Genomic DNA, 113279 nt, shown 5'->3' on the forward strand with positions numbered 1-113279 from the left:
GGTGCCGACGGCGGGGCGGTGCCGCATCCCGTCCTCGCGGGCGGCGCCGGTCGCGGTCTGCTCCCGGCCAACTCGACCCGGCTGCCCGGCCTGTATCTGGTCGGCGGCTGGTCCCACCCCGGAGGCGGCCTCCCCCACGCCGGTATGTCGGGCGCGCTGGTGGCCGGACTCATCGTGGAGGGACCGGACTTCCGGGGCTCGCAGTGAGGGACGCGCCCGCTCAATAACGGTACTGCTCGTCGTAGCCGTTGCCGTGCTGCGCCGTGCCGTTGCCCTGGTAGGGGTACGGCTGCTCCGCGGGGGGTTCGCCGTTGAACGTGCCGTCGGTGGCGCGCTGTTGGGGAACCCAGACGCCACCGGGCGGGGTCTCCGCGTAGCCGCCGCCTGCGAACGCGTCCTGGCCGTACGCCTGTTGTCCGTACTGCTGCTGCCCGTCGCCGCCCTGCGCAGGGTCGTAGGCCTGACCGCCGTAGGGCTGCGCGCCCGCGTACGGGTCGTAGTAGTCGGCGTACTGCTGCGCGTTCTCGCCGTAGCCGTACTGCTGTTGCTGCTCGTACGAGGAGTAGCCGTCGTACGGGGCGGACGGTGCGGGCGGGGTGGTCGGTGCGGGTCCGGCGGAGTGTGCCGCGTTGGTGTAGACGCCGTAGGAACCGGTGTCGTCGGGCAGGGGCTGCGGGTCGAAGACGGTGGTCTCCTCGACCTCGGCCTCGGCCTTGACCTGGGGAGGCTGCGGAGCGGAGAAGGAGTCCTCGTCGGTCTCCGGCGCCGGGGCCGGGTCCTTCCGGGCCGCCCCGCCCCGGCGGCGCTTGCTGCCGCCACCGCCGACGGTGGGACGGTTGCGGACCGCCCAGCCGGCGGCGAAGCCGCGCCGGAACGACAGGGTCACATAGGTCTGCCCGATCGCGAACGCGATCGCGCCCGCCCCGATGACCAGCACGGACGGGATCAGGACACCGAGCACGACCCCCAGGAAGCCCGCGAACGCGAGCAACCGCCAGCGCAGGCGCGCCTTGTACTGCAGCAGCACCTCCCCGAGCAGCCACAACGCGACGATGCCGAACGCAATGTAGAGGGCCGTCCAGCCCATGTACGCCCCTCTCAGGTGGGCCGCTACGCCGCCGTGTCGTACGCCGGTGCGGCGGCCTAGGCCCGCCGCGGACGGTGCAGGCCCAGGTTCTCGTAGATTTCCAGCGTCGCCGTGGAGTTGTTCAGCGTGATGAAGTGCAGTCCGGGCACTCCCTCGGCCAGCAGCCTCGCGCAGAACTCCGTCGCGAACTCGATGCCCATGGAGCGTACCGCCGTCGCGTCGTCCTTGACCGCGAGGATCCGTTCTTTCAGGTCGGCCGGGATGGCGGCGTTGCTGAGCTGGGGCAGTCGCTCCAGCATCCGCACGCTCGTGACGGGCATGACCTCGGGGATGACCGGGGTGTCGCAGCCCGCCGCGGCGACCCGGTCGCGCAGGCGCAGATAGGACTCCGGGTGGAAGAACATCTGGGTGATCGCGTAGTCGGCGCCGGCCCGGCACTTGTCGACGAAGTGCGTGACGTCGACGTCCCATTCGCTGGAGCGCGGGTGCATCTCGGGGAAGGCGGCGACGCCGACGCAGAAGTCGCCCGACTCCTTGATGAGCCGGACCAGTTCGGCCGCGTAGGTCAGGCCCCGGGGGTGCGGCACCCACTCGCCCATCGGGTCGCCGGGCGGGTCGCCGCGGACGGCCAGCATGTTGCGGATCCCGGCGTCGGCGTACTGGCCGATGATGTTGCGCAGTTCGGCGACGGAGTGGTTGACCGCGGTGAGGTGGGCGACCGGGGTGAGCGTCGTGTCGGAGACGATCTGCTCGGTCTCCCTGACCGTGCCCGCGCGGGTGGAGCCGCCCGCGCCGTACGTCACGGAGACGAAGTCGGGGGCGACTGCCTCGACTCTTCGCAGCGCGCTCCACAGGTTCCGCTCACCCTTGGGGGTCTTCGGCGCCGAGAACTCGAAGGAGTACGTCGTCCTGCCGGACGCGAGGATGTCGCGCACCGTGCGTGCGCGATCAGTCCTGGTGGATGCGGTTCCGAGGGCCATAGTCGCAGGTTAGCCAGGGGGTGACGGTCACCCAACCGGACGGGGGTCATTCGTCCGAATTTGCCCGGCTGTTGTCCATCTATCGGACACCAGCGCACGGAAGTCTCACGGATCGTGTCCGCCTGGACGCGCTCGGAGACGTCAGGCCGCGCGCAGGCGCTTGTCTCGGAGACGTCAGGCCGCGCGCACGCGCTTGGCGAACTCCGCGGCGGCGGTGCCCGGGTCGTCCGCCTCGGTGATCGCGCGGACGACGACCACCCGGCGGGCGCCCGCGTCGAGCACCTCGTCCAGTCGGCCGAGGTCGATGCCGCCGATGGCGAACCAGGGGCGGTCGGTGCCGAGGGCCGCCGTGCGACGGACCAGATCGAGGCCCGGTGCCGGGCGGCCGGGCTTGGTGGGGGTGGGCCAGCAGGGGCCCGTGCAGAAGTAGTCCACGCCCTCCTGGACGGCGGCGGCCTCGGCCTCCGCCGCGGAGTGCGTGGAGCGGCCGATCAGCACGTCGTCGCCGAGCAGGGCGCGGGCCGCGGGGACCGGGAGGTCGCCCTGGCCCAGATGCAGGACGTCGGAGGCGGCGGCGTGGGCGACGTCCGCGCGGTCGTTGACCGCCAGCAGCTTGCCGTGGCGGGCGCAGGCGTCGGCGAAGACCTGGAGATGCTCCAGCTCCTCGGCAGCCTCCATGCCCTTGTCGCGCAGTTGCACGATGTCGACGCCGCCGGCGAGGACGGCGTCGAGGAACTCGGCGAGGTCGCCCTGGCGTCTGCGGGCGTCCGTGCACAGGTAGAGGCGCGCGTCGGCGAGGCGGCTGCGACGGCTGTCGGGCACGAAGTCCCCCGTGGTCGTGGCGTACGGGCCGCGGCGGGCACGGTCGGCCGGGGCCGGGGCCCCTGGACCGCGCCCCGTACGCCGGACGGTCGTTCTCGGATGTCTCGGGTCGATGTCTCGGGTCGGATCAGACGGCGAGCGCCTGGGCGCGCCGCTTCACCTCCGTGCCGCGATTCTCGCTGAGGGCCTGGGCGGGGGTACCAGGCAGCGTCGGGTCAGGGGTGAAGAGCCACTCCAGCATCTCTTCGACCGTGAAGCCGTCGTCCCGCAGGAGCGTCAGGGTGCCGGACAGGCCCCTGACGACCTTGTCCCCGTCGATGAAGGCGGCGGGGATGTGCAGCGCCCGGTTCTCGCCACGGCGTACGGCGATGAGCTGGCCCTCCTTGACCAACTGCCGCACACGCGTCACCTCGACGCCGAGCGCTTCGGCGATGTCGGGGACGGTGAGCCAGGCGGGGACGAGAGCATCGATCTTTGCGTCAATCTCGGTCACGGGATCAAGGGTGCCATCCCGGACCGACAGTCGGAAGCCGGGCGCCTCCAGGCGGGGTGCGAGGTGCCTCCGGTCGTGGGCGTGTTCCGGGTCCGCACGGCGCCGCGACGGTCCGCGCGGTCGTACGCGGGTCATGCAGCCGTACGCGGCTCACGCGGTCGCACGCGGGTCACGCGGTCGCCTCCTTCAGCGGGCGGGACGGGTCCGCGAGCAGCTCCGGGTCCATGGTGGCGCCCGCTTCGATCAGGCGGCGGCCCTGGGCCAGATCCCGGGGGCGGCTCACCGCCAGCAGCGCCGCGAGGCGGCCCTCGCGCAGCCAGCACACCGTCCAGGCCGCTCCCTGCGGGTCCCCGCGCCACACCAGGGTGTCGGCGGCGGTGTGGTGGCCCGCGTACTGCACGAAGCGGCCGAACTGCTCCGACCAGAAGTACGGCACCGGGTCGTAGACCGCCGGTACCTCGCCCATGATGTTCGCGGCCACCGTGCGCGGGCCCTGGAGCGCGTTGTCCCAGTGGTGGACCAGCAGCCGTTCCCCGTAGCGCCCCGACGGGAAGGACGCGCAGTCCCCGACCGCGTACACATCCGGCGCCGACGTGCGCAGACACGCGTCCGCCAGCACCTCGCCCCGGTCGCCGAGGGCGATGCCCGAACCGGCGAGCCACGCCGTGGCCGGCCGGGCCCCGACGCCCACGACCACCGCGCCCGCGGGCACCCGGGAGCCGTCGTCGAGCACCACGGCCCCCGCCTCGACGCGCTCCACGCGCGCGTCCACGCGCAGCTCGGCCCCGCTCTCCGCGTACCAGGCCACCATCGGCGCGGCCACCTCGGCGGGCAGCACCCCCGCGAGCGGCCGGTCCGCGGCCTCCACCACGGTCACCGCGCACCCCGCCTCGCGCGCGGCGGTGGCGAACTCGGCGCCGATCCAGCCCGCGCCCACCACCACGATGTCGTGCTGCTCCGCGAGGACCGGCCGCAGCCGCTCCGCGTCGTCCAGCGTCCGCAGCAGATGCACGGCGGGCACGCCTTCCGCACTCGGCAGCCGGATCGGCTCGGCGCCCGTCGCGAGGACCAGGACGTCGTACGAGACGGGGCCCTCGGCGGTGTCCAGTTCATGGTCGCCGGGGCGCACGCCGAGCGCCTCGCAGCCCAGGCGGAGTTCGATGTCCAGGGACTCGAAGTCGACGTCGAAGGCGGAACCCTCGGCCTTGCCGAGCAGCACGGCCTTGGACAGCGGCGGCCTGTCGTACGGCTGGTGCGGCTCCGCGCCGATCAGCGTCACCGTGCCGGTGAACCCCTGTTCCCGCAGGGCGACCGCGGTCTGTACCCCGGCCATGCCCGCGCCCACGACGACGACGCGCCGTGCCGATCCGCCCCCTGCCTGCGTCTGCTCTCCGCCCCGTGCCTGCGTCTGCTCGCTCACCTGATCACCTTAGACATCTGACGGCCCGTCGGTCCGGGGGCGTGCGGGGTGCCCTGCTCCACCTCGCTCGTCCCCCGGTCCGCGGGGGCAATAGGGTGGCCACCGTACAAGCACACGCGGGAGCCCGGACGTACCGGGCTGAGAGGGAGGCTGGACGGCCTCCGACCGTAGGAACCTGATCCGGGTCATGCCGGCGAAGGGAGGGGCTGGACGCCCATGTCGTCTCCACGTACGTCAGACGTCCTCGTCATCGGGGGCGGGATCATCGGCCTGGTCACGGCCTGGCGCGCCGCGCAGCGCGGGCTGGCCACGGCCGTCGTGGACCCCGAGCCGGGGGGCGGGGCGGCGCGGGTGGCCGCCGGGATGCTCGCCGCGGTCAGCGAGCTGCACTACGGCGAGGAGAGCCTGCTCGGCCTCAATCTGGCCTCGGCGCGCCGCTATCCGGACTTCGTCGCCGAGCTGACCGAGGCCACCGGCCGCGACCTCGGCTATCGCAGGTGCGGCACGCTCGTCGCCGCGCTCGACGCCGACGACCGCGCCCAACTGCGCGAACTGCACGCCCTGCACGAGCGCTCGGGTCTTGAGTCGCGATGGCTGAACGGGCGCGAGTGCCGGCGCCTGGAGCCGATGCTCGCGCCCGGCGTGCGCGGCGGGCTGCGGGTCGACGGCGACCACCAGATCGACCCGCGGCGCCTGGCCGACGCCCTGGTGGTGGCCTGCGAACGCGCCGGAGTGGTCTTCCACCGGGTACGGGCCGCACGGCTGTCGGTCGCGCGGGAGCGGGCCACCGGGGTCAGGACCGCCGAGGGCACCGACCTCGCCGCGGGCCGGGTCGTCCTCGCGGCGGGCAGTCTCAGCGGGCGGCTCGCGGGCGTCCCGGACGGTGTCCTGCCGCCCGTACGCCCGGTGAAGGGGCAGGTGCTGCGGCTGACCGTGCCCGCGCGGTGGGCGCCGTTCCTGAGCCGTACCGTGCGCGCCGTGGTCCGCGGCAGCCAGGTCTACTTGGTGCCGCGGGAGAACGGCGAGCTGGTGATCGGCGCGACCAGCGAGGAGCTGGGCTGGGACACGACGGTCACCGCGGGCGGGGTGTACGCCCTGTTGCGGGACGCGCACGAGCTGGTCCCCGGGATCACCGAGCTGCCGCTCACCGAGACCTGCGCGGGGCTGCGGCCCGGCTCCCCGGACAACGCGCCGCTGCTCGGCCCGACGGACCTCGCGGGGCTGCTGCTGGCCACCGGGCACCACCGCAACGGCGTCCTGCTCACCCCGGTCACCGGCGACGCCCTCGCGCGCGCCCTGACCACCGGCGAACTCCCCGCCGAGGCACGCCCGTTCACCCCCCGGCGCTTCACCGCCGCCGCCCGCACGGAGCAGCCCGCGTGAACCTCCCCGTCACCCGCGTGACCATCTCCGTCAACGGGCGGCCCCGGCAGGTCGCCCCGGGCACCGCGCTCGACGCCGTGGTGCGGGACCTCACCGCGGCCCCCTCGGGGGTGGCCGCCGCCCTCAACGAAACCGTCGTCCCGCGCGCGCAGTGGCCGTCGACGCCCCTGGCCGACGGGGATCGCGTCGAGATCCTGACCGCCGTACAAGGAGGCTGAACCCATGGCCGACGATCCCCTCGCTCCCCTCGTGCTCGGCACCACCGCCCTCACCTCCCGGCTGATCATGGGCACCGGCGGGGCGCCCAGCCTCGATGTGCTGGAGCGGGCGCTGGTGGCCTCCGGTACGGAGCTGACGACGGTCGCGATGCGGCGCGTCGACGCCTCGGCGCACGGCTCGGTCCTCTCGGTGCTCGACCGCCTCGGCATCGGGGTGCTGCCCAACACGGCGGGCTGCTTCACCGCGGGCGAGGCGGTGCTCACCGCCCGGCTCGCGCGCGAGGCGCTCGGCACGGACCTCGTCAAGCTGGAGGTCGTCGCCGACGAGCGGACCCTGCTGCCCGACCCCGTCGAGCTGCTGGACGCGGCCGAGACGCTGGTCGACGACGGGTTCACCGTGCTGCCGTACACCAACGACGACCCGGTGCTCGCCCGCAGGCTGGAGGACGTCGGGTGCGCGGCGATCATGCCGCTCGGCTCGCCGATCGGCTCGGGGCTCGGCATCCGCAACCCGCACAACTTCGAGCTGATCGTGGAGCACGCGCGCGTGCCGGTGATCCTGGACGCGGGCGCGGGGACGGCGTCGGACGCGGCGTTCGCCATGGAGCTGGGGTGCGCGGGTGTGATGCTCGCCTCGGCGGTGACCCGGGCGCAGCAGCCGGTGGCGATGGCGCGGGCCATGCGGTACGCGGTGGAGGCCGGCCGGCTGGCCCGGCGGGCGGGCCGTATCCCGCGCCGGCGCTTCGCCGAGGCGTCCTCCCCCACGCGCGGCCTGGCCCGCCTCGACCCGGAGCGGCCGGCGTTCTGAGCCCCGTCGACGGGCGCGGGGCTGCGAGGTGCGTCACAGGTCGGCTTCAGACCAGGCCTGAGGCCGTCGAAGCGGACGGGGGTGACGGTGCGCCCTCGTAAACTCACCTGCGTGGATACGACCCTTAAGGACCCCCTCGTCGGGCAGGTGCTCGACGGCCGCTATCGCGTCGACGCGCGGATCGCGGTCGGCGGCATGGCCACGGTCTACCGGGCCGTGGACACCCGCCTCGACCGTGTCCTCGCGCTGAAGGTGATGCACCCGACGCTGGCCGCCGACGGATCGTTCGTGGAGCGCTTCATCCGCGAGGCCAAGTCGGTCGCGCGGCTCGCGCACCCGAACGTGGTGCAGGTCTTCGACCAGGGCACGGACGGGTCGTACGTCTACCTCGCCATGGAGTACATCGCCGGGTGCACCCTGCGCGACGTGCTGCGCGAGCGCGGGGCGCTCCAGCCGCGCGCGGCGCTCGGCATCCTGGAGCCCGTCCTTGCCGCGCTGGGCGCCGCGCACCGCGCCGGGTTCGTGCACCGCGACATGAAGCCGGAGAACGTCCTGATAGGGGACGACGGCCGGGTCAAGGTGGCGGACTTCGGCCTGGTCCGGGCCGTGGACACCGTCACCGACAACACCACGGGCGCCGTCCTCGGCACGGTGTCCTACCTCGCCCCCGAGCAGATCGAGCACGGCACGGCCGACCCCCGGGTCGATGTGTACGCGTGCGGGGTCGTGCTCTACGAGATGCTCACGGGCGCCAAGCCGCACCACGGCGACTCCCCCGCCCAGGTGCTCTACCAGCACCTGCACGAGGACGTGCCGATGCCGTCGGCCGCCGTGCCGGGGCTGGCCCCCGAACTCGACGACCTGGTCGTCGCGGCGACCGCGCGCAAGGCCGAGCTGCGCCCGCACGACGCGGTGGCGCTGCTCGCCCAGGTGCTCCAGACGCGCGGCACGCTCACCGACGAGCAGTTGGACGCCGTCCCGCCGCAGGCCCTCACCGCGGAGCACGACAACGCCGAGGACCGTACGCGCGTGATCCCCCGGCTGCTGCCCATCGGCGAGGACGAGAAGGCGGTACTGAACCGGACGAGCCGGCTGGAGACCCCGCCCGCTCGGCCGCCCCGCCGCTTCGGGCTCCCCCGGCGGGGGCTGCTCGGGCTCGTGGTGGCCGCGCTGGTGGTGCTCGGCGCGGGCGCCGGTCTCTGGTACATCAACTCCGGGCAGTTCACCAAGGTCCCGCCGCTGCTCGCCAAGACGGAGGCGCAGGCGCGGGAGCGGCTGGAGAAGGCCGGACTCGACGTCAAGGACGTCAAGCACGCCTACAGCGACACGGTCACGCGCGGCACGGTGATCAGCAGCGAACCGGCGACGGGCGAGCGCATCCGTACCAACGACTCGGTGACGCTGACCCTCTCGGACGGCCCCGAGACCGTGAAGGTGCCCGATCTGAAGGGCTACACGCTGGACAAGGCGCGGGCCGAGCTCAAGAAGGCCGGTCTGGCGGCGGGCATGGTCACGCGCGCGTTCAGCGAGGACGTGCCCAAGGACTCCGTGGTCGGTACGCAGCCCGGAGCGGGCACTCAGCGGCACAGCGGTTCGGCGATCACGCTCACCGTCAGCAAGGGCGCCCCGGTGGAGCTGGACGATGTGACGGGCGGCTCGGTCGAGGACGCCACGCAGACGCTGCGCGAGGCGGGCCTGAAGGTGAAGATCGCCGAGACGCGGGTCACGTCGCCGGACGTCGACGCGGGCGATGTCGCCCGGCAGTCGCCGGAGGCGGGCACGAAGCTCGGCGAGGGCGACACGGTGACGCTGACGCTCTCCAAGGGCCCGGAGATGGTCGAGGTCCCGGACGTGGTCGGCGACAACGTGGACGACGCGAAGCAGGAGCTGGAGAAGGCCGGGTTCAAGGTCGAGGAGGACCGGGGCCTGCTGGGTCTGTTCGGCGACACGGTCAAGGGCCAGTCGGTGGACGGCGGCGACAAGGCGCCCAAGGGGTCCACGATCACGCTCAAGATCCGCTGAGCTCCCGGCGGCGGACCGGCCGGTGGGGCGCGCGGGATCGCATGACACCCTTGACGGGTGAGCACTCAGCAGTCCCGCGCCGCCTCCGGCGTCCTTCGCAACCCCATCGGCGGTCACATCCCCGTGGCCGGCGGTCTGCACACCGTCGGGATGACCTATGCCCGCGCGCTCGGGGCCGAGACCGTGCAGGTCTTCGTCGCCAATCCGCGCGGCTGGGCGACGCCCGTGGGCAATCCGCGGCAGGACGAGGCGTTCCGGGCCGCGTGTGCCGCCGAGTCGATCCCGGCGTACGTGCACGCGCCCTATCTGATCAACTTCGGTTCGCACACGGAGGCGACCGTCGAGAAGTCCGTGGAGTCCTTGCGGCACTCGCTGCGCCGGGGCCGTGAGATCGGAGCGCTCGGTGTCGTCGTCCACACCGGGAGCGCCACCGGCGGCCGGGACCGGGCCGTGGCGCTGAAGCAGGTACGCGCGCATCTGCTGCCCCTGCTCGACGAGCTGACGCACGACGACGACCCGTACCTGCTGCTGGAGTCGACCGCCGGTCAGGGTGCCTCGCTGTGCTCACGGACCTGGGACTTCGGACCGTACTTCGACGCCCTCGACGCCCACCCCAGGCTGGGCGTCTGCCTCGACACCTGCCATGTCTTCGCCGCCGGGCACGATCTGACCGGCCCGGACGGAATGCGTCAGACGCTGGATCTGCTGGTGGACACCGTCGGGGAGGGACGGCTCAAGCTGATCCACGCCAACGACTCCAAGGACGTGGTCGGCGCCCACAAGGACCGCCACGAGAACATCGGGTCCGGCCATATCGGCGAGGACCCGTTCCGCGCGCTGATGAGGCATCCGGCCACCGCGGGCGTGCCGCTGATCATCGAGACGCCCGGCGGCAAGGAGGGGCACGCGGCGGACGTGGAGCGGCTGAAGCGGCTGCGCGACGGCTGACGGGCGTGCGAGGGGGAAGAGTTCGGGGCCGTCAGAGTTCGGGGCCGTCCCCCGGCTCTTCCTGGTAGGAGTAGCGCTGTTCCTTCCACGGGTCACCGAGGTTGTGGTACCCGCGCTCCTCCCAGAAGCCGCGCCGGTCGGCGGTCATGTACTCGATGCCGCGCACCCACTTGGGGCCCTTCCAGGCGTACAGGTGCGGCACGATCAGACGCAGCGGGAAGCCGTGCTCGGCGGTGAGCAGTTCGCCGTCCTTGTGGGTGGCGAAGATCGCGCGGTCCGAGGCGAAGTCGGCGAGGCGCAGATTCGAGCTGTAGCCGTACTCGGCCCAGACCATGACATGGGTGACGGTGGGCGCGGGCGGGGCCAGCTCCAGGACCGTACGGGCCGGGATGCCGCCCCATTCGGCCCCGAGCATGCTGTACTTCGTCACGCAGTGCAGATCGGTGACGACGGTCGCGTACGGCAGGGCCGTGAACTCCTCGTGGTTCCAGCAGTGCTTCTCGCCGTCCGCGGTGGCGCCGAAGACCCTGAACTCCCAGCGTTCGGGGCGGAACTTGGGTACGGGTCCGTAGTGCGTGACCGGCCAGCCTCGCTGGAGCCGCTGTCCCGGCGGAAGCTCCTCCCGGCCCGCTTCTCCAGATGCTCGCTCCACCGGATGACCCATGACTCCATCCTGACAGACCTCACGGGGTGCCCCGGACCGGCCCGTACAGAATGATGATAATTCGCACTGAGTGTGAACTTACTGGACGTTCTTGATTTGCCGGTGCGATCATGCGGCGCAATCCGCCAGTCCCCCGCCTGGAAGGAGCCCGCGCGATGCAGGGCGACCCCGAGGTCATCGAATTCCTCAATGAGCAGCTCACCGGCGAGCTGACCGCGATCAACCAGTACTTCCTGCACGCGAAGATGCAGGAGAACTTCGGCTGGTACAAGCTCGCCGAGTACACGCGGCGCGAGTCGTTCGACGAGATGAAGCACGCGGAGGTGCTCACCGACCGCATCCTCTTCCTGGAGGGGCTGCCGAACTACCAGCGGCTGTTCCATGTACGGGTGGGGCAGACGGTCAAGGAGATGTTCGAGGCCGACCGGCAGGTCGAGATCGAGGCGATCGACCGGCTCCGGCGCGGGATCGAGATCATGCGGCAGAAGGGCGACATCACGTCGGCGAACATCTTCGAGTCGATCCTCGAGGACGAGGAGCACCACATCGACTACCTGGACACACAGCTCGAACTGGTCGAGAAGCTCGGGGAGGCGCTCTACCTCGCGCAGGTCATCAAGCAGCCGGACAGCTAGTGCCGCGTCAGGCAACGTTCGCCCCGTCGCGACGCCCGGCACGCTCCCCCAAGCTCTGCGAGCAGGGGGGACCCCCACTCGCCGCACCGGGCGAAAGCCCACGTACATCCAGTACGAGGGCTTCCGCCCGGCACTCCCCCAAGCTCTTCGAGCAGGGGGGACCCCCAGAGAGCACGCACCGGACGCCGCTCCTTGACGGGCAAACATTGCCTGACGCAGCACTAGACCCCGGCCCCGCGCGGGGGCTCAGGCCGCGTCCGCGTCCTTCAGGCCGTCCAGTCGGGCGAGCACCGGCCTGCCCTGGTCCGCCGCCTCGCGGCGCGGGCACGTCCCCCGGCCCAGCAGCGCCTGGATGCGCCGTACGCACGACCCGCAGTCCGTGCCCGCCTTGCACTCCGAGGCGATCTTCCGGGGCGTGCACGCGCCGTTCTCCGCGTGCTGCTTGACCTGTTCCTCGGTGACACCGAAGCAACTGCACACGTACACGCGGATCCACCTCCCGACGGGATTGCTGGGCGCCGTCCCGATCGTTCGGTGAGGCAAACCTAACCTTACCTGCCGTGCCGGAGTTGCAGAAGTGAAGTGGGGCGCGGATCCTGTGATCCGCGCCCCACTCCCGACTGCCGCTGCGGCTACCGGTTCTACTGGTTGCGGTACATCTCGGCGACCAGGAACGCCAGGTCCAGGGACTGGCTGCGGTTCAGCCGCGGGTCGCAGGCCGTCTCGTAGCGCTGGTGCAGATCGTCGACGAAGATCTCGTCGCCGCCGCCCACGCACTCGGTGACGTCGTCGCCCGTCAGCTCCACATGGATGCCGCCGGGGTGCGTGCCCAGTGCCTTGTGGACCTCGAAGAAGCCCTTCACCTCGTCCAGCACGTCGTCGAAGCGGCGGGTCTTGTGCCCGGAGGCCGCCTCGAAGGTGTTGCCGTGCATCGGGTCGGTGACCCAGGCGACGACCGCGCCCGACGCCGTGACCTTCTCCACCAGGTCGGGGAGCCGGTCGCGGATCTTGTCCGCGCCCATCCGGACGATGAAGGTCAGCCGCCCCGGCTCGCGCTCCGGGTCGAGCCGGTCGATGTACTGCAGCGCTTCCTCGGGCGTCGTCGTCGGGCCGAGCTTGACCCCGATGGGGTTGCGGATCTTCGAGACGAACTCGATGTGCGCGCCGTCGAGTTGACGCGTGCGCTCGCCGATCCACACCATGTGCCCGGAGACGTCGTACAGGTTCCCGGTGCGCGAGTCCACGCGGGTGAGCGCCGACTCGTAGTCGAGCAGCAGGGCCTCGTGCGAGGAGAAGAACTCGACGGTCTTGAACTCCTCCGGGTCCGTGCCGCAGGCCCGCATGAAGTTCAGCGCGTTGTCGATCTCCCGCGCGAGCCGCTCGTAGCGCTGCCCGGAGGGCGAGGAGCGGACGAAGTCCTGGTTCCAGGCGTGCACCTGGCGCAGGTCAGCGTAGCCGCCGGTGGTGAAGGCGCGCACGAGGTTGAGCGTCGAGGCGGACGCGTGGTACATCCGCTTCAGGCGCTCGGGGTCCGGGACGCGGGCCTTCTCGGTGAAGTCGAAGCCGTTGACGGAGTCGCCCCGGTAGGTGGGCAGGGTCACGCCGTCGCGGGTCTCGGTCGGCTTGGAGCGCGGCTTGGAGTACTGGCCGGCGATCCGGCCGACCTTCACGACCGGCACCGAGGCCGCGTACGTGAGCACGGCGCCCATCTGGAGCAGGGTCTTGAGCTTGTTGCGGATGTGGTCGGCGGACACACCGTCGAAGGCCTCCGCGCAGTCGCCGCCCTGAAGCAGGAACGCCTCGCCCCGGGCGACGGCTCCCATCCGGGCGCGCAGCTCATCGCACTCGCCCGCGAAGACGAGCGGCGGATACGACTCGAGGTCCGCGATCGCTGCGCGCAGAGCCTCGGGGTCGGGGTACTCGGGCTGCTGCGCCGCGGGCAGGTCTCGCCAGGTGTTGCCAGCGTTCGCGCTGGTCTTAGCGTTCACGGTCACCTCCTCAACATTACGGGGTCGCGTGGGGCGCCCCGGTCACTGCTCATCCAGTGAGACACGTGGCGGCCCCCGGTCCGGGCCGTGGTGCCGCCGGTCCGCTCCACGGTTCTCCCGGCCACGGTCCCTCGGTGGTGTAGGGTCCGGGGCATGTTCGCGCACTCGACCCTCACCCAGAACTGGTGGTGGACCGCTCCTTCGGCGGCCCACTGACTGCGCGTACCCACGACATCGCGAAGGCCGCCCGAGGGGCGGCCTTCGGCGTTTCGCGACCCGGCCGTTCCTCTCCCGCAGACACTCCTCCCGTCCGCACAGAAGGAACACGCCCCCATGAACCTGCTCGATCTGCTGGACGATCCCCGCCCGTTCGCCGTCCTGCGCCGCCGTACGCCCGGCCGCGCCGAGGACACCGTCGAGGTGCTGGTCGGCCCGGTCGACCCGTACGAGCGGCTCGCCGACCTGCCCGAGGAGTGCCTCGCCCTGGTCCCGTTCCGGCAGTTGCGCGAGCGCGGCTTCGACGTCCGCGACGACGGCACGCCGCTGCTGGCGCTGACGCCCGAGGAGTCCTTCGAGATCCCCCTGGAGCGGGCGCTCGACCAGCTCCCGCGGCACGGCGTCCGGGTCGAGGCGGGCGGCTTCGACGTCGCCGACGAGGAGTACGCGCGGATCGTCGGGCGGGTGCTCGAGGAGGAGATCGGCCGGGGCGAGGGCGCGAACTTCGTGATCCGGCGGACCTACGAGGGACACGTCCCGGACTTCGGCCGTGCCGACGCCCTCGCGCTGCTGCGGCGGCTGCTGGTCGGTGAGCGGGGTGCGTACTGGACGTTCGTGGTCCACACCGGGGAAGGAGAAGGGCCCGAAGGGCCTTCCTTGGAAGGGCGGTGGTGGGAGACGGGTGGGCGCACGCTGGTCGGGGCCAGCCCCGAGGTGCATGTGCGGATGTCCGGCGGGACGGTCGTGATGAACCCGATCAGCGGGACCTACCGCTATCCCGCGGGCGGGCCGACGCCCGAGGATCTGCTCGCGTTCCTCGCCGACGGCAAGGAGATCGAGGAGCTGTCGATGGTCGTCGACGAGGAGCTCAAGATGATGTGCACGGTCGGGGACATGGGCGGGGTCGTCGTCGGCCCCCGGCTGAAGGAGATGGCCCATCTCGCGCACACCGAGTACGAGTTGCGCGGCAGGTCCACCCTCGATGTGCGCGAGGTGCTCAAGGAGACCATGTTCGCGGCGACGGTGACCGGCTCGCCGGTGCAGAACGCCTGCCGGGTGATCGAGCGGCACGAGGTCGGGGGCCGCGGCTACTACGCGGGCGCGCTCGCGCTGCTCGGCCGGGACGCCGGGGGCGCGCAGACCCTGGACTCCCCCATCCTCATCCGCACCGCGGATATCGACGCGCGGGGGCGGCTGCGGGTGCCGGTCGGGGCCACTCTCGTCCGGGGCTCGGATCCGGCGGGCGAGGTCGCGGAGACGCATGCCAAGGCGGCCGGGGTGCTGGCGGCACTGGGCGTGCGTCCGGCGCGGCCACGGGCGGAGGGGGCGCGGCCCCGGCTGGCGGACGACCCGCGGGTGCGGGCCGCGCTGGACGGGCGGCGGGCCCGGCTCGCGCCGTTCTGGCTGCGGATGCAGGAGCGCGGCGCGGACCTCACCGGGCACGCCTTCGTCGTGGACGGCGAGGACACGTTCACCGCGATGCTCGCGCACGTCCTCACGTCGTCGGGTCTTGAGGTGACCGTACGGCGCTACGACGCGCCGGGGCTGCGGGAGGCGGTGCTCGCGCACGAGGGCCCGGTGGTCCTCGGCCCGGGACCGGGCAACCCGTCGGACACGGGCGATCCGAAGATGCGGTTCCTGCGGCGGCTGACGGCGGACGTGCTCCGCGGCCACCGGCACGGGGTGCTGGGCGTCTGCCTGGGCCATGAGCTGATCGCGGCCGAACTGGGCCTGGAGATCGTCCGCAAGCGGGTGCCGTACCAGGGCGCGCAGAGCGAGATCGACCTGTTCGGGCGGCGCGAGACCGTCGGCTTCTACAACAGCTTCGTGGCCCACTGCGACGACGAGACGGCGACCGAACTGGCCGCGCACGGGATCGAGGTCAGCCGGGACGACGACGGCGAGGTGCACGCACTGCGCGGCCCCGGCTTCGCGGGCGTCCAGTTCCACCCGGAGTCGGTGCTGTCGGTGGGCGGCGCGACGATCGTACGGGACCTGCTGGCCCGACAGGTCGCGCTCCCGGAGCGACACCGGGCCGGATGACGACCACGTGACGGGGCGCCGGGCAGGCCGTCGCGCAGCAGCAGGACCCGGCCCGGCGCCCGCCGGTACCCGGCGTCAGCCGAAGAAGACTCCGACCTCGGCGTACAGCCGGGGGTCGACCGTCTTCAGTTTGGACGTGGCCTCCGAGAGCGGGACGCGGACGATGTCCGTGCCGCGCAGGGCGACCATCGTGCCGAAGTCGCCGTCGTGGACCGCCTCGATGGCGTGCAGGCCGAAGCGGGTGGCGAGCCAGCGGTCGAAGGCGCTCGGTGTACCGCCGCGCTGGATGTGCCCGAGCACGGTCGTACGGGCCTCCTTGCCCGTGCGCCGCTCGATCTGCTTCGCCAGCCATTCGCCGATGCCCGACAGGCGGACGTGCCCGAAGGAATCCAGCGACTCGTCCTTCAGGACCAGGTCGCCGTCCTTCGGCATCGCGCCCTCGGCCACGACCACGATCGGCGCGTACGACGCCTTGAACCGGGACGTCACCCAGGCGCACACCTGGTCGACGTCGAAGCGCTGCTCTGGGATGAGGATCACGTTCGCCCCGCCGGCCAGCCCCGAGTGCAGCGCGATCCAGCCCGCGTGGCGGCCCATCACCTCGACCACCAGCACCCGCATGTGCGACTCCGCGGTGGTGTGCAGCCGGTCGATCGCCTCGGTGGCGATGTTGACGGCGGTGTCGAAGCCGAAGGTGTAGTCCGTGGCGGACAGGTCGTTGTCGATGGTCTTCGGCACCCCGACGACCTGCACCCCGTACACGTCGGCCAGCCGGGCCGCGACCCCGAGCGTGTCCTCGCCGCCGATCGCCACGAGCGCGTCGATCTCCTCCTTGGCGAGGCTCTCCTTGATCCGGCGGATGCCGTTCTCCTGCTGCAGCGGATTGGTGCGCGAGGAGCCGAGGATGGTGCCGCCGCGCGGCAGGATGCCGCGCACGGCCGCGATGTCGAGCCGGACGGTGTCGCCTTCGAGGGGTCCGCGCCAGCCGTCCCGGAAGCCGGTGAATGCGTACCCGTACTCCTGCACGCCCTTGCGGACGACGCCCCGGATGACGGCGTTGAGCCCGGGGCAGTCGCCGCCTCCGGTCAGTACTCCGACCCGCATGGAAATGTCCCTTCGCCGGGATTGCCTGATGCGGGTCACGCTAATGGCGACACACACTGCCACGTCAGGACACAGAGGGTCAATTTCCGTGAATGGTCGGGTAGTTGACTGTTGCGGACGAGTCGGACTTCACTCGAAGGGGGGCACGGGGCGCAGGGGGTCCCGCTTGACCTCCTGCGGACGCCCGCATGGCCTCACTCCTCGTCCAGTCCCCGTTCGATCGCGTACCGCACGAGTTCCACCCGGTTGTGCAACTGCAGCTTGCCCAGGGTGTTCTGGACGTGGTTCTGCACGGTGCGGTGCGAGATGACCAGGCGCTCGGCGATCTGCTTGTAGCTCAGCCCCTTGGCGACCAGCCGCAGCACCTCGCGCTCGCGCTCGGTCAGCCGCGGCGCCGTGGGCTTGCCGGTGTCCGCGGCGGGGGCCGGTTCCGCGGCGAGACGGCGGTACTCACCGAGGACCAGCCCCGCGAGGCCGGGGGTGAACACCGGGTCACCGGCCGCCGTACGGCGCACCGCGTCGAGGAGTTCCTCCGTGGAGGCCGACTTCAGCAGATAGCCCGTCGCACCGGACTTCACCGCCTCCAGCACGTCCGTGTGCTCACCGCTCGCGGACAGCACCAGGACCCGCAACCCGGGGGCGCCGCCGACGAGTTCCTTGCAGACCTGGACGCCCGGCTTCGCCGGCAGGTTCAGATCCAGGACGAGCACATCGGGCCCGGCGGCCCTGGCGCGGCGCACCGCCTGCTCGCCGTCGCCCGCCGTGGCGACCACGTCGAAGCCGGACTCGGTCAGATCGCGCGCGACGGCGTCGCGCCACATGGGGTGGTCGTCCACCACCATGACCCTGATCGGGGCCTGCCCGCTGCCGCCGCCGGTCGCGTCCTCCTCGTACCCGCCGCCGGGACCCGCGTACGGCCTCGCTCCCGTCATCGCTGTCTACACCCTCCCCCGTGAGGCCCTCGGGTCCTTCACGTCCTTCGGTACCGTCAGTTCCACTTCCGTGCCCTGGCCCGGGACCGAGAAGAACTCGGCCGAACCACCGATGTCGCGCAGCCTGCCGCGGATCGACTGGGCCACCCCCAGCCGCCCCTCGCCCTCGGCCTCCACGAGCCGCCCCTCGGGGATCCCGGGCCCGTCGTCCCGCACGGTCACGACGATCCCGTCCGGCTCGTCCTCGACCAGGATCCAGGCACGGGCGTCCTCCCCGACATGGCGGCGTACGTTGTCCAGCGCGGCCCCGACCGCGGCGGCCAGCTCCCGCGCGGCGGCCGACGCGAGGGGCACCGGAGAGCCGGGCCCGGAGAGCGTCACCAGGTCACCGGCGTACGGGGCGAGCAGCAGGCGCAGGTCCACCGACCCCTCCTCGGGGTCCGGCTCCTCGACCGCGCGGACGACCGCGCCGAGCGTCGCGTCCTCCGACACCCGCGAGGGGGGCACCAGGCCACCCGACACCAGCGTGCGCAGCGCCACCTCCTGCTCCCCGGCCAGCCTCCCCAGCTCCGCGGCCTCCCCGCCGAGCGCGGAGGCGCGCCGCTTCACCATGGCCAGGACCTGGAGCACACCGTCATGGATGTCCCGGGCCAGCCGCTCCCGCTCGCGCGTGGCGGCCTCGATCTCCAGGGCGCGGGCGAGGGTGCGCTCGGAGGCGCGGGCGACCTCGACGACGTAGCCGATCGCGATGGAGGCGACCCAGACGAGGACCACGTTGTGCACGGTGTCGCGGGCCGGGGTGCCGCGCTCGACCAGGTTCGCCACGGCGACCGCGGTGGAGGCGAAGGCCGCCCAGCGCCAGCCGCCCCTGACGGCGTACGCGAGGACGGAACCGGCGGTCCAGACCGAGGGCAGGGTGGGACCGCCCGAGAGGACGCGCTCATGGCTGTCGGCGAGCGGGGTGAGGAGGATGCCGAGGAGCGCGATGGCGAGGTCGACGCCCAGGAACGGCCTGGTGCAGCTCGCGGCGCCCGCCACCTTGGGGAGCGTGGCGAGGGTCCACACGCTCAGCACCCCGTAGTACGCGATGGCCAGCCAGGGCCGGGTGAACTGCCCGTAGGCGGCCGAGAAGAGGCCGATCGCGTAGAGCATCGTCAGGACGCGGTACGCGGTGAGCGCGCGCCACAGCGGCTGCTCGACCGACATCCTGATGACCCGCTCGCGCCTGGCCATGTCCCCCCTCCCCCGCCGTACGGACCGCGCGGCGCCACGGCCGTCGGCCGCTACGAGCCCGTGGACTCCTTCTCCGCCTCCTGCGCCTCCCGCTGCGCGTCCTTCTGCGCCTGTTCGGCCTGCTTCTGCGCCTGCTTCTCGGCCTTCGCGGCCTCCGCGATCTGCCGCTTGGCGACCGAGGCGTAGATGTCGACGTACTCCTGGCCGGAGAGCTTCATGATCTCGTACATGACCTGGTCGGTGAGCGCGCGCAGCACGAACCGGTCGTTCTCCATGCCCTGGTAGCGGCTGAAGTCCATCGGCTTGCCGATCCGGATGCCGGGGCGCATCAGCTTGGGGACGACCTTCCCCGGCGGCTGGATCTTCTCCGTGTCGATCATGGCGATCGGGATCACGGGCGCGCCGGTGGCCAGCGTGACGCGCGCCAGACCGCCGGGCTTGCCCCGGTAGAGGCGGCCGTCGGGCGAGCGGGTGCCCTCGGGGTAGATACCGAACAGCTCGCCGCGCTCCACCACCTCGATGCCGCTCTTGATGGCGGCCTCACCGGCGCCGCGCGCGCCGGAGCGGTCCACGGGGAGCTGGCCCGCGCCCTTGAAGAAGGCGGCCTTCATCCGGCCCTTCACGCCGGGCGTCGTGAAGTACTCGGCCTTCGCAATGAAGGTCACCTTGCGAGGGAGGACCGCGGGCAGGAAGAGCGAGTCCGAGAAGGACAGGTGATTGCTCGCCAATATCGCGGGGCCCTCGGCGGGAATGTTCTCGAGGCCTTCCACCCAGGGCCTGAAGGCGAGCTTCAGCGACCCCCCGATGGTTACCTTCATCGCGCCGTACAACAACCGACTGCCTCCTGTTTCTGTCGAACAGACCTTAACGCGGTCCCCAAGGGAATGAGACCGACGGCCCTGGTCGGTGTCGGTGCCGTCGCGTACCGTGAAGTGTCTGCAATCCCCGTGCCCAGCCCTTTCATGAACAGGAGACCGACGTGCCGGTCCTGCCTGGAGCCGAGCCGTACCGCCATGAGGGCGGGGAGGTCGGCGTCCTTCTCTGCCACGGCTTCACCGGTTCCCCCCAGTCGCTGCGCCCCTGGGCGGAGTATCTCGCGACGCGTGGTCTGACCGTCTCGCTGCCGCTGCTGCCCGGACACGGCACGCGCTGGGAGGACATGCAGATCACGGGCTGGCAGGACTGGTACGCGGAGGTGGACCGCGAGCTGCGCGCGTTGCGCGACCGCTGCTCCCGGGTGTTCGTCTTCGGCCTGTCCATGGGCGGTGCGCTGGCCCTGCGGCTCGCCGCCAAGCACGGGGAGGCGGTGAGCGGCCTCGTCGTCGTCAACCCGGGCAACAAGGTGCACGGCCTCGCGGCCCGCACGCTCCCGGTCTCCCGCCACTTCGTCCGCTCGACGAAGGGGATCACCAGCGACATCGCGAAGCAGGGCAGCGAGGAGGTGGGGTACGACCGGATCCCGCTGCACGCGGCGCACTCCCTGCGCACCTTCTTCCAGTTGGTCGACGGTGACCTGCCCCAGGTCACCCAGCCCCTGCTGCTGCTGCACAGCGCCCAGGACCACGTGGTGCCACCGGCCGACTCGGCCCGGGTCCTGAGCCGGGTCTCCTCGACGGACGTCACGGAGGTCCTGCTGGAACAGAGCTACCACGTGGCGACGTTGGACCATGACGCGGACCGGATCTTCGACGAGAGCTACACGTTCATCGGCCGGCTCGCACCCGGTGTCGAGGAAGGGACGGCCGCAGGTGGCTGAGCACGACTCCGGTCGCGAGGACCGCGAGCCGGACGAGAAGGGCGTGCCCGTCGACGAGGACGCCGTCTGGGCGGCGATCGTCGCGGGGTACGGCGAGGAGCCGCCGGACCCGCCCGGCGCGAAGCCGTTCCGCTCGGTGGAGGACCTGGCGCTGCTGGAGCCGGAGCCGGGCGAGAAGACGGACGACGGGGCGAAGGGCGGGCAGCCGCTGGGCAGTTCGGTCTCCTTCGCCCCCGGCGTGGGAATGGCCGGACCGCGGGACTACACGCCGAAGGAGCCCTCCGACGACGACCTCGACGCGGCCGACGAGGGCCACTTCGTCCCGCCGGAGCCGCCGCCCCTGCCCGCGGCCGACACCACGGCGAAGTTCGCCTGGCTCGGCGTGATCGGCGGCCCGATCCTGCTCCTGGTGGCGGTGCTGCTCGGCTGGGAGATGACCTGGTGGCTGACCCTGCTCGGCATCGGCGGCTTCCTCGGCGGCTTCGTGACGCTGGTGACGCGGATGCGGACGGACGACGAGGACGACGACGATCCGGGACGCGGCGCGGTGGTCTGAGCCGTACGTCCAGTCGCTAGGCGGCCGGGATCTTGAGGGCGGCCAGGACCGGAAGGTGGTCCGTGGCCGCCCTCAGGTCGTTCTCCGTCACTCCCGGATGGCCGATCGGCACCCCGCAGCCGAGGATCTCGATGCCCGGCGTCGCGAAGATCGCGTCGATCCGCTGGTACGGGTCGGACGGCGTCCAGGTGTACTCGGCGCCCCAGGGGGCCTTGGCCCAGGCGTCCTGAAGGTGCCCGGCCAGCTTCTGGAAGGTGGGCCCGTCGGGGCGTTCGTTGAGGTCGCCGCCCACGACGGCGTGCTCCACCCCCATCCCGGCGAGCCGGTCGAGGAGCAGGCCGCCCTGGGTGAACCGCTCCTCGTCCTGGAGCGAGAGATGGCAGCTCACGACGCCGAGCCGGGCGCCGCCGAACCGTACGACCGCGGTCGCGAGACCCCGGCGGTGCAGCCCGGGGGTGAGCGGCAGCAGCACGTCCTCGGTGCGCTCGACCGTGGCGCGCAGCGAACACAGCAGGGCCGGCCCTGCGGCCGTGGCGCCGCCCGAGAGGATCACGAGCCCGGAGGCCGCCGCGAGCCGGGCGAGCTTCTTGCGCCAGCGGAAGAAGCGGGGCGCCTCCTGGACCAGCACCAGGTCCGGCGCGCAGGCGGCGATCACCCGGGCGAGTGCGTCGGTGTCGTCGCGCATCGAGCGGATGTTGTAGCCGAGGACCCGGATGACGGCCGAACCATCGGGCTCGGTACAGGAGTTGGGCAGCGTGAAGGTCGTCACCATGCCGCTCAAGATACGCCGCGACAGCGCGCCGCCCCCGTCCCGACGGCTCGGAGCGGGGGCGGCGCCGTGTCATGGGCTACATGATCGGGTCGGGCTCCCTGGCCAGGTCGGCCGCGCCGACCAGACCGGCCTTGTTGCCGAGCTGGGCGCCGATGACCTCCGCGACCGGACGCCAGTTGCCGCCGACGAGCCAGCGCTTGTACGACTTGCGGATCGGGTCGAGGACCAGTTCGCCCTCGTCCGAGAGACCGCCGCCGACGATGAACGCGGAGGGGTCGAAGAGCGAGGCCAGGTCGGCGAGACCGGCGCCGGCCCAGCGGGCCAGCTCGCGGTAGGAGTCGACGGCGACCGGGTCGCCCTGGCGGGCGGCCATGGAGATGTGCTTGCCCTCGATGCCCTGCGGTGTGCCGTCGCCGAGCGAGAGCAGCAACTGGGCGCTCTCCGGGGTGGCGTTGGCGCGCTGCTTGGCGTAGCGGACGAGGGCGCTGCCCGACGCGTACTGCTCCCAGCAGCCCTGCGAACCGCAGCCGCACAGCAGGCCGTCCGGGACCACCCGGATGTGCCCGAACTCGGCGGCCACGCCGAAGTGGCCGCGGCGGAGCTTGTTCCCGATGATGATCCCGCCGCCGAGGCCGGTGCCCAGCGTGATGCAGATGACGTTGCGGTGGCCCTTGCCCGCGCCGAACTTGTACTCGCCCCAGGCCGCCGCGTTGGCGTCGTTCTCGACGACCACCGGGAGGCCCACGCGGGCCTCGACCTTCTCCTTCAGCGGCTCCTGGCGCCAGTCGATGTTCGGCGCGAAGTAGACCTGGGACCGCTGGCGGTTGACGTACCCGGCGGCTCCGATACCCACGCCGACGATCTCGTGCCCGCTGCGGGCACCCTCGACGGCGGCGGCGATGGCGTCCACGATGCCCTCGGGCGTACCCGGGGTCGGCACCTTGTGGGTCGAGAGGATCTTGCCGTCCTCGTCGACCACACCGGCCGCGATCTTCGTGCCGCCGATGTCGACGCCGATGGTGAGTCCCATCAGTCCTTCTTTCGAGGGAACCACCGGATTCAGCCGGTGGGGGAACGAATCCCGGGGGGTAGGTTGTGCTTCGTCCCTCAAGGGATCGGTTCGGGCTGGACCGCAACCCTCGGGTTGGAAGCCCCCCTCCTTCAGGCGGGGGAGCGGAGTCACGAATCCCTCAGTTTCGGGCGTGAGTCGAGAGCCGAGAGAGCTCCGCTACGGCCCACCGTACCCGAGGGAATCTGCGGTGCCGGGCCGCTCGGGCGGCCCTCCGGCCCCGGTCCACACGTTCTGGTCTAGTCCAGGTCGATGTGCTCCCCGGGGCCTTGCTCCCCGTCTTCGCCGGTGCCCCAGTCCTGGGAAGCACGGTTCGTCCAGCGGCGTTCCTGGGCCTCGACGGCGGAGCGGTAGGCCGCGAGCAGCTCCGATCCGGCCGCGGCGAGATGGTCGAAGACCTCGGGGTGGCGCTCGACGACCGGTTCCACGGCGGCCTTGGCCTGCTCCACCACCTGCTGCACCACCTGCTGGGCCGTGCCCGAGGCGGCGGCGCCCAGCAGCGGGTTCTGCAGGCCGGACAGCTTCTCGCCGACGGCGTCGAGGAGCTTGCGCAACTCCTCGGCGGCCGAGCCGGGCGGCGGGCCGTGCTCGGCGCGACGGCGGGCCTTCTCCGCGGCGAGGTCCTCGGCGCACGCCGTCGCCCAGGCGTCGGCGTGGGTCACCCGCACTTCGTCGGCGGCTTCCTGCTGAGCGGCGTCGGTCCTGGGGCGCTCTTCGCTCATGACGGACTCCTGACTGCGGTTCGTACTCCCGACGTTACCCGAACGGAGGTATCCGCGGTTCACCGTGCGCGGCGCGGCCCTCGTGGAGGTCCTGGGTCACAGCCCGCGCGGCCACACCTGCGGGTCCGGCGTGAAGCGGATGCGCAGCTCGCCCTCGCGCAGGGACGCGCCGGCCACGGTGCAGCGGCGCAGGGCCGACGGGAGCGGGACGATCCGGCGGAACGGTCCGGCGGTCACGACGAGTTCGTCGCCGCGCCGCACCAGGTCCAGTTCCTCGCGTATCGCGCCGGGCAGCGGAAGGTGCCAGACGAGTACGCCCTCCTGCGCGAGCCGGTCGGTGACGGGCCACTCGACCGGGGCGGGCGCCGGGTTGACCGCGGGCGCGGCGAGCCGGGTGAGGTCGTCGGCCCCGCGCGGGTCGCCGCCGAGATGCGGCACGCGGTGGACGTCGTACGCGTCGTGCCACTCCAGCAGGGCCTTGCGCTGCTGGGCGGCGAGGGCCGCGAGCCAGGTGTCCTGGGTGTCGTCGGGCAGGACGCGGTTGGCGACGAGCTTCTCCGTGCCGAGGGCCCGCAGCGCGAGCGCGGTGACGGCGGGCCGTACGGCGTCGGCACCGGCCGGGCCCGGCTCGGCGACCAGCCACACCGTCGTGGCGCGGTCGGCGAGGACGGCCTCGACGGCGGCCAGTTCGACATCCCAGCGGGCTGCGGTCTCGTACAGCCAGTCACCGGGCATCGAGACGCCCGCCAGCCGCCCGAGGACGGGGCGCAGGGCGCGGGCGGCCTGCCGCTCCTGGGGGAGCAGTCGGCGCAGATAGCGGCGCAGCTCCTCGGGGAGGGCGAGCAGCGCGAGCGCTCGCGGGGTGGGGGGCAGGTCGACGACGAGGAGGTCGTACGCCTCCGAGAGCGTGGTGTCGCGCAGGGCGCGCAGCAGGGCCAGTTCCTCGGCGCCGGGCAGCGGGGTGACCTCCTCGGCGTCCAGCGGGACGGCACCGAGGAGGTCGAGCGCGCCGGTCGCGCGTTCCTGGAAGGCGACGAGGTCTTCACGGAAGCGGGCGGTGGCGTCCGGGCGCCAGGCCGTCAGGCCGGGGGCCGCCTCGACGGGCGCGGCGCCGGTGGGGACGCCGAGCGCGGCGCCGAGGGTGTCCGCGCGGTCGGCGCTGAGCACGGCGGTGCGGCTGCCCGCGCGGGCCGCGCGCAGCGCGGTGGCCGCGGCGACGGTAGTGCGGCCCGAGCCGCCGGGGCCGGTGATCAGGATGGTGCGCATGTCGGTGAACGCTACCCGCGCCCTGCCGTGGGGGCCGACCAGGACGTGGCCCCGGTCGGCCGCGGCTACTGCTCCTTCGACTCCACGCGCTTCTTCAGCCCGTCCAGCGCGCGGTCGATGATGACCTTCTCCGCCTTGCGCTTGATCATGCCGAGCATGGGGATCTTGACGTCGACCGTCAGCCGGTAGGTCACCTCGGTGGCGCCCGCGCCCGTCGGCTTCAGCAGGTAGGAGCCGTCCAGGGAGCGCAGCATCTGGGACTTGACGAGGGTCCAGGAGACCTCGTGGTCGCCGGTCCAGGTGTACGCGAGCGTCTGGTCGTCCTTGATCGCGCCCGCGTCCATGACGAGGCGCACCTGCTCGGCGCGGCCCTGCGCGTCGCTCGCGAGGATCTCCGCCTCCTTCACCTCGCCGGTCCAGTCGGGGTAGCGCGCGAAGTCGGCGATCACCCGCATGACGTCGGCCGGGGCCGCCTCGATCGTGATGCTCGAGCTGGTGTGTTCCGCCATCGCCGTGGCTCCTCCAGATGCGGTCCGGTGAGGGTGCGCACGTGCGCACGTGTGTGCAGCGTGAAGGCTACCGCGCAGCCGCCGTGCCGCTTTCACCACTCCAGCGTCCAGGGCCTCCCGCTGCCCGCGAAGTGCCCCACGTTCACACACTCCGTCGCCCCGATCCGCATCCGCCGCACCAGCGGCTGGTGCACATGGCCGAACAGGGAGTACCGGGGCTTCGTCCGCCGGATCGCGTCCAGCAGGGCCCGGCTGCCGCGCTCGAAGCGGCGCGCCACGGTGTCGTAGACCAGCTCGGGTACCTCGGGCGGGATGTGGGTGCACAGCACGTCGACCTCGCCGACCGCCTCGATCTTCGCCGCGTACTCCTCGTCGCTGATCTCGAACGGGGTCCGCATGGGGGTGCGCAGGCCGCCGCCGACGAAGCCGAAGGTCCAGCCGCCGATCTCCACCCGCTCGCCGTCGAGCACCCGCGTCCCGGGTCCGGCGAACTCCTTCCACAGCCCGGGTATGTCGACGTTGCCGTAGGTGGCGTAGGTGGGCGTGGGGAACGCGCCGAACAGCTCCGCGTACTGGCGGCGGACCGCCTCCTCGATCACGGCGGCACGGTCGGAGCCGATACCGGCCCACAGCCCGGCGCCGAACGTCCGCGCCTCCTCGAAGCGGCGGGCGTCGCGCAGCGCGACCAGCCGGTCGGTGTTCTCCCGGCCGAACAGCTCCGGGAAGATCCCGCGCGAGTGGTCGCGGTAGTCGAGGAAGAGGACCAGGTCCCCCAGGCAGATCAGGGCGTCCGCCCCCTCGCCCGCGGTGACCAGGTCCCGCGCGTTGCCATGGACGTCGCTGACCACATGAACGCGCGTGCGCGGATTACCGCCCGGTGTGGGTGCCATAACGATCAAGCGTAGGTGGGGCGCGCGAAGCGGAACAGAGGACGGTCCCATTTCGGCTTACTGGCTCGTCAGAAGGGGTGTGGACTACTGTGCGCGAAGGAACGCCGCCGCATGTGACACGCGGAACATCTCGCCGGGACCCCCTGTCGGAAGGGGCCTACCGAGGGGTAACGTCCGGGCAGTCCGTCATGCCCAGGTCCCATCTTCCCGAGGAGCCCTGAGCACGAGTACGAACCTTGGACCGCACCGTCGCAGCACACAGAGTCGTGGCGTCGGCGCCTTATGAGGAGCAGCAGTCTTGCGCGAGTTCAGCCTTCCGGCCTTGTACGAGGTGCCGACGGACGGGAACCTGACCGACATCGTCCGCCGAAACGCCGCGCAGCACCCCGATGTCGCCGTCATCGCCCGCAAGGTGAACGGCGTCTGGCAGGACCTCACCGCCACCGCCTTCCTCGCCGAGGTGCGGGCCGCCGCCAAGGGACTCATCGCCTCCGGTGTGCAGCCGGGCGACCGGGTGGCCCTCATGTCCCGGACACGCTACGAGTGGACGCTGCTCGACTTCGCGATCTGGAGCGCAGGCGCCGTCACCGTGCCGGTGTACGAGACCAGTTCGCCCGAGCAGGTGCAGTGGATCCTCGGCGACTCGGGCGCGACCGCCTGCATCGTGGAACTGGACACGCACGCGGCGTCCGTCGAGTCCGTACGGGACCGGTTGCCCGCGCTCAAGCACGTCTGGCAGATCGAGGCCGACGGCGTGGCGGAGCTGGGCCGTGCGGGCCAGGACGTCAGCGACGAGACGGTGGAGGAGCGCAGCTCGCTCGCGAAGGCCGACGACCCGGCCACCATCGTCTACACCAGCGGGACCACCGGCCGTCCCAAGGGCTGTGTGCTCACCCACCGCAACTTCTTCGCCGAGTGCGGCAACGTCGTGGAGCGGCTGCGCCCCCTCTTCCGTACCGGCGAGTGCTCCATCCTCCTCTTCCTCCCGCTCGCGCACGTCTTCGGGCGGCTGGTGCAGATCGCGCCGATGATGGCGCCGATCAAGCTGGGCAACCTCCCGGACATCAAGCACCTCACGGACGAACTCGCCACGTTCCGGCCGACGTTGATCCTCGGTGTGCCGCGCGTCTTCGAGAAGGTCTACAACGCGGCGCGCGCCAAGGCGCAGGCGGACGGCAAGGGCAGGATCTTCGACAAGGCGGCGGACACCGCGATCGCCTACAGCCGCGCCAAGGACACCCCCGCCGGGCCGTCCTTCGGCCTGAAGATCAAGCACAAGATCTTCGACAAGCTCGTCTACGGCAAGCTGCGCACGGTGCTGGGCGGCCGGGGTGAGTACGCGATCTCCGGCGGCGCCCCGCTGGGCGAGCGCCTCGGGCACTTCTTCCGCGGCATCGGCTTCACGGTCCTGGAGGGGTACGGCCTGACCGAGTCCTGCGCGGCCACCGCGTTCAACCCCTGGGACCGGCAGAAGATCGGTACGGTCGGGCAGCCGCTGCCGGGTTCCGTGATCCGGATCGCGGACGACGGCGAGGTGCTGCTGCACGGCGAGCACCTGTTCAAGGAGTACTGGAACAACGAGGCCGCGACCGCGGAGGCGCTGGCGGACGGCTGGTTCCACACGGGCGATGTCGGCACCCTCGACGAGGACGGCTATCTCCGGATCACCGGCCGCAAGAAGGAGATCATCGTCACCGCGGGCGGCAAGAACGTCGCCCCGGCCGTGATCGAGGACCGCATCCGGGCGCACGCGCTGGTCCAGGAGTGCATGGTGGTCGGCGACAAGCGGCCCTTCGTGGGCGCGCTGATCACCCTGGACGAGGAGTTCTTCCGCCGCTGGGTGACCGAGCACGGCAAGCCCGCGGGCTCCACCGTCGAGTCGCTGCGCGAGGACCCGGAGCTGAACGCGGTGGTCCAGGAGGCGGTGAACGACGGCAACGCGGCCGTGTCGAAGGCGGAGTCGGTGCGCAAGTTCCGCATCATCCCCACCCAGTTCACCGAGGAGTCGGGGCACATCACGCCGTCCCTGAAGCTCAAGCGCAATGTGGTGGCGAAGGACTTCGCGGAGGAGATCGAGGCCCTCTACCGGAAGTAGACGTCCGAAGCAGACGTCCGAAGTAGAGGTCCGAGGCAGACGTTCAAGGCAGACGTCGTCTACGCGCGAAGAGGTCAGGTACGCGCGCAAGAGGTCCGAACGGACAGCGGCCGGGCGGCGGTACGCCGCCCGGCCCACCTATGTCCGGCCCCCGCGGGGTCCGTTACAGCAGATCCTTCAGCCGCTCCGCCAGCAGGTCCCAGCGCCACCGCTCCTCGACCCACTGTCGGCCCCGCTCGCCCATCCGGCGGCGCAGCCCGGGGTCACCGAGCAGGGTGATGATGCGCTCGGCCGTCTCCTCGACGCTGCCGCCCCGGACGACCCAGCCGGTCTCGCCGTCCAGCACCGCGTCGGGCGCGCCGCCCGAGTCACCGGCGACCACCGGCAGGCCCGTAGCGGACGCCTCCAGGTACACGATGCCGAGGCCTTCGACGTCCAGGCCGCCCCGGCGGGTACGGCACGGCATGGCGAAGACGTCACCCGCCCCGTAGTGCGCGGGCAGCTCCGCCCAGGGGACCGCGCCCGTGAAGCGGACCGCGTCGGCGACCCCCGTCTCGTGGGCGAGCCTGCGCAGCTCCTTCTCGTACGGCCCGCCTCCGACGATCAGCAGGACGGCGTCCGGCTCCTTGCCGCGGATGTGCGGTATCGCGCGGATCAGCGTGTCCTGGCCCTTGCGCGGGACCAGCCGGGAGACGCAGACCACCACGGGCCGGTCGGTGAGCCCCAGCCGTCGGCGGATCTCGGCGCCGCCCGAACCCGGGTGGAAGGTCTTCTCGTCCACCCCCGGCGGCAACTGCACCATCCGCCCGGCCGCCTCGGGCGTCAGCGCGGAGGCAATGCGCGAACGGGTGTACTCGCCGAGGTAGGTGAGCGTGTCGGTCGACTCGCCGATCTTGCGCAACAGGCCGCGCGCGACGGGCAGTTGGGCCCACCCCGCCTCATGGCCGTGGGTGGTCCCCACCAGGCGTTCGGCGCCCGCCCGCCGCAGCGCCGGGGCCATCAGACCGAGCGGCGCCGCCGCCCCGAACCACACCGACGTACAGCCGTGCTCGCGCAGCAGACCCACGGCCCGCCGGGTCGCGCCGGGCGTCGGCAACAGCATCGTCGTACGGTCCCGTACGACCGTGAAGGGCTGCGCGGCGTCGAAGGCGGCGGTGGCCGCGACCCCCTCCCGGCTCCGCTTCCAGGTGGAGGCGTAGACGACGACCTGTTCCGGGTCCAGCCGCAGCGCCATGTTGTGCAGGAACGCCTGGATGCCACCGGGACGTGGGGGGAAGTCGTTCGTTACGATCAAGGTCTTGTGCATCGCCGTCGACAGTACCGAACACGGTGAGCCGCCGTTCTCACAGCTCCGTACGGCCGCGCTTCATGGCCCTCGCACGCTCCTGAGGGGATCATGGCCCCTCACGGCGGAATTACACAGACAAGACGTGCTGAAACAGGGGCTCTGGTGGAAATTTCGAGCACACGGCGGTTCCCGGTCTGGCTGCTCGTCACCTGGGGTGTGACCAGACTGGCCCTGCTGCTCTTCGTCTTCAAGGTGTGGGTCTTCCCCGGCCCGGACGTCACCACCGACGTCTCCGTGATCTACCACGGCTGGTACGAGACCTTGCGCACCGGTTCCTTCCCGCATCACGACGTCACCTGGCAGTACCCGCCCGCCGCCGCACTCGCGATCCTCTCCCCCGCGCTGCTGCCCTTCGCCGACTACGCGCACGCCTTCTTCGACCTGGTCTTCCTCGCCGACCTGGCGGTCTTCTGCCTGCTGCAGTACGCGGGCCTGCGTCCCGGCAGGTCGCTGCGGGGCGCCTGGATGTGGACGGTCGGGGTGGCCCTGCTCGGCCCGACCGTGTACGCGCGCTACGACGTGATGGTGACGGCGGTGGCGGTCGCGGCGCTGCTGGCCGGTACCCGCCACCCCCGGGTGATGGGCGTGCTCGCGGGCTTCGGCGCGATGGTGAAGGTGTGGCCGGTGCTGCTGCTGGCGGGCGCCCTGCGGAGCAAGGCCTGGATCGCGGCGGCGGTGACGGCGGGCGGGCTCGCCGTGGCGTTCGCGCTGACGATGCCCGGTGCCTTCTCCTTCCTGACCTTCCAGCGCGACCGGGGCACGGAGGTCGAGTCGCTCGGTTCGCTGGTCTTCCATGTGGCCCGCCGCTACGGCTGGGAGGGCGAGGTCAGGCTCAACTACGGCTCGGTGGAGTTCCTCGGCCCCTATGTCGACTGGGTCAGCGGGGCCGCCCTCTTCCTGAGCGTGATCGCCTTCGGCTGGCTGCTGCTGTGGCGGCTGCGCGTACGGCACATGACACCGCCCGCGATCGCGGACGCGGCCTTCGTGGCCGTGCTGGTGTTCACGGTCACCAGCCGGGTGATCAGCCCGCAGTACATGGTGTGGCTGGTCGGGCTCGCGGCGGTCTGCCTGTGCTTCCGCGGCAGCCGGATGACGGTGCCCGCCGTGCTGATCCTGGCCGCCTGTCTGGCCACGGTCCTGGAGTTCCCGGTGTACTTCGGCGACGTCGTCGCCAGTGACCCGCTCGGGGTCACCCTCCTCTTCGTCCGCAACGGCCTGCTGGTGGCCGCCACGGTGACCGCCGCCCGCCAGCTCTGGCTGGGCACCGTCACCCAGCCCGCGCCGACCGTGCCGCCCCAGGCCAGCCGCACCCACGAGAGCCTGGCACCCTCCTGACGGGGGCAGGGCGCCGCCGCCACCGCGACGGCGCGGCGCCTCAGCCCAACTGCTCCGTCAGATACGCCCGCCACTGCCGCGTGAACTCCGCCGCGGTCGTCCCGAGGACCTTCTTCAGCGCGTCCTCGACGGCCCCCGCGCGCCGGGAGTGGTCGCCCACGGCCGCGTAGAAGTCGTGCAGGCGGGCCTCGCCCCAGCGGTCCGCGATCATCCGGCAGGCCAGCCAGCCGCCCTCGTAGGCCCGTGCCAGCTTGCCCGCGTCCGCGGCGAAGGCGAAGTCCGCGTCCTTCGGCAGCGCGCCCGGCAGATGCCCCTGCGCCACGAAGCGGTCGAGTTCGGGGGCCACCTCGGCGGGCGTACGACCGCTGCCGCGGTAGCCGATCCAGTCCGCGTAGCCCTCCGAGAGCCACAGCGGCGTGGCCGCGTCGGTGTGGGCGCGGGTGGCGACATGCGTGGTCTCGTGGGTGAGGACGACCTGCTTGCCCGGCTCGCTGAGGCCGCCGTACGCCTCGGGGTTCACGACGATCCGGTCCGCGGGCGCCTTCCCGCCCGTCTCCGCGGTGGTGACCGCGGCGATCCCCCGGTACCCGGCCGCGGGCGCGCCGAGCAGGCCCGCCATCCCGTTCAGCGTCCGCGGGACGACGACCACCACATGCCCCGGCCAGTCGTCGCCCCAGGCCGCGCTGACGGCGGGCACCGCCCGGTCCGCGAGGCGCGCCACGGCTCGCAGGGCGTACCGCGGCTGCCCGACCCCGAGGACGAGGCTGTGCGCCCCGTGGGCGACCTCGACGCTGCCCTGCTCCCACAGTTGCTCGCCGGTGCCGGGGGCGGGCTCGTCGGAGCCGACGTACCAGCGTCCGTCGGTGCGGGTCAGCCGCAGAACGCGGGCGGCGGTGACGGGCTCCCGGTCGTATCCCTGGACGCGGTAGCGCAGTTCGGCGTCGGCCGTGGCGCGGTCGCCGGTGCGGTGCAGGGCGGTGAGGCGGTACGACCAGGCGGCCAGCGGCACGTCGTGGAGGTGGTCGAAGGAGTCGGCGGCGTTCGCAGACGGCGCCCCGGTCGCCAGGAACGCGGACCGGTCCCGGTCCAGGACCGCCGCCGCCCGCCGGTCGAGCACCCGCTGTACGGCGGCCCTCTGCGCGCCCCCGTCCGGGCCGCCGCAGCCGACGAGCCCGGACCCGGCGAGCAGCAGCACACAGCACGCCACGACTCCCGGCACCCGCACCCGCCCTCGCCCAGCCACCGTCCGATGGTACGTGGCGGCCGGACCCGCTCCGGGGGCTGGATCAGGGCCTGGTGACCGACGAGACAGGCATCATCCCGACCGGGTCGTAGCGCACCACGGCGCCCGGGTGCGGGGCGTGGATGACCATGCCGCCGCCCACGTACATCCCCACATGGCTGGCGTCGTCGCGGTAGACGACCAGGTCGCCGGGGCGGGCCTCGGAGAGCGGCACCCGGCGTCCGGCGTAGCGCTGCTGCTGGGAGGTGCGCGGCAGTCCGATGCCCGCGTGCGCGTAGGACCACTGCATGAGGCCCGAGCAGTCGAAGCCGACCGGCCCGGTGGCGCCCCACACGTACGGGCGGCCGAGCGCGGAGCGGGCCGCGGCGACAGCGGCGGCTGCGCGGCCGTCGGGTGCGACCGCCACGCCCCTGAGGTCGGGCACGTCACCGGCGGAGCGGGACGCCCGCTCGTAGGCGCTGCGCTGCGCCATAGGCAGGGAGTTGAGCAGGCGCCGGGCCGCGGCGAGCTTCCGCTCGACCGCCTTCTTGTGCTGGGTGACCGCCTTGCGGCTCTTCTCCAGCGCGGCGCACTTCCTGGCCGCCTCCGCGCGTTCCTGGGCCAGTTCACGCAGCGCGGACTGAAGTTCCTTGAGCCGTAAGGCCTGATGGACGCCGATCCGGTCGAGGGCGGCGGCCCGGTCGAGGTAGGCGTCGGGGCTGTCGGAGAACAGCAGCGCGAGGGAGGGGTCGAGGCCGCCGGAGCGGTACTGGGCCCCGGCGAGCGCGCCGAGCGCGTCCCGCAGGGCGTTGACGCGGCCCTGCTGCCGTGCGATGCGGTCCTGCGCCTGACCGACCTGCCGACGCAGCGAACCGGCCTGCTCGGTGGCCTTGTCGTAGGCCTCGGTGGCCCGTTCGGCCTCCTGGTACAGCCGGTCGACCGTGGCACGGGCGTCGTCGTGCGGCACGGCGTTCGCCGGTACGACACCGATGGCGGCGGCTGCCGCCGCGGACACAACGGCCACGGTGGCGCCACGACCCCGGCCGAGGCCGGATGGTGCAAGGGCAGGCCCTGAACGGCGATGGGACCCCACGAGCTGTCGCACTCCCTTCCGCTGACACACCCCGCCCCTCGGCGGGGAAACGCGGCAGACAGTAGCCGGGTGATCACTCGGTGACCAAAGGCCGTTCGGGGGGCACACAATCCGACGCCCCGCCTCTGACGCAGGTCATCGGCGGGGCGCGGGGTCAGCGGAGGGCGCTGGAATTCGCTCGTTCGGGCGTGGTGACGCGAAGGACCTGGAAGGACCTGACGGGACGTCAGATGCGTACGCCGAACTGGAACGGCATGTTGTTGATCGACTCGTAGCGCACGACCGTGCCGGTGCGCGGGGCGTGCAGCACCTGGCCGTTGCCCGCGTAGAGGCCGACGTGGTGCTGGTCGCCGTAGAAGATGACCAGGTCGCCGACCTGGAGCTGGCTGGCGCTGTAGATGCGCGTGCCGTCGTTGGCCTGCGCCTGCGACTGGCGGGATATCGTGACGCCGGCCTGGGCGTAGGCCCAGGAGGTCAGACCCGAGCAGTCGAAGGAGGACGGGCCGGTGGCGCCCCAGACATAGGGCGAGCCGATCTTGGTCTGGGCGGCGGCGAAGGCGGCGGCGGCGCGACCGGAGGCGGGCTTGCTGGAGCCGGTCGGGGCGGTGCCGGTCGAGGCGGTGCCGGTGGAGGTGTTCAGCGCGCTGCGCTCGCTGGCACGGCTGGCGCGGTCCTCCTCCTTCTTCAGGGCCGCGCGCTCCTGGGCCGTCAGGCTGTTGAGCAGCCGCTGCGCCTCACCGAGCTTGCCCTGGACTTCCTTCTTCTTCTTGCCCAGTTCGGTGCGGGTGGTCGACAGATCCTTGAGCTTGTCGGAGGCTTCCTTGCGCTGCTGGGCCAGCTCGCGCTGCTTCTCCTGGATCTTCTTCAGCGCCTCGACCTGCTGGCCGCTGAGCTGGTCGAGCGTGGACGCCTGATCGAGGAAGTCGTCCGGGTTCGCGGAGAGGAAGAGCTGCAGGGACGGGTCGATGCTGCCGGTGCGGTACTGGGCGCTGGCCATCGTGCCGATGCCCTCGCGCAGCTTGTTGAGGTCTTCCTGGCCGCGGGCGACGGTGTCCTGAAGCGTGGAGATCTGCTTCTCCAGCTTCTCCTGCTTCTCCTTGGCCCCGTTGTACTTCTCGGTGGCCTTCTCCGCGTCTTCGTAGAGCTTGTCGACCTTGGACTTGACCTCGTCCTTCGTCGGCTTCGCGTTGGGCGCGGCGTTGGCCGCCTGCGCACTGAGGGCCACGGCTGCCGCGGCGACGGTGGTGAGCACGGTCACGCGGGTGCGGCTCGGCTGCTTGGGTCGACGGTGGGACGCCACGAAGGCGATCTCCTTCTTCCTTCAGCCGCCTACCGACACGCCGGCGGGCGGTGACCCTTCGCCGTCACCCCCAATGAGTGATCACCCGAGCGAAGGTTCGAGGCCAGACCCTAGTGACCTTCCTGTGATCAGTTCAAATCCTGACGTGAAAATTCTCCGTCACGGTGTGCATTCTTTGCACTCAACTCACGTGCAGTGATGTCCGATTGACGCTACGTTGCGTGAGGGGCGTACCAATCCGGGCATCCCCGACGGATGTTGCGGTTGGTGCGTACGGGACTCATGGGGCACCGGCCGCGGAGTTCCGCGGACGGGCGGAACGGGGCGGCGACTTCAGGGGTGACTTCAGGACAGCCGCTTGAGCAGGACCGCGGACGCGACCGGGCGCGCCCCCGCCCTGGCGACCCCGTCGGCCACCTCACGGTCGGTGGAGGCGACGATGACCGGCCGGCCCGGCGGCTCCGCGCGCACCAGTTGGCGGATCAACTCATCGGCCGTGACGCCCGGTTTGGAGAACAGCACGCGCACCCCGCGCGGCGGGGCCAGCAGAACGGGCGCGGCCAGCTCGGCCCCGTCGAAGACACACGTGACCTCGGCGCCGGTCTTCGCGGCGAGTTGCGAGAGCTGCCCGAGGATCCTGAGCCGCTGCTTCTCCAACGGCATCTGCGGATAGCCGGTCTTGGTGACGTTGTAGCCGTCGACGACCAGATGCGCCTGCGGCAGCGCCAGCAACTGGTCCAGGATCGCGGGGTCGTTGTCGGACAGCGCGCGGGCCGCGATGTCCTTCGGGGTCATCCGGCCCGGCTCCACCGCGTCCACGGTGTCCGCGGGACGTACGGACACCGGCGGCAACGCGAGTTCGCGCCGCAGCCCCTGGGCCGCGTCCAACACCGTGTCGAGCAGCAGCCGTACGCGCATGTCCTCGACGCTGCGGCCCTCGCGCGCCGCCCTGCGCGTGGCCTCCAGGGCGGCTTCCGCCTCCCCGAGGCGCGCCTTGAGCCGCCGGGTCTCGCTCTCGGCGGCCGAGACGCGCGTATGGCTCTCGGCCCGTACGGCCTCCATCTCGCCGCGCGCCTTGCGCAGGGCGGCCTCGCCGCGCTTGACGTCGCTGAGGGCGGCGCGCAGCTTGCGCTGAAGCGATTCGGCCTCCTTGCGCGCCGAGTCCAGCTCCGCGCGCAGGCGTTCGGTCTCCGTGCGGGTGTGGGCGCGGGCGGCCGTCAACTCCGCGCGCAGCCGCTCCAGCTCGGCGCGGCTCTCCTCGTCGGCCCGCTCGGCGTCCGCGCGTTGGACCTCCTCGCCCGCGGCGGTCACCAGCTTCACCCAGCCCGCGGGGCGCAGCACATAGGCCGCCGCCGCCACGTCGACGGGGTTCGCGGCGGGCGGGGGCGCGCCGGAGTCGAGGGCGTCGGTGAGTTCCGGCTGGGCCTCTTTGAGCTTCTCCCCGATGCGCCGGCGGAACACCGGGTCGTTCTCCACGGCCGCCGCCATGGCGTTACCGGCGAACTTGGCCCGGCGGGTGGGCGTGAACCGGGCGTACTGCCGCAGTTGCGCGGGCAGTTCGCCGAGCGTCAGCCCGCCGAAGCCGTCGGCCACGATCTGCACGACCCGGCGGCGCACGCCGTCGGGCAGCGGACGGTCGAGCACCTCAGCGGTGCCGTCGGCCGGCTCCCCGCCCATGGTCTCCACGATCCGTCACCCCACTACCTGTGCGGAAGCCGCTCCTTCAGGAGCCGGCGCCCGGCCTGTCCACGAGTTCCACCTGGTCCACGGCGTTGCACCAGCGGCAACGCACGGACTCGATGGTCTCACTGACCACCTCGCGCTCCTCCACCTCGGGTTCACCGGACAGATCGAGATGCACGTACTCCACGACCTTCGACGAACGGGTCACATCGAAACGCGTGAGGTTGCCGCAGAGCGTGCAGCGCCAGCGGGTCTTCTCGGTCGGCAGGGGAACCGTCATCGTGGCCGCTCTTCCTTCTTCCAGTCTCCGTGATGCGCCAGCTTCCCTGGAGCGTGTGGCTCGTAACCCTACGGCCTGGCGGGTGTCCCATGCCCGCCCGTCCGGAACGGCGAGGCACTCTGTGCGTATCCGTCCGGTTACGCCATGCTCTGTCCCATGCGCTCCACCTGGAACAGGGCGGTCGGCAGAGCGGTGCGGGACCCCTCGGCGCCGATGACCCACGGGCTGATCGCCCTGTGCTGCTTCCTCTTCGTGATCGGACCGGCCGCGGGCCTGATCCCCGCGTACGGCACCGGGGAGGCGCTGATCGCCGCCCAGCGGGCCTACTTCGGCCACTGGGGCGTGGTGCCCGCGGAGCTGTTCAGCGGGGCGCCACGGGCCGTACTCACCCCCGCCACGGCGCTGTTCGTGCACGGGAGCTGGGTGCATCTGCTCGGCAACATGCTCTTCCTCCATGTCTTCGGGGCGATGACCGAGGAGCGGATGGGCCGCCTGGAGTTCGCCCTGTTCTATCTGGGCTGCGGCGCTCTGGCACTGCTCGGGTACGCGGCGGCCGACGCCGACTCGGCCCAGAGCCTGGTCGGGGCGTCCGGCGCGATCTCCGGTGTCCTCGGCGCCTTCCTCTTCCTGTTCCCGAGGGCCAGGGTCACCAGTCTCTTCCCGTTCCTGCTCTTCCTCCCGCTGCGCTTCCCGGCCTGGGTGGTGCTGCCCTTCTGGGCGAGCCTGCAGTGGCTGGCGGCCGGCCGGGCCACCGAGAGCCCGGGGGTCGCCTACCTCGCCCATGTGATCGGGTTCTCGCTGGGCTTCCTCTACGCGTGGGTGCGCTACGGACGTACGAGTAGGGTGAAATCCCCAGCCAAGGCCCCCGAGGGAGAACACCAGCCGTGATCACCGCGATCGTCCTCATCAAGACCAGCGTGGACCGGATCCCCGAGATCGCCGAGTCGATCGCCGCTCTGGACTGCGTCAGCGAGGTCTTCTCCGTCACCGGTACCTACGACCTCATCGCCATGGTCCGGGTGAAGGCCCACGACGACCTCGCCGACGTCATCCCCGGCCGCATCAGCAAGATCCCGGGCGTCCTGGCCACGGACACGCATGTCGCCTTCCGCACGTACTCGCAGCACGACCTGGAGGCGGCGTTCGCGATCGGTCTGGACAACTAGGGCCGGCTCTCTACGACCGCCCGGCCCCGCGGACCACGAGTTCCCGCACCGCGCGCAGGAACCGCTCCACGTGCTCGTCGGGGGTGCCCGCGCCGAAGCTGACGCGGATCGCGTTCAGGGGCTTCTCGCCGGGCGCGCTCTCGGGGGCGTTCCCGGCGGCGTTCTCAGGGGCGCCGCACTCCCCCGGTGTGCGCGGGTCGCCGCCGAGCAGGGTGCGCACCAGAGGGTGGGCGCAGAACAGGCCGTCCCGTACGCCGATCCCGTACCCGGCGGAGAGCGCGGCGGCGAAGCGGGAGCCGTCCCAGCCCTCGACGACGAAGGACAGCACGCCGACCCGGGGCGCCTCGTCGCCGAAGAGCGAGAGCACCGTGACCTCCGGGATCTCGGCGAGCCCGTCCCTGACCGTACGGACCAGATGCTGCTCGCGGTCGACCAGTGACGCGAACCCGGCCTCGGTGAGGGCCCGGCACGCGGCGGCGATGGCGTAGGCGCCGATCACGTTGGGCGACCCGGCCTCGTGCCGCGCGGCGCCCTCGTGCCACTCGACGTCCACTCCCCCGTCCGTACGCCGGGTGACGCTGCGGCTGGCGCCGCCGCCCGCGAGGTACGGCTCGGCCGCGCGCAGCCAGTCGGCGCGACCGGCGAGGACGCCGGAGCCGAAGGGGGCGTACAGCTTGTGCCCGGAGAAGGCGACCCAGTCGACGTCCAGGTCGCGCACGGACACCGGGTGATGCGGGGCGAGCTGGGCGGCGTCCAGGACGATCCGGGCGCCGTGCGCGTGGGCAGCCGCCGCCAGCTCGCGTACGGGCCACCGCTCGCCGGTGACGTTGGAGGCGCCGGTGACGCAGACGAGGGCCGGGCCGTGGGGGTCCCGGTCGGCCAGGGCGTGCTCCAGGGTCTCCACGGCCTGGCGCGGCGTGCGCGGCGCGTCGAGGTAGGTGACGTCGGAGTTCCGCCAGGGCAGCAGGGAGGCGTGGTGCTCGGTCTCGAAGACGAAGACCCGGCAGCCCGCCGGGAGGGCCGCGGCGAGCAGGTTGAGCGAGTCGGTGGTGGACCGGGTGAAGATCACCTCATGTCCGTCCGCGCAGTCGAGGAAGTCGGCGACGGTCCGGCGGGCGTTCTCGAAGAGGTCGGTGGACACCTGCGAGAGATGCCCGGCGCCGCGGTGGACGCTGCCGTAGTAGGGCGCGTACGCCGCCACGTCGTCCCAGACCCGCTGGAGCGCGGGGGCGCTGGCGGCGTAGTCGAGCGCGGCGTAGGTGATCTCGCCGCCGGACGCGAGCGGGACGGTGACGTCACGGCCCAGCACGGGCAGCGGAGCCGGGAGGGACGGGGCGGCGGCAGGGGTGAGGACAGACATGGGTGCACTCCCGTGAGAGCAGACGGAACCACCGTGCCGGGCGGCGCACGCGAGAGCACGCCTGCGTCAGCGGCACAGGGTGAAGTGGAGAAGGGGGATGCGGGGGTGGGGCCGGACGGCCCTAACGCATTCGCTTGCTCACGGGGAGGCTCCCTCGTACGACCAGGACCCCTGGTGACGCGAGGGGTCCGCGCTTGCCGTGGGCCTTGCTGCTCACGGCCTGGTCTTCACCCGGGGCACCCCGCCACGGACGGAGGGTTGCCGGACAGTCGGCCGGGGCCTTGCGACTGTCACTCATGACCTGGTTCAGGACCGTACGGGACGTGATCGTCCGGCCGCAACTCCTGTCCGGATAGCGGGATGTACGGCGCTCTGCCCGCCTCTTGAGGAAACACGCCTCTTGATGAAGAGACACCGAGGAAGCACGACGGCGCGGAGCCCGGCGTCATGCCGGACTCCGCGCCCTCGCCGCGCCTATGCGTTGCTCGCGGCCACCCAGCGCTCCAGCGTCCGCCGGGCCGCGCCCGAGTCGATCGACTCCGCGGCCTGCTCCATCCCGGCGCGGATCTGCTCGGCCAGCGAGGCCCCCGTGGGCTCCAGCGCCACCAGCGCCGCCGCCGAGTTCAGCAGCACCGCGTCCCGTACCGGCCCGGTCTCGCCCTCCAGCAGCCGCCGCGCGACGTCCGCGTTGTACGAGGCGTCCGCGCCCCGCAGCGCCTCCAGGGGCACCAGGTCGATACCGACGTCCCGGGGATCGAAGTGCTCCTCGGTCACCTTGCCGTCCCGGACGATCCACACATGGGACGTGGAGGTCGTGGTCAGCTCGTCGAGGCCGTCGTCGCCGCGGAACACCAGGGAGGAGTTGCCGCGTTCGGCGAAGACGCCGGCCACGATCGGCGCCTCGTGCGCGATGGCCACGCCGACCGCCTGCGACTTCACCTTCGCCGGATTGGTCAGCGGACCGAGGAGGTTGAACACCGTCCGGATCCCCAACTGCCCGCGCGCGGCGCCGACATGGCGCAGTGCCGGATGGAACTTCACCGCGAAGCAGAAGGTGATCCCGGCCTCCTGGGCGACCTCCACGACCCGCTTCGGGGTCAGGTCGAGGTTGACGCCCAGCTTCTCCAGCACGTCGGACGCCCCGGACGCCGAGGACGCGGCACGGTTGCCGTGCTTGACGACCTTCGCGCCGGTACCCGCGACGACGATCGACGACATGGTGGAGATGTTCACCGTCTTCGCGCCGTCGCCGCCCGTACCGACGATGTCGACGGTGGCGCCCGGTACCTCTATCACGTTCGCGTGCTCGTACATCGTGCGGACGAGCCCGTTGATCTCCTCGACCGTCGCGCCCTTGGCGCGCAGGGACACCGCGAACCCGGCGATCTGCGCGTCGGTCGCCTCCCCGCGCATGATCAGGTTCATCGCCCAGGCGGTGTCGTCCGCGGTGAGGTTCCGGCCCTCCAGCAGGCCGTTCAGCAGGGCGGGCCAGGAACGGGCCGCCGCGGTGTCGCCTCCAGCGGGGGTCACAGCAGTCATCAGCCGCTCCTGGGGTGATGTCCCGAACGGGACGCGAATCGAACTGGTACCAGCCTATCCAGCTCCGGACACGAGGAAGGACCCCGTCCGCAGTGCAGACGGGGTCCTTCGTGGCGTGGCGTGCCGCGATCAGTGGTGGCCGTGGCCGCTCGTGATCTCCTTGTACTCCTCAGCCGTGGGCTTGGGGATCTGGTTCTCTTCCCCGAAGTACGCGGTGCTCAGCTTGGCGCGGAGCTTCTGCGAACCCTTGAGCTTCCGCTCGACGCCGTTCTCGTCGACGAGCGGGCCGATCTCGGCCGGCTGGTACTGCTCGTGCGCGGTGAGCGTGTGGAGCTGCTCCTGGCTGAGCGGCTCGTGCACCTCGATGAACTCACCGTGCGGCAGCCGCTTGATGATGCCCGACTCGCGGCCGTGCAGCACCTTGTCGCGGTCGCGGCGCTGGAGGCCGAGGCAGATCCGCTTGGTGATGATGAACGCGAGGACCGGTCCGACGAAGAACGTGATACGGACGAACCAGGTGATCGCGTTGATCGACAGGTGGAAGTGCGTGGCCCACAGGTCGTTGCCACCGCCGACCAGCATCACCAGGTAGGCGGTGAGCCAGGCGACACCGAACGCGGTACGCGTCGGGGCGTTGCGCGGACGGTCCAGGATGTGGTGCTCGCGCTTGTCGCCGGTGACCCACGACTCGATGAACGGGTAGACCGCGATCGCGGCGAGGACCAGCGGGAAGATCACCAGCGGGATGAACACACCCAGGACGAGCGTGTGACCCCACAGGTTGATCTCCCAGCCCGGCATCACACGGATCAGACCCTCGGCGAAGCCCATGTACCAGTCGGGCTGGGCGCCCGTGGACACCTGGTCCGCGCGGTAGGGGCCGATGCCCCAGATCGGGTTGATCGAGGCGATCGCCGCGATGGCCGCGATGACACCGAAGACCAGGAAGAAGAAGCCTCCGGCCTTGGCCATGTACACCGGCAGCAGCGGCATGCCGACGACGTTGTTGTTCGTCTTGCCGGGACCCGCGAACTGCGTGTGCTTGTGGTAGAAGACCAGGATCAGGTGCGCGACCATCAGGCCGAGCATGATGCCGGGCAGCAGCAGGATGTGGATCGAGTAGAAGCGGGCCACGAAGTCGTGCCCCGGGAACTCGCCGCCGTAGAGGAACATCGAGATGTACGTACCGACGATCGGCACGGACAGGATCGCGCCCTCCATGAAGCGGACACCGGTGCCGGAGAGCAGGTCGTCCGGGAGCGAGTAACCGGTGAAGCCGGTGAACATGCCGAGGACGAACAGCAGGAAGCCGAACAGCCAGTTGACCTCACGCGGCTTGCGGAACGCGCCCGTGAAGAACACGCGCATCATGTGCACGAACATGCCGGCGAGGAAGATCAGCGCGGCCCAGTGGTGGATCTGCCGGATCAGCAGACCACCGCGGACCTCGAAGCTGATGTGCATGGTCGAGTTGAAGGCCTCGCTCATCAACTGACCCTGCAACGGCACGTAACTGCCGTCGTAGACCACCTCGTTCATCGACGGGTGGAAGAACAGCGTCAGATACACACCCGTGAGGATGATGATGATGAAGCTGTACATGCACACTTCGCCCAACATGAACGACCAGTGGTCGGGGAAGATCTTGCGCATGTTGGCCTTGGCCAGGGAGTAGATCCCCAGGCGACCGTCGGCCCAGTCCGCTACACGCTCGCCGGCCGGCGGCTCTCGGCGCGCGCCGGACTCGTTGCTCGGGTTAGTGCTCATCCGCGCTCCCAGAATGCAGGACCGACGGGCTCTTCGAAGTCGCCGAGCGCTTCGAGGTAACCATCCGCGTTGACGCCGATGCGCAGCTGCGGCAGGGCGTGCCCGGCCGGGCCGAAGATGACCCGGGCACCGTCGGAGAGGTCGAAGGTGGACTGGTGACACGGGCAGAGGACGTGGTGCGTCTGCTGCTCGTAGAGGGAGATCGGGCAACCGACGTGGGTGCAGATCTTCGAGTAGGCCACGATGCCCTCGTGGGACCACTCGAGTTCCTTCTTGTCCTTGATGTCGACCGGCTCCAGCCGGACGAGCATCAGGGCCGCCTTGGCGATCTCGTTCTGGAATTCCTCGTCGTGCTCCTCCAGGCCCTCGGGCTTGGCGAAGGTGAGCGAGCCGACCGCGACGTCCGAAGGACGCATCGGCTGGTTCGTGTTCATGTTGACGAGGAGCTTGCCGTTGCGCCAGGCGGTGTGGCGCAGCTTCGTCCCGGGCTTCGGGCCGAGGCCGCCCAGCAGGAAGAGGCTGGAGAGCGGCACCACGGTCAGCGCACCGAACATCGTGGTGCGGATGAGCTTGCGGCGGCCGATCGCGGATTCCTTGGCACCCTGGCGGAAGTCGGCCATGACCTTCGCCTTGACCTCGGGCGAGGCCTCGATCGGGTGACGCTCGTCGGCGACCTCCACGTCGGACATCAGGGTGCGGGCCCAGTGGACCGCGCCCGCGCCGATCGCGAACAGCGCCACGCCCAGCGTCAGGCCCAGCGCGAAGTTGAGCGCGCTGACGTGACCGAGCGGGAAGACGTAGATCGACTTGTCGACCGGGATCGCGAGGTACGAGGCGATGAAGCCGACGGCGGCCAGCATCGACAGCGTGAACAGCAGGGCTACCGTGCGCTCGGAGCGCTTGGCGGCCCGCTCGTCGATGTCCTGGATCCGGGGCTCGTGGGGCGGGAGACCCGGATCGGCGAACGGGTTCCTCTCGTCCGCGACCTCACCGGCCGCGGACTCCTGCTCAGCGGGCAGGTTCTCTTCGGGAATGTCTTGGCTACTCATGACTTCTTGGCCTTTGCGGTCCGAGCGGCGACCCAGACGGCGACCGCGATCAGCGCACCGAGTCCGAAGATCCAGGCGAACAGGCCCTCGGAGACCGGGCCGAGACCGCCCAGCTCCAGACCGCCCGGGTTCTTGGTCTCATCGCTGTTGACCGCGTCGAGGTACGCGATGATGTCCTTCTTGTTCTCCGACGACAGCGTGGTGTCGGGGAAGGACGGCATGTTCTGCGGGCCGGTCTGCATGGCCTCGTAGAGATGCTTCGGAGAGACACCCTCAAGGGTCGGCGCGAACTTGCCGTGCGTCAGCGCGCCACCCTTGCCGGTGAAGTTGTGGCACTGCGCGCAGTTCTGGCGGAAGAGCTCGCCACCCCGACCGAGGTCAGCACCCTCGGGGCTGTACTCGTTCGTCGTCGGCACGGCCGGACCGGCGCCGAGGGAGGCGACGAAGGCCGCGAGCTGGTCGATCTCGGCCTGCGTGTAGATGGTCTTCTTCCGCGGGACCTGGGCGCCCTGGGAAGTGGCGGCCGGCATACGGCCGGTGCCCACCTGGAAGTCCACGGCCGCGGCGCCTACGCCCACCAGGCTCGGGCCGTCGGAGCTGCCCTGACCGCCGGTGCCGTGGCAGCTTGCGCAACCCACCTGGTAGAGCTTCTTGCCCTCTTCGATGGCGAGGGACTGCGCGGTCTCATCGGCCTGTGCCTTGCTCGCGGGCGCGAACGCGGCGTACAGCCCCCCGGTGGCCGCCAGCGCGAGGAGTAGGACGACGACAGCCGCCAGCGGATGGCGTCGTCGTGCGGAGAGCTTTTTCACGGATTACCCCGGTGTCAGGATCTTCTGCGTCGATGCTTCTGGAAATGGATCGTGTCGTCGCGAGCGATCGGCTCCCCCCGATCGGGTGACCGTTCGCCTTCGCCGACCGATTACTTGATCATGTAGATCGTGGCGAAGAGGCCGATCCAAACGACATCGACGAAGTGCCAGTAGTAGGACACGACGATGGCGGCGGTCGCCTGCTCATGAGTGAACCTCTTCGCCGCGTAGGTGCGTCCGAGGACCAACAGGAAGGCGATGAGACCGCCGGTCACATGCAGTCCGTGGAATCCGGTGGTCAGATAGAACACCGAGCCGTACGGGTCCGAGGACAGCGAGAGGCCGTCCTTCTTGACCAGCTCGGTGTACTCGAAGACCTGGCCACCGATGAAGATCGCACCCATGATGAAGGTGAGGATGAACCAGCCCCGGAGCTTCTTCACGTCCCCGCGCTCGGCGGCGAAGACGCCGAGCTGACAGGTCAGTGAGGAAAGCACCAGGATGGTGGTGTTCGTCGCCGAGAACGGGAAGTTGAGAGCACTCGCCATCTCCTTCCAGTGCTCGGGCCCGGTCACCGATCGCAGGGTGAAGTACATCGCGAAGAGGGCCGCGAAGAACATCAGCTCGGAACTCAGCCAGATGATGGTTCCGACGCTGGTGAGGTTCGGTCGATTGACCGACGGGTGCGCGTGCCCGGTTTCTACTGTCGTTGCTGTCGCCACGACCGACATTATGTCGGTCGCTTATCCCGCCCTCACGCCGGGGGGTGCTGTTCGGGGCCGCCGTACCGTGTGTACTGCCCGGATGGCGCATCAAAGCGGTGTTCCGGCCCGCTGTTGACGCGGTACGCGAGGGAGTACGATCCGGCGCAACGATCCGTTCCGTACGACGCAGACGTCCCGGAGGGAACATGCAGCCGACCGCCACGGTGCTGGTCTACAGCGACGACTCCACCACCCGAGAACAGGTGCGGCTCGCGACCGGGCGCAGGCCCGCCGCGGACCTTCCCGAGGTCGAGTTCGTGGAGTGCGCGACACCGGGCGCCGTCCTCAGAGAGCTGCACCGGGGCGGCATCGACGTGTGCGTCCTGGACGGCGAGGCCGTGCCGATGGGCGGGATGGGCGTCTGCCGGGAGATCAAGGACGAGATCTTCGAGTGCCCGCCCGTGCTGCTGCTGATCGCCCGGCCGCAGGACGCCTGGCTGGCGACGTGGAGCCGGGCGGACGCCGCTGTGGCGCTGCCGGTCGAGCCGGTCGAGTTCGCCTCGGCCCTGGCCACGCTGCTGCGGCGCAAGGCCCTGGTGAGCGCCTGAGGGCTGCCCCCGGGGCTCCTGGGAGGCCGGGCCTCCCAGGAGCCTCAGGCGGCCTCGGGGCGCAGTCGTGCGCGGTCCTGGGGGCTCGCGCCGTCGGGCGAGCCGACCAGGGCGCTGCCCTTGCGCCACTTCGTCCAGTCGAGGTTCCAGTCGCCGTAGCCGTTGCCGAACGGGGCCATGTCCTCGCCCCCGGAGTTGATGACCTTGACGACGTCGCCGACCCGCACGGTGTCGTAGAACCACTGGGCGTTGCCGTTGCTCATCCCGGTGCAGCCGTGGCTGACGTTGGCGTACCCCTGGGAGCCGACGGACCAGGGCGCGGCGTGCACGTACTCACCGCTGTAGGTGACCTGGGCCGCCCAGTGGACCAGGAGGTCGTAGGAGTCCGAGGAGCCCTCGGCGATGCCGATGCTGGTTCCCCGCATCCGTACGGTGGGCTCCTTGCTCAATATGACCTTGACGCCGTTGCGGGTGGCGTAGCCCGGTCTGCCCGTGGTGACGGGGATCTGCCGGATCGGCTTGTCGTCCTTGTAGACCGTCAGCAGATGGGTGGCGGCGTCCGTGACGGCCACGACGCGGTCGCCGGTGGTGATCTTCAGGGGCTTGGTGTCGGCGCCCCAGAGGTGGTCGGAGATCTTCACGTCCGCGAGGTTGCTGTGGACCGTGATGGTGGCGTGGGCGGGCCAGTACTCCTTGGGGCGGTAGTGGAGCGTCTTGTCGTCGACCCAGTACCAGGAGCCCTGCGCCGCGGGCTGCGAGTCCACCTTGAGGGCACGCTCCACGACGGCCCGGGACGCCTTGTCCTTGACGGGCTCGCTGAGTTCGGCGGTGACGGGCTGGCCGACGCCGTAGGTACCGGCCTTGGGGCCGAAGGTGACGTTCAGCCGCTTCTTGGTCTCGGGTGTGCTGGTGCGGACGTCGTAGACCTTGCGGCCGGGGGCGCCGTCGTCGTCCTCCGTGCTCACCTGCACCGTGTAGCGGGTGCCTGCGGCCAGGGGGGACGTGCTGTGCCAGCGGCTGCCGTCCGCGGTGAGTTCACCCGCCACGTGGCGTCCTCGGGCGTCGGTGGTCGTCACGTCCGTGATGCGCCCGTCCGAGCCCGCGAGGGAGACCTCCAGGGGCTTGTCGGGGTCGGCCTTCTTGCCGTCCCCCACGGGCACGTTGAAGTCGATGTCGTCGGAGGCGTCGTACGGCTTCTCCGAGAGCGGGTCGCCCGCCCCGCAGGCGACGGGGCCCGCGCCCAGGGCGATCGCCAACAGAGCGCACCCGACGGCTTTACGGTGCCGCGGGGCCCGCGCCGGCAGTCGCGGGTCGGAGGCTGCTGCGCGCCGGAAGAACACTGAGTGGCTCATGCCCTCACGCTAGGGAGGGCCCCCCGCCGCGGCATGCCGAGTGAGCCGTCCGAGGGAAGAGGCGAGGACCGAATGAGGGAGCCCGGACGCTCCTTGCGGAGTGTCCGGGCTCTCGTGCGCTCAGCGCGTGTTACTGGGTGCGGTTCTCACCGCGGTAGTACTCGAAGACCCAGCCCCACAGACCCACGAGGATGATCGGAGCCGAGAAGTACATGAGCCACCAGCCGACCGCGACACCGAGGAAGGCGAGCGCGCCACCGACAGCGAGGGCGAGCGGCTGCCAGCTGTGCGGGCTGAAGAAGCCCAGCTCGCCGGCGTCGTCCGCGACATCGGCTTCCTTGTTGTCCTGGGCGCCCGTGTCGACTCGCCTGGCCGTGAAGGTCAGGTAGTAGCCGACCATGATGCTCAGGCCGAAGGCCAGGAAGAGCGCGGTGGAGCCGGCCGGTTCCTTCGACCACACGGCGTAGACGATCGCCATGGCCAGGATGAAGACGGACAGCCAGATGAACATCTTGCCTTGGATCTTCACTTGCCGGCCTCCTTTCCACCGGTGATGCCCTTGCTGCTACCGGCACCGGCACCGACCGTCTCGAGCTGCTCGAGCGCGGCGATCTCCGGGTAGTGCAGGTCGAAGGCGGGCGATTCGGAACGGATCCGCGGCAGCGTGAGGAAGTTGTGCCGCGGCGGCGGGCAGGACGTCGCCCACTCGAGCGAACGGCCGTAGCCCCACGGGTCGTCGACCTCGACCTTCTTGCCGTACTTGGCCGTCTTCCACACGTTGTAGAAGAAGGGCAGCATCGACAGGCCGAGCAGGAACGAGCTGATCGTCGAGACCATGTTCAGGGCGGTGAAGCCGTCGGCCGCGAGGTAGTCCACGTAACGACGCGGCATACCCTCGGCGCCCAGCCAGTGCTGGACAAGGAAGGTGCCGTGGAAGCCGAAGAACAGCGTCCAGAACGTGATCTTGCCGAGGCGCTCGTCGAGCATCTTGCCCGTGAACTTCGGCCACCAGAAGTGGAATCCGGCGAACATCGCGAAGACGACCGTACCGAAGATCACGTAGTGGAAGTGCGCCACCACGAAGTACGAGTCCGTGATGTGGAAGTCGAGCGGCGGCGAGGCCAGGATGACACCGGTCAGACCACCGAAGGTGAAGGTGATCAGGAAGCCGAGGGTCCACAGCATCGGGGTCTCGAAGGACAGCGAGCCCTTCCACATCGTTCCGATCCAGTTGAAGAACTTCACGCCGGTCGGAACGGCGATGAGGAACGTCATGAAGGAGAAGAACGGGAGCAGTACCCCACCGGTGGCGTACATGTGGTGCGCCCACACCGTCACCGAGAGACCGGCGATGGCGATCGTCGCGCCGACCAGGCCGAAGTAACCGAACATCGGCTTGCGGCTGAAGACCGGGATGATCTCGGAGATGATCCCGAAGAACGGCAGGGCGATGATGTACACCTCTGGATGGCCGAAGAACCAGAAGAGGTGTTGCCACAGCAACGCGCCGCCGTTGGCCGCGTCGAAGATGTGCGCACCGAACTTGCGGTCCGCCTCCAGGGCGAACAGCGCGGCGGCGAGGACCGGGAAGACCAGCAGGACGAGCAGGGCCGTCAGCAGCACGTTCCACACGAAGATCGGCAGGCGGAACATGGTCATGCCCGGCGCACGCATGCAGATGATCGTGGTGATGAAGTTGACCGCACCGAGGATCGTGCCGAAGCCGGAGAAGGCCAGACCCATGATCCACAGGTCGGAGCCGATGCCCGGCGAACGGACCGCGTCCGTCAGCGGGCTGTAGGCGAACCAACCGAAGTCAGCCGCGCCGTCCGGGGTGAGGAAGCCACCGAGGGCGATGAGCGAGCCGAACAGGTAGAGCCAGTAGGCGAACATGTTCAGCCGCGGGAACGCCACGTCGGGCGCGCCGATCTGCAGCGGCATGATCCAGTTCGCGAAGCCGGCGAACAGCGGCGTGGCGAACATCAGCAGCATGACCGTGCCATGCATGGTGAACGCCTGGTTGAACTGTTCCTTCGACAGGACCTGCAGGCCCGGACGGGCCAGCTCGGCGCGCATCAGCAGCGCCATGATGCCGCCGATGATGAACATCGCGAAGGACGTGATCAGATACAGCGTGCCGATCGTCTTGTGGTCCGTGGTGGTCAGCCACTTGACGACGACATTGCCGGGTTGCCTGTGCCGGACCGGCAGCTCGTTCTCGTACGAGTCTTCTGCTGCCGCGGCACCCTGGGGTTCGTTGAGGATGCTCACAGTGTGTTCGCCTTCCGGTTCTTCTCGTGGCTCGTCTGCGCGATACCAGCGGGGATGTAACCGGTCTGGCCCTTCTTGGCAAGGTCCTTGAGGTGCTGCTCGTAACGCTCGGGCGAGACGACCTTCACGTTGAACAGCATGCGGGCGTGGTCGACGCCGCAGAGTTCGGCGCACTTGCCGAGGAAGGTGCCTTCCTTGTTGGGCGTCGCCTGGAAGGCGTTGGTGTGGCCCGGGATGACGTCCTGCTTCATCAGGAACGGCACCACCCAGAAGGAGTGGATGACGTCACGCGAAGTGAGGACGAAGCGGACCGTCTTGCCCTTGGGCAGCCAGAGGGTCGGGCCGGGGTTGCCGGTCTGGGGGTTCCGCGTGGCGGGCGTGCCGAAGTCGTAGACGCCCCCGGCGTTCGCCGGGAACTCCTTCTTGTACCGGTCCGGAATCGCGTTGAGGTTCGGATCGGTCTTGGCGTCGCCCGTCACCCCGTCCATGGGGGTGATGTAGTTGAAGCCCCAGCTCCACTGATAGCCGACGACGTTGACGGTGACGTCGGGCTTCTTGGAGAGGTCCATGAGCTTCGACTCATCACGCGCGGTGAAGTAGAAGAGCACGGAGACGATGATGAGCGGGACCACGGTGTACAGCGCCTCGATGGGCATGTTGTACCGGGTCTGCGCGGGAACCTCGATCTTGGTGCGGCTGCGCCGGTGGAAGAACACGCTCCACAGGATCAGGCCCCACACCAGGCAGCCGATGGCGAGCGCGGCCGCCCAGGACCCCTGCCACAGGGAGAGGATCCTCGGAGCCTCTTCCGTGGTCGGGGTCGGCATGCCAAGCCGGGGGAAGTCCTTATAAGTGCAACCGGTGGCGGTCGCCAGGACCAGGCCCGCAGTCAGCGCCTGCAGCAGCTTCCGCCGCATCGGGCGCCGCGGCGAGCGGTCGGAGCCGTTGGGACTCACGTAGCGCCTTCCCGAGAGTCTCGCCCGCGCGGTTGGCTGCGGCCTTCTCGCAGGTCGGCTGCCGCCCTGCGTCGGGCAGGGGTTTGGATGTTTATGCGGACCAAACCCTACTGGACGCCATTTGGGGTCGCGCGGGGAGGGTACCCAACGCGCCGCCGGACACCCCGAAGGAGCGACCGGGCCCTGGAAGCACCGGCCGCGGGACCCCGCCGGGCAGGTCACCGCCTCCCTCAGCAGGCCGCGTGTGCCCAGGAGTTAGCGTTGCGGTGTGTCCTACTTCGACGCGGCTTCCGCCGCTCCGCTGCACCCCGTCGCCCGCCAGGCCCTCGCGGCCTCGCTCGACGAGGGGTGGGCCGATCCCGCCCGGCTGTACCGCGAGGGGCGCCGGGCCCGGCTGCTGCTCGACGCGGCGCGCGAGGCGAGCGCCGAGGCGGTGGGCTGCCGCCCGGACGAGCTGGTGTTCACCGCGTCCGGCACCCGCGCGGTGCACTCCGGGATCGCGGGGCTGCTGGCGGGCCGCCGCCGCACCGGACGCCACCTGATCGTGTCCTCGGTCGAACACTCCTCTGTTCTGCACGCGGCACAGGCGTGCGAGGCGGGCGGCGGGACGGTGACCCGGGTGCCGGTCTCCCGCGCGGGCGCGGTCGATGCCGGGGCGTACGAGGAGGCGCTGCGCCCGGACACCGCGCTCGCCTGTCTTCAGTCGGCCAACCACGAGGTGGGCACGGTGCAGCCGGTGGCCGAGGTGGCCGCCGTGTGCCGGGCGGCCGGGGTGCCGTTGCTGGTGGACGCGGCGCAGTCGCTGGGCTGGGGTCCGGTGGAGGGCGACTGGTCGGCACTGACCGCCAGTGCGCACAAATGGGGCGGACCGCCAGGTGTCGGACTTCTCGTAGTACGTAAGGGAGTACGGTTCGCACCCCAAGGCCCGGCGGACGAGCGGGAGTCGGGACGGGCCGCGGGGTTCGAGAACATCCCGGCGATCGTGGCGGCGGCGGCCTCGCTGCGGGCGGTGCGCGCGGAGGCGGCCGAGGAGGCGGTACGGCTGCGGGAGCTGACGGAGCGGATCCGGGCGCGGGTGCCGGAGCTGGTCCCGGATGTGGAGGTGGTGGGCGACCCCGTGCGGCGCCTGCCGGGGATCGTCACCTTCTCCTGTCTCTATGTGGACGGCGAGAGTCTGCTCCATGAGCTGGACCGCGCGGGCTTCTCGGTGTCGTCCGGATCGTCCTGTACGAGCAGCACGCTGACACCGAGCCATGTGCTGACGGCGATGGGCGTGCTGAGCGAGGGCAACGTACGGGTGTCGCTGCCGCCCGGCACCCCGGCGGAGGAAGTCGACCGATTCCTTTCGGTGCTGCCGGGCGCGGTGGCGGGGGTGCGGGAGAAGCTGGGCGCGCCCTCGGCCGTACGTCCGGCCGCGCACGGGGAGCAGGACGCTCTCGTCGTGGACGCCCTCGGCAAGCTCTGCCCGCTGCCGGTGATCGAGCTGGCGAAGGTCATCGGGGACGTCCCGGTCGGCGCCACGGTGCGGGTCCTGTCCGACGACGAGGCGGCGCGGTGGGACATCCCCGCGTGGTGCCAGATGCGGGAACAGGAGTACGTCGGGGAGGAACCGGCGAACCGGGGCGCGGCCTATGTGGTGCGGCGGCTGACCTGAGACGGCTGTCCTGAGGGGTATGGACCCCTCAGGACCTCGTGCCGCCCGGCGCGTCAGACCAGGTGTTCCTTGATCTCCGCCGTGGCCTCGTCGCCGTACGCCTTGGTGAAACGGTCCATGAAGTGGATACGGCGCAACTGGTACTCCTGCGTGCCCAGCGTCTCGATGACCAGCGTCGCGAGCATGCAGCCGACCTGTGCCGCGCGCTCCAGCGAGACGCCCCAGGCCAGGCCCGACAGGAAGCCGGCCCGGAAGGCGTCGCCCACGCCCGTGGGGTCGACCTTCGCCGTTTCCTCGGGCACGCCGACCTCGATCGTGTCCTCACCGAGGCGCTCGATGCGCACGCCGCGCGAGCCGAGCGTCGTCACCCGGTGGCCCACCTTGGACAGGATCTCGGCGTCCGACCAGCCGGTCTTGGCCTCGATGAGGCCCTTCTCGTACTCGTTGGAGAACAGGAACGTCGCGCCGTCCAGCAGGATGCGGATCTCCTCGCCGTTCATGCGCGCGATCTGCTGGGAGAAGTCGGCGGCGAACGGGATGGAGCGGGAGTGGCACTCCTCCGTGTGCCGCAGCATCGCCTCGGGGTCGTCCGCGCCGATCAGGACGAGGTCGAGGCCGCCCACCCGGTCGGCGACCGTCTTCAGCTCGATCAGCCGGGCCTCGCTCATCGCACCCGTGTAGAAGGAGCCGATCTGGTTGTGGTCGGCGTCGGTGGTGCAGACGAACCGGGCCGTGTGCAGGGTCTCCGAGATACGGACGGACTCGGTGTCCACGCCGTTGCGGTCCAGCCACGCCCGGTACTCGTCGAAGTCCGCACCGGCCGCGCCGACCAGGATCGGGTGCGTGCCGAGCTGTCCCATGCCGAACGCGATGTTCGCGCCCACCCCGCCGCGGCGTACGTCGAGGCGGTCGACCAGGAAGGAGAGCGAGACCGTGTGCAACTGGTCCGCGACGAGCTGGTCGGCGAAGCGGCCGGGGAAGGTCATGAGGTGGTCGGTGGCGATGGAGCCGGTGACTGCGATACGCACGGCGAGGACACGCTCCCAGTGAGGAAGAGAGAAGGACAGTTCACGCTACCCGCTCGGACCGACCCACCCGAGCAGGCGAAACTACCCAATAGTAGCTGTTTCTTCGCACCCTCCGGGAGCGCTCGCGAGGGAACCGCGCGCTCCCCCGCCGCGTCCCATCGCTGTCCCCTGTCAGGGGGATACGGAGTACGACCTCGCCCGCGCGTCTCTCACCGCGGCGGGGTCTGCTGGTACTGCAGCGAAGCCGAAGGAGCGATGCGGTGAACACCGAGCCGGCCGACGACGCCCGGGACACCACCGAAGTCACCGGGACCAGGGAGGGGGCCGCACCGCCGAGGCGGCGTACCCCGGTGATCGTCGCCTCGGTGGCGGCGGCGGTGCTGCTGGTGGGCGGCGGCGGGACCTATCTGGCCGCGAGCGCCTCCGACGACCCGGGCCGCGCGGGCGGCTCGACGCCGGGCGGCGGCGCTCCCCCGGCGCTGGCCCTGGACGATCCCGGCGCGGCGGGCCCGTCGCAGGGCATCGCGATCGGTGAGCCCGACCCGTACGGCATGACGTACCGCGCGCAGGGCACGCTGCCCGACGGCCCGGCGTCCGCGCCCGTGTACGCGGCGAAGGGCGAGGTGACGCGGGACGAGGTGGCGCGGCTCGCCAAGGCGCTGGACGTGAGCGGCACGCCGCAGCGGGTCGGCGGGGACTGGACGGTCGGGGGCGCGCGCGACGGTTCGGGGGCGAGCCTGCGGGTGCCCGTCCAGGCGCCGGGGACCTGGACGTTCAGCCGTTACGCGCCCGGCTCCGCCCCCGGCTGCGCGCCTGCCGAGTCGTGTCCGTCCGCCCAGGACGCCCCGGTGAGCGAGGCCGTCGCGAAGCAGGCCGCCGTGCCCGTGCTGAAGGCGCTGGGCCAGGGCGGCGCGGCGGTCGACGCGCACCGTCTGCTGGGCTCCGCCCGGATGGTGACCGCCGATCCGGTCGTCGGCGGGCTGCCCACCCACGGCTGGTCGACGGTCCTGCATGTGGCCGCCGACGGCGAGGTGACCGGCGGCAACGGCCAACTGAAGGCGCCGGTGAAGGGCGCCGTGTACCCGGTCCTCGGCGCCCGGCGGATCCTGGACCTGATGAACGGCGCGCCCACGTCGAACGGCCGCAAGGGCATGGGCGGCTGCGCGCGCCCCGTACCGCTGAAGGGCCGGGACGAGAAGCCGTGCGGCGCGCCCGCCACGGCGGCGGGGCGGGCGTCGGCGACCGTGACGGACGCGGTGTTCGGTCTTGACCGGGGCTCCGTGAACGGGACGGCGGTCCTGGTTCCGTCGTGGCTGTTCGACGTACGGGAGGAGGGCGCGGGAAGCGCCGCCACGGTGGCACGTCCGGCGGTCGACCCGCGCTATCTGACCGCACCCCGGTCGGCAGGGCGGCCGAGCGAGGAACCGGGCCCGCGCACACCGTCGTCGGCACCGACGCGGGGCGAGGTGGCAGTACAGGGCTACAGCGCCGACGGCAAGGACCTGACCCTCGCCTTCCAGGGCGGGGTGTGCGCGGACTACGCGGCGTCCGCGCGCGAGAGCGACGGCAAGGTGACGGTGACCGTGACCGAGACGCCCTGGCCGGACAAGGTCTGCATCATGATCGCCAAGGTCTACCACCGCACGCTGCATCTGAAGGCGCCGCTCGGCGACCGCCCGGTGGTGGACGCGGACGGCAGGCGGATCCCGCGACAGACCGCGGACGAGGCGGCTTCCGGCGGCCCCGGGGCGCTGCAGCCCCAGTAGAGGTACCCGGCATGCGTGAGGCGGCGCCCCCGTCAGGAGGGGCGCCGCCTCACGTACGTGCTACGCGGGGGAAGGTGCGGCTCAGCTGAAGGAGTCGCCGCAGGCGCAGGAACCCGTCGCGTTCGGGTTGTCGATGGTGAAGCCCTGCTTCTCGATGGTGTCCACGAAGTCGACCGTGGCACCGCCGAGGTACGGAGCGCTCATGCGGTCGGTGACGACCTTGACTCCGCCGAAGTCCTTCTCCACGTCGCCGTCGAGGGAACGCTCGTCGAAGAAGAGCTGGTAGCGCAGGCCGGAGCAGCCGCCGGGCTGAACCGCCACGCGCAGCGCCAGGTCGTCCCGGCCTTCCTGGTCGAGCAGGGCCTTGACCTTGGCCGCGGCGGCGTCGGTCAGGATGATGCCGTCGGTGACGGTGGTCTTCTCGTCCTGTACGGACATCTACATCTCTCCCGGGTTGTACGGAGACGGCTTGCCGACGAGTTGCAACCGGCGCGGCCGCGGATTCATTCCGGGCCGAAGGCGTGTCTTCTCGCTTCTTCCTTCATTCATGCTCGCACACGCGCCGACGTGCGGACACCGGCGTGTGGACAGACGTGTGACGGGCGCGCGGGGCGCACCTGTGCGCGGTAGGCGGCGGGATTCACGTCACATCCGACCGGGCGGGCATCGTCAATCTGACGTGAACCGGATATGATAGATAGCGTCAATTTGACGAAAAGGATTGTCCCGCATGTCCCGCCGGCCGGATCAGGGCCGGCGAGCCGCAGAACAGAAAGGGTGGGTGCCGTGACCACCGCCCAATCCCACGAGCTCGACGTACAGCCGACGCCCCTGGCGCTCCTGCTGCTCGGCCGCGAGGCCGACCCGAGGAGCGAGCGAGGCGTCGAGTGCCCCGGCGACCTGCCCGCGCCGTCCGACCCGGACCTGGTCGAACGCGCCCGCGCGGCCAAGGAGAAGCTCGGGAACAAGGTCTTCGTACTCGGGCACCACTACCAGCGTGACGAGGTCATCCAGTTCGCGGACGTCACGGGCGACTCCTTCAAGCTGGCACGGGACGCGGCGGCGCGTCCGGAGGCCGAGTACATCGTGTTCTGCGGTGTGCACTTCATGGCCGAGTCCGCGGACATCCTCACCTCCGACGAGCAGAAGGTGGTCCTGCCGGACCTCGCCGCGGGCTGCTCGATGGCCGACATGGCGACGGCCGAGCAGGTCGCCGAGTGCTGGGACGTGCTGACCGAGGCGGGCGTCGCCGAGCAGGTCGTACCGGTCTCGTACATGAACTCCTCCGCGGACATCAAGGCGTTCACCGGCAAGCACGGTGGCACGATCTGCACCTCCTCCAACGCCAAGCGCGCCCTGGAGTGGGCGTTCCAGCAGGGCGAAAAGGTCCTGTTCCTGCCGGACCAGCACCTGGGCCGCAACACGGCCGTACGGGACATGGGGATCTCCCTGGAGGACTGCGTCGTCTACAACCCGCACAAGCCGAACGGCGGGCTGACGGCCGAGGAGTTGCGCGCCGCGAAGATGATCCTGTGGCGGGGCCACTGCTCGGTGCACGGGCGCTTCAACCTCGACTCGGTGAACGACGTGCGCGAGCGGATCCCGGGCGTGAACGTCCTGGTGCACCCCGAGTGCAAGCACGAGGTGGTGGCGGCGGCCGACCACGTGGGGTCGACGGAGCACATCATCAGGACGCTGGAGGCCGCCCCGGCGGGCTCCAAGTGGGCCATCGGCACGGAGCTGAACCTGGTCCGCCGCCTGGCGAATCGTTTCGCTCCGGAGGGCAAGGAGGTCGTCTTCCTCGACAAGACGGTCTGCTTCTGCTCCACGATGAACCGCATCGACCTGCCGCATCTGGTGTGGGCGCTGGAGTCCCTGGCCGAGGGCAACCTGGTCAACCGCATCCAGGTCGACCAGGAGACGGAGAAGTTCGCGAAGCTGGCCCTGGAACGCATGCTGGCGCTGCCGTAGCGCGCACGCACACGTATCGAGGGGCGCCCCGTCGCACGGCGGGGCGCCCCTCGTCGTGTTCCTGACGGCGACCGTGACCCTGTGCCACGATCGAGGGAACGGGTCCCGATCTCATGGGCAGGTGATCTTCCGATGGCTCACTCTGACAAGCGACATAAGGAGGGGCGTGACATGAGTGTTGTTGCGCATGAGCCGATCACCGCGGCCGAGGGCTTGCTGGAGACCTTCATGGGTCTCGACACCCCCGAGGGCTTCCGAGCGGAACTGATCGAGGGGGAGATCGTTGTGACACCGCCGCCGGACGGGGATCACGAGCACTACATCAGCCGGATCATGAGGCAGGTGGTGAGGCGGTCCCGGATCGACATGGACTTCTCCGGCAACAAGGGGCTGAAGCTCCGGAGCGGGGGTGCCTGCCCGAGGGACTATCTGGTTCCCGACGGTACGTTCGCCCCGCTGGACCTGGACCTCTACCGCGGCGCTGGCTCCTGGATGCCCTGCGACGGTGTCGCCATGGTGCTCGAAGTGACGTCCAGCAAGCCCCAGACGGACCGCGAGGCGAAGCGCCGCTGCTATGCCCGCGGTCGTATTCCCCTCTACCTGCTCATCGACCGAGACGACTCCTCCGTCACGCTGTTCAGCGACCCGAGAGGTGACGACTACCGGCAGCACAGCACGCTTCCGTTCGGCAAGTCGCTCGCTCTCCCCGAGCCGTTCGCCTTCGACCTGGAGACCACGGACTTCCTCTGACGTCCGCAGGGGACGGGAAAGGGGCCGAGCAAGCTCGGCCCCTTCCGCGTGAAACCCGTTCTACACGCCTGCCGGTTCCGGTTCGTCCGTGTCCGAGTCCGACTCCGACTCCGTGGTCGGAGCGGGAACGCCCGTCTTCTTCGCCTTCTTCGCCGCCTTCTTCTTGGCGCGGCGCTCCTTGCGGAGTTCCAGCATGGCGTAGAGGGTCGGGACCAGGAGCAGGGTCAGCAGGGTGGACGTGATGAGTCCGCCGATCACGACCACCGCCAGCGGCTGGGCGATGAAGCCGCCCTCGCCCGTGATGCCCAGGGCCATCGGGAGCAGCGCGAAGATCGTGGCCAGGGCCGTCATCAGGATCGGGCGCAGACGGTGCCTGCCGCCCTCGACGACGGCTTCCACGACGCCGTAGCCCTGCTTGCGGTACTGGTTGATCAGGTCGATCAGCACGATCGCGTTCGTCACCACGATGCCGATCAGCATCAGCATGCCGATCATCGCCGGAACACCCATCGGGGTGCCCGTGGCGACCAGCAGACCGATCGCGCCCGTGGCCGCGAACGGGATGGAGACCAGCAGGATGAGCGGCTGGGCCAGGCTGCGGAACGTCGCGACCAGCAGCATGAACACGATCGCGATCGCCGCCAGCATCGCCAGCCCCAGGTTCTTGAACGCGTCGTTCTGGTCCTGCGAGACACCGCCGATCTCCGCCGTCGCGCCCGCGGGCAGCTTCAGCGCGTCGATCTTCGACTGGAGGTCGGCGCTCACCGCGCCCGTGTTGTCGGCCGTCGGGCGCGCCGTGATGGTCGCCGCGCGCCGGCCGTCGATCCGGGTCGTGGACACCGGGCCGTCCACCAGCTTCACGTCCGCGATGTCGCCCAACTTCGCCGCGCCGACGCGCAGGTTCTTGAGCTGCGCCAGCGTTGTGGCGGGCTTGGCCGCCTTGATGACGATGTCCCGCTCGGAGTCGTCCAGGATCGCCTTGCCGGTCGGGGTGCCCTGCACGGCCTGCGCGACCGCGAGGCCCAGCGTCTGGTCGTTGAAACCGGCCGCCGCGGCGTGGGAGTTGGCCTTGACCGAGATACGCGGCACGCTCTGCGACAGGTTGCTCGTCACATCCGTGACGTCCTTGACCTTCGCGACCTGGGCGCGGACCTGCTCCGAGGCCTTGCGCAGGACGTCCGCGTCAGCCGCCTTCACGACCACGCTCAGGTCCTGGCTGCCGAAGCCGTCGCCCGCCGACACCGTGGTCGTGCCGACCCCGGAGAGCTTCGCCAGTCCGTCCTCGACCTGCTTCTGTACGTCGTCGGAGGAGGCCGAGTCGTCCAGCATGACGGAGTACGTGGCCTGGTTGGTGTCCGTACCGCCGCCGAAGGCCGCCATGAAGCCGGATGAGCCGACGGTGACCTGGTAGTCCTTGACGCCCTTCACCCCAGCGAGCAGCTTCTCGACCTTCCGCGCCGAGGCGTCCGTCGTCGCCAGGCTCGTGCCCGGCTTCAACTTCTGCGTGATGCTGAGGACTTCCTGCTCGCCCTGGTCGAAGAAGTTCGTCTTCAGCAGGGGCGCCATGCCGAAGGTGCCGACCAGGACGACCACCGCGATGGCCACGCTGGTGAGGCGGCGGCGGGTGGCGAAGCGCAGCACGGGCACGTAGAAGCGCTGGAGACGGCTCTTGGCCTCCTTCGCCTCCGCGAGACGACGGGCCTCCTCCGCGTCCTCGGGCGTCCCCTTGGGGGCGCGCAGGAACCAGTACGACAGGACCGGGACGACCGTCAGCGACACCAGCAGCGAGGCCAGCAGGGCCGCCGTCACGGTGAGGGAGAACGAGCCGAACAGCTCGCCCACCATGCCGCCGACCAGACCGATCGGCAGGAAGACGGCGACCGTGGTCAGCGTGGACGAGGTCACCGCGCCGGCCACCTCGCGGACCGCCGCGAGGATCGCCGTCTGGCGCTCCTCGCCGTAGCCGAGGTGCCGCTTGATGTTCTCCAGGACCACGATCGAGTCGTCGACGACCCGGCCGATGGCGATGGTCAGCGCGCCGAGCGTCAGCATGTTCAGCGACAGGTCGCGCGTCCACAGCACGATGAGGGCCAGGACCACCGACAGCGGGATGGAGACCGCGGTGACGAGGGTGGAGCGGATGGACGCCAGGAAGACCAGGATCACCAGGACCGCGAAGAGCAGACCGAGACCGCCCTCGGTCGTCAGACCACTGATGGCCTTGGAGACCGCCGGGCCCTGGTCGCTGACCACCGTGAGGGTGGCGCCGGAGCCGAGGTTCTTGCGCAGCTCGGGCAGCTTGTCCTTGACCGCCTTCGAGATGGCGACCGCGCTGCCGTCGTGGTCCATGGTGACGACCACGGCGAGGCTGGGCTTGCCGTTCGTCCGGGTCAGCGAGTCGGCCTTGGCCTCTTCCTGACGGACCGTGGCGATGTCACCGAGGCGCACTGGCTTCTTGCCCGGCTCCCCCGCGACCCTCAGGTCCTCGATCTGCCGCACCGAGGTGAAGCCGCCGCCGACCTGGACCGTGCGGTTGCCGCCGTTCTCGTCGAAGGAACCCGCGGGAACCGTCGCGCCGCCCGCCTTCAGTGCCTCGCCGAGGGCGACCGGGGTCAGCCCGGCCTGCGCGAGCTTCGCGTCGTCGGGCGTGACGGTGACCTGGACGTCGCGTACGCCGCTCACGGTCACCTGGCCGACGCCGCTGATGTTCTTCAGCGCGGGCACCACGGTCTTGTCGAGCTGGTCGGACAGGGCCTGCTGGTCCTTGTCCGAGGTGACGGAGAGGACCACGGTCGGGATGTCGTCCGTGGAACCGGCGATGACCTGCGGGTCCACCGAGTCCGGGAGCCGGACGCGGGCGCGGTTGACGGCCTGCTGCACGTCGGCGACGAGCTGCTTGGTGTCGTTGCCGTAGTCGAAGGACGCCATGATGACGGCGTTGCCCTCGCTCGCCTTGGCGGTGACGCCCTTGATGCCGGAGACGGCCTGAAGGTTGTCCTCGAGGGGCTCGACGACCTGCTTCTCGACCACGTCGGGCGACGCGCCCTGGTACGGCGCGAGGATCGACACCATGGGGAGGTTGATGGTGGGCAGGAGTTGTTGTTTGAGCTGAGGTATCGCGATCGCCCCGAAGACGATCGCGACGATCGACATCAGACCTATCAGGGCCCGTTGCGCGAGGCTGAAGCGTGACAGCCAGGACATGGGTCGGCGTCTTTCTGTTGGCTGAGCGGAAGGTCGGGACGCAGACGAGCGCCCACCCCTACACCCTGGTCCATCGGCAGGTGCCGTTCCGTCGCCCCACGGTCCATTTCTGCCGCAGAGCCTACTGCGGGCGCAGTACGGCCCAACGGGGGCCGGTCCACCCATCGGTGTACCGGCGGTCCCGTGCGGTGCGGCTTCCGCTTCCGTACGCCGGTCGGTCTCAGTCCGTCCTCGGCCGCACCAGCCCGGACTCGTAGGCGATGACGACCAGTTGGGCCCGGTCGCGCGCGCCCAGCTTGGCCATGGCCCGGTTGACATGAGTCTTCACCGTGAGCGGGCTGACCTCCAGCCGTTCGGCGATCTCGTCGTTGGAGTGCCCCCCGGCCACCTGGACCAGCACCTCGCGCTCGCGTCCGGTGAGCGTGCCGAGCCGGTCGGAGCGGGCCGGGTCGCGGCCGTCGTCCCCGTCGCCCTGGGCCAGGAAGCGGGTGATGAGCCCCTTCGTCGCGGTGGGCGACAGCAGCGCCTCGCCGCCGTGCGCGATCCGGATGGCGTTCAGCAGCTCCTCGGGCTCGGCCCCCTTGCCGAGGAAGCCGGACGCCCCGGCGCGCAGCGACTGGACCACGTAGTCGTCGACCTCAAAGGTCGTCAGTATGACCACCCGGACATGGTCCAGGGCCGGATCGGAGCTGATGAGCCGGGTCGCCGCGAGGCCGTCGGTGCCGGGCATCCGGATGTCCATGAGGACGACGTCGGCGGCGGCCTCGCTCGCCAGCCGCACCGCCTCCGCGCCGTCCGAGGCCTCGCCCACCACCTCCATGTCCGGCTCCGAGTCGACCAGGACCCGAAAGGCGCTCCGGAGCAGCGCCTGGTCATCGGCGAGCAGGACGCGGATGGTCATACGGGTCCTTTCGGGCCGGTGGTCACGCGGTTCCCCCGGCGGTCGTCGTCGCGTGGTTCGTGAGCGGCAGGATCGCATGGACCCGGAAGCCGCCGCCGAAGCGGGGACCTGCGGTGAGGGCACCCCCGACGGCGGTGACCCGCTCGCGCATCCCGAGCAGACCGTGCCCGCCGTGCCCGCTCGTGTCCCCGGAGTCGGAGTCGGCGTCGACGGCGTCACCCGCGCCGTCGTCGAGCACCGTGATCTCCACGTTCGTTCCCACCCGCACCACGCTCACCTCGGCTCTCGCCTCCTGCCCCGCGTGCTTGCGCACATTGGTGAGGGCCTCCTGGATGACGCGGTACGCGGCCAGGTCGAGCGCGGAGGGCAGGGTCGTGCCGTGGTCGGCGCGGGCGATCTCCACGGGGAGACCGGCGTTGCGGAAGGTGTCGGCGAGTTCGTCGAGCCGGGCGAGGCCGGGGGCGGGCTCGGTGGGCGCCTCGGGGTCGCCGGACTGCCGGAGCAGGCCCACGGTGGCGCGGAGTTCGTCCAACGCGGCGCGGCTGGCCTCGCGGACATGCGCGAGGGCCTCCTTCGCCTGGTCGGGCCGCTTGTCCATGACATGGGCGACGACCCCGGCCTGCACATTGACCAGCGCGATGTGATGGGCGACCACATCATGCAGATCGCGGGCGATCCGCAGCCGCTCCTCGGCGACACGACGGCGGGCCTCCTCCTCGCGGGTCCGCTCGGCCCGCTCGGCCCGCTCCCGTATGGCGTCGACGAAGGCGCGGCGGCTGCGGACGGCGTCACCGACGGCCGCGGCCATGCCCGTCCACGCGAACAGCCCGAGGTTCTCCTGGGTGTACCAGGGCAGCGGGCCGACCAGCATGGCGGTGCCGGTGAGCACGGTCATGGTGAGGATGCCGACCCGCCAGGTGGTCGGGCGGTCGGTGGTGGCGGCGACGGTGTAGAGGGCGACGACCGCGGACATCGTGACCGGCGTACGGGGGTCGGCGGTGACGAGGTCCACGAGGGAGAACGCGGTCGTCACCGCGAGGACGGCCATCGGCCACCGGCGGCGCAGCGCCAGCGCGGCGGCGCTGAGCGCCATGAGGGTGAGGCCGGGGGCGCTCGGCGTGCGGACGCCCCAGGTGGGTCCGGCCTCGGCGCGGGGGTCCACGAAGGAGCCCGCCACCATGCTGATGAGGACGCCGGCCGCGAGGACGGCGTCCAGGGCCAGGGGGTGGGCCCGCAGGCCGTCCCTGGTGCGTTCCAGGATGCTCACATCAGCCCAACCTCGCCGGGGGTGAAAGCGTTGCTACCCGCCGGGGAAGAGGCCGTCGTCCGTCAGCATCCGGCGGACTTCCTCCAGGTCGGCGTCCGGCGCCGGAAGGATCAGCTCCGACGGTTCCAGGGCGTCGTCCGGCAGCGCGGTGCCCAGCCGCCGGACCTCGTCCAGGAGTGCGTGCAGGGTGCGGCGAAAGCCCTGCTCGTCGTTGCTGTCCATCTCGCGGAGCAGTTCGTCGTCCAGCTTGTTCAGCTCGGGAAAGTGGGCATCGTCGAGCTTCACCTGCCCCTCCCCCATGATCCGTACGATCATGTCGCCTCCTCGGGCGTGGGCGCCGATGGATGACCGGGTCACTGCTTGTCGAAGCGCGGGGTGTCCTGAGGCTGGGAGGACTGCTGTCCCTGGCCCGTACCGCCCTCGATGGCCTGCTGCGAGGACGAGCCGCCGGCCAGCTCCGCCTTCATCCGCTGCAACTCCAGCTCCACATCGGTACCACCGGAGAGCCGGTCCAGCTCGGCCTGGATGTCGTCCTTGGCCATACCGGAGGGGTCGTCCAGCGCGCCCGAGGCGAGCAGTTCGTCGATGGCGCCCGCGCGGGCCTGGAGCTGGGCCGTCTTGTCCTCGGCCCGCTGGATCGCCAGGCCGACATCGCCCATCTCCTCGGAGATGCCGGAGAAGGCCTCGCCGATCCGGGTCTGCGCCTGGGCGGCCGTGTACGTCGCCTTGATGGTCTCCTTCTTCGTACGGAAGGCGTCCACCTTCGCCTGGAGGCGCTGGGCCGCCAGGGTGAGCTTCTCCTCTTCGCCCTGCAGGGTCTGGTGCTGGGTCTCCAGGTCCGTCACCTGCTGCTGGAGCGCGGCGCGCCGGGACAGCGCCTCGCGGGCCAGGTCCTCACGACCGAGCGCGAGGGCCTTGCGGCCCTGGTCCTCCAGCTTGGAGGACTGGCTCTGCAACTGGTTGAGCTGCAGTTCCAGGCGCTTGCGGCTCGTCGCCACGTCGGCGACGCCGCGGCGCACCTTCTGCAACAGCTCAAGCTGCTTCTGGTACGAGTAATCGAGGGTCTCGCGCGGGTCCTCGGCCCGGTCAAGGGCCTTGTTCGCCTTCGCGCGGAAGATCATCCCCATACGCTTCATGACACCGCTCATGGGCTTCGCGCGCCCCCTTCTGACGGACTCAGCTCCAGCTCTGCAACAGAACCCACAGTACGGGCCCCGCCACCATTACCGCACTGTTCGGGAACGGATGAGGTCATCCGCAAGGACGACTGTCCGCGATCCCGCTCCGGCCCAGGGAGGAGGTATGCCCCCAAGGCTACCTGCGGGAAGGCGCCCGGACCCGCTGGCCGACCGACCCGACCGACCCCGAGGAGCCCCTGCGGCCCTGCCCTTCCGACCCCGCCCTCGCAGCCCCTCTGTCCCCTACGGACGACCGGTGTTGCCGGATCGTTCCCCACTCGGCTGGGGTCCATGCGGGCGAACCCCGTACCCTTGGGTTCTGTGTTCCGTAGCCGTGCCAAGGAAGAGAAGGCCCAAGCCGCCGACAAGGCGCTGGTGACCGACTCCAAGCAGCCCCGTGACCCGCAGGCCCCGAAGGGCAGGCCCACGCCCAAGCGCAGTGAGGCCCAGTCCCAGCGCCGCAGCGTCGCCCAGACCCCCATGACGCGCAAGGACGCCGCGAAGCGGCAGCGCGAGGCGCGCCGCGTCCAGTTGGAGAAGCAGCGCCAGGCGCTGGCCAGCGGTGACGAGCGGTATCTGCCGGCGCGGGACAAGGGTCCCGTCCGCAAGTTCGCCCGCGACTTCATCGACTCGCGCTTCAATGTCGCGGAGTTCTTCCTGCCGCTGGCCGTGATCATCCTCGTGATGACCATGATCCGGGTGGCGCCGTTGCAGAACTTCGCGCTGCTGCTGTGGCTCGTCGCGATCGTCGCGATCGTGGTCGACGCGATCTTCTCCGGGTTCCGGCTGCGCAAGCGGCTCGCCGAGCGCTTCCCCGACCACAATCGCAGGGGCGCGGTGGCCTACGGGCTGATGCGGTCGCTTCAGATGCGCCGACTCCGGCTGCCCAAGCCGCAGGTCAAGCGCGGAGAGCGGCCCTGAGCACGGATTCCTTCTCCGGGGGCGCCGCGGACGCCTGGCTGAGCAAGCTGGGCGGTCTGCGGGACGTCGTACGGCAGGAGCTGGTGGCCCGGCAGCTCGAGGAGCAGATATCGGGGCGCTTCCCGGTCGGCCAGCGGCTGCGGATCCTCGACGTGGGCATGGGCCAGGGCACGCAGGCCCTGCGGCTCGCGCGGGCCGGGCACCGGGTCACCGGGATCGAGCAGGACCCGACGATGATCGGCACGGCGCGCGCGGCGCTCGCCGCCGAGCCCGAGGGCATCCGGGAGCGGATGCGGATCATCGAGGGCGACGGCCGGGACACGGGCGTCCACTTCCTGCCGGGCAGCTTCGACGTGGTGCTGTGCCACGGGGTGCTCATGTACGTCGAGGAGCCCGATCCGCTGGTGGCGGGGCTGGCGCGCATGCTCGCGCCCGGCGGCCTGCTGTCGCTGCTCGTCCGCAACGGCGACGCGCTGGCGATGCGGCCCGGCCTGTCCGGGGACTGGAGCGGGGCGCTCGCCGCCTTCGACACGACGCTGTACACCAACCGGCTGGGCCTGGACGTACGAGCCGACCGGCTGGAGACGCTGACGGCGACGCTCGCGGGGATCGGGGCGCCGCTGCACACCTGGTACGGGGTGCGGGTCTTCACGGACACGGCCGCCGACGGGGCACCGATCCCCCCGGACGTCGATCTCCTGCTGGACGCCGAGGAGCGGGCAGGGCGAACCGATCCGTACCGGCGCGTGGCGGCGCTGCTGCACCTGTGCGGGGTACGCGGCTGAGGGACCGGGTCCTGCACTCGTTCGGCGGTGTCGGGAAAGCCGGAGCGCGGCCCTGACAGGAGACTCGGGGCATGGACGCTTCCCGTTTCCGTGTGCTCCGTTGGTCCGCGCCCGCCGTCGCCTCCTCCCTGGTGGTCCTGCTCGGCGGCTGCACCGGCTCCGCCCCGGCGAAGCAGGACGGTCCGACGCACACGCGGACCGTCGCGTCCAGGACGAACAGCGATCTGCAGGGCGACTACCAGCGGGTCATCAAGAACGTGCTGCCGTCGGTCGTGCAGATCCGCGCGGGCGAGGGGCTCGGGTCCGGTGTGGTGTACGACGACCAGGGCCATATCGTCACCAACGCGCATGTGGTCGGAAGCAGCCGGACGTTCCAGGTGACGACCGCCAACAGCGAGCATCCGCTCACCGCGCATCTGATCTACTCGTATCCCGCCCAGGACCTCGCCGTCGTCAAGCTGGACACCCTGCCGCACGGGCTGAAGGCTGCTGCCTTCGGGGACTCGACCAAGGTCGAGGTGGGGCAGATCGTGCTGGCCATGGGGTCGCCGCTCGGGCTGTCGTCCAGTGTGACCCAGGGGATCGTGTCGGCGACCGGGCGGACGGTCAGCGAGGGCAGTACGGACGGCGCTACGGGCGCCACCATCGCGAACATGGTGCAGACCTCGGCGGCGATCAACCCCGGGAACAGCGGGGGCGCGCTCGTGAACCTCGACAGCGAGGTCATCGGGATCCCGACGCTCGCCGCGGTCGACCCCGGCTTCGGGAACAGCGCGGCGCCCGGTATCGGGTTCGCGATCCCGGCGAACATGGTGAAGACGATCGCCGACCAGATCATCGCGAAGGGGCGGGTCACGCATTCGGGGCGCGCGGCGCTCGGTATCACCGGCCGCACGCTGGTGAACGTGGGCTCCCAGCCGGTCGGGGTCGCGGTGGTCGACGTCCAGCACGGCGGCGCGGCGGACAAGGCGGGGCTGCGGGCCGGGGACGTCATCGTCAAGCTGGGCGACCGCGAGATCACCACGATCACGTCGCTGTCCGAGGCGCTCGCCGGTGACAAGCCGGGGCAGCGGACGACGGTCACGTATCTGCGCGGCGGCGACCGGAAGACGGCGGACGTGACGCTGAGCGAGCAGTGAGGGGCGGGAGGGGGCGCGCCTGCCCCCTCCCCGGGTGGTGCCCGGCTACGCGTCCTCGGCGTGCAGGCTCATCGGTCCGTAGATCTCCGTCGCGTCCTCGAACAGCCGGACCTGGTCCACGCCGCCGTCGCACAGGTCCCGCCAGTGCTCCCCGATCCAGGACTCGGCGTCCCCCTGCGTGGTGAACTCCTCGGGCGCGACCGCGGGCGGTACCTCCACCCCGTCGGCCTTCTCGAACCGCCACGTCCATGCCGCCATGTACGCCTCCCAGATGTGAACTCACGCAGAGCGGCACCCGAATTCCGGTCCGGCTGCCGCCCCGAGCCTATGCGCTGCGCCGGTCGAGGGGGAGAAGTCCGTGGGCGCGCGAAGAGCGGCTGGGCGCGCGGTGGGTGGGGGGAGCCGGGAAAATCGGGTGCGTGGAACTGACATTGCTCGGCACCGGTGCCCCCGCGGGCCTGCCCCGCCCCGACTGTCCCTGTGCGACCTGCGCGCGTGCGCTCGGCCCGGACGCGCGGGCGGCGACCGCGGTGCTCGTGGACGGGGCGCTGCTCCTTGACCTCACCCCGGGCGCGGTGTTCGCGGCGGCGCGCGCCGGTCGCTCGCTCGCGGGCGTACGGCAGGTGCTGCTGACGCATCCGCACGACGGGCCCGCCGTCGAGGTCCCGGCGGGTCTGCCGCAGCCCGGACGGGTGCCGGACGGGCGGGAGTTGGCGTTGCTGACCGGGCATCGGGTGCGGGCGCTGGCGATGGACGCGCCGGGCACCGGGTACGCGGTGACCGGGCCGGAGGGGCTGCGGCTGCTCTATCTGCCGCCGGGTGCGGCGCCCGCGGGCCTCGAGGCGCCCGCGGAGCCGTACGACCTGGTGCTGGCGGATGTCCTCGGGCGCCCGGACGCGTTGGCGAGGCTGCGGGCGGTGGGGGCGCTCGGGCCGACCACGGACGTGGTGGCCGTGCATCTCGACCACGACGTGCCGCAGGGCGCCGAGCTGCGGCGGCGGCTCGCGGCGGCCGGGGCGCGGCCGGTGCCGGACGGGACGACGCTGATCGTGGGCGGCTACGAGGACGTACCGGACGTGCCGCGGCGCACGCTGGTGCTGGGCGGGGCGCGCTCGGGCAAGTCGGTGGAGGCGGAGCGGCGGCTGGCGGCGTTCCCTGACGTGCGGTACGTGGCGACGGGCGGGTCGCGGAGCGGGGACACGGAGTGGGCGGAGCGGGTGGCCGCGCACCGGGAGCGGCGGCCCGGGTCCTGGCACACCTGCGAGACCTGCGATCTCGTACCGCTGCTGGCGGAGGACGGGCCGCCGCTGCTGATCGACTGTCTGTCGCTGTGGCTGACCGACGCGATGGACGCGGTCGGCGCGTGGGACGACGCGGAGTGGGCGGGCGGTGGTGAGCGGGCGCTGCGGGCGCGGGTGGCGGAGCTGGCGGCGGCGGTGCGCCACACGCGCCGGACGGTGGTGGCGGTCTCGAACGAGGTCGGCTCCGGCATCGTCCCGGCGACCCTGTCGGGCCGCCGCTACCGCGACGAACTCGGCCGCCTGAACGCGGCGTTCGCGGCGGAGTGCGAGCAGGTACTGCTGGTGGTGGCCGGACAGGCGCTGGCGTTGCGCGAGTGACGGTCAGGGCCGGGCGTGCCCGCGGTGGTGGCGCGCGGTGATCGGTGGGGTCAGGGCCGGGCGTCCTCGCGGTGGTGGCGGCGCGCGATGATCCGGTACGCGTTCGCGCGACGGTGCGTCGTGACGATCACGCAGCCCAGGGCGGCCAGTTCGGCCCGTAGATCCGGCAGCGGCATCGGGCGGCGTGGGTGCGGGCGGTCGCAGGGGGTCCACCAGGTCGCGGGCAGCGCGGCGAACACGCGGGCGGGGTCGGTGACTTCGAGGAGCAGATGGCCGCCGGGGCGCAACACGGTGAGAGCGGCGCGCAGTTCGGCGCGCGGGCGGCGGGTGTGTTCCAGGTGGTGGAGCATGCTGACGACGTCGTAGCGGGCGCGCAGGCGCGTCAGGATCGCCGGGTCGGTGAGGTGCCCGAGGTAGGCCTCCTCGATGCGGCCCGCGGCGTGGGCGGTCTCGACGCGCGGGGTGGGGTCGAGGCCGTCGAAGGCCGTGTACGGGTGGATCTCCTGGGCCGCCTCGGGGAAGAGGCCGTAGCCGGTGCCGACGTCGAGCCAGCTCTCCGGCTCCGGGAAGGGCAGCAGGGCGCGGGCCGCCGCCCGGTGACGGCGGGCCGTGACGTACGCGCGCGCTCTGCGCAGCCTGGGCGAGCCGCACCACGGGCAGTCCGCGCGGCGCGGTTCGTGGAACCGGGCGGTGGGGCGGGCGGCGTCCGGGTGCGGGCTGGCGGGCATGGGCGGCTCCTGACACGGGAGACGGCGTGCGACCGGGGTGACCCGTACGACCGCGGTGACCGGAGTGACCGAGGCGCACGGCAGTGACCACAGGCGCGACAATACGTGACCAATCGGGGCGTACGGGATCCCTCTCAGGGGTGCAAGAACGCGGCGTCCGGGGAGCCGCGCCGCGTTCGATGGCTGCCGGTACTGTTCGGCGAATGAGCTCGCTACATCTCGACGACTTCACCGATCTGATCGAGCGCCCCGACGGCGGGGTGCGCCGCGACGCGGAGGCGCGCCGGGAGCGTCAGATCGTGCCACCCGGGGCACTGGGCCGCCTCGACGACCTGGGTGAGTGGCTGGCGGCGGCGCAGTCCACCGCGCGAGTGCGACCGATCGAACGGCCGCGCGTGGTGCTGTTCGCCGGTGACCACGGGGTCGCCTCGCTCGACGTCTCGGCACGCCCCGCGGGCAGCGCCGCCACGCTGGTGCGGGCGGTTCTGGAGGGCGGGAGCCCGGTCTCGATCCTCGCGCGGCAGTCGAACGTGCCGGTGCGCGTGGTCGACATGGCGCTCGACTGCGACCCGGGCGACCTGCCCGCGGATGTCGTACGGCATCGGGTGCGGCGCGGCAGCGGGCGCGTCGACATCGAGGACGCGCTGACGCCCGAGGAGGCGGAGGCGGCGTTCCGCGCCGGGATGGCGGTCGCGGACGAGGAGGCCGACTCCGGGACGGATCTGGTGGTCCTCGGCGATGTGAGCGTCGGCGGCACGACCCCGGCGGCCGTGCTGATCGCGGCGCTGTGCGGGACGGACGCGTCCGTGGTCACCGGGCGCGGTGGCGTGGCGATCGACGACCTCGCCTGGATGCGCAAGTGCGCCGCGATCCGGGACTCGCTGCGGCGCGCCCGGCCGGTGCTCGGCGAGCCGTTGCAGTTGCTGGCGGCGGTGGGCGGTGCCGACCTGGCCGCGACGACCGGCTTCCTGCTGCAGTGCGCGGTGCGCAAGACCCCGGTGATCCTGGACGGCGTGGTCTCGGCGGCGTGCGCGCTGGTGGGGCAGCGGATCGCGTTCCGCGCGCCGGACTGGTGGCTGGCCGGGCAGAGCAGCGGGGAGCCCGCGCAGCGCAAGGCGCTGGACCGGCTGGCGCTGGAGCCGCTGCTGGACCAGGGGGTGTCCGTCGGCGAGGGCACCGGGGCGCTGCTGACGCTGCCGCTGGTGCGGGCCGCGGCGGCACTGGCGGCGGAGCTTCCGGAGAAGCCGACCGAAGACACCGCGGAGGCCGCCGAAGCCGAAGAGACCACCGAAGCCGCCGAGCGGGAGTAGCTTCCGTCGTTCTGCCGAGCGGGAGCAGCTTCCGTCGTTCGTCGAGGACAGGCCGCCGGGTCGACCGGCCGTCGGCCTGTCCCGCTCCCCCGCGCCCCATGACGGCCCCATATCATCGGGCTTCATGGGAGATGCCCGATTTACCGTCGAACGGGACCATGCATCCAGGCCGGGCGACGGGGCGCGAGTGTCCGGTCACGCGTCCCGGCGGGCCGCCGCGTGCGCCGTCTGGTACCTGCGCGCCGTCATGTTCGTCAACTTCCTCTCCGCCGTGTGGGTTTCCCTCGGGCAGGACGTACGGCGCCACAACCAGGAGGACCTCTTCACGCCGTACCTGCTGACCGCGGGCTTCGCCTCCGGCGTGTTCACGCTCTTCCTCGCCGTCACCATGCGGCGGCGCAAGCGTGCCGCCTGGATCCTCAACCTCGTGCTCAGCGGGTCGTTCCTGCTGCTGTTCGCCTTCGCCATGTCGTTCCCGGAGATCCGGCGGTACGCGCAGAACTGGATCTCCCTGCTGCTGACCGCGGGCTTCGTCGCCGCGCTCCTCGTCGGACGGCGGGAGTTCTACGCCAAGGGCGACCGGGCCAACCCCCGGCTCGCCGTCGCCGTCGCGGCCGGTGGTCTGCTGGTCTCCTCGCTGCTCGCCGCGCTCCTGGTCACCGCCACCAACACCTCGCCCCTGGCGGAGCGTTCGACCTTCCTGGAACGCTGGCGCTACGGCACCCTGCGGCTCGTGTCGGTCGCCGTCGACGACTCGCACTATCTCGGGATCTCCACGCCGGGCTGGGTCAACGTCACGATCAACGTCTGCAGCACCCTGCTCTTCCTCGCCGTCCTGTACGCCGCCTTCCGGTCCCGGCGCGCCGTCGACCCGATCAGCGAGGACGACGAGAAGAAGCTGCGGGAGCTGCTGGAGGGACACGGCGAGCGGGACTCGCTCGGCTACTTCGCGCTGCGCCGGGAGAAGAGCGTGATCTGGTCGCCGACCGGCAAGGCGGCGGTCGCCTACCGCGTCGTCGGCGGGGTCTCCCTCGCCTCCGGCGATCCGCTCGGCGACCCGGAGGCCTGGCCGGGCGCCATCGAGCCCTGGCTCGCCGAGGCACGCGCGCACGGCTGGATCCCCGCCGTGATGGGCGCGAGCGAGGAGGCCGGGACCGTGTACGCGCGCCACGGCCTGGACGCGCTCGAACTCGGTGACGAAGCCATCGCGGACGTCGGCGAGTTCACCCTGGAGGGACGGGCCATGCGCACCGTCCGCCAGGCCTACAACCGCGTGAAGCGCGCCGGGTACACGGTCAGCGTCCGGCGCCACGCGGACATCCCGGCCGACGAGATGGCGTACCTGGTGAAGAAGGCCGACGACTGGCGCGACGGGGCCACCGAGCGCGGCTTCAGCATGGCCCTGGGACGGCTCGGCGACCCCGAGGACGGGCAGTGCGTCATGCTCGCCTGCACGGACAGGGACGGCGAGTTGCGGGCGCTGCTGTCCTTCGTGCCCTGGGGCCCGCACGGGCTCTCGCTCGACCTCATGCGCCGCGACCGGGACGCCGAGAACGGGCTCATGGAGTTCATGGTGATCGAACTGCTGCGCCGCGCCGGGGAGATCGGCATCACCCAGGTCTCCCTCAACTTCGCGATGTTCCGGTCCGTCTTCGAACGGGGCGCGCGGCTGGGCGCCGGGCCGGTGCTGCGGACCTGGCGCTCGCTGCTCAGCTTCTTCTCCCGCTGGTGGCAGATCGAGTCGCTGTACCGGGCCAACGCCAAGTACCGGCCGATCTGGGAGCCCCGGTTCCTGCTCTTCGAGAAGAGCGCGGACCTGCTGCGCATCGGTATCGCCTCGGCGCGCGCCGAGGGCTTCCTGGAGGCGCCGGGGCTGCCGAAGTGGCTGCACCGCAAGCACCTTGCCTCGCACAGGTGAGGCGCCTCGTCCGGCGGGTCCGCGCCGAGTGGGGACCGCCGTACGCGACGGTGCGCGAGGCCCTGCTGCGGCGGCGGGGGCGGGCGGTCCCGATGACGCTCGCGGCCGTGTGCCTGACCTCGGTCCTGCAGTTCGTGCAGAACCAGTCCTGGGGCTTCCGGTTCGTGCAGAACATCGGGTCCGTACGGGCGGAGGAGCCGCTGTGGCTGGCCCTGCTGCGCACCCCGCTGTCGTTGTTCGTCCCGGCCCTCGACCTGCCGGTGTGGGGGGCGTTGCTCCAGATCCTCGCGGTGTTCGGCCTCGCCGAGATCTGTCTGGGCTGGTGGCGCACGCTGGCCATCGCGTACGCCACCACGCTGGCCGGCACGCTGTACGCGCGCGTGGGCACCGGACTCGACCCGCACCATCCGCTGGGGCTGCCCGCGACGGACGCGCAGGTCGTCGACACCGGCCCGTCGGCCGCGGTGATCGGGCTCGCCCTGTTCCTGTGCTGGCGCTACCGGGCCCCGCTCACCGCGGGGGTGCTGAGCGCGGCCATGGCCGGTGAGGTCGCGCTGAAGGCGAACCTCGCGGGCAAGGAGCATCTCGCCGCGATCGGGGCGGTGCTGGTGCTGTGCGGGGCCTCGGCGCTGCGGCGGCGCCTGCGGCCGGCGGCCCGGGTGGACTGCGCGCCGGATCCGCCGCCGGTCCGGCCCTGACGTGCGGGTACGGCGGTCGCGTACCCTTCGGCCGTGTTCACGACCCCGCCCTTGCACGGCCTCCGCTTCGCCTTCGGCACGCTCACCGTCCTCCCGGTCCGGGTGACCCGCTGGGACCGGGAGACGGCACGCGGCGGGATGCTGTGCGCGCCCCTGGCCGGGATGGTGGTGGGCGCGCTCGCGGCCCTGCTCGGCGCGGGCCTGCTCCTGCTGGGCGCCGGGCCCTTGCTCGCCGCCGTCGCCACCGTCGCCGTACCCGCCGCCCTCACGCGCGGGCTGCATCTCGACGGGCTCGCGGACACCGCGGACGGGCTCGGCAGCGCGAAGCCCGCCGAAGAAGCGCTGCGCATCATGAAGCGGTCGGACATCGGGCCGTTCGGCGTGGTCACGCTGGTGTTCGTGCTGCTGGCGCAGGTGGCGGCGCTCGCGCAGGCCTACGGCGGCTCCTGGGCGCGCGGCGCGCTCGCCGCCGTCGTCTCGGCCACCACGGCCCGACTGGCCCTCACGCTGGCCACGCGCACGGGCGTCCCGGCCGCCCGGCCGGAGGGGCTCGGCGCCGCGGTCGCGGGCGTGGTCCCGCTGCGCGGCGCGCTCGCGGTGGCCGCCGCGGTCGTCGTGGCGGCGGCGGCCGGGGGCGCGCTGCCGGGCACGTACGGCGTGGTGCGTACGGCGACGGCGGTGCTGCTCGCACTGGTCGCCGCCCACCTTCTGCTGCGCCACTGCACGCGCCGCTTCGGCGGACTGACGGGAGACGTGTGCGGCGCGGTGGCCGAAACCGCCGCCACAGCAGTGCTGGTGGTGCTGTCGCTGAGCTAGTACCCCTGCAAGCACGCGAGTTGACCGGGTGACGACGTACTAGTCTGACGCACCGATCACTCACTGTTCTCGGGGGGAACCTGTGCAGAAGACGCGTCGCATCCTGGCGTGGTGCATCGACTTCGCTCTGGTCGTCGCGGCGGCCTCGGCGCTCGCCGTACTGACCTTCCACCGCATATCCGGCCTCTTCACCGACGTGCCCGAACTCGCCACCCGCAGCGGCCTGGACCTGCTCACCTCGCGGGGCGACGTCGTGAACACCTCCGAGAGCGTCGGACTGTTCCTGTGGAACAAGGCGCTGGGCTACGTGGAGCAGGGCTTCGTCCTGCTGGCGCTCGCCACGTTCCTCTACCAGTGGGGCTCGCTCGCCCTCGCCGGGCGCACCCTGGGCAAGGCGCTGACCGGCTTCAAGGTCACCCCGAGTTCGGTCGGCCGGACCGCGCTGCGGGCGGCCGTGACGACGATCGCCGACGTGGCGGTGTACGCCCTGGCCTGTGTGCTGCTGGTCGAGGGCGAGTTCCTGCTGTCGGTGCTGGTGTGGGCGCTGGCCGTGGTGGTGTTCTTCCTGAACACGCTGCCCGTCCTCGCCCGCAGCCGCCGCTCGCTCGCGGACCGGGTGGCCGGGACGACGGTCGAGAGCCTGCGCCTGCGCAGGACCGCCGCCGTGCCCCCGCCGTACACCCCGCAGCCCCCGTATCCCGCGGCCTGAAGTCCCTTGCCCGGCACGGCCGCTGAGGCACGGCGGCCACCGCGCCACGGCACGACGGGCACCCGGACCGATGAGAGAACCGGCCGGTCCGCGTAGGCTCGTGCCGGGTGTTCTGCTGCCCCAGGTGGAAACCGCGCCGCACGAGGGTTCTAGTGTCGGTTCCCGGGCTGGTCGACCCCATCCGTTCGGCCACCGAGACTCAATCGGCCACCGAAACTCAATTGGAAGCGAGATTTCACCACCGTGACTGCTCTCACTCTCAGCACCGCCGCGGCGGCCGGCCTGCGGGCCGACGCGATCGTGGTCGGTGTCGCGAAGGGCGCTCAGGGCCCGGTCGTCGCACCGGGCGCCGAGACCGTGGACGAGGCGTACGACGGCAAGCTCGCCGCCACCTTGGAGACCCTGGGCGCCACCGGCGCCGAGGGCGAGGTGACGAAGCTGCCCGCGCCCTCCGGCTTCAAGGCGCCCGTCGTGGTGGCGGTGGGCCTCGGTGCCGAGCCCGGCGAGGACGAGGCGTACACCGCCGAGTCGCTGCGCCGCGCCGCCGGTAACGCCGCCCGCGCGCTGGCCGGTGCCCAGAAGGCCGTCTTCGCCCTGCCGCTCGTCGAGGCCGCCGACGCCGCTGCCGTCGGCGAGGGCGCGCTGCTCGGCGCGTACGCCTTCGACGCGTACAAGGAGACCGCCAAGAACGGCAACGGCAAGGCCCCGCTCGCCGAGGTCGCCCTGCTCGGCGGCAAGCCCCGCGACAAGGAGTACAAGGCGGCCGTCGAGCGCGTCGTCGCCGTCGCGGAGGAGCTGAACCGCGCCCGCGACCTCGTCAACACCCCGCCCAACGACCTGAACCCGGCGGCCTTCGCGGCCCTCGCGCAGACCGCGGGCAAGGAGCACGGGCTCACGGTCCAGGTGCTCGACGAGAAGGCGCTGACCAAGGGCGGCTACGGCGGCATCCTCGGCGTCGGCGCCGGCTCGGCCGCCGGTCCCCGCCTGGTGAAGCTGGCGTACCAGCACCCCGAGGCGGACAAGCACCTGGCCTTCGTCGGCAAGGGCATCACCTACGACTCGGGCGGCATCTCCCTCAAGCCGGCCGGTCACAACGAGACCATGAAGTGCGACATGGCCGGTGCGGCGGCGGTCTTCGCCGCGGTCGTGGCCGCCGCGCGCCTCGGTCTGAAGGTCAATGTCACCGGCTGGCTCGCGCTGGCCGAGAACATGCCCTCCGGCTCGGCCACCCGCCCCGGCGACGTGCTGCGCATGTACAGCGGCAAGACCGTCGAGGTGCTCAACACGGACGCCGAGGGCCGGCTGGTCCTCGCGGACGCGCTGTGGGCCGCCTCGGAGGAGACCCCGGACGCGATCGTCGACGTCGCGACGCTGACCGGCGCGATGATGGTGGCGCTCGGCAACCACACCTTCGGGATCATGGCGAACGACGACGCGTTCCGCACCGCGATCCACGAGGCCGCGGAGGAGTCCGGCGAGGACGCCTGGCCGATGCCGCTGCCCGAGCACCTGCGCAAGGGCATGGACTCCCCCACCGCGGACATCGCCAACATGGGCGACCGGATGGGCGGCGGCCTGGTCGCCGGTCTGTTCCTGAAGGAGTTCGTCGGCGAGGGCATCACCTGGGCCCACCTCGACATCGCGGGTCCGGCCTTCAACGAGCAGGCCCCCTTCGGCTACACCCCCAAGGGCGGCACCGGCTCGGCCGTACGCACGCTGGTCCGGCTCGCGGAGCTGACGGCGGCGGGCGAGCTGGGCTGATCCCCATCACCGCGCGCCGGAGGGGGTCACGTACGGATATCCGTACGTGACCCCCTCCGGTCGTTTCGAATTTCGCCCTCGACGAAATCCGTCGGTACGTCCACGCCCGCGACCTTCGCACGTGATGGATCCGACGTCCCAGACTCCGGCCCGGCGTCCATTCCACCGCCGACAAGTGCGAAGATGGGCCTCGGCAGGACAGGGCCCCACCGAAGGGCCGAAGCAAAGCGGCCGGACACAGCCGTTCCGACCGGTCACCGCAGACCGGGCGTGGCGCACATGCATGGAGGACGTGACGTGGCGAACGACGCCAGCACCGTTTTCGACCTAGTGATCCTCGGCGGCGGTAGCGGCGGTTACGCCGCGGCCCTGCGCGGGGCGCAGCTTGGCCTGGACGTCGCCCTGATCGAGAAGGACAAGGTCGGCGGTACCTGCCTGCACCGGGGATGCATCCCCACCAAGGCTCTGCTGCACGCGGGCGAGGTCGCCGACCAGGCCCGCGAGAGCGAGCAGTTCGGTGTCAAGACCACCTTCGAGGGCATCGACGTACCGGCCGTCCACAAGTACAAGGACGAGGTCGTCTCGGGCCTGTACAAGGGCCTTCAGGGTCTGATCGCCTCCCGCAAGGTGACCTACATCGAGGGTGAGGGCCGGCTGTCCTCCCCGACCTCCGTCGACGTGAACGGTCAGCGGATCCAGGGCCGCCACGTCCTCCTGGCGACGGGCTCCGTGCCGAAGTCGCTGCCGGGCCTGGAGATCGACGGCAACCGCATCATCTCCTCCGACCACGCCCTCGTCCTGGACCGCGTGCCGCAGTCCGCGATCATCCTCGGCGGCGGTGTCATCGGAGTCGAGTTCGCCTCGGCCTGGAAGTCCTTCGGTGCCGACGTCACCGTCATCGAGGGTCTGAAGCACCTCGTGCCGGTCGAGGACGAGAACTCCTCCAAGCTGCTCGAGCGCGCCTTCCGCAAGCGCGGGATCAAGTTCAACCTCGGCACGTTCTTCCAGAAGGCCGAGTACACCGAGACCGGTGTCAAGGTCACCCTCGCCGACGGCAAGGAGTTCGAGGCCGAGGTCCTGCTCGTCGCCGTCGGCCGCGGCCCGGTCTCCCAGGGCCTGGGCTACGAGGAGGCCGGGGTCGCCATGGACCGCGGCTACGTCCTCGTCGACGAGTACATGCGGACGAACGTCCCGACCATCTCCGCGGTCGGCGACCTGGTCCCGACGCTCCAGCTCGCGCACGTCGGCTTCGCCGAGGGCATCCTGGTGGCAGAGCGTCTGGCCGGTCTGAAGGTCGTCCCGATCGACTACGACGGTGTCCCGCGGGTGACGTACTGCCACCCGGAGGTCGCCTCCGTCGGTATCACCGAGGCCAAGGCCAAGGAGATCTACGGCGCGGACAAGGTCGTCGCGCTCAAGTACAACCTGGCGGGCAACGGCAAGAGCAAGATCCTGAAGACCGCGGGCGAGATCAAGCTCGTCCAGGTCAAGGACGGTGCCGTGGTCGGCGTCCACATGGTCGGTGACCGCATGGGCGAGCAGGTCGGCGAGGCCCAGCTCATCTACAACTGGGAGGCGCTGCCGGCCGAGGTGGCCCAGCTCATCCACGCCCACCCGACCCAGAACGAGGCGCTCGGCGAGGCCCACCTGGCCCTGGCCGGCAAGCCCCTCCACTCCCACGACTGACCCTCAGTCTTCGGGCGCGACGACACAGACTTCCGCAATTCGTAAGGAGAAACCGAAACCATGGCGGTTTCCGTAACCCTTCCGGCGCTCGGTGAGAGCGTCACCGAGGGCACTGTCACCCGCTGGCTGAAGGCCGAGGGCGAGCGCGTCGAGGCCGACGAGCCGCTGCTCGAGGTCTCGACCGACAAGGTCGACACCGAGATCCCGGCCCCCGCCTCCGGCGTGCTGTCCTCCATCAAGGTCGCCGAGGACGAGACCGTCGAGGTCGGCGCCGAACTGGCCGTCATCGACGACGGCACGGGCGCGCCTGCCGCGGCTCCGGCCCCGGCCGCCGCCGAGGCCCCCGCTCCCGCCCCCGTGGCCGAGCCCGCCCCGGCCCCGGTCGCCGAGGCCCCCGCCGCCCCGGCCCCGGCCCCCGCCGCTGCTCCTGCCGGTGGCGCGCAGGGCACGGACGTGGTCCTGCCCGCGCTCGGTGAGTCCGTCACCGAGGGCACCGTCACCCGCTGGCTGAAGTCGGTCGGCGACACCATCGAGGCCGACGAGCCGCTGCTCGAGGTCTCGACGGACAAGGTCGACACCGAGATCCCGGCGCCCGCCTCCGGTGTGCTGCTGGAGATCGTGGTCGCCGAGGACGAGACCGCCGAGGTCGGCGCCAAGCTGGCCGTCATCGGCGCTCCGGGTGCCGCTCCGGCTCCGGCCGCCCCGGCCGCACCCGCTGCCCCGGCTCCGGCTCCGGCTCCGGCTCCGGCCGCTCCCGCCGCTCCGGCCCCGGCCCCCGTGGCCCCGGCCGCGCCCGCGCCGGTCGCCCCGGCCGCCCCGGCTCCCGCCGCGGAGGCCACGGACGAGGGTGCGTACGTCACCCCGCTGGTGCGCAAGCTCGCCGCCGAGAACGGTGTCGACCTGGCCACCGTCAAGGGCACCGGCGTCGGCGGTCGGATCCGCAAGCAGGACGTCATCGCCGCCGCCGAGGCCGCGAAGGCCCCCGCCGCTCCGGCTCCGGCCGCCGCCCCGGCCGCCGCCGTGCCGACGGCCCGCAAGGCGCCGGTCCTGGAGGTCTCCCCGCTGCGCGGCCAGACCGTCAAGATGCCGCGCATCCGCAAGGTCATCGGCGACAACATGGTCAAGGCCCTGCACGAGCAGGCCCAGTTGTCCTCGGTGGTCGAGGTCGACGTGACCCGCCTGATGCGCCTGCGCGCCCAGGCCAAGGACTCGTTCGCGGCCCGTGAGGGCGTCAAGCTCTCCCCGATGCCGTTCTTCGTGAAGGCGGCGGCCCAGGCGCTGAAGGCCCACCCGGTCATCAACGCCCGGATCAACGAGGCCGAGGGCACGATCACCTACTTCGACACCGAGAACATCGGTATCGCGGTGGACTCCGAGAAGGGCCTGATGACTCCGGTCATCAAGTACGCCGGTGACCTCAACATCGCCGGTATCGCCAAGGCCACGGCCGACCTGGCGGGCAAGGTCCGGTCCAGCAAGATCACCCCGGACGAGCTGTCCGGCGCGACCTTCACCATCAGCAACACCGGTTCGCGCGGCGCGCTGTTCGACACGATCATCGTGCCCCCGAACCAGGTCGCGATCCTCGGCATCGGCGCCACGGTCAAGCGCCCGGCGGTCATCGAGACCGAGGAGGGTACGGTCATCGCCGTCCGCGACATGACGTACCTGACGCTGTCCTACGACCACCGTCTGGTGGACGGCGCCGACGCGGCCCGTTACCTGACCGCGGTCAAGGCGATCCTGGAGGCGGGCGAGTTCGAGGTCGAGCTCGGTCTGTAGCCCCTTCCGGCCGGTACGGTCGCAGGACGCCCCCGCCCGGGAAGTTCCGGGCGGGGGCGTTCGTACGCGTGGCTCCCCAGGGCGTGTAAGCCTCGTCTCACCTGCGCGGAAGCGCCCCCGCGCGCCCTACCGGATCCGCCGGGCAGCCGTATTGTCTAAACGGCAACCGCGCCCTTAAGGAGCCCTCATGACCGCGCCCGTCGTCCACTCGCTGCGCGAACAGATCCGCGAGCACATCGTGGAGGGGATCGTCAGCGGGCGCTGGAAGCCGGGCGAGCGGATCGTGGAGCGGCGGATCGCCACCGAGCTGGAGGTCAGCCAGACCCCGGTCCGTGAGGCGCTGCGGGAGCTGGAGTCGCTGCGGCTGATCGAGTCGGCGCCCAACAAGGGTGTACGGGTACGGAATCTGACCGCGGCCGACCTGGAGGAGAGCTACCCCGTACGAGCCGGTCTGGAGGCCATAGCGGCCGAACTCGCGGCCGAGCGGCTGGCGGAGGACTGCTCGGCCCTGGAGCCGCATGTGGCGGCGCTGTACGACGCGGACCGCAAGGCGGACGGCACGGCCCAGGTGCGGCACACGGTCGCCTTCCACCGTGAGCTGGTACGGGCGGCCGGGAACTCGGTGCTGCTGCACACCTGGGAGGGGCTGGGCATCGAGGTGTTCACCGCCCTGTCGATCCGCTGGCTGGGCACGGTGCAGCAGTCGTACGCGGAGGAGCACGAGGAGCTGGTGGCCGCGTTCCGCCGCCAGGACCCGAGGATCGCGGAGATCGTGAAGGCCCATGTGCTGGGGTGCGCGCCGCGCGCCTGACAGCCGAGCGCTCGGGCGCTCATCCGCAGGCTCGGACGCAGGCCCGGACGCGGGCTCACCTGCGAAAGCCAGATCACGAAGCGGCACGCGGTGCCCTCTTCGAAGGCACCGCGTGCCGACTTTCGCGAAATCAAAGGGTTTTACCCCCACCCCCTTTGATCGATCATCGATCAGGGGGTTACAGTCACGAGGGCTTCACCGAGCCTCACGCCCTGTCCTGCCAAAGACCAAGGGCAACCCCACCCCTTACCGATGAGGGAACCCCCTTCGACTGAGGAAGGCGGCGACATGACCGACCCCAACGCCATCCAGCCGAGCGAGCTCGACCAGCTCCCGGACCGCGACCCCGAGGAGACCGCCGAATGGCAGGCCTCCCTGGACGCCGTCGCGAGGGAAGCCGGGCCGCATCGTGCCGCGTATCTGATGCGCCGCACACTGGAGCGTGCCGAGGGCGCCGGCGTCGCGCTGCCCAAGCTGCTCGAGACCGACTACGTCAACAGCATCCCCACCGCCGCCGAACCGGCCGTGCCCGGTGACGAGGCGATGGAACGCCGGATCACCGCGTGGAACCGCTGGAACGCGGCGGCGATGGTGACCCGTGGCAGCAAGTACGGCGTCGGCGGCCACATCGCCACCTTCGCCTCCGCGGCCTGGCTCTACGAGACCGGCTTCAACCACTTCTTCCGGGGCAAGGAGGGCGACGGCTCGGGCGACCAGCTCTACATCCAGGGCCACGCCTCCCCCGGTATCTACGCCCGTGCCTTCCTCGACGGCCGGCTGAGCGAGCAGCAGCTCGACAACTTCCGCCGGGAGTCCGACGGCGACGGCCTGCCGTCGTACCCGCACCCGCGGCGTCTGCCCTGGCTGTGGGAGTTCCCGACGGTGTCGATGGGCCTCGGCCCGCTGTCCGCCATCTACCAGGCGCGCTTCAACCGCTATCTCACCCACCGCGGTGTCAAGGACGTCTCGGGCTCGCACGTCTGGGCCTTCCTCGGCGACGGCGAGATGGACGAGCCGGAGTCGACGGCGGCGATCACGCTGGCCTCGCGTGAGGAGCTGGACAACCTCACCTTCGTCATCAACTGCAACCTGCAGCGTCTCGACGGCCCGGTGCGCGCCAACTTCAAGGTCGTGCAGGAGCTGGAGGGCCGCTTCCGCGGCGCCGGCTGGAACGTCATCAAGACGCTGTGGGGCTCGGCCTGGGACGAGCTGTTCGCCCTCGACACCGCGGGCGCGCTCGTCCGGCGGCTGCGCGAGGTGCCGGACGCGCAGGTGCAGACGTACCAGACGCGCGACGCCGCCTATATCCGCGAGGACTTCTTCGGCTCGGACCCGGCGCTCGTCGAGATGGCGAAGCTGCTGAGCGACGACAAGATCCTCGAGTGCTTCCACCTCTCGCGCGGCGGCCACGAGGCCCGCAAGGTCTACGCCGCGTACAAGGCGGCCCTGGAGCACAAGGGCGCGCCGACCGTCATCCTGGCCCAGACCGTCAAGGGCTTCACGCTCGGCGAGGGCTTCGCGTCGAAGAACGCCAACCACCAGATGAAGAAGCTGACGGTGGACGAGTTCAAGACGATGCGCGACCTGCTCGAACTGCCCATCTCGGACAGCCGGTTCGTCGACGGTGTGGTGCCCTACGGCCACCCGGGCGCCGACTCCCCCGAGGTCCGCTACCTCCAGGAGCGCCGCGCGGCCCTCGGCGGCCCGGCCCCGGCCCGCCGGGTGCACCCGGTGGCGCCGCTGCCCGCCCCGGCCGAGAAGGCGTTCGCCGCCTTCGACAAGGGCTCGGGCACGCAGAACGTGGCGACCACGATGGCCTTCGTCCGCCTGGTCAAGGACCTCGTCCGCGACAAGGAGACGGGCAGGCGCTGGGTGCCGATCGTCCCGGACGAGGCGCGCACCTTCGGCATGGAGAGCCTGTTCCCCTCGCTCGGCATCTACTCGCCCAAGGGCCAGACGTACGAGCCGGTCGACCGCGACCAGTTGATGTACTACAAGGAGGCCACGAACGGCCAGATCCTCAACGAGGGGATCACCGAGGCCGGTTCGATGGCGGACTTCATCGCGGCGTCGACGTCGTACGCGACGCACGGCGAGACGATGATCCCCTTCTACATCTTCTACTCGATGTTCGGCTGGCAGCGCACGGCCGACCAGATGTGGCAGCTCGGTGACCAGCTCGGCCGCGGCTTCCTCGTCGGCGCCACGGCCGGCCGCACCACGCTGACCGGTGAGGGCCTCCAGCACGCGGACGGCCACTCCCCGGTGATCGCGGCCACCAACCCGGCGGCGCTGACGTACGACCCGGCGTTCGCCTACGAGATCGCGGTCATCGTCAAGGAGGGTCTGCGCCGGATGTACGGCGAGGCCGCCGAGGGCGAGGACCAGAACGTCTTCTACTACCTCACCGTCTACAACGAGCCGCTGCCGCAGCCCGCCAAGCCGGTGGTCGCCGGTATCGACGAGGGCATCGTCAAGGGCCTGTACCGCTTCAACACGGCGGAGTCGGCGGGCCTGTCGCCCGTGTCCCCCAAGCTCTCGACCTCGCTCGAGCAGGGAGGTACCCCCATCGCCCCGCGGATCCAGTTGCTGGGTTCGGGTACGGCGATCCACTGGGCGCTCGACGCGCAGCGGATGCTCGCCGAGGAGTGGGGTGTCGCGGCGGACGTGTGGTCGGCGACGTCGTGGGGTGAGCTGCGGCGCGACGCCATGGAGGCGGACGCGGCGCTGCTGGAGGGCGAGGAGCGGGTGCCGTACATCCGCCGGGCGCTCCAGGGCGCCGAGGGCCCGGTCCTCGCGGTCTCCGACTACATGCGCCAGGTCCCGGACCAGATCGCGCAGTGGGTCGAGCAGGACTACTCCTCGCTGGGCACCGACGGCTTCGGTCTCTCCGACACCCGTGAGGGGGCCCGCCGCCACTTCGGTGTGGACGCCGAGTCGATCGTGATCGCGGCCCTGGCCCAGCTCTCCCGGCGGGGCGAGCTGAAGGCCACGACCGTGAAGGAGGCGCGGGAGCGCTACGGCCGCTGAGGCCACTGACGGTCCGAAGGGGTACGGCATCGCGCCGTACCCCTTCGCCGTCTTCCGGTCACCGCTCCTGACGGGCGAACGTTGCCTGCCACGGCACCAGGCCTCACGGGCGTCGACCCGCGCTCCCGCGTCCGGCTCGTCTCCAGCAACGGCCCGGCGAGTCCGTGTGGTGCACGAAGACCGCGATGACCCGGTCGTCGTAGCGCGGCGGCGGCCGGGTGCGCCCGCTGTCCCGCGCCCAGATCTCGCGCGGCACGATGCGGGGCACCGGCGCGAGGACGACGGCAAGTCCAGGCAGACAGCCGAACGTCAGCGGAACGGCTCCGGGAATCCGTACCGGACGTCTCTTCCGTGCCCGGCGCCTTCGTCGGATGACACGCATGGGCCCACTGTCCGGTCCTTTCGCCGCGCCCGCGATGTGCGTTGTGCCACCTGGTGGAACCATCGTCCGGGTACGGCACGTCTCTCCCTCGAGGTCCGAGAAAGGTGGCTTCGTGAACCTGCTCGACATCCTGCTGCTGCTGGTGATCCTGGCCTACGCGGCGTCCGGCTACCGGCGCGGGCTGGTGGCCGGCTGTGTCTCGCTGGCCGGCTTCGTGGGGGGTGCCGTCGTCGGTGTGTGGATCCTGCCGTGGGTGATGAACCTGGTGACGCGGGGGACGACGACGGCGACGGTGACCGCCGTGTTCACCGTGCTGGTTCCGGCGGTCGTGGGCCACGCGCTGGCCGGCCGCCTCGCGTTCAGACTGCGCCGTGAGCTGGACCGCGGGCCGCTGCGCGTGCCCGACGGCATCGGCGGGGCCGCGGCGAACACGGTGGCCGTGCTGATCGTCGCCTGGGTGGCCGCGAGCGTGCTGGGCGCCTCCTCCTCGCCGCTGCTCACCCAGTCGATCCGGGAGTCCCGGCTGCTGGGCACGGTGCAGCACGCGATGCCGGACACCACCCCGACCTGGTTCTCGCGCGCCACGTCCGCGCTCACCCAGGCGGGCTTCCCGCAGGTCTTCAATCCGTTCGAGAACGAACCGGCGACCGCGGCGGCCAAGCCCTCCGGGGACAGCGTCACGGCGAGCGCGGAGAACGCGGCCCGGCTCAGCACGGTCAAGATCGAGGGCGCCGTGGGCACGGAGGGCCGCGAGGGAAGCGGCTTCGTGTACGCGCCGCAGCGGGTGATGACCAACGCCCATGTGGTCGCGGGCATCGCTCACCCGTCCGTACGCGTGGGCGGTGTCGGTCCCGCGTACCCGGCCCGGGTGGTGCTCTTCGACCCGGGCCGGGACGTCGCCGTGCTGTACGTGCCCGAGCTGCGGGCGCCCGCCCTGCGCTTCTACGACGGCGCGTCGCGCGGCTCCGCGGCGGTGGTCGCGGGCTATCCGCAGGACGGCGGCCTGACGCTGCGGGCCGCCACGGTCGCGAACCGGATCCGCGCCACGGGCCAGAACATCTACAACACCGGGACCGTCACCCGCGAGATCTACTCGATCCGCTCGACCGTCCTGCCCGGCAACTCCGGCGGCCCGCTGCTGACCACGGACGGCAGGGTCTACGGGATGGTGTTCGCCCGCTCCACCTCCGACGAGGAGACGGGGTACGTGCTGACGGCGGACGAGATCCGCGCGGACGCGCGGCGCGCGGCGACCGCCACGGCCCCGGTGGACACGGGCGAACTCATCACGTCCTGAGCGTCACCGCCGCGGGCTCGTCGCGTCACACAGGGAGCGGCCCATCAGGACGTCGTCGACGTACTCGCCGTCGAGCAGGAACTCCTCGGGCAGGACGCCCTCGACCGCGAAGCCCTCCGACTCGTAGAGCCTCCGGGCCGGGGTGTTGTGCGCGAGGACGCGCAGGGTGAGGCGCCGCGCGCCCAGCCTGCGGGCCTCGTCCTGGGCGGCCCGCAGCAGCGCCCGTCCGACCCCGGCTCCGCGCGCCTCCTCGGCGACCGCGAGCCCCTGGATCTGGCGGACATGGGCGTTGCACGCCAGCGAGGTCGGGAACGCCAGCGTGATGTAGCCGACGACGGCGCCGTCGAGTTCGGCGACGAGGTAGTCCCGGGGCGCGTGCCGCCCGTCGAAGAAGGGCGGGTAGGGCGGCTCGGGGCGCGGCAGGACGGCGTGCAGCGGGGACCAGGTGGCGCGGTCGAGTCGGCTGAGCGCCTCCTCGTCGTCGAGGGCGGCGTGCCGTATGTGCGGAGCATGCATGGGCGGCACTGTAGGGCAGGTGCCCGAAGACCCGCCCGGGGATTACCGGCACCCCGGTGGCACGGCCGGGCGCATGCGACCGCCGTGCGACCGTGCCCCTGTCCGTGCGCGACGTGTCCGGCGCGGCGCCGGACCTACGCTCGACCCCGACTCGGGTATTGCAGAAGCCTGTTGGGGGCATGACGTCCCCACCGGCCGCACAACCTCGAAGGAGGGGCACGTGCTAGAGCCCGTGTACCAGGCGGACGTCGTCATCGTGGGGGCCGGGATCGCCGGTCTCACGGCGGCCCACCAGCTCATCAGCGCAGGAGTGTCGACCACGGTGGTGGAGGCGGCTTCCTGCGCGGGCGGGCGCATGTCGACCGAGAAGGTCGACGGCTTCCGGCTCGATCGGATCGGGCAGTTCCTGTTCACGTCGTATCCCGAACTGCGCCTGACCCCGGGGCTGGACGCACTGGTGCTGCGTCCCTTCGCCCCCGGAGTCCTGGTGCACAGCGAGGGGCGCCACCGTCGTGCGGGGGCCGCCCCCGCGGGAGGGGGCGCGGGGAGCGCACGGAGCGCACTCAGCGCCGTACGCGCCCTCGCAAGCGCCCCCCGCGCAACTTCCGCGCTGGGAACGGACGGTGGGACGCCCGCCGTAAGGCCGCCAGGGGGCCGTACGGCCGGGCCACGCACCGCCCGCGCGAGGGCCGGGGTGCCACGGCCCGGTGTCCCGCTCGGCGGCGCCATGGACCAGGCCCGCCTCGGCGCGGCGCTCGCGCGGATCGCCGCCACACCCGTGGAACGGCTGCTGGCCCGGCCGGAGTCGACGGCGCACCGCGCGCTTCCGCTGCGCGGGATCTCCGCGCGGACCGTCGACGGGTTCCTGCGCCCGCTGCTGGCCGCCCTGTTGAGCGACCCGGAGCTGACCACGTCCAGCCGCTGCGCCGACCTCGCGCTGCACACCTTCGCGAGCGGCCGGCTGTGCGTGCCGGAGGGCGGCGCGGAGGTCGTACCGGAACTGCTGGCGCGGGCGCTGCCGCCGGGCACGGTGCGCACCGGGGTCCGCGCGACCGCCGTCTCCACGACCTCGGTGACCACCGCCGACCACGGTGAACTGCGCTGCCGTGCCGTGCTGGTGGCCACGGACGCGCGCGCCGCCGCCGAGCTGCTGCCCGGTCTGCGCGTACCGGACTTCCATCCCGTCACGGTCGTCCACCACACCATGGACGAGCCGCCGCCGATCGGCGCGTCCCTGCTGCTGGACGCGGAGCGCGGCGGCCCGGTGGCGCACACGGCGGTCGCCAGCGAGGTGGACCCCTCCCGCGCTCCGGCGGGCCGCGCGCTGGTCTCCTCCACGGTGCTCGGGACGCCCCCGGACGACGTGGACGAGGTCGTACGGGCCCATCTGGCGCGGCTGTACGGCACCTCGACCGCGCGCTGGGAGACGCTCGCCGTGCACCGCACCGAGCGGGCCGTCCCGGCGATGCGCCCGCCCTACGATCTGCGCCGTCCGGTGCGCCTGCTGGCCGGGCTGTACGTGTGCGGGGACCACCGTGACACGGGCACGGTCGAGGGCGCGCTGCGCTCCGGGCGCCGGGCGGCGTCGGCCGTTCTGACGGACCTGGGCGCGGGCCCCCTCCACGCGGTGGACCCGCTGCCCACGGCCGCCTGAGGGCGCGAGAGTTCGGACAGGGCCTACTGCAACGCGGCGACCCGATCGCGGTATCCGCGGACGGGCGCCGCGTCCTTGTACGGCTCCAGGCGGCGCTCGAAGTCCCGTACGTACTCCACCGCCCGTACCGACCGCATCTCCGCGGCCTGCCCGGCGGCCTCGGCCGCGAGCTGGCAGGCCTGGTCCAGCTCGCCGAGGCCGAGCCGGGCCGAGGCGAGGACGACCCGGCAGAACAGCCTGCTGCGGGCGTAGCCGGGGGCGCGCAGCCGGAGCGAGCGCTCGGCGTGCTGGACCGCGGCCCGGTACTGCTGCAGGTCGCGGTGGCAGTGGGCGAACTCGTCGGCGAGCTGCGCCTCGTCGAAGAACTTCGCCCAGTGCGGGACGTCGTCGCCGGGCCGGGCGGACTCCAGGGCCCGCTCGGCGCGCACGAGCGAGGCCGTGCAGGAGCGGACCTCGCCGAGCACGCCGTGGCCGCGCGCCTCGACGGCGTGCTGGAGCGCCTGGACGACGGGCGGCGCCGAGGTGCCCGTGCCCTGCTGTGCCACGCGCGCCAGTTGCACGGCTTCCCGCCCATGGCCGAGGTAGACGGCCTGGCGGCTCATGGTGACCAGCACATACGCGCCGTACGTCCGGTCCCCGGCGGCCTGCGCGAGCCGCAGCGCCTGGACGAAGTAGCGCTGGGCGAGGCCGTGGGCCGCGATGTCGTACGAGGTCCAGCCCGCGAGCCGGGTCAGATCGGCCGTCGCCGCGAACAGGCGGCGGCCCGTCTGCTCGCCGTACGTGCCGCGCAGCATCGGCTCGGCCTCGTGCTCCAGATAGCGCACGAGGGCCTGGCGGGCATGGCCGCCGCCGTAGGCGTGATCGAGGGCGCGGAAGAGCTCGGCGACCGAGCGCAGGGCGGCGATGTCGCCGCCGGTCACCTTCTGGCCGGGGCCGCGCTCGGACTGGCTGCGCTGGCGGGGCACCAGGGGGCGGCCCTGCGCGGGGAGGCGGGGAGCCGTCGCCTCGCTGCGGGCCACGCTTTCGTCGGCGCGGCCGATCAGCCAGTCCCGGCTGGGCACGACGAGCCCGGCCGCGGTGAAGGCGATCTTGCGCAGTTCGGCATGGCTGCCGGAGTCCTTGCGCCACAGCCCGCTGACGATGTCGACGGCCTCTTCGGGGGTGGCCGCGAACTCCAGGCCCGCGTAGACCGGGGCGCAGGCGTCGAGCCCGAGGTCCTGCGCGGTGAGCCTGCGTCCGAGCCGCCGGGTGAAGACCTCGGCGATGAGCGCGGGCGTGGTGCCGCGCGGCTGCTGCCCGCGCAGCCACCGGGTCACGGACGTCTTGTCGTATCTGAGGTCGAGCCCGTGTTCGAGGCCGAGCTGGTCGACGCGACGGGCGAGACCTGCGTTGGAGAACCCCGCTTCTGCGATGAGCGCGGCGAGCTGGCGGTTGGGGGGGCGCTGCGCGGGTCGTTCCGTCATCTGCGGTGCGGTCTCCTGCCTTTCGGGCCTCGGCGGCGGCCTCGGGGAGGGGCAGGTGCCTCCCCGACGCGGCCTCGCTACCCGGATCGCCTGTGAACAGCCCTGATGGCCTCGTGGACGGCGTGAATGTAGCGGAGAGTGAGCAACCGATTGCAGCCTTCCAGGCCTATTCATCCGATCGTGTGAGGATTAGCTGTCCGGCTGACGGAGACGAGGCAGGGCGGCCGGAATTCCGCCGCCCCGGCGGGACGTACAGTGGCGTGGGCGCCTTTCGCGCCTTACGAACGTCTAGGGAGGCACGTGCCGTGGGTGAGTTCCGATTCGTCCGCATGGGGTTCGGGGCGGAGGCCGTCGAGTACCAGCGGGCCTGGGACGAACAGCGCCGGGTGCACGCCGCCCGCTTCGCCGACGAGATCCCCGACACCTGCCTGCTCCTGGAGCACCCCCCGGTCTACACGGCCGGCCGGCGCACCGCGGACGACGAGCGCCCCCTGGACGGCACCCCGGTCATCGACGTGGACCGCGGCGGCAAGATCACCTGGCACGGCCCGGGTCAGCTCGTCGGCTACCCCATCCAGAAGCTCCCGCGCCCGGTCGACGTCGTCGCCCATGTCCGCCGTATCGAGGAGGCCCTGATCCGCACGTGCGCGGAGTTCGGCCTGGAGACGACGCGCGTGGAGGGCCGCAGCGGCGTATGGGTGCTCGGGGACCCGGTGGAGCGGCGTCCCGCCCTCGGCGGCCTCTCCCTGGACTTCGACCCGCGCCTGACGGACGAGGAGTTCGACCCGCGGCTGAACGGCCCCGAGTACGCCCCCTCCAACGCCGGTCAGCGCCGCGAGGACCGCAAGCTCGCCCAGATCGGCATCCGGGTCGCCAAGGGCGTCACGATGCACGGCTTCGCGCTGAACGTGAACCCCGACACCACCTGGTTCGACCGGATCATCCCCTGCGGGATCCGGGACGCGGGCGTCACGTCCCTGGCGAGCGAGCTGGGGCGCGACGTGACGATCGCCGAAGTGGTCCCGGTGGCGGAACGGCATCTGCGGGACGTGATGGAGAGCGCCGAGCCGAAGCCGCGGGAGACCGAGCAGGCATCCGCGTAACGACGCCGCCGCACCCTGGCCGTGAGCGGACGGAAGGCGGGGAATACACCCCCGCCTTCGAAGGTTGCTCACACGCCGGGCCGAGAATTGCCCAGGGCGTACCCTGAGGTACGCCGACGAATCGAAAGCTACAGGGAGCCGACGTGTCCGCAGTCGCACCCGACGGACGCAAGTTGCTGCGCCTGGAGGTCCGCAACAGCCAGACCCCCATCGAGCGCAAGCCCGAGTGGATCAAGACCCGGGCGAAGATGGGTCCCGAGTACACGAAGATGCAGAACCTCGTGAAGGGCGAGGGGCTGCACACGGTGTGCCAGGAAGCCGGCTGCCCGAACATCTACGAGTGCTGGGAGGACCGCGAGGCCACCTTCCTCATCGGCGGCGACCAGTGCACCCGCCGCTGCGACTTCTGCCAGATCGACACCGGCAAGCCCGAGGCGCTCGACCGTGACGAGCCGCGCCGCGTGGGCGAGTCCGTGGTCACCATGGACCTGAACTACGCCACGATCACGGGTGTCGCCCGGGACGACCTGGCGGACGGCGGAGCCTGGCTGTACGCCGAGACGGTCCGGCAGATCCATCAGCAGACCGCCGGACGCGAGGGCGGCCACACCAAGGTCGAACTCCTCGCCCCCGACTTCAACGCGATCCCCGAGCAGCTCGAAGAGGTCTTCGCCTCCCGGCCCGAGGTCTTCGCGCACAACGTCGAGACCGTCCCGCGGATCTTCAAGCGCATCCGCCCCGGCTTCCGCTACGAGCGCTCGCTGAAGGTCATCACGGCGGCCCGTGACTACGGCCTCGTGACCAAGTCGAACCTGATCCTCGGCATGGGCGAGACCCGCGAGGAGGTCGTGGAGGCGCTGCGCCAGCTCCACGAGGCGGGCTGCGAGCTGATCACGATCACGCAGTACCTGCGCCCGAGCGTCCGCCACCACCCCGTGGAGCGCTGGGTCAAGCCGCAGGAGTTCGTGGAGCTGCAGGAGGAAGCCGAGCGGATCGGCTTCTCGGGCGTCATGTCCGGCCCGCTGGTGCGCTCCTCGTACCGCGCCGGGCGCCTGTACCGGATGGCCATGGAGCAGCGCGAGTCGAGCGCCGTCTGACGCCCCGCCGAAGACTGGCACTCCGTGCCACGTGAATGGTCTGTGAATCGGCTCACAAGTGATTACCACCGAGTAGTAGCCAGTCGACGCGGCCCTGACGGTCCCCCCGGTCGAGGGACCCCGTCAAGGCCGCGTCAGGCGTTTCGTCCCCCGTATCAAGGCTTCATCAGCGTTTGACCGGTCGGTCACGCCCTGGTAACACCGAACCGTGAGCCTGGTCGTACGCGCCGTTCCGGCCCACAGCCGCCGATCCGAGGGGGGACCCCCGTCATGCAGGCCGCGCCCATTCGAGCCACCGCGATCCCGTCCTTCGCGGGTGCACTCCGTGCCATCGAGTCGCTGCTGCTGGGAGGCGGCCAGCGGACCGCCCGGCAGAACGCCTGGACCTCCGTCCTGGAGGACCGCCGCCGCGCCAAGGACCGCGTCGAGGCACAGCGCGTTCTCGACGCCGCCGCACCGCATGCGTGACCGCCGCTCCCTTCCTGCGAAGATCCGGCACTGCCGTCGAAGACGGTTCCCGGGCCACGTAGACTTCGTGACATGGCGAGGAAGGAAACTGCAGCGGACGCTGCTGAAGCGGGGCGACTGAAGCAGATCGCCCTGACCTACAAGATGACCCGCAAGGCCGACCCCAAGATCGGTCTTGTACTCGCGGCGGTCGGAATCGTCACCCTCGGTGTCTTCCTCGCGATCGGCTTCTTGATCGGTCACCCCATCTATCTCGGCATCCTGGGCCTCCTGCTCGCCTTCCTCGCGACGGCGATCGTCTTCGGACGCCGGGCCGAGCGTGCCGCCTTCGGGCAGATGGAGGGTCAGCCGGGTGCCGCCGCGGCGGTCCTGGACAACATCGGCCGCGGCTGGACGACGACCCCCGCGGTCGCCATGAACCGCAGCCAGGACGTGGTGCACCGCGCCGTCGGCAAGGCCGGCATCGTGCTGGTCGCCGAGGGCAACCCGAACCGGGTCAAGAGCCTGCTGGCCGCCGAGAAGAAGAAGATGGCGCGCATCGTCGCGGACGTGCCGGTGCACGACGTGATCGTCGGCACGGGCGAGGGCCAGACCTCGCTGAAGAAGCTCCGTACGACGATGCTGAAGTACCCCCGGGTGCTGACCGGCCCGCAGGTGACCGCGACCAACGACCGGCTGCGCGCCATGGGTGACCTGCTGACCAACATGCCGCTGCCGAAGGGCCCGCTGCCCAAGGGGATGCGGATGCCGCGAGGCGGGCCGAAGGGCCGCTAGACCCGACCGACTCCGATGCGTACGCCGATGGGCCGTCCTGGAACCTCAGATCCAGGACGGCCCATCGGCGTATGCGCAGGCGCTGGGGGCGCGGCGTCAGATCCTGACCTCGACCGTGCCCGCCAGCCGGTCGTGCAGCCCCCTGCCGTCGCGGTCCCAGACCAGCGCGGGCACCGCGAGGAACAGCAGGACCGTCCGCAGCAGGGCGCGCAGCGGGTTGACGCGGCCGGTGCTCAGCGTGACCACCCGCAGGCCGAACAGCCGCTTGCCCGGCGTGAACCCGAGGGACCCGACGGTGAGCACCATCAGGACGAGGAGGGTCAGGGGCGCCCAGACCTGGGCCGCGTCGTGGTAGCTGTCGGCGATCAGGCCGTACGCGATCAGGAGGCACAGGCCCCAGTCCACGGCGAGGGCGCCGATCCGGCGGCCGGGGCGGGCGATCGAGCCCGGCCCCTCCTCCGGCAGACCGAGCTGCTCGCCCCGGTATCCGAAGTCGGCCCCGGCCTCTTCCATGGCCGCGCGGGGGCCGGAGAGCCACGATCCGAGTGCTTGCCTGTTGTCCACCCGTCCACGGTACATGCGCCCGATTCGGGGGCCGTACACGCGGGTCGTGAGGGAAGAGGCTGGTTAACCTGAGAGAAACAATCGGGTCACGCTGGAGAAATCACCCCTCCCTATCGTCGGCCCCAGCGTGTGCCACTCGCTTCTGCCGTACGAACACTGCCGCACGAACTGTCTACCGACCCGGCCGGTCAGGGCCGGGAGTAGGAGGAGCCGGATGTTCCAGAACGCCGACGAGGCCAAGAAGTTCATCGCGGACGAGGACGTCAAGTTCATCGATGTCCGCTTCTGCGACCTGCCGGGAGTGATGCAGCACTTCACGGTGCCGGTGGAGGCGTTCGACCCGGACGAAGAGCTCGCCTTCGACGGCTCCTCGATCCGTGGCTTCCAGGCCATCCACGAGTCCGACATGGCGCTGCGTGCGGACCTGTCGACCTCCCGGGTCGACCCCTTCCGTCGCGACAAGACCCTGAACATCAACTTCTTCATCCACGACCCGATCACGGGCGAGCAGTACTCCCGTGACCCGCGCAACGTGGCGAGGAAGGCGGAGGCCTATCTCGCCTCCACCGGGATCGCCGACACCGCGTACTTCGGCCCCGAGGCCGAGTTCTACGTGTTCGACAGCGTCCGCTTCAAGACCGCCGAGAACGAGTCCTTCTACCACATCGACTCGGAGGCCGGTGCCTGGAACACCGGGGCGCTGGAGGACAACCGCGGGTACAAGGTCCGCTACAAGGGCGGCTACTTCCCGGTCCCGCCGGTCGACCACTTCGCCGACCTGCGCGCCGAGATCTCCCTGGAGCTGGACCGGGCGGGCCTGAAGGTCGAGCGCCAGCACCACGAGGTGGGCACCGCCGGGCAGGCCGAGATCAACTACAAGTTCAACACGCTGCTCGCCGCCGCCGACGACCTCCAGCTCTTCAAGTACCTTGTGAAGAACGTCGCCTGGCGCAACGGCAAGACGGCGACGTTCATGCCGAAGCCGATCTTCGGCGACAACGGCTCGGGCATGCATGTGCACCAGTCGCTGTGGAGCAACGGCGACCCGCTGTTCTACGACGAGGCCGGTTACGCGGGGCTGTCGGACATGGCCCGCTACTACATCGGCGGCATCCTCAAGCACGCTCCGTCACTGCTGGCCTTCACCAACCCGACGGTGAACTCCTACCACCGGCTGGTGCCGGGCTTCGAGGCCCCGGTGAACCTGGTGTACTCGCAGCGCAACCGCTCCGCCGCGATGCGTATCCCGATCACGGGCTCCAACCCGAAGGCCAAGCGCGTGGAGTTCCGCGCCCCTGACGCCTCCGGCAACCCGTATCTGGCGTTCTCGGCGCTGCTGCTGGCCGGGCTCGACGGCATCAGGAACAAGATCGAGCCCGCCGAGCCGATCGACAAGGACCTCTACGAACTGGCCCCCGAGGAGCACGCGGGCGTCCCGCAGGTCCCGACCTCGCTCGACGCCGTGCTCGACCGGCTGGAGACCGACCACGAGTTCCTGCTCCAGGGCGATGTGTTCACGCCCGACCTGATCGAGACGTGGATCGACTACAAGCGCGCCAACGAGATCGCACCCCTCCAACTCCGCCCGCACCCGCACGAGTTCGAGCTGTACTTCGACGTGTGATCCGACCAGCTCCGTACGTCCCGTACGAGCCCCGTCCCCACCTCCGGGTGGCGACGGGGCTCCGTCGTTCACGGGAGTTCCCTTACGAAGCTTTGCCCGCCGTGGAGCCGTTCCCGACCGGTTCGTGGGTGGCGCCGGGCGCACAATGGAGTCGAGACGCGCGCCCGGACCGTCGGGTCCGGACCCGGGGTAGTTGCGGGGTGATGCACGATGCGGAGTCGCTTCCAGAGCGATCGGCGTCTGACCGTACGGATGTCGGTCACGCTGTTCCTGCTCGGCCTGTTGTACGTGGCGTTCGTCGCCGCGTTGATCGCGTTGCTGAGGTCCTGGGTCCTGGTCGTCGTGATCGCGGCGGCGATGCTCGGCGCCCAGTACTGGTTCTCGGACCGCATCGCGCTGTACGCCATGCACGGGCGGGTCGTGGAACGGGAGGAGGCGCCCCAGTTGCACGGCGTGGTCGACCGGCTCTGTGCCGTCGCCGACATGCCCAAACCGCTCGTCGCCGTCTCCGAGATGGACATGCCGAACGCGTTCGCGACCGGGCGCAACCCCGATCACGCCGTGGTGTGCGTGACCCGGGGGCTGATGCGTCGGCTCGAACCCGACGAGATGGAAGGCGTGCTGGCGCACGAGCTGTCGCACGTGGCGCACAAGGACGTCGCCGTGATCACCGTGGCATCGTTCCTCGGAGTGATCGCCGGGCTGCTCGTACGGTTCGCGTTCTACTCGCAGCTCTTCGGCGGGCGGGGGCGCAGAGACCAGAACACCGTCGCCGTCCTGGCCGCCGTGATGGTCGTCTCGGCGGCCGTCTACGCGCTCAGCTTCCTGCTGATCCGGGCCCTGTCCCGGTACCGCGAGCTGGCCGCCGACCGCGCCGCCGCCCATCTCACCGGGCGCCCCTCGGCCCTGGCGTCCGCGCTGACGAAGCTCACCGGGGACATCGCCCGTATCCCGTCGGAGGATCTGCGCACGGCACAGGCGTTCAACGCCTTCTACTTCACCCCCGCCTTCGGCGCCGAGCCGGGCCTGTCCCGTCTCTTCTCCACGCATCCGACGCTGGAGCAGCGCCTGGAGCAGCTCGCCACCATCACCGCCGAGCTGGGCGCGGCGGCGCGGCCGGGGAAGGCGGGCTGAGGAGCGATGGGGTTCCTGGACATCCTGCTCGGCCGGACGAAGCCGACTGCGCCCGACCTCGACCAGCTCTTCGCCCTGCCCTCGGCGGCGATCACGCTGGAGGCCGCCGTCGGATTCACGCCGACGGGCCACGGCGCGGTCTGCTTCGCCACGGTCGAGGGCGGTGCCTTCGCCCAGACCCACCGCGAGGTCCAGGCGCTCCTGGACGCGGACAGCGACCGTGAGGGGCCGCCCGTCGAACTGCGGCGGGACGACTACGGCTACTCCTGGCTGATCTCGCAGCGCACTCCCGACCAACTGTCCGCCCTGGTCAACGATCTGCACGCGGTGAACAGCGCGATGGAGATCAACGGCTTCGGACCGCAGTTGCTGTGCTCGGTGGCCGGCTTCGTGGACCCGGGCGGGCGGCGCCTCGGCCTGGTGTATCTGTACAAGCGCGGGACCTGGTACCCGTTCGCGCCGGTCCCCGGGCGGCGCGAACGACGTGACAACCCGCTGGAGCTCCAGATCAAGGCCGCGCTCGGCGACGATCTGCGGATCGAGCAGGACCTCAGCCGCTGGTTCCCGATCTGGGGCGCGCCCGGCCTCTGAACCCTCGCGCACCCGGCCACCACCCCACGTGCGGCTGCTGTTGCCGGGGCCTAGAGTCGGACGAAAGGGTACGAACGCCGTGGCGGCGTGCGAGCACGGCCGCGGCACCGCAGGCAAGGGGTCCGGGATGAGCAATCTCGTCGTCGTCGCCTACAACGACCTCGCCACGGCGAACCAGGTGCGCGAGAAGCTGTTCGAGCTGTCCCGGGAGCATCTCGTCGACCTCGAGGACGCGGTGGTCGTCGAGCGGCGCGAGGACGGCAGGATCAAGCTGCACCAGGCGACCAGCAACCCGGCCATCGGCGCGGCGGGCGGCGCCCTGTGGGGCGGGGTGATCGGGCTGCTGTTCCTCCAGCCGCTGCTGGGGGCCGCGGTGGGCGCGGCGGCCGGTGCGGCGGGCGGTGCGCTCACCGACACGGGGATCAACGACAACTTCATGCGCGAGCTGAGCCACAACCTGCGACCGGGCGCCGCCGCGCTCTTCGCCCTGTTCAAGACGGCCGCCCATGACAAGGTGTTCCCGCGGATCGCCGAGTACGGCGGCCATCTCGTACAGACGTCGCTCAGCACGGCGGACGAGGAGGCGCTGCGCGAGGCGTTCACGGCGACGGCGGCGGCGCGGACGGCGTCGGCCCCTGCGCCTGGGCCGGCCCCCGAGTCCCCGCGGACCCCTGAGTCCCCACGGACCCCTGAGTCCCCGCGGACCCCTGAGTCCCCACGGACCCCTGAGTCCCCTCAGACTCCGCAGACCCCTGGGCCTCCCCAGACCGGAGGCGGCGCGCCCGCCTCCTGAGCCGCCCCTTGAGCCATGCCCGACGCCGGGCGCCCCTGATCACGGGGGGCGCCCGGCGTCGTAGCGCTCAGCGGCCTCTCAGCGGCTGTAGCGGATCAGCGCCCGCACCATGTGGCAGGTCGTGTCCGACGGCGGATGGACCCCGATCAGCTCCGCCGTGCTCCGGATCGTGTCGTTGTGCGCCTGGTTCGCCACGTACACCCCGGAGTCGAGCAGGGCGATGGCGAGACGCATCGCCTTCAGGCGCCGGTTGTGCGTGATGTACCAGTCGCGCGGCCGTCCCGGCGGGAGCGGGCGCTTGTTGGCCACCGGCGCGTACGGCAGGTCCAGCGGGACCGGTCGCCGGGCGGTGGACTGGGTCGGTTTCGGCTGGGTTGCGGCAGCGGGCACAGGCATCCTCCTGTCGCGGTCAGGGAGCCGGCGGACACCCCGGCAACTCCCTCGAACACTGCTTCCAGTTTACTGCCGACCACTGACAAAAGCCGCTGGCCAGAGGGGAGTTGAGCAGCGTGGGACGGGGGCGGACGACGAGGCTTCGGCTACCGTGTGGGGCCATGGAGATCTGGATCAACCCGGCCTGTTCGAAGTGCCGCGGCGCGCTCACACTGCTCGACGCCGAGGGTGCCGACTACACCGTGCGCCGCTATCTGGAGGACGTACCGAGCGAGGACGAACTCCGCGCCGTGCTCGACCGGCTCGGCCTCGAACCGTGGGACATCACCCGCACCCAGGAGGACGCCGCCAAGGACCTCGGCATGAAGGAGTGGGCGCGCGACGCCGCGACCCGCGACCGCTGGGTGCGGGCGCTCGCCGAGCACCCCCGGCTGATCCAGCGGCCGATCATCACCGCGGACGACGGTACGGCGGTCGTGGCACGGTCGGAGGAGGCGGTACGGGACGCCCTGTCCCGGTAGCCCAGACGCCCAAAGGCCCAGTCGCTCAGTCGCTCAGTCGCTCAGTCGCTCAGTCGCTCAGGAACGCCACCAGGTGGCGGTTCGTGGCCGCGGGGGCGGTGTACGGGAGTGCGTGGTGGGAGACGTCGGGCAGGACCGCGGTCTCCACGCGGGGCAGCAACTCCTCGGCGCGGGCGAGCACTTGACGGCCGTCGTGGGCCTTGCCCCGCGCGGCCACGAGCAGCAGGACCGGTGTGGACAGCGAGCGCAGCGCGGCGGCGCTGGGGCGCGGCCCGCCGGCCGGCCGCGTCGTCGGGAATCCCGCGCTCGCCTCCTGGAGGCACAGCCGGTCCGCGCCCGAGGGCACACCGCCCGCCTCCCACTCCAGGAAGGCTCGGACCCGGCGCGCGGTGGGGCGCAGCAGCATGGGCAGGGCGTGCAGGAGGTATCCGGGCCGGTATCCGGCGAAGCACCGGGTCGGGTCGAGCAGGGCGAGCCGGGTGATGCGGGCGGGCGCGTGCAGGGCGTGGTGGAGGGCGATCCAGCCGCCGTAGGAGTGCCCGGCCAGCGCGGTCGTGCCGAGCCCCAGTCCGTCGAGAACCGTGTCGAGCCAGGACGTCAGGTCGGCGACGGTCCGCAGGGGGCGGCGGGGGTCCGCGACGCTGCGGCCGGGCCGGCCGGGCAGGTCGACGGCGTGTACCCGGTGGGTGCGGGAGAGGTCGGCCGCGTTGGCGTACCAGGACACCGCGGGCGCGTCACCGCCTGGCAGGAGGACGAGCGGCGGGCCGTCCAGCGGGCCGCAACTGGTCACGCAGGTGGCGCCGAAGGGGGTGGGCACGGTGTTCGACGCGGTGTCCGCAGGCCACTTCGCCAGCACCTCGTCGTACGCCGCGATGAACTCGGCCGGGTGGTGCGCCTCGTACGCACAGGGCTCCATGAGCCCCACTCTCTCGCTTAGCGAGATACTTGTCCAGCGAGGTATACCAGGAACCCCGAACGGATGCGGTGATGGACATGGCAGAGCAGGCAGTACCGGGGCCGGAGCTGGAGACCGTTCATCTCCTGCGGGCGGTGACCGTCGAACTCGCCCTGCACAGCGCCCGGTTCGCGCATCGCAACGGCATGCACCCGACGGACGTCCGCGCTCTGATCGCCCTCATGGACGCGTCCCGTGGCGGGGAGGACATACCCGTGGGGCGCCTCGGCGCACTCCTCGGTCTCAACTCCGCCGGCACCACGGCCCTGATCGACCGCCTCGAACGGCTCGGGCACGTACGGCGCGTACGGGACGAGCGCGATCGGCGGCGGGTGCTCGTGGAGGTCGACCCGCGAGCCGTGGAACTGGGGCAGGAGTTCTTCGGACCGCTGACCGGGCGGACGGTGGACCTGCTCAAGGGGTACGACGAGCGGGAACTGGCGGCGGTGCGGGGGTTCCTGACCGGGGTGCGCGAGGCAGTGACGGACTCGGCGGGACAGCGGCCATGAGCGCGCCCGGCGGCACCTTTCGGTTCACCTTGTGATTCCGGGCACACCGGCCCCGTGTAACACGGGGTTCACATTCGGGCAATGGTCGGGAAATCGCCGGTTGGCAGGCTGCGGGCAGCACCCCACCCGAAGGATTGAGACCTGTGACCTTCAAGGCCGAGTACATCTGGATCGACGGCACCGAACCGACGGCCAAGCTTCGTTCCAAGACGAAGATCCTGGCGGGCGACGCCCAGGGTGCGCGGTTGCCGCTGTGGGGCTTCGACGGTTCCTCCACGAACCAGGCCGAGGGCCACTACTCGGACTGTGTGCTCCGGCCGGTCTTCACCTGTCCCGACCCGATCCGCGGTGGCGACGACATCCTGGTGCTGTGCGAGGTCCTCAACACGGACATGACGCCGCACGCCTCCAACACCCGTGCCGAACTGGCCGAGGTCGCCGAGCGGTTCGCCGCGCAGGAGCCGATCTTCGGTATCGAGCAGGAGTACACCTTCTTCGACGGCATGCGCCCGCTCGGCTTCCCCGAGGGGGGCTTCCCGGCCCCGCAGGGCGGCTACTACTGCGGTGTCGGCGCCGACGAGATCTTCGGCCGTGACGTCGTCGAGGCGCACCTGGACAACTGCCTGAAGGCGGGCCTCGGCATCTCCGGCATCAACGCCGAGGTCATGCCGGGCCAGTGGGAGTTCCAGGTCGGTCCGCTGTCCCCACTGGAGGTCTCGGACCAGCTCTGGGTCGCCCGCTGGCTGCTGTACCGCACCGCCGAGGACTTCAAGGTCTCCGCGACCCTCGACCCGAAGCCGGTCAAGGGCGACTGGAACGGCGCGGGCGCGCACACCAACTTCTCCACCAAGGCGATGCGCGAGGGCTACGACGCGATCATCACCGCGTGCGAGTCGCTCGGTGCGGGCTCCAAGCCGATGGACCACGTCAAGAACTACGGCGCGGGCATCGACGACCGTCTGACGGGTCTGCACGAGACCGCCCCGTGGGACGAGTACTCCTACGGCGCCGGCAACCGCGGTGCCTCGGTCCGTATCCCGTGGCAGGTCGAGCGGGACCGCAAGGGCTACATCGAGGACCGCCGTCCGAACGCCAACGTCGACCCGTACGTGGTCACGCGTCTGCTCACCGACACGTGCTGCACCGCGCTGGAGAAGGCCGGCCAGGTCTGATCCTCCCCTGCCGCACGCGAAGGGCGCTCACCGTTGTGGTGGGTGCCCTTCGCGCTGTCTCGGGTCGCCGCCGCCGTTCCCGACTTCTCTGTCGGCAGAACCTCCTTCCGTACCGGGCTCATCGAGGGCCAGAGTGGCCGGTATGAGACTTCTGGTGCTGGGTGGTACGGAGTTCGTGGGGCGGGCCTTGGTGGAGGCGGCGCTCGGTCGCGGCTGGGAGGTGACCGTCTTCCATCGCGGTCGTCATGAAGTGCCGTCCGGCGTACGGTCGTTGCTGGGCGACCGTACGGCGCCCGACGGTCTCGCGGCGCTCGCGGAGGCCGCGGCCGGGCAGGAGTGGGACGCCGTCGTCGACACCTGGTCGCAGGGGCCGCGGGCCGTCCGGGACGCGGCGCGGCTGCTGGCCGGGCGCGTGGGACGGTATGTGTACGTGTCGACCTGCTCGGTGTACGAGTGGGCGCCCGAGCCCGGTTACGACGAGAGCGCGCGCCTCGTGGAGGGGGCGGCGGACGCGGAGCACACCGACTACCCCCGGGACAAGCGGGGCGGCGAGCTGGCCGTGCTGGACGCCTTCGGCGCGGACCGCTCGGTGCTCGTACGGTGCGGGCTGATCCTCGGGCCGTACGAGAACATCGGGCGGCTGCCGTGGTGGCTGAACCGGATCGCGCGCGGTGGCCCGGTCCTCGCGCCGGGGCCGCGCGAGCTGCCCCTCCAGTACGTCGACGCCCGCGACCTCTCCGAGTGGATGCTCGGGGCGGTGGAGAAGGGGCTGAGCGGGCCGTACAACATGGTCGCGCCGCGCGGGCACACCACGATGGGCGCGCTGCTGGAGGCGTGCGTCGAGGCCACCGGCAGCGACGCGGAGCTGCGGTGGACGGCGCCGGAGGCGATCCTCGACGCCGGGATCGAGCCGTGGACGCAGATGCCGGTGTGGGTGCCGCCGGGCAGCGAGGAGGAGGCGGCCCTGCACAGCATCGACGTCTCCCGCGCGGTCCGGGACGGGCTGAGCTGCCGTCCGGTGGGCGAGACCGTGCGCGACACCTGGGCGTGGCTGCGGAGTCTGGGCGGCGAGGCACCGCTGCGGCAGCGGGCCGACCGGACCGCGCCGGGCGTCGACCCCGCGGTGGAGGCGAAGGTCCTCGGTCTGTGACCACCGGTCCCGACGGGGCGGCGTCCGGCGCCCCGCCGGGACCGACCGAATTCCCGCGCCCCGACGGGCACTCCTGTGCGAAGGTGAGCCCCGTCGGAGATCCACGGCGAAGGAGGAGCCATGAACGGTCGGGACTGGGAGGAACGTACGGCCGCCGCCTGGGCGGCCTTCGAGGCCTCGGACGACGAATCGGAGTCGGGCGCGGCCGAGTTCCGGGCGGTGATCGGCGCACTCGCCGCCGAACTGCCCGAGGACAGCCCGGTCGGCCCCTTCGAGCGGGCCTGCGCCTGGGACTCCACGGGCCACTCGGACCGGGCGGTCCCGCTGTACCGGGAGGCGCTCGCGCGCGGTCTCGACGGCTACCGGGGGCGCCGCGCGAAGATCCAACTGTCCAGCTCGCTGCGGAACATCGGCCGGGCGGAAGAGGGCGTGGAGCTGCTCACCCCCGAACTCGACGCGTCCTCGGACGAGTTGGACGACGCCGTACGCGGCTGTCTGGCCCTGTGTCTGTCGAGCCTGGGCCGGGACCGCGAGGGGCTGTCGCTCGTCCTCGGTGCGCTCGCCCCTCATCTGCCGCGCTACCAGCGGTCGATGGCGAACTACGCGCGCCTGCTGGTCGAACCCGAGGACTGACGCCTCCCCCGGCTCGGAGGGGGCGCGCGGCCCGCTGCACGCGCGGTCCCGGTGACCAACGCCGCCCTCGCTCGTTCTGCTGAACGTGCAGCCACAGCATGTCGCCCCGCGCCCCCCTTCACGCTCCCGTCTCGTCAACGTCAAGCAGGCCGAGGCCGCGCTCGTCGAGCACTACCCACGGCTCGTCCGGCTCGCCTATCTGATGCTCCCCTCGGGGCTCGGCCGCGACCGCCGGGTCCTGACCGCGCACGCGCTCACCCAGCGGGCGCTGCCGCGCGGGCGCGCCTCCGCGCCCGTGATCCCCGCGCAGAGCGGGGGCGGGGAGGCCCGTGACGGCGACCCGGGGTATTCCTTCGTCCGCCTCCAGGTGGTACGCGCGGCGCTGCGGGCGGACCGGCCGGGTACGGGTGCCCGCCGGTCGAAGCGGTTCTCCCTGCCGCCGCTGCTCCCCCGCGTGTGGGGCCTGCGGCTGGTGCCCCGCTCGGGCGGGGCCGGTGAACTCGCCCTGGACCAGCAGTTGTCCGAGCTGTCCGGCCCGGCCCGCGCCGCCTATGTACTGCGGGGCCTGGAGCGGCTCCCCGAGGACGGCGTCCGCAAGGTGCTGACGGCGGCGGGTGTCGCGGACCCGGTGGCGGCCGTCCGCGAGGCCGCGGGCGTACCGGCGTACGACGCGCTGCTCGGCTCCCCCGAGTTCGACGCGTGCGCGCTGCGCGCCCGGCCCACCGATCTGATGCGGCGACGGCAGCACACGAAGGCCGCGCTCGCCGCGGCGGCGGCCGTCGCGGTGTCCGGCGCCCTGCTCGTACTGCCGGGCGACGGCTGGGGTCCCGACGGCGCGGCGGCCCCCTTGTACGCGCAGAACCCGGCCGCCCAGGCCGCCCTGGACCCGGCGCAGGTGACCAAGGTGGCGCCCGCCGCGTGGAAGACGGCGGCCCGCACCGACTTCTCCGTATGGCCCGCGCGCGGCACGCTGACCGGTGACAGCGGGCTGCTGCGCCGCGCGCTCGCCGTATGGGCGCGGCCGGGCGGCTCCGTCCGGTTCTCGGCGACGCCCGGCACGCCCTCGGGCGGCCCGGCCGGACCGCCGCAACTGCTGTACGCGGGCGAGGTCGACGGCGCGCGGATCGTGCTCTTCTACGACGGCCTGCGGGTGGTGCGCTACGCCGAGCCGAAGAACGGCGAGGGCCCCGCCGCGCTCGACCTCGCCCGGGTCGACGGGGCGGGCGGCGCCGAGGCGGAGGCGGTGGTCCTGACCCGCGCCGCCGCCAACGTCCGCTATCTGACGGCGCCTTGGGTGACCAAGGCGGCCGAGCGGGACCTGCGCAAGCCCGTGTCCGGGACGATGGATCTGGGTCCGTCCGACGGCGTGACCTCGCCCTTGGCGAGCCCGGCGCAGCAGACCGGTGCCTGCGACGCGTGGAACGTCCTTCAACTGACGGACAGTTCGGGCACCCGGCTGCTGACCGACCTGGGCGAGCTGACCCCCGCGCATCTGACCGTGGGGCGGCCGGGCGCGCCGCGGGAGGCGTCCGGGGCGCAGGCGCTGCAGACCTGGTCGCCGTACGCGTGCTCGCTCGCGACGGCGCGGGGGCAGGGCGTACGGACCGTGAACGCATGGGAGTTCGCGCGGCAGACGCTGCCGGGCGGCACGGTCCCCGCGTCGTGGGTGTGCACGCGGGCGGACACCTGGCGGGGCGGCAGGCCGAGGGTGCTCGCGCAGTTCCTTCCGCCGGGCGCGCCGCAGGGAGCGGTGACCGCGCAGGCCGAGGACGTGCCCGCGTGCGGCGCGAAGGATCCGCAGGCGCTGGCGGGCGTGCTGTGGAAGTCGGCGGTGGGGAACTGGTATCTGCTCGCCGCGGGCAGTGAGGACACCGCCTCGATCCGGGCCAGTGGCGGGGTGAACGGCTCGACGCGCGGCAGGCTGCTGACGGTACGGGCCGAGCCGGGCGCGCGGGCCGAGTTGACGGGAACCCTGACGAACGGGAAGACGGTCGGCGGGTTGCGCTGAGGTCACGGTGACCGCGACGGCCCTCGCGGCGGCGGTGGCGTTCTTCACGGTGGGGGTGGCGTTCTTCACGGTGGGGGTGGCGTTCTTCACGGTGGGGGTGGCGTTCTTCACGGTGGCGGTGGTGTCGGAAATTCGGCACGCACAGGGGTTCTCCATGGGCTTACCCGTCAGTACATTGACGCCATGTCTAACAACGAGGCCCGGGTGGTGCTCAAGGCGCGGAGGGTGTCCTTCTCATGGGAGGGCACTCCCCTGCACTGGGTGCCGGAGGATCCGTTCACCTCGCACACCATCAATGTGCTGCATCTGCTGCTGCCTGCCGGTGAGCGCTGGTTCGTCCATGTGTACAAGCAGGTTCTGCCCGAGATACGGGACGAACGGCTGCGCGAGGACGTCATCGGGTTCATCGGCCAGGAGGCCGTGCACTCCCAGGCCCATGACGAGGTGCTGCCGCATCTGCGGGAGCTGGGCCTGGACCCGACCCCGTACACCGCCCAGGTCGACTGGCTCTTCGAGAAGCTGCTCGGCGACCGGACGCTGCCGCCGGGCAAGGCCCGCCGCTGGTGGCTGATGGAGCGGGTCGCGCTCATAGCGGCGATAGAGCACTACACCGCGTTCCTCGGCGACTGGGTGCTCAACGCCGAGGAGCTGGACCGGCGCGGGGCCGACCCCACGATGCTGGACCTGCTGCGCTGGCACGGCGCCGAGGAGGTCGAACACCGTTCGGTGGCCTATGAGTTGTTCATGCACCTGGACGGCGGCTACCGGAGGCGGGTGCGTACCTGGGCGACCGCGTTCTCCACGCTGGTGTTCCTGTGGCAGCGCGGGACGCGGTTCTTCCTGGAGCACGACCCGACGCTCGTCGCGGGCCGGGCCACCTTCCGGGACTTCCATCGACGCGGTCAGGAGGGCGTGTTGCCGTCGACCGGTGCCCTCGCCCGCTCGGTGCCCCGCTATCTCAGCCGCTCCTACCATCCCTCGCAGGAGGGCTGCACCGCGCAGGCCGTCGCCTATCTCGCCGCCTCGCCCGCCGCGACGGCCGCCGAGAAGGGAGCGGCGTGATGCCTCGGCTGCGGACCGTCGCCGTCGCCGCGGGCGGCGCGCTGCTGGTACGGCGGGCGCTGCGCCGCCGGGTCCAGGCCTCGCCGCTGTGGCCGCTGCCCGCCCTGGAGGAGCCGGTCTCCGGTCGGCCGCGCACCCGTGCGCTGCGTCTCAGGGTCGCCCGGCGCGAGATCGTCGCCGACGGTGTCGTACGCCTGCGCCTGGAGGGGCGGCAGGTGCCGCGCTGGGAGCCGGGCGCGCATCTCGACCTGGTGCTGCCCTCGGGGCTGATACGGCAGTACTCGCTGTGCGGGGACGTCGCGGACACCTCGTCGTACACGGTGGCGACCCGGCTCCTCGCGGACGGGCGCGGCGGCTCGCGCGAGGTGCACGAGGAGCTGCGCGAGGGGGCGGAGGTCGAGGTGCGCGGCCCGCGCAACCGGTTCCCGCTGGTGGCGGCGCCCGCGTATGTCTTCGTGGCCGGCGGCATCGGGATCACTCCGGTCCTGCCCATGCTGCGCGCGCTGCCGCCCGGCACACCCTGGCGGCTCCTCTACTGCGGGCGCGGCCGTGCCTCGATGCCGTTCCTGGACGAGATCGAGAAGTGGGGAGGGGGCAGGGTCACGGTCGTCGCCACGGACGAGGACGGACGACCGGATCTGGACGCGCTGTTCGCGGAGGTGCCCGCGGGCGCGGCGGTGTACTGCTGCGGCCCCGAGGGGCTGATGGAGGCGGTCGAGGCGCGGGTCCCCGAGGGCACCACCCTGCACAGGGAACGGTTCGCGCCGCGTGCCACGGCGGTCGGCGGTGACCGTCCCTTCGAGGTCGAACTGCGGCGCACCGGCCGCACGGTGACCGTACCGGCCGGCTCCTCCACGCTCGCGGCGGTACGCGCGGAGCTGCCGGGCACGGTGTACTCCTGCGAGCAGGGCTTCTGCGGGACCTGCCGACAGCGCGTTCTGGAAGGGGAGATCGACCACCGGGACGAACTGCTCACGGACGCGGAGCGCGATGACGCGATGCTGATCTGTGTGTCGCGGGCGCAAGGGGAGCGCATCGTCCTGGACCTGTGAACCGCCGTGGCCGATCAGTGTCCTGGGAAGGCCGGATCCGCTCGGTAGGGTGTTCGTATGACGACCGGGGTCCGCCGCAGGATGGGAGTCGAAGAGCGACGTCAGCAACTCATCTGCGTAGCACTCGAGTTGTTCAGCCGACGCTCTCCCGACGAGGTCTCCATCGACGAGATAGCGTCCGCGGCGGGTATCTCGCGCCCGCTGCTCTATCACTACTTCCCCGGCAAACTCAGCCTGTACGAGGCGGCGTTGAAGCGGGCGTCGGAGGATCTCGCGGCGCGGTTCGTGGAGCCGCAGGAGGGCCCGCTGGGGGCGCGGCTGCTGCGCGTGATGGGCCGCTTCTTCGACTTTGTCGACGGCCACGGTCCCGGCTTCGCGGCGCTGATGCGCAGCGGCCCCGCGGTCTCGGCGGGCAACACCCGCTCCAGGGACGCGCTGTCGCGGACGCACGCGCTGATCGACTCGGTGCGACAGGCCGCGTACGCCCAGATCCTCGCGCATCTTCGGGTCCAGGAGCCGCCGGTACGGCTTGAGTTGGTGATCAGGTCGTGGATCTCGCTGGTCGAGTCGACGGCCCTGATCTGGCTGGACGGCCGCCGAGTGCCGCGCGACGAGCTGGAGAGGCAGCTCGTACATGACTTCGCGGCGCTGCTGGCGGTGTCCGCCGCGTACGACGCCGAGATGGCGGCGGTGCTGCACGGCATCCTGCGGGAGGAGCCGGGGGACGGGCCGTTCGGGGATCTGGTCGGGCGGTTGGTGGCGCTGGCGTCCTGACTCAGGCGTAGGCGGGGGCGGACCCGGAGATCGGGCCCGCCCCACTGCTTCCCTAGCGGGAGAAGACCGCCACGGTGCGGCCCGGAACGGTGAACGTGCCGGTGTCCGCCGCGTACGAGGACGTCTTGACGACGGGGTCCGCGCCCGTGGCCTGTGCCGGGTGCAGGGCGTAGGGCTTCCCGGCGAGGGAGGTGACCGTCTGCCGCTGCTCGTCCGGCGTCGCGTTGAAGACGACGACCAGGTCGCCCAGTTCCATGGTGATCACGCCGGGCGTCTCGTCCTTGCCGGACAGCGGGAAGGAGAGTCGCGACTGCACCTGGTCGGTGGTGGCGAGGGAGAAGGCGGGCTCGGTCGTACGGATCTTCAACAGGTCCCGATACGCGGCGGAGGCGCCGTCGATCTGGTCGCAACCCACGGCGACGGTGGTCAACAGTGGCTTCGCGTAAGCCCACTTGGACCGGTTGTCGGCGGCCGTCGGCAGTCCGCGCCCGAAGCCGTTGCCGTCGCGGCAGTTCCAGTGGATGGCGTTGAACCAGTCGCCGCTGTCATAGGAGTTGCGGTCCAGGGACTTGGAGCGCAGCAGGTCGGATCCGGCCGGGGAGAGCGAGGGGCCCTGCGAGAGACCGGCCGTGGCCATGGCGAGGACCTGCATCCGGGCGCGGTCGGTCGCCGAGGTGTCCTTCGGCAGCTTGTAGGCGAGCGCGTCGAACAGGGACTCGTTGTCGTGCGCGTCGGCGTAGGCGAGGGCGTCACCGGGCGCGTCCGCGTACCCGGCGGGTGCTCCGCCGTAGTCGACGTCGGCGCCGGTGACCTCCTTGCCGCCGCTGTCGGTGAAGCGGTAGGCGGCGAGGTTGCCGGTGAGGCCGACCTTGATGAGGTCCTGGTAGTGCAGCAGGCGGGCCTTCTGCTCGGCCTTCGTGCCGTTGTCGGCGGCGGGGTTGGGGTCGGTGTACAGGCCGGAGGCGAAGCCCTGGACACCCGGGTCCTCGTCGAAGGGGCCGCCGCCGCGTACGGCGTCGCGGGCGCGGTCGGAGAAGGTCGCGATGCCGGTGCCGGCCATGTGCTGCTGGGTGGCCTGCTCGAAGCGGGCGTCGTCCGCGACCTCGCCGAAGTTCCAGCCCTCGCCATACAGGATGATCTTCTTGCCGTCGACGCCGTCCTTCTCCACGGTCAGCGCGTCCAGGGCCTTGCGGACCGCGAGGATGTTGGCCTTCGGGTGGTGGCCCATGAGGTCGAAGCGGAAGCCGTCGACCTTGTACTCCTTGGCCCAGGTGACGATCGAGTCCACGACCAGCTTGCCCATCATCGCGTTCTCCGGCGCGGTGTTGGAGCAGCAGGTGCTGTTGGCCACGGACCCGTCGGCGAGCAGGCGTTGGTAGTAGCCCGGCACGATCTTGTCGAGGACGCTGGTGTCCGCCTGCCCACTGGCCGCGGTGTGGTTGTAGACGACGTCCATCACGACCCGCAGGCCGTCCTCGTTCAGCGCCTTGACCATGCTGCGGAACTCGACGGTGCGGCGGGTGCCGTCGGGGTCGGTGGCGTAGGAGCCTTCGGGGACGGTGAAGTGGTACGGGTCGTAGCCCCAGTTGTAGGCGTCCTTCGCGGCGGTGGCGCCGACGCACTTCTGCTGTTGCTCGGAGTCGGCGGGGTAGGAGGCCAAGTCGCAGTCGGGGGTGGCCTGTTCGGACTTCCTCTCGGGGATCGTCGCGATGTCGAAGGCGGGCAGCAGGTGGACGTACGAGGTGCCCGCCTTCGCCAGGTCGCGCAGATGCCGGGAGCCGTCGCCGCTCTTGTCGGTGAAGGCGAGGTAGGTGCCCCGGTCCTTGGCCGGGACGGTGGTGTCGGCGACGGAGAAGTCGCGGATGTGCAGTTCCTGGATCTGGGCGTCCCGCAGCGGTACGGCCCGGGGCTTGTGCAGGGTCGACCAGCCGCCCGGCGCGAGGGACTTGTCGCCGAGGTCCACGACCAGGCTGCGCTCGGAGTTCGCGGTGAGCGCGAGGGAGTACGGGTCGGTGACCTTGTTGGTGACGATCTTGCGGACGCTGGGCGCCCACACCGTCACGACGTACCGGTAGGGCTTGTTCTTCCAGGACGCCGGGCCGGTGACGGACCAGACGCCGGTGGCGTCGTCGCGCTTCATGGCGATGGTCTTCGTCGCGGCTGTCTTCGTCGCGGCTGTGGAGCCGTCCAGCTCCAGGGAGACGCTCTGCGCGGTCGGTGCCCACAGGGACAGGGTGGGGCGGTTCTGCCGGAAGGTCGGGCCGAGGTCGGCGGTGGTCGCGTCGTAGAGGTCGTCGAGGACTCCGGCGATCTGAACGCCGGTCGCCGCGAGGACGGCGCCGTTCGCGGCTTGCTGCGAGGCGACGATCTGACCGCTGAGGGCCGCGCGCACCCGGTCGCGGTCGCGCGGGTCGACGGACCAGGCGGTGGCGTCCTTCAGATGGGGGAACTTCGCCTTCTGCGCGTCGGTGAGTGTCGTCCTGGTCAGCCTCAGCCGACGCTCGTCATCGCTGGTGAGCGCGCCGTCCCGCACGGTGATGGATCCGTCGTGGGAGTACAGGAGTCGGGCGGAGGCGGCGCCGTCGACGCCGTTCCAGGCGAGGGTGTTCCGGTCGAGCCAGATCGCCTTGGAGGTGGTCAGGTCGAGGGCGGCGGCGCTGCCCTGGGGCCGGGGAAGCGCGGAGGGTGCCACCGCCCGCGCCGCGACGGGGTGGAGGAGCATGGCGGCGAGTGCGGTGGCGACGGTGGCCGCGACCCTTCTGTGGTACGGGGTGCGGCGCACCTGGGGCACCGGCGGTCTCGGTCTCACGGGCGAGAACTCCTTGCGGGGGACGGCAGGTTGGAGGCGTGAAGGGATCAGCAGGTCGACTTGCCCGCGTAGAGGGCGAGGGCGGTGTTCGGGGCGAGGGAGGCCTGGAACCAGCCGCTGCTGTCGACGGTCACGGTCCGGTTGCCCTGGACGTCGCAGTACGTTCCGGCGGGCAGCGAGGTCTGGTACGAGCGGTCGGCCGTGGTGTTCTCGTGGTTGATCACCACATAGCCCTTGGTGCCGCGGCCGAAGGCGATGAGGTTGTTGCCGTTGTCCCACCAGTTGGTGACGGCGGCGCCGCGGGTGGCGTTGCGGAAGGCGACCATCGACTTGATCTCCGGCCAGGCGTGCTGGCACTTCCAGCCGTTCTGCCAACAGGCGCTCATCTGGCCGCCGTTGGGCGGACCGGCGTCCGCGTCGGACCATTCGTAGCCGGAGTTGATGTCGGGCGAGCCGTAGGGCCAGGCGAGCATGAAGACGTTCGCCAGGGTGTAGTTGGCGCCGCTCTTGTAGTTGAGGGTGGAGCCGTTGCGCTCGGTGTCGTGGTTGTCGACGAAGACACCGGCGCCGGACCCGCCCAAGTACCCCCAGGCCTCACCGAAGTTGGAGAGATAGGCGAGCTTCTCGCTGTTGAAGACCCGCTTGAGGTCGTAGGCGTAACGGAACTCCTGGACGTCCCCGTTGCCGGTGTACTCGCTCGGCTGGACGGCCTCGCCCGCGCCGTAGATGACCTCTTGCTTCCAGTACGCGGAGGGCTTGGTGAGCCGCGACTTGATGTCGGCCAGGTCCTCGGCGGGGATGTGCTTGGCGGCGTCGATACGGAAGCCGTCGACGCCGAGGCCGAGCAGGTCGTTCATGTAGCCCGCGATGGTCTTGCGGACGTACTCCTCACCGGTGTCGAGGTCGGCGAGGCCTACGAGTTCGCAGTGCTGGACGTTCCACCGGTCCTGGTAGTTGCTGACCTCGGAGGTGCAGTCGTCGAAGTCGGCGGCGGAGTAGAGGCCGGGGTAGTTGTACTTGGTGTACGAGGAGCCCCCTGTGCCGGTGCCGCTTCCGGCGGACATGTGGTTGATGACGGTGTCGGCGACGACCTTCACGCCCGCCGCGTGACAGGTGTTGACCATGTTCTGGAAGGCGGTGCGGTCGCCGAGACGGCCCGCGATCTTGTAGCTGACCGGCTGGTACGAGGTCCACCACTGGGAGCCCTGGATGTGCTCGGCGGGCGGGGAGACCTGGACGTAGCCGTAGCCCGCGGGGCCGAGGGTGTTGGTGCACTCCTTGGCGACGGAGGCGAAGTTCCACTCGAAGAGGACGGCGGTGACGTCCTTGGCGCCGGGCGGGGCGGCGTGGGCGGTCCCCGCGGGGACGGCGAGGGCGACGGCCGCGGCGGCGGTGAGAGCGAGGGCACCGGAGAGCGTTCTCTTGGCCATGTGGGGGGTCCTTTGCGGAGTGGCCTGCGGGGGGCGTGGCCCCTTGAAGGGACTTGCTGCAACTTTCAGCATCTTGCAGTGCAGCAGACCGTATGAGCCCCTGACTTCAGGGGTCAACCCCTCGGGCATGCTCCCGTCACATATGTCCAACGGGGGCGAGATCTTGGCTACTTGGGGGCCTGCGACCTCGTAGCCAAGAACCCGGTCAGGCCGCTGCGCCCAGTTCGCACCACACGACCTTGCCCCGATCGCCGTCTTTCGACAGCGGCTGCCAGCCCCACAGATCGGCACAGGCCCGGACCAACGCCAACCCCCGCCCCTCCTCCATGTCGTGGAGCCGCTCCAGCGCAACGGGCGGCTCCGGCGGCGCGGGGTCGGCGTCCCACGCGCCGATCCGCAGCACCCCCGCGGACCAGCGCACACGGAGCGCGGCGGGCCCCTTGGTGTGGCGTACGGCGTTGGAGATCAGTTCGGTGGCGAGGAGTTCGGCGGTGTCGACGAGGCGGATCAGCCCGTGCATGGTGAGGATCAGCCGGAGGGTCCGGCGACTGATGGTGACGGCGCGCAGGTCGTTCGGGATGCAGAGGCAGTACTCCCAGGGTTCGTCCACGTTTTCAGACATGGCTCAACTCCGATTCTCTGGGGGTTGATTGCGGTGGGCGTGCGGTGGCATTGCCGCGACCGTCTTGGCAGGACGGTGCGGTGCGCTTCCGGGAACCCGACATTGCGCAGCGTGTGCGTCGCATCACCGACAGTAGGACTAACTTGTCATCCGCAGCAAACGAATCCCGTAATCTGACCCCGAACGAGTTGCACCGACAGTCGTGTTGAACCGAGGAGCAATCGATGGTCCTGAGGCGCGAACCCACGGCACGCCAGATGCGCCTGGCGGTCGAACTGCGACGCCTCCGTGACGCAGCAGGACTCTCCGCTCGTGAGGCAGCGGAGTTGATTGGAGCGGGTCGCGTCCAGATCAGCCACATCGAGTCAGGCCTCACGGGTGTGAGTGAGCAGCGCCTACGCCGCTTCGCTTCCCACTACGCCTGTACGGATGACGAGTTCATCAACGCCCTGGTCGCACTGGCTACCGATCGCACACGCGGCTGGTGGGAGGAGTACCGAGGGCTACTGCCCAATTCGTTCCTGGACCTGGCAGAGTTGGAACACCACTGCACCTACCGATGGGACGTGGATTTCCTGCACGTCCCCGGCCTACTCCAGACCGAGGGCTACGCGCGAGCACTCTTCTCCCGCCGTGTCCCGGAACTGCACGAAGACGAACTGGAGTTGCGGGTACGTCATCGGATGCAGCGACGTGCCATCATCGAGCGCGCAGAGGCGGTCCTCTACGAAGCGCTGGTGCACGAGGCAGCATTGCGGATCAAGGTAGGCGGACGCGCTGCCTCACTGACTCAGCTCGCCCGCATCCTGGAACTCTCGGAAGCG

General features: G+C 71.3%; 104 protein-coding genes, 1 pseudogene and 2 riboswitches (2 of these 107 cut by a window edge). Of the genes and pseudogenes, 53 read left to right on the forward strand and 52 right to left on the reverse strand.

Annotated features, from left to right (window positions below; all coding sequences use genetic code 11):
• Window positions 1-207, forward strand: partial view of a phytoene desaturase family protein gene (locus tag NGF19_RS03210; protein WP_252421996.1) — the 3' portion only. It extends 1323 nt beyond the left edge of the window; only the last 207 of its 1530 coding nucleotides appear in the window; its start codon lies beyond the left edge, outside the window; it ends in the stop codon at window positions 205-207.
• Window positions 208-220: 13 nt separating this feature from the next.
• Here NGF19_RS03210 and NGF19_RS03215 read toward each other — a convergent pair whose 3' ends face one another.
• From NGF19_RS03215 to NGF19_RS03235, 5 genes are all read right to left on the reverse strand, one after another.
• Entirely contained in the window at window positions 221-1087 is an 867-nt protein-coding gene (locus tag NGF19_RS03215; protein ID WP_252421997.1) for a hypothetical protein, read from the reverse strand.
• A 56-nt stretch (window positions 1088-1143) separates the two neighbouring features.
• On the reverse strand, window positions 1144-2067 hold the full coding sequence (metF, locus tag NGF19_RS03220) for a methylenetetrahydrofolate reductase [NAD(P)H] (RefSeq protein ID WP_252421998.1): 924 nt from the start codon (window positions 2065-2067) through the stop codon (window positions 1144-1146).
• A gap of 174 nt (window positions 2068-2241) precedes the next feature.
• On the reverse strand, window positions 2242-2889 hold the full coding sequence (gene thiE, locus NGF19_RS03225; protein WP_252421999.1) for a thiamine phosphate synthase: 648 nt from the start codon (window positions 2887-2889) through the stop codon (window positions 2242-2244).
• Window positions 2890-3016: 127 nt separating this feature from the next.
• Window positions 3017-3382: an Rv2175c family DNA-binding protein gene (locus tag NGF19_RS03230; RefSeq protein ID WP_252422001.1), complete on the reverse strand. Its 366-nt coding sequence runs from the start codon at window positions 3380-3382 to the stop codon at window positions 3017-3019.
• 169 nt (window positions 3383-3551) lie between these two features.
• Window positions 3552-4802, reverse strand: a complete 1251-nt coding sequence (locus NGF19_RS03235; protein WP_372505561.1) for an NAD(P)/FAD-dependent oxidoreductase — start codon at window positions 4800-4802, stop codon at window positions 3552-3554.
• A gap of 106 nt (window positions 4803-4908) precedes the next feature.
• Window positions 4909-5021: riboswitch (TPP riboswitch) on the forward strand.
• On the opposite strand from NGF19_RS03235, the gene thiO reads away from it, so the two are divergent.
• The 5 genes from thiO to NGF19_RS03260 all read left to right on the forward strand — a co-directional run bounded on the left by thiO (window position 5019) and on the right by NGF19_RS03260 (window position 10181).
• On the forward strand, window positions 5019-6185 hold the full coding sequence (gene thiO / locus NGF19_RS03240) for a glycine oxidase ThiO (RefSeq protein ID WP_252422002.1): 1167 nt from the start codon (window positions 5019-5021) through the stop codon (window positions 6183-6185). (Overlaps the previous riboswitch by 3 nt.)
• A gap of 17 nt (window positions 6186-6202) precedes the next feature.
• On the forward strand, window positions 6203-6403 hold the full coding sequence (gene thiS / locus NGF19_RS03245; protein ID WP_252422222.1) for a sulfur carrier protein ThiS: 201 nt from the start codon (window positions 6203-6205) through the stop codon (window positions 6401-6403).
• A gap of 4 nt (window positions 6404-6407) precedes the next feature.
• Entirely contained in the window at window positions 6408-7211 is an 804-nt protein-coding gene (locus NGF19_RS03250; protein ID WP_252422003.1) for a thiazole synthase, read from the forward strand.
• Window positions 7212-7322: 111 nt separating this feature from the next.
• Window positions 7323-9233 (forward strand): Stk1 family PASTA domain-containing Ser/Thr kinase, encoded by a 1911-nt coding sequence (pknB, locus tag NGF19_RS03255; protein WP_252422004.1) that lies wholly within the window; start codon window positions 7323-7325, stop codon window positions 9231-9233.
• Between the two features lie 57 nt (window positions 9234-9290).
• A complete protein-coding gene (locus NGF19_RS03260) occupies window positions 9291-10181 on the forward strand; it encodes a deoxyribonuclease IV (RefSeq protein WP_252422005.1) in 891 nt (296 codons plus the stop codon).
• Window positions 10182-10212: 31 nt separating this feature from the next.
• Here NGF19_RS03260 and NGF19_RS03265 read toward each other — a convergent pair whose 3' ends face one another.
• Window positions 10213-10845 (reverse strand): sulfite oxidase-like oxidoreductase, encoded by a 633-nt coding sequence (locus tag NGF19_RS03265; RefSeq protein ID WP_252422006.1) that lies wholly within the window; start codon window positions 10843-10845, stop codon window positions 10213-10215.
• A gap of 155 nt (window positions 10846-11000) precedes the next feature.
• On the opposite strand from NGF19_RS03265, the gene bfr reads away from it, so the two are divergent.
• Window positions 11001-11480, forward strand: a complete 480-nt coding sequence (bfr, locus tag NGF19_RS03270) for a bacterioferritin (protein WP_252422007.1) — start codon at window positions 11001-11003, stop codon at window positions 11478-11480.
• 246 nt (window positions 11481-11726) lie between these two features.
• Here bfr and NGF19_RS03275 read toward each other — a convergent pair whose 3' ends face one another.
• Complete coding sequence (locus tag NGF19_RS03275; protein WP_252422008.1) at window positions 11727-11966, reverse strand: (2Fe-2S)-binding protein; 240 nt, start codon at window positions 11964-11966, stop codon at window positions 11727-11729.
• Window positions 11967-12121: 155 nt separating this feature from the next.
• Window positions 12122-13474 (reverse strand): class II 3-deoxy-7-phosphoheptulonate synthase, encoded by a 1353-nt coding sequence (locus NGF19_RS03280; RefSeq protein ID WP_252422009.1) that lies wholly within the window; start codon window positions 13472-13474, stop codon window positions 12122-12124.
• Window positions 13475-13801: 327 nt separating this feature from the next.
• Between NGF19_RS03280 and NGF19_RS03285 the strand changes: the two genes are divergently transcribed.
• A complete protein-coding gene (locus NGF19_RS03285) occupies window positions 13802-15727 on the forward strand; it encodes an anthranilate synthase family protein (RefSeq protein ID WP_252422010.1) in 1926 nt (641 codons plus the stop codon).
• A gap of 75 nt (window positions 15728-15802) precedes the next feature.
• On the opposite strand, the gene NGF19_RS03290 is transcribed toward NGF19_RS03285, so the two are convergent.
• The 4 genes from NGF19_RS03290 to NGF19_RS03305 form a co-directional block, all read right to left on the reverse strand.
• Entirely contained in the window at window positions 15803-16831 is a 1029-nt protein-coding gene (locus NGF19_RS03290) for a 6-phosphofructokinase (RefSeq protein WP_252422012.1), read from the reverse strand.
• 194 nt (window positions 16832-17025) lie between these two features.
• The gene (locus NGF19_RS03295) at window positions 17026-17673 is read right to left on the reverse strand and encodes a response regulator (RefSeq protein WP_252422223.1); all 648 of its coding nucleotides are present in this window, start codon (window positions 17671-17673) and stop codon (window positions 17026-17028) included.
• Window positions 17674-17769: 96 nt separating this feature from the next.
• Window positions 17770-18996 (reverse strand): MacS family sensor histidine kinase, encoded by a 1227-nt coding sequence (gene macS, locus NGF19_RS03300; RefSeq protein ID WP_252422014.1) that lies wholly within the window; start codon window positions 18994-18996, stop codon window positions 17770-17772.
• Window positions 18997-19046: 50 nt separating this feature from the next.
• Window positions 19047-19826 carry a lysophospholipid acyltransferase family protein gene (locus NGF19_RS03305; RefSeq protein ID WP_252422016.1) on the reverse strand — a complete coding sequence of 260 codons (780 nt, stop codon included), beginning with the start codon at window positions 19824-19826 and terminating at the stop codon, window positions 19047-19049.
• Between the two features lie 149 nt (window positions 19827-19975).
• Here NGF19_RS03305 and NGF19_RS03310 point away from each other — a divergent pair, with 149 nt between their 5' ends.
• Window positions 19976-20752, forward strand: coding sequence for an alpha/beta hydrolase (locus NGF19_RS03310; RefSeq protein ID WP_252422018.1), 777 nt, complete (start codon window positions 19976-19978; stop codon window positions 20750-20752).
• Entirely contained in the window at window positions 20745-21308 is a 564-nt protein-coding gene (locus NGF19_RS03315) for a hypothetical protein (protein ID WP_252422020.1), read from the forward strand. Before NGF19_RS03310 ends, NGF19_RS03315 begins: the two co-directional genes overlap by 8 nt.
• A gap of 16 nt (window positions 21309-21324) precedes the next feature.
• On the opposite strand, the gene NGF19_RS03320 is transcribed toward NGF19_RS03315, so the two are convergent.
• The 6 genes from NGF19_RS03320 to NGF19_RS03345 all read right to left on the reverse strand — a co-directional run bounded on the left by NGF19_RS03320 (window position 21325) and on the right by NGF19_RS03345 (window position 26536).
• A complete protein-coding gene (locus NGF19_RS03320; RefSeq protein WP_252422022.1) occupies window positions 21325-22080 on the reverse strand; it encodes an endonuclease/exonuclease/phosphatase family protein in 756 nt (251 codons plus the stop codon).
• A gap of 76 nt (window positions 22081-22156) precedes the next feature.
• Complete coding sequence (locus NGF19_RS03325; protein ID WP_252422024.1) at window positions 22157-23110, reverse strand: ROK family glucokinase; 954 nt, start codon at window positions 23108-23110, stop codon at window positions 22157-22159.
• A gap of 278 nt (window positions 23111-23388) precedes the next feature.
• A complete protein-coding gene (locus NGF19_RS03330) occupies window positions 23389-23871 on the reverse strand; it encodes a DUF5304 domain-containing protein (RefSeq protein ID WP_252422025.1) in 483 nt (160 codons plus the stop codon).
• Between the two features lie 96 nt (window positions 23872-23967).
• Complete coding sequence (locus NGF19_RS03335) at window positions 23968-25137, reverse strand: ArsA family ATPase (RefSeq protein WP_252422026.1); 1170 nt, start codon at window positions 25135-25137, stop codon at window positions 23968-23970.
• 65 nt (window positions 25138-25202) lie between these two features.
• Window positions 25203-25646, reverse strand: a complete 444-nt coding sequence (locus NGF19_RS03340) for an SRPBCC family protein (protein ID WP_252422027.1) — start codon at window positions 25644-25646, stop codon at window positions 25203-25205.
• A 92-nt stretch (window positions 25647-25738) separates the two neighbouring features.
• Window positions 25739-26536: a metallophosphoesterase family protein gene (locus tag NGF19_RS03345; protein WP_252422028.1), complete on the reverse strand. Its 798-nt coding sequence runs from the start codon at window positions 26534-26536 to the stop codon at window positions 25739-25741.
• Between the two features lie 298 nt (window positions 26537-26834).
• On the opposite strand from NGF19_RS03345, the gene NGF19_RS03350 reads away from it, so the two are divergent.
• The gene (locus tag NGF19_RS03350; RefSeq protein ID WP_252422029.1) at window positions 26835-28631 is read left to right on the forward strand and encodes an AMP-dependent synthetase/ligase; all 1797 of its coding nucleotides are present in this window, start codon (window positions 26835-26837) and stop codon (window positions 28629-28631) included.
• Window positions 28632-28794: 163 nt separating this feature from the next.
• Here NGF19_RS03350 and NGF19_RS03355 read toward each other — a convergent pair whose 3' ends face one another.
• The gene (locus NGF19_RS03355; RefSeq protein ID WP_252422030.1) at window positions 28795-29937 is read right to left on the reverse strand and encodes a glycosyltransferase family 4 protein; all 1143 of its coding nucleotides are present in this window, start codon (window positions 29935-29937) and stop codon (window positions 28795-28797) included.
• Between the two features lie 144 nt (window positions 29938-30081).
• Here NGF19_RS03355 and NGF19_RS03360 point away from each other — a divergent pair, with 144 nt between their 5' ends.
• A complete protein-coding gene (locus tag NGF19_RS03360; RefSeq protein WP_252422031.1) occupies window positions 30082-31314 on the forward strand; it encodes a glycosyltransferase 87 family protein in 1233 nt (410 codons plus the stop codon).
• A 40-nt stretch (window positions 31315-31354) separates the two neighbouring features.
• Here the strand turns inward: NGF19_RS03360 and NGF19_RS03365 are convergent, their stop codons facing one another.
• The 5 genes from NGF19_RS03365 to NGF19_RS03385 form a co-directional block, all read right to left on the reverse strand.
• Complete coding sequence (locus tag NGF19_RS03365; protein ID WP_252422032.1) at window positions 31355-32557, reverse strand: hypothetical protein; 1203 nt, start codon at window positions 32555-32557, stop codon at window positions 31355-31357.
• Between the two features lie 43 nt (window positions 32558-32600).
• Window positions 32601-33629 (reverse strand): C40 family peptidase, encoded by a 1029-nt coding sequence (locus NGF19_RS03370; RefSeq protein WP_252422034.1) that lies wholly within the window; start codon window positions 33627-33629, stop codon window positions 32601-32603.
• 226 nt (window positions 33630-33855) lie between these two features.
• Window positions 33856-34929, reverse strand: a complete 1074-nt coding sequence (locus tag NGF19_RS03375) for a C40 family peptidase (protein ID WP_252422035.1) — start codon at window positions 34927-34929, stop codon at window positions 33856-33858.
• 345 nt (window positions 34930-35274) lie between these two features.
• Window positions 35275-36618: an NYN domain-containing protein gene (locus NGF19_RS03380; protein ID WP_252422225.1), complete on the reverse strand. Its 1344-nt coding sequence runs from the start codon at window positions 36616-36618 to the stop codon at window positions 35275-35277.
• A 34-nt stretch (window positions 36619-36652) separates the two neighbouring features.
• Window positions 36653-36892: a hypothetical protein gene (locus tag NGF19_RS03385; protein ID WP_252422036.1), complete on the reverse strand. Its 240-nt coding sequence runs from the start codon at window positions 36890-36892 to the stop codon at window positions 36653-36655.
• A gap of 156 nt (window positions 36893-37048) precedes the next feature.
• Between NGF19_RS03385 and NGF19_RS03390 the strand changes: the two genes are divergently transcribed.
• Together NGF19_RS03390 and NGF19_RS03395 are read left to right on the forward strand one after the other, a co-directional pair.
• On the forward strand, window positions 37049-37780 hold the full coding sequence (locus tag NGF19_RS03390) for a rhomboid family intramembrane serine protease (protein WP_252422037.1): 732 nt from the start codon (window positions 37049-37051) through the stop codon (window positions 37778-37780).
• On the forward strand, window positions 37777-38058 hold the full coding sequence (locus NGF19_RS03395) for an Lrp/AsnC family transcriptional regulator (protein WP_252422038.1): 282 nt from the start codon (window positions 37777-37779) through the stop codon (window positions 38056-38058). Before NGF19_RS03390 ends, NGF19_RS03395 begins: the two co-directional genes overlap by 4 nt.
• A gap of 10 nt (window positions 38059-38068) precedes the next feature.
• Here the strand turns inward: NGF19_RS03395 and NGF19_RS03400 are convergent, their stop codons facing one another.
• The 6 genes from NGF19_RS03400 to ctaE form a co-directional block, all read right to left on the reverse strand.
• Window positions 38069-39418 carry an aminotransferase class V-fold PLP-dependent enzyme gene (locus NGF19_RS03400; protein ID WP_252422039.1) on the reverse strand — a complete coding sequence of 450 codons (1350 nt, stop codon included), beginning with the start codon at window positions 39416-39418 and terminating at the stop codon, window positions 38069-38071.
• Window positions 39419-39603: 185 nt separating this feature from the next.
• A riboswitch (SAM riboswitch) is annotated at window positions 39604-39720 on the reverse strand.
• Between the two features lie 172 nt (window positions 39721-39892).
• The gene (trpD, locus tag NGF19_RS03405) at window positions 39893-40957 is read right to left on the reverse strand and encodes an anthranilate phosphoribosyltransferase (RefSeq protein ID WP_252422040.1); all 1065 of its coding nucleotides are present in this window, start codon (window positions 40955-40957) and stop codon (window positions 39893-39895) included.
• Between the two features lie 129 nt (window positions 40958-41086).
• Complete coding sequence (gene qcrB / locus NGF19_RS03410) at window positions 41087-42724, reverse strand: cytochrome bc1 complex cytochrome b subunit (protein WP_252422041.1); 1638 nt, start codon at window positions 42722-42724, stop codon at window positions 41087-41089.
• The gene (qcrA, locus tag NGF19_RS03415) at window positions 42721-43773 is read right to left on the reverse strand and encodes a cytochrome bc1 complex Rieske iron-sulfur subunit (protein WP_252422042.1); all 1053 of its coding nucleotides are present in this window, start codon (window positions 43771-43773) and stop codon (window positions 42721-42723) included. The genes qcrB and qcrA overlap by 4 nt, the downstream gene beginning before the upstream one ends.
• Window positions 43770-44582 carry a cytochrome bc1 complex diheme cytochrome c subunit gene (gene qcrC, locus NGF19_RS03420; protein ID WP_252422043.1) on the reverse strand — a complete coding sequence of 271 codons (813 nt, stop codon included), beginning with the start codon at window positions 44580-44582 and terminating at the stop codon, window positions 43770-43772. The genes qcrA and qcrC overlap by 4 nt, the downstream gene beginning before the upstream one ends.
• Before the next feature lie 110 nt (window positions 44583-44692).
• Complete coding sequence (gene ctaE, locus NGF19_RS03425; protein ID WP_252422044.1) at window positions 44693-45313, reverse strand: aa3-type cytochrome oxidase subunit III; 621 nt, start codon at window positions 45311-45313, stop codon at window positions 44693-44695.
• Between the two features lie 179 nt (window positions 45314-45492).
• Between ctaE and NGF19_RS03430 the strand changes: the two genes are divergently transcribed.
• The gene (locus tag NGF19_RS03430) at window positions 45493-45894 is read left to right on the forward strand and encodes a response regulator (protein WP_252422045.1); all 402 of its coding nucleotides are present in this window, start codon (window positions 45493-45495) and stop codon (window positions 45892-45894) included.
• Window positions 45895-45938: 44 nt separating this feature from the next.
• On the opposite strand, the gene NGF19_RS03435 is transcribed toward NGF19_RS03430, so the two are convergent.
• The 4 genes from NGF19_RS03435 to ctaC form a co-directional block, all read right to left on the reverse strand.
• The gene (locus NGF19_RS03435) at window positions 45939-47246 is read right to left on the reverse strand and encodes a L,D-transpeptidase (protein ID WP_252422046.1); all 1308 of its coding nucleotides are present in this window, start codon (window positions 47244-47246) and stop codon (window positions 45939-45941) included.
• A gap of 130 nt (window positions 47247-47376) precedes the next feature.
• Window positions 47377-47775: a cytochrome c oxidase subunit 4 gene (locus NGF19_RS03440; RefSeq protein ID WP_252422047.1), complete on the reverse strand. Its 399-nt coding sequence runs from the start codon at window positions 47773-47775 to the stop codon at window positions 47377-47379.
• A complete protein-coding gene (gene ctaD, locus NGF19_RS03445; RefSeq protein WP_252422048.1) occupies window positions 47772-49517 on the reverse strand; it encodes an aa3-type cytochrome oxidase subunit I in 1746 nt (581 codons plus the stop codon). Before ctaD ends, NGF19_RS03440 begins: the two co-directional genes overlap by 4 nt.
• Window positions 49514-50473, reverse strand: a complete 960-nt coding sequence (ctaC, locus tag NGF19_RS03450) for an aa3-type cytochrome oxidase subunit II (RefSeq protein WP_252422049.1) — start codon at window positions 50471-50473, stop codon at window positions 49514-49516. The genes ctaD and ctaC overlap by 4 nt, the downstream gene beginning before the upstream one ends.
• A gap of 268 nt (window positions 50474-50741) precedes the next feature.
• Between ctaC and NGF19_RS03455 the strand changes: the two genes are divergently transcribed.
• Complete coding sequence (locus NGF19_RS03455) at window positions 50742-52127, forward strand: cysteine desulfurase/sulfurtransferase TusA family protein (RefSeq protein ID WP_252422050.1); 1386 nt, start codon at window positions 50742-50744, stop codon at window positions 52125-52127.
• 53 nt (window positions 52128-52180) lie between these two features.
• Here NGF19_RS03455 and NGF19_RS03460 read toward each other — a convergent pair whose 3' ends face one another.
• Window positions 52181-53155: a carbohydrate kinase family protein gene (locus tag NGF19_RS03460; protein WP_252422052.1), complete on the reverse strand. Its 975-nt coding sequence runs from the start codon at window positions 53153-53155 to the stop codon at window positions 52181-52183.
• Window positions 53156-53415: 260 nt separating this feature from the next.
• Here NGF19_RS03460 and NGF19_RS03465 point away from each other — a divergent pair, with 260 nt between their 5' ends.
• Entirely contained in the window at window positions 53416-54921 is a 1506-nt protein-coding gene (locus NGF19_RS03465; protein ID WP_252422054.1) for a hypothetical protein, read from the forward strand.
• 81 nt (window positions 54922-55002) lie between these two features.
• Here the strand turns inward: NGF19_RS03465 and NGF19_RS03470 are convergent, their stop codons facing one another.
• Window positions 55003-55359 (reverse strand): iron-sulfur cluster assembly accessory protein, encoded by a 357-nt coding sequence (locus NGF19_RS03470; RefSeq protein WP_252422055.1) that lies wholly within the window; start codon window positions 55357-55359, stop codon window positions 55003-55005.
• Window positions 55360-55707: 348 nt separating this feature from the next.
• Between NGF19_RS03470 and nadA the strand changes: the two genes are divergently transcribed.
• A complete protein-coding gene (gene nadA / locus NGF19_RS03475; protein ID WP_252422056.1) occupies window positions 55708-56892 on the forward strand; it encodes a quinolinate synthase NadA in 1185 nt (394 codons plus the stop codon).
• A 171-nt stretch (window positions 56893-57063) separates the two neighbouring features.
• On the forward strand, window positions 57064-57642 hold the full coding sequence (locus NGF19_RS03480) for a Uma2 family endonuclease (RefSeq protein ID WP_252422057.1): 579 nt from the start codon (window positions 57064-57066) through the stop codon (window positions 57640-57642).
• A gap of 60 nt (window positions 57643-57702) precedes the next feature.
• Here the strand turns inward: NGF19_RS03480 and NGF19_RS03485 are convergent, their stop codons facing one another.
• The 5 genes from NGF19_RS03485 to NGF19_RS03505 form a co-directional block, all read right to left on the reverse strand.
• Window positions 57703-60846, reverse strand: a complete 3144-nt coding sequence (locus NGF19_RS03485; protein ID WP_252422058.1) for an efflux RND transporter permease subunit — start codon at window positions 60844-60846, stop codon at window positions 57703-57705.
• A 220-nt stretch (window positions 60847-61066) separates the two neighbouring features.
• Window positions 61067-61747, reverse strand: a complete 681-nt coding sequence (locus tag NGF19_RS03490; protein ID WP_252422059.1) for a response regulator — start codon at window positions 61745-61747, stop codon at window positions 61067-61069.
• 22 nt (window positions 61748-61769) lie between these two features.
• On the reverse strand, window positions 61770-63014 hold the full coding sequence (locus tag NGF19_RS03495) for a sensor histidine kinase (RefSeq protein ID WP_252422060.1): 1245 nt from the start codon (window positions 63012-63014) through the stop codon (window positions 61770-61772).
• A gap of 33 nt (window positions 63015-63047) precedes the next feature.
• Window positions 63048-63329, reverse strand: a complete 282-nt coding sequence (gene pspAA, locus NGF19_RS03500; protein ID WP_252422061.1) for a PspA-associated protein PspAA — start codon at window positions 63327-63329, stop codon at window positions 63048-63050.
• Window positions 63330-63367: 38 nt separating this feature from the next.
• On the reverse strand, window positions 63368-64150 hold the full coding sequence (locus NGF19_RS03505; protein ID WP_252422062.1) for a PspA/IM30 family protein: 783 nt from the start codon (window positions 64148-64150) through the stop codon (window positions 63368-63370).
• A 333-nt stretch (window positions 64151-64483) separates the two neighbouring features.
• Between NGF19_RS03505 and NGF19_RS03510 the strand changes: the two genes are divergently transcribed.
• The 3 genes from NGF19_RS03510 (at window position 64484) to NGF19_RS03520 (ending at window position 67037) form a co-directional block, all read left to right on the forward strand.
• Entirely contained in the window at window positions 64484-65113 is a 630-nt protein-coding gene (locus NGF19_RS03510) for a DUF3043 domain-containing protein (protein ID WP_252422063.1), read from the forward strand.
• Window positions 65114-65196: 83 nt separating this feature from the next.
• Window positions 65197-65898 (forward strand): class I SAM-dependent methyltransferase, encoded by a 702-nt coding sequence (locus tag NGF19_RS03515; RefSeq protein WP_252422064.1) that lies wholly within the window; start codon window positions 65197-65199, stop codon window positions 65896-65898.
• A 71-nt stretch (window positions 65899-65969) separates the two neighbouring features.
• Window positions 65970-67037, forward strand: coding sequence for a S1C family serine protease (locus tag NGF19_RS03520; protein ID WP_252422065.1), 1068 nt, complete (start codon window positions 65970-65972; stop codon window positions 67035-67037).
• 45 nt (window positions 67038-67082) lie between these two features.
• Here NGF19_RS03520 and NGF19_RS03525 read toward each other — a convergent pair whose 3' ends face one another.
• Complete coding sequence (locus NGF19_RS03525) at window positions 67083-67295, reverse strand: hypothetical protein (RefSeq protein WP_252422066.1); 213 nt, start codon at window positions 67293-67295, stop codon at window positions 67083-67085.
• 161 nt (window positions 67296-67456) lie between these two features.
• Between NGF19_RS03525 and NGF19_RS03530 the strand changes: the two genes are divergently transcribed.
• Window positions 67457-68656, forward strand: a complete 1200-nt coding sequence (locus NGF19_RS03530; protein ID WP_252422067.1) for a bifunctional adenosylcobinamide kinase/adenosylcobinamide-phosphate guanylyltransferase — start codon at window positions 67457-67459, stop codon at window positions 68654-68656.
• 50 nt (window positions 68657-68706) lie between these two features.
• Here the strand turns inward: NGF19_RS03530 and NGF19_RS03535 are convergent, their stop codons facing one another.
• The gene (locus tag NGF19_RS03535) at window positions 68707-69384 is read right to left on the reverse strand and encodes a class I SAM-dependent methyltransferase (RefSeq protein WP_252422068.1); all 678 of its coding nucleotides are present in this window, start codon (window positions 69382-69384) and stop codon (window positions 68707-68709) included.
• A 203-nt stretch (window positions 69385-69587) separates the two neighbouring features.
• On the opposite strand from NGF19_RS03535, the gene cobT reads away from it, so the two are divergent.
• The 10 genes from cobT to aceE all read left to right on the forward strand — a co-directional run bounded on the left by cobT (window position 69588) and on the right by aceE (window position 83905).
• Window positions 69588-70694, forward strand: a complete 1107-nt coding sequence (gene cobT, locus NGF19_RS03540) for a nicotinate-nucleotide--dimethylbenzimidazole phosphoribosyltransferase (protein WP_252422069.1) — start codon at window positions 69588-69590, stop codon at window positions 70692-70694.
• A gap of 124 nt (window positions 70695-70818) precedes the next feature.
• Complete coding sequence (locus NGF19_RS03545) at window positions 70819-72612, forward strand: phosphatidylglycerol lysyltransferase domain-containing protein (protein ID WP_252422071.1); 1794 nt, start codon at window positions 70819-70821, stop codon at window positions 72610-72612.
• Window positions 72609-73310 (forward strand): hypothetical protein, encoded by a 702-nt coding sequence (locus NGF19_RS03550; RefSeq protein WP_252422072.1) that lies wholly within the window; start codon window positions 72609-72611, stop codon window positions 73308-73310. Before NGF19_RS03545 ends, NGF19_RS03550 begins: the two co-directional genes overlap by 4 nt.
• Window positions 73311-73343: 33 nt before the next feature.
• Complete coding sequence (locus NGF19_RS03555; protein WP_252422073.1) at window positions 73344-74126, forward strand: adenosylcobinamide-GDP ribazoletransferase; 783 nt, start codon at window positions 73344-73346, stop codon at window positions 74124-74126.
• 82 nt (window positions 74127-74208) lie between these two features.
• Complete coding sequence (locus NGF19_RS03560) at window positions 74209-74835, forward strand: RDD family protein (RefSeq protein ID WP_252422074.1); 627 nt, start codon at window positions 74209-74211, stop codon at window positions 74833-74835.
• Window positions 74836-75078: 243 nt separating this feature from the next.
• Window positions 75079-76596 (forward strand): leucyl aminopeptidase, encoded by a 1518-nt coding sequence (locus NGF19_RS03565; protein ID WP_252422075.1) that lies wholly within the window; start codon window positions 75079-75081, stop codon window positions 76594-76596.
• 297 nt (window positions 76597-76893) lie between these two features.
• Window positions 76894-78282 carry a dihydrolipoyl dehydrogenase gene (gene lpdA, locus NGF19_RS03570; protein ID WP_252422076.1) on the forward strand — a complete coding sequence of 463 codons (1389 nt, stop codon included), beginning with the start codon at window positions 76894-76896 and terminating at the stop codon, window positions 78280-78282.
• Window positions 78283-78342: 60 nt separating this feature from the next.
• Window positions 78343-80064: a 2-oxoglutarate dehydrogenase, E2 component, dihydrolipoamide succinyltransferase gene (gene sucB / locus NGF19_RS03575; RefSeq protein WP_252422077.1), complete on the forward strand. Its 1722-nt coding sequence runs from the start codon at window positions 78343-78345 to the stop codon at window positions 80062-80064.
• A gap of 187 nt (window positions 80065-80251) precedes the next feature.
• Window positions 80252-80875 carry a GntR family transcriptional regulator gene (locus NGF19_RS03580; protein ID WP_252422078.1) on the forward strand — a complete coding sequence of 208 codons (624 nt, stop codon included), beginning with the start codon at window positions 80252-80254 and terminating at the stop codon, window positions 80873-80875.
• Window positions 80876-81163: 288 nt separating this feature from the next.
• Window positions 81164-83905 (forward strand): pyruvate dehydrogenase (acetyl-transferring), homodimeric type, encoded by a 2742-nt coding sequence (gene aceE, locus NGF19_RS03585; RefSeq protein WP_252422080.1) that lies wholly within the window; start codon window positions 81164-81166, stop codon window positions 83903-83905.
• A 154-nt stretch (window positions 83906-84059) separates the two neighbouring features.
• Here aceE and NGF19_RS03590 read toward each other — a convergent pair.
• Window positions 84060-84416: pseudogene (locus NGF19_RS03590) on the reverse strand (hypothetical protein); the annotation flags it as partial.
• On the opposite strand from NGF19_RS03590, the gene NGF19_RS03595 reads away from it, so the two are divergent.
• Window positions 84400-85584 (forward strand): MarP family serine protease, encoded by a 1185-nt coding sequence (locus NGF19_RS03595; protein ID WP_252422082.1) that lies wholly within the window; start codon window positions 84400-84402, stop codon window positions 85582-85584. The pseudogene NGF19_RS03590 and the gene NGF19_RS03595 overlap by 17 nt on opposite strands.
• Window positions 85585-85587: 3 nt before the next feature.
• On the opposite strand, the gene NGF19_RS03600 is transcribed toward NGF19_RS03595, so the two are convergent.
• Window positions 85588-86100, reverse strand: a complete 513-nt coding sequence (locus NGF19_RS03600; RefSeq protein WP_252422084.1) for a GNAT family N-acetyltransferase — start codon at window positions 86098-86100, stop codon at window positions 85588-85590.
• A 220-nt stretch (window positions 86101-86320) separates the two neighbouring features.
• On the opposite strand from NGF19_RS03600, the gene NGF19_RS03605 reads away from it, so the two are divergent.
• Window positions 86321-87754 carry an NAD(P)/FAD-dependent oxidoreductase gene (locus NGF19_RS03605; RefSeq protein WP_252422085.1) on the forward strand — a complete coding sequence of 478 codons (1434 nt, stop codon included), beginning with the start codon at window positions 86321-86323 and terminating at the stop codon, window positions 87752-87754.
• 23 nt (window positions 87755-87777) lie between these two features.
• Here the strand turns inward: NGF19_RS03605 and NGF19_RS03610 are convergent, their stop codons facing one another.
• Window positions 87778-89217 (reverse strand): NsdA family TPR-like regulatory protein, encoded by a 1440-nt coding sequence (locus tag NGF19_RS03610; RefSeq protein ID WP_252422086.1) that lies wholly within the window; start codon window positions 89215-89217, stop codon window positions 87778-87780.
• A 305-nt stretch (window positions 89218-89522) separates the two neighbouring features.
• On the opposite strand from NGF19_RS03610, the gene lipB reads away from it, so the two are divergent.
• From lipB to NGF19_RS03630, 4 genes are all read left to right on the forward strand, one after another.
• Window positions 89523-90320, forward strand: a complete 798-nt coding sequence (lipB, locus tag NGF19_RS03615) for a lipoyl(octanoyl) transferase LipB (RefSeq protein ID WP_252422087.1) — start codon at window positions 89523-89525, stop codon at window positions 90318-90320.
• A 143-nt stretch (window positions 90321-90463) separates the two neighbouring features.
• A complete protein-coding gene (lipA, locus tag NGF19_RS03620) occupies window positions 90464-91417 on the forward strand; it encodes a lipoyl synthase (RefSeq protein ID WP_252422088.1) in 954 nt (317 codons plus the stop codon).
• 270 nt (window positions 91418-91687) lie between these two features.
• Window positions 91688-91885, forward strand: a complete 198-nt coding sequence (locus NGF19_RS03625) for an SCO2195 family GlnR-regulated protein (protein WP_252422089.1) — start codon at window positions 91688-91690, stop codon at window positions 91883-91885.
• 72 nt (window positions 91886-91957) lie between these two features.
• The gene (locus NGF19_RS03630) at window positions 91958-92659 is read left to right on the forward strand and encodes a DUF4191 domain-containing protein (RefSeq protein WP_252422090.1); all 702 of its coding nucleotides are present in this window, start codon (window positions 91958-91960) and stop codon (window positions 92657-92659) included.
• A gap of 96 nt (window positions 92660-92755) precedes the next feature.
• Here NGF19_RS03630 and NGF19_RS03635 read toward each other — a convergent pair whose 3' ends face one another.
• The gene (locus tag NGF19_RS03635) at window positions 92756-93223 is read right to left on the reverse strand and encodes an RDD family protein (RefSeq protein WP_252422091.1); all 468 of its coding nucleotides are present in this window, start codon (window positions 93221-93223) and stop codon (window positions 92756-92758) included.
• Window positions 93224-93437: 214 nt separating this feature from the next.
• Here NGF19_RS03635 and glnA point away from each other — a divergent pair, with 214 nt between their 5' ends.
• The 4 genes from glnA (at window position 93438) to NGF19_RS03655 (ending at window position 97365) form a co-directional block, all read left to right on the forward strand.
• Window positions 93438-94847 (forward strand): type I glutamate--ammonia ligase, encoded by a 1410-nt coding sequence (gene glnA / locus NGF19_RS03640; RefSeq protein WP_252422092.1) that lies wholly within the window; start codon window positions 93438-93440, stop codon window positions 94845-94847.
• Between the two features lie 210 nt (window positions 94848-95057).
• The gene (gene htpX / locus NGF19_RS03645) at window positions 95058-95981 is read left to right on the forward strand and encodes a zinc metalloprotease HtpX (protein ID WP_252422093.1); all 924 of its coding nucleotides are present in this window, start codon (window positions 95058-95060) and stop codon (window positions 95979-95981) included.
• A 6-nt stretch (window positions 95982-95987) separates the two neighbouring features.
• Entirely contained in the window at window positions 95988-96572 is a 585-nt protein-coding gene (gene pspAB / locus NGF19_RS03650) for a PspA-associated protein PspAB (RefSeq protein ID WP_252422094.1), read from the forward strand.
• A 127-nt stretch (window positions 96573-96699) separates the two neighbouring features.
• A complete protein-coding gene (locus tag NGF19_RS03655) occupies window positions 96700-97365 on the forward strand; it encodes a DUF1269 domain-containing protein (protein WP_252422096.1) in 666 nt (221 codons plus the stop codon).
• A gap of 78 nt (window positions 97366-97443) precedes the next feature.
• Here the strand turns inward: NGF19_RS03655 and NGF19_RS03660 are convergent, their stop codons facing one another.
• Entirely contained in the window at window positions 97444-97755 is a 312-nt protein-coding gene (locus NGF19_RS03660; protein WP_252422098.1) for a hypothetical protein, read from the reverse strand.
• A 164-nt stretch (window positions 97756-97919) separates the two neighbouring features.
• On the opposite strand from NGF19_RS03660, the gene NGF19_RS03665 reads away from it, so the two are divergent.
• On the forward strand, window positions 97920-98279 hold the full coding sequence (locus NGF19_RS03665; RefSeq protein WP_252422100.1) for an arsenate reductase family protein: 360 nt from the start codon (window positions 97920-97922) through the stop codon (window positions 98277-98279).
• A 49-nt stretch (window positions 98280-98328) separates the two neighbouring features.
• On the opposite strand, the gene NGF19_RS03670 is transcribed toward NGF19_RS03665, so the two are convergent.
• A complete protein-coding gene (locus tag NGF19_RS03670) occupies window positions 98329-99195 on the reverse strand; it encodes an alpha/beta fold hydrolase (RefSeq protein WP_252422101.1) in 867 nt (288 codons plus the stop codon).
• Between the two features lie 77 nt (window positions 99196-99272).
• Between NGF19_RS03670 and NGF19_RS03675 the strand changes: the two genes are divergently transcribed.
• From NGF19_RS03675 to NGF19_RS03710, 8 genes are all read left to right on the forward strand, one after another.
• A complete protein-coding gene (locus tag NGF19_RS03675; protein WP_252422102.1) occupies window positions 99273-99743 on the forward strand; it encodes a MarR family transcriptional regulator in 471 nt (156 codons plus the stop codon).
• Window positions 99744-99886: 143 nt separating this feature from the next.
• A complete protein-coding gene (gene glnII / locus NGF19_RS03680; RefSeq protein ID WP_252422103.1) occupies window positions 99887-100915 on the forward strand; it encodes a glutamine synthetase in 1029 nt (342 codons plus the stop codon).
• A 142-nt stretch (window positions 100916-101057) separates the two neighbouring features.
• Window positions 101058-102065, forward strand: a complete 1008-nt coding sequence (locus tag NGF19_RS03685) for an NAD-dependent epimerase/dehydratase family protein (protein ID WP_252422104.1) — start codon at window positions 101058-101060, stop codon at window positions 102063-102065.
• A 120-nt stretch (window positions 102066-102185) separates the two neighbouring features.
• Entirely contained in the window at window positions 102186-102698 is a 513-nt protein-coding gene (locus NGF19_RS03690) for a tetratricopeptide repeat protein (RefSeq protein ID WP_252422105.1), read from the forward strand.
• Window positions 102699-102783: 85 nt separating this feature from the next.
• Entirely contained in the window at window positions 102784-104706 is a 1923-nt protein-coding gene (locus NGF19_RS03695; protein ID WP_252422106.1) for a hypothetical protein, read from the forward strand.
• A 183-nt stretch (window positions 104707-104889) separates the two neighbouring features.
• Window positions 104890-105768 (forward strand): metal-dependent hydrolase, encoded by an 879-nt coding sequence (locus NGF19_RS03700; protein ID WP_252422107.1) that lies wholly within the window; start codon window positions 104890-104892, stop codon window positions 105766-105768.
• Complete coding sequence (locus tag NGF19_RS03705; RefSeq protein ID WP_252422108.1) at window positions 105768-106820, forward strand: PDR/VanB family oxidoreductase; 1053 nt, start codon at window positions 105768-105770, stop codon at window positions 106818-106820. The genes NGF19_RS03700 and NGF19_RS03705 overlap by 1 nt, the downstream gene beginning before the upstream one ends.
• A gap of 57 nt (window positions 106821-106877) precedes the next feature.
• A complete protein-coding gene (locus tag NGF19_RS03710; RefSeq protein WP_252422110.1) occupies window positions 106878-107594 on the forward strand; it encodes a TetR/AcrR family transcriptional regulator in 717 nt (238 codons plus the stop codon).
• A 52-nt stretch (window positions 107595-107646) separates the two neighbouring features.
• Here the strand turns inward: NGF19_RS03710 and pulA are convergent, their stop codons facing one another.
• The 3 genes from pulA to NGF19_RS03725 form a co-directional block, all read right to left on the reverse strand.
• Window positions 107647-110403, reverse strand: coding sequence for a pullulanase-type alpha-1,6-glucosidase (gene pulA / locus NGF19_RS03715; protein ID WP_308288443.1), 2757 nt, complete (start codon window positions 110401-110403; stop codon window positions 107647-107649).
• A gap of 47 nt (window positions 110404-110450) precedes the next feature.
• Window positions 110451-111833, reverse strand: coding sequence for an alpha-amylase (locus tag NGF19_RS03720; protein WP_252422112.1), 1383 nt, complete (start codon window positions 111831-111833; stop codon window positions 110451-110453).
• Between the two features lie 205 nt (window positions 111834-112038).
• Entirely contained in the window at window positions 112039-112455 is a 417-nt protein-coding gene (locus tag NGF19_RS03725; RefSeq protein ID WP_252422113.1) for an ATP-binding protein, read from the reverse strand.
• 224 nt (window positions 112456-112679) lie between these two features.
• Between NGF19_RS03725 and NGF19_RS03730 the strand changes: the two genes are divergently transcribed.
• On the forward strand, window positions 112680-113279 hold the 5' portion of the coding sequence (locus NGF19_RS03730; RefSeq protein ID WP_252422114.1) for a helix-turn-helix domain-containing protein. 252 nt of this gene lie beyond the right edge of the window; 600 of the gene's 852 nt are visible here — the first part of the coding sequence; its start codon is at window positions 112680-112682; its stop codon lies off the right edge, out of view.

It is taken from the genome of Streptomyces macrolidinus (assembly GCF_023887685.1).
Classification (GTDB): Bacteria; Actinomycetota; Actinomycetes; order Streptomycetales; family Streptomycetaceae; genus Streptomyces; species Streptomyces macrolidinus.

What these genes read in the sequence shown, in the direction of transcription:
- NGF19_RS03215 (WP_252421997.1), bottom strand. Translation starts at nt 1,087, where the DNA reads ATGGGCTGGACGGCCCTCTACATTGCGTTCGGCATCGTCGCGTTGTGG.
- metF (WP_252421998.1), bottom strand. Translation starts at nt 2,067, where the DNA reads ATGGCCCTCGGAACCGCATCCACCAGGACTGATCGCGCACGCACGGTG.
- thiO (WP_252422002.1), top strand. Translation starts at nt 5,019, where the DNA reads ATGTCGTCTCCACGTACGTCAGACGTCCTCGTCATCGGGGGCGGGATC.
- NGF19_RS03250 (WP_252422003.1), top strand. Translation starts at nt 6,408, where the DNA reads ATGGCCGACGATCCCCTCGCTCCCCTCGTGCTCGGCACCACCGCCCTC.
- NGF19_RS03265 (WP_252422006.1), bottom strand. Translation starts at nt 10,845, where the DNA reads ATGGGTCATCCGGTGGAGCGAGCATCTGGAGAAGCGGGCCGGGAGGAG.
- bfr (WP_252422007.1), top strand. Translation starts at nt 11,001, where the DNA reads ATGCAGGGCGACCCCGAGGTCATCGAATTCCTCAATGAGCAGCTCACC.
- NGF19_RS03285 (WP_252422010.1), top strand. Translation starts at nt 13,802, where the DNA reads ATGAACCTGCTCGATCTGCTGGACGATCCCCGCCCGTTCGCCGTCCTG.
- NGF19_RS03290 (WP_252422012.1), bottom strand. Translation starts at nt 16,831, where the DNA reads ATGCGGGTCGGAGTACTGACCGGAGGCGGCGACTGCCCCGGGCTCAAC.
- NGF19_RS03295 (WP_252422223.1), bottom strand. Translation starts at nt 17,673, where the DNA reads ATGGTGGTGGACGACCACCCCATGTGGCGCGACGCCGTCGCGCGCGAT.
- macS (WP_252422014.1), bottom strand. Translation starts at nt 18,996, where the DNA reads ATGGCCAGGCGCGAGCGGGTCATCAGGATGTCGGTCGAGCAGCCGCTG.
- NGF19_RS03320 (WP_252422022.1), bottom strand. Translation starts at nt 22,080, where the DNA reads ATGGTGACGACCTTCACGCTGCCCAACTCCTGTACCGAGCCCGATGGT.
- NGF19_RS03325 (WP_252422024.1), bottom strand. Translation starts at nt 23,110, where the DNA reads ATGGGACTCACCATCGGCGTCGACATCGGCGGCACGAAGATCGCGGCC.
- NGF19_RS03330 (WP_252422025.1), bottom strand. Translation starts at nt 23,871, where the DNA reads ATGAGCGAAGAGCGCCCCAGGACCGACGCCGCTCAGCAGGAAGCCGCC.
- NGF19_RS03335 (WP_252422026.1), bottom strand. Translation starts at nt 25,137, where the DNA reads ATGCGCACCATCCTGATCACCGGCCCCGGCGGCTCGGGCCGCACTACC.
- NGF19_RS03340 (WP_252422027.1), bottom strand. Translation starts at nt 25,646, where the DNA reads ATGGCGGAACACACCAGCTCGAGCATCACGATCGAGGCGGCCCCGGCC.
- NGF19_RS03345 (WP_252422028.1), bottom strand. Translation starts at nt 26,536, where the DNA reads ATGGCACCCACACCGGGCGGTAATCCGCGCACGCGCGTTCATGTGGTC.
- NGF19_RS03355 (WP_252422030.1), bottom strand. Translation starts at nt 29,937, where the DNA reads ATGCACAAGACCTTGATCGTAACGAACGACTTCCCCCCACGTCCCGGT.
- NGF19_RS03385 (WP_252422036.1), bottom strand. Translation starts at nt 36,892, where the DNA reads ATGACGGTTCCCCTGCCGACCGAGAAGACCCGCTGGCGCTGCACGCTC.
- NGF19_RS03390 (WP_252422037.1), top strand. Translation starts at nt 37,049, where the DNA reads ATGCGCTCCACCTGGAACAGGGCGGTCGGCAGAGCGGTGCGGGACCCC.
- NGF19_RS03400 (WP_252422039.1), bottom strand. Translation starts at nt 39,418, where the DNA reads ATGTCTGTCCTCACCCCTGCCGCCGCCCCGTCCCTCCCGGCTCCGCTG.
- trpD (WP_252422040.1), bottom strand. Translation starts at nt 40,957, where the DNA reads ATGACTGCTGTGACCCCCGCTGGAGGCGACACCGCGGCGGCCCGTTCC.
- qcrB (WP_252422041.1), bottom strand. Translation starts at nt 42,724, where the DNA reads ATGAGCACTAACCCGAGCAACGAGTCCGGCGCGCGCCGAGAGCCGCCG.
- qcrA (WP_252422042.1), bottom strand. Translation starts at nt 43,773, where the DNA reads ATGAGTAGCCAAGACATTCCCGAAGAGAACCTGCCCGCTGAGCAGGAG.
- ctaE (WP_252422044.1), bottom strand. Translation starts at nt 45,313, where the DNA reads ATGTCGGTCGTGGCGACAGCAACGACAGTAGAAACCGGGCACGCGCAC.
- NGF19_RS03430 (WP_252422045.1), top strand. Translation starts at nt 45,493, where the DNA reads ATGCAGCCGACCGCCACGGTGCTGGTCTACAGCGACGACTCCACCACC.
- NGF19_RS03435 (WP_252422046.1), bottom strand. Translation starts at nt 47,246, where the DNA reads ATGAGCCACTCAGTGTTCTTCCGGCGCGCAGCAGCCTCCGACCCGCGA.
- NGF19_RS03470 (WP_252422055.1), bottom strand. Translation starts at nt 55,359, where the DNA reads ATGTCCGTACAGGACGAGAAGACCACCGTCACCGACGGCATCATCCTG.
- NGF19_RS03480 (WP_252422057.1), top strand. Translation starts at nt 57,064, where the DNA reads ATGAGTGTTGTTGCGCATGAGCCGATCACCGCGGCCGAGGGCTTGCTG.
- NGF19_RS03485 (WP_252422058.1), bottom strand. Translation starts at nt 60,846, where the DNA reads ATGTCCTGGCTGTCACGCTTCAGCCTCGCGCAACGGGCCCTGATAGGT.
- NGF19_RS03490 (WP_252422059.1), bottom strand. Translation starts at nt 61,747, where the DNA reads ATGACCATCCGCGTCCTGCTCGCCGATGACCAGGCGCTGCTCCGGAGC.
- pspAA (WP_252422061.1), bottom strand. Translation starts at nt 63,329, where the DNA reads ATGATCGTACGGATCATGGGGGAGGGGCAGGTGAAGCTCGACGATGCC.
- NGF19_RS03505 (WP_252422062.1), bottom strand. Translation starts at nt 64,150, where the DNA reads ATGAAGCGTATGGGGATGATCTTCCGCGCGAAGGCGAACAAGGCCCTT.
- NGF19_RS03510 (WP_252422063.1), top strand. Translation starts at nt 64,484, where the DNA reads ATGCGGGCGAACCCCGTACCCTTGGGTTCTGTGTTCCGTAGCCGTGCC.
- NGF19_RS03520 (WP_252422065.1), top strand. Translation starts at nt 65,970, where the DNA reads ATGGACGCTTCCCGTTTCCGTGTGCTCCGTTGGTCCGCGCCCGCCGTC.
- NGF19_RS03525 (WP_252422066.1), bottom strand. Translation starts at nt 67,295, where the DNA reads ATGGCGGCATGGACGTGGCGGTTCGAGAAGGCCGACGGGGTGGAGGTA.
- NGF19_RS03535 (WP_252422068.1), bottom strand. Translation starts at nt 69,384, where the DNA reads ATGCCCGCCAGCCCGCACCCGGACGCCGCCCGCCCCACCGCCCGGTTC.
- cobT (WP_252422069.1), top strand. Translation starts at nt 69,588, where the DNA reads ATGAGCTCGCTACATCTCGACGACTTCACCGATCTGATCGAGCGCCCC.
- NGF19_RS03545 (WP_252422071.1), top strand. Translation starts at nt 70,819, where the DNA reads ATGGGAGATGCCCGATTTACCGTCGAACGGGACCATGCATCCAGGCCG.
- sucB (WP_252422077.1), top strand. Translation starts at nt 78,343, where the DNA reads ATGGCGGTTTCCGTAACCCTTCCGGCGCTCGGTGAGAGCGTCACCGAG.
- NGF19_RS03580 (WP_252422078.1), top strand. Translation starts at nt 80,252, where the DNA reads ATGACCGCGCCCGTCGTCCACTCGCTGCGCGAACAGATCCGCGAGCAC.
- aceE (WP_252422080.1), top strand. Translation starts at nt 81,164, where the DNA reads ATGACCGACCCCAACGCCATCCAGCCGAGCGAGCTCGACCAGCTCCCG.
- NGF19_RS03600 (WP_252422084.1), bottom strand. Translation starts at nt 86,100, where the DNA reads ATGCATGCTCCGCACATACGGCACGCCGCCCTCGACGACGAGGAGGCG.
- NGF19_RS03610 (WP_252422086.1), bottom strand. Translation starts at nt 89,217, where the DNA reads ATGACGGAACGACCCGCGCAGCGCCCCCCCAACCGCCAGCTCGCCGCG.
- NGF19_RS03625 (WP_252422089.1), top strand. Translation starts at nt 91,688, where the DNA reads ATGCAGGCCGCGCCCATTCGAGCCACCGCGATCCCGTCCTTCGCGGGT.
- NGF19_RS03630 (WP_252422090.1), top strand. Translation starts at nt 91,958, where the DNA reads ATGGCGAGGAAGGAAACTGCAGCGGACGCTGCTGAAGCGGGGCGACTG.
- glnA (WP_252422092.1), top strand. Translation starts at nt 93,438, where the DNA reads ATGTTCCAGAACGCCGACGAGGCCAAGAAGTTCATCGCGGACGAGGAC.
- htpX (WP_252422093.1), top strand. Translation starts at nt 95,058, where the DNA reads ATGCGGAGTCGCTTCCAGAGCGATCGGCGTCTGACCGTACGGATGTCG.
- pspAB (WP_252422094.1), top strand. Translation starts at nt 95,988, where the DNA reads ATGGGGTTCCTGGACATCCTGCTCGGCCGGACGAAGCCGACTGCGCCC.
- NGF19_RS03655 (WP_252422096.1), top strand. Translation starts at nt 96,700, where the DNA reads ATGAGCAATCTCGTCGTCGTCGCCTACAACGACCTCGCCACGGCGAAC.
- NGF19_RS03665 (WP_252422100.1), top strand. Translation starts at nt 97,920, where the DNA reads ATGGAGATCTGGATCAACCCGGCCTGTTCGAAGTGCCGCGGCGCGCTC.
- NGF19_RS03670 (WP_252422101.1), bottom strand. Translation starts at nt 99,195, where the DNA reads ATGGAGCCCTGTGCGTACGAGGCGCACCACCCGGCCGAGTTCATCGCG.
- NGF19_RS03675 (WP_252422102.1), top strand. Translation starts at nt 99,273, where the DNA reads ATGGCAGAGCAGGCAGTACCGGGGCCGGAGCTGGAGACCGTTCATCTC.
- NGF19_RS03685 (WP_252422104.1), top strand. Translation starts at nt 101,058, where the DNA reads ATGAGACTTCTGGTGCTGGGTGGTACGGAGTTCGTGGGGCGGGCCTTG.
- NGF19_RS03690 (WP_252422105.1), top strand. Translation starts at nt 102,186, where the DNA reads ATGAACGGTCGGGACTGGGAGGAACGTACGGCCGCCGCCTGGGCGGCC.
- NGF19_RS03700 (WP_252422107.1), top strand. Translation starts at nt 104,890, where the DNA reads ATGTCTAACAACGAGGCCCGGGTGGTGCTCAAGGCGCGGAGGGTGTCC.
- NGF19_RS03705 (WP_252422108.1), top strand. Translation starts at nt 105,768, where the DNA reads ATGCCTCGGCTGCGGACCGTCGCCGTCGCCGCGGGCGGCGCGCTGCTG.
- NGF19_RS03710 (WP_252422110.1), top strand. Translation starts at nt 106,878, where the DNA reads ATGACGACCGGGGTCCGCCGCAGGATGGGAGTCGAAGAGCGACGTCAG.
- NGF19_RS03720 (WP_252422112.1), bottom strand. Translation starts at nt 111,833, where the DNA reads ATGGCCAAGAGAACGCTCTCCGGTGCCCTCGCTCTCACCGCCGCCGCG.
- NGF19_RS03725 (WP_252422113.1), bottom strand. Translation starts at nt 112,455, where the DNA reads ATGTCTGAAAACGTGGACGAACCCTGGGAGTACTGCCTCTGCATCCCG.